Here is a 101,979-nt window from a genome sequence, read left to right on the forward strand (position 1 = left end):
GGCATGTCCATCGAGATGCGTGACACCGACGAGGACGTCTTCCGCGCCGCGGAAGAGCTCGGCATCGATCTGTCCCGGCGTGAGCCGAGCAGCGTCGAAGAGATCTGACCGCTTTATGACTTCTGGGCGCCTGGTAACTCCTGGGCGCCCAGAAGCGCCTAGCGACTTCTGGGCACCGGCGAGTTCGAGATAGATCTCCTCGCGCGTGCCGAAATAGCGCACCACATTGGACTTCGCCAGCCCGACGGCCGCCGCCACGGCGCACAGGCTTACCGTGCGTACGCCCGACCGCAGGGCGAGCTCGCGTGCGGCGGCGAGGATCGCGCGTTCATCATGCGCAGGATCTTCACCCCGCACGACCGCAGGGAGCAGATCATGCGCACCGTGATGCTCCGCCTGATGAACCGGCCGGGCCTCGGGCAGGCCATGGGCAGAATAATGAAGGGCCCAGACTTCACGAACAAAGAGTTCGACGTCGCCGCCGTGTGACGAGCCATGGAAGAGGACGACTCCGGTGAGCCAGCTGATCGAGCACCAATCGCGCAAAGCCGCCCGCATCCTGGACAGCGCGCGCGAGTTGGTGCTCGACCACGGCGTACGCAAGGTCACGGTCAGCGAGATCGCCCGTACGGCCGGCGTCGGCAAGGGCACCGTCTACCTTTACTGGCCGGCCAAGGAGGACCTCATCCTCGGGCTGTTCGCCCGCGAACTGCTGACCCTCGTGGACGAGATCATCGCCCGCATCACCGCCGACCCCGCCGTGGTGCAGCCGCGCCGCCTGGCCCCGCTGCTGATCCGCACGGCGGAGAGACTCCCGCTGGCGGGTCGCCTCTACGGCGGCGACCCCGACCTGCTGCGGCTGCTCACCCAGCAGGCCGGCGACCGCGAGTTGTTCGCCCGCACCAGGCCCAGCGCGCTGTGCAACGCGGTCATGCCGATCCTCCACCGCTACGGCCTCCTCCGCCATGACCGCCCCTGGCCTGACCAGGCGTACACCGTGCACGCCGTGCTCACCGGATTCGGCATGGCCATGTCCGACCCGGCGACGGCCACGCTCGGCGTCGACGACCCTTACGAGATCCTCGCCGACACCGTGGCCCAGCTGCTCGAACCGCCGGTCGCTCCGGGCGAACCGGCCATCACCGCGGCCGCCGCCGACACCGTCGCCGTCTTCCGCGAAACCAGGGACGCGGTGCTGGAGCTCATCGAGCGCAGCCAGGTCACCGGAGAATGACGATCATCCGAGCAACGGGAACTCGGCGTGTTGGTGCCAGCGGTGGCCGTCGCTGACGAACAGGCTGACCGACGACACGTGGGCAGTGACCGGCAATCGTGGGGTGATCGCGGCTTCCACCTCGTGGAACACCTGGTCCTGCTGGCCGTGGGCGACCGTCAGGTGCGGGATGACCTCCGCGAACTGTCCGCCGTACGGTGGCGCTTCGGGCCATCGCGCCGCGACGGCCTCGGTCAGGGCACGGAACGGCTGCTCGGGCGTCGGCGCGAGGTAGAGCACGCCAGGGAAACGCCGGCACTCGTCGAAGCGGACGGCGAACGGGCTGTGCGCGCCGATCAGCGCGGTCAAATCGTCGATGACCGCGGGCCCGATGCGATCGATGTCGAGGAAGGGAACAAGCACCGTCACGTGCGCGGGAATCCCCGCGTTCGCGGAGGAATCAAGACGCCGCCGCCAGCTCCCGACCAATGGCTCGGCTTCCCGCACCACGGCCAGCAGAGCCGTCTCGCCTACTCGGTACTGTCCTGAAGCATCATCCGACATGGCCGGATGATCTCGAACTACTCGGCAGATTCGCCACCCATATTCCGGCCACGGCCTACCTCGAGGTAGCTGCGACGCCGAGACGGTGAGCGCGGAGCCAAGCCCATGCTGGTCCGCCGTGTCCTGCGATCCCGGACCATGCCCGGGATCGCTATTGACAGAATCAACCAGCCCTTAACTTCACGCCCTTGGCCTAAAGCGGTGCGTGAAACCCAGCTTTAGGGGGTGACTGGTAGTGGATCAGCTGCTTCACAGTGGGGGTCGGGAAACCGATCCAACGCAGCAGGATCATCCGGGCTTCCGAGATTCCGCATCCCATGCGACGACCGCTGAGAACGCTTGCGGACCAGGTGAACCTTGATCATGTGCACGGCGTCGTATTCGTTGTGGATCTTGCCAGGGCTCGTGGGCTGCGCGTCGCCGCCGCAGCCGTCACCCTATTGTTCACTCTCGGTGGTCTCGATCAGCTGGCTATGCCCGCGCTGCCGATGCCCAAGGACGCGGCGGCCTCCGTCGAGGAGATCGCTGAGCGACTGCGGGGCCGCGCGAACGATGACGTCGACCGCGGCCTGGAGGACATCGGCGTCACCTACGCGCCCTACGCACTGAGCTTGAACACCCCTTTGTTGCACTGGTGCTGGCCGGGACAGGGACAGGGCGTCGAGGCACGGCTGCCACCCGAGGGCGTGCCCGGCTACACCGCGCAATTGCGCGCTGGGGAGGTGGCAAGGCCGTTGGAGGTACGGTTCTGGATCACCTCGCCCACGCAGGCGACCCGCTTGGTCGCGGCAGCCCGGCGCGGCACCGAGCAGTGCGATGATCGCCCTGACTATGCGCTCAGCGAGGTGGCCGATTTCGACCGCTGGGGATGGCGCGGCATGCAGGCCCTGGTCACCACGGAGAACTGGACGGAGTATGGCGACTCGGGCGCCAGGGCGACGATCGTGGCCGCCCGTGGCGCGCTGCTGGCCGAAGTGTCGTGGGACTGGGAATTCGAGGCGGGCGGCCTACCGGGTCGGCCGCCGCTGCTCCAAGGCGCCGCCGTGGCAACGTCCGTGCTGGCCGCCGTAGGCGGTGCTCCCACCAGCCCCGCACCGGCCGGCGCCGCCCCCGCGGCCTCAACAGCGATGGCCGCGGCTCTGCCCCCGCCGTCCGTGTACGGCGAGGACATGGCGCCGTGGTCGAGCCCTACTGATGCCGACCATGACTGGATCTGCTCACTGGCTTTCAACGAGAACGTGTACGGCAGCGCGCCCGCCATCACGCGTCGCCTGATCGGTGAGGTCTCCGTCCGCGAGGACGTGCTGTTCCTGCCCGATGAGCAGAGCGCCGAGCAGGAGCGCGTCCGGCCACTTCTTTGGGCCGGACCAGGCAAGAGCGGGGGAAGGAGCTGCGACTTCCGCGACGCGGTCTTCAAGAATGTCCGCCCCCGCGTCGAGCCCTTCACCAGGGGCCCATGGATTGGCGAGATCGAGACCTTGGCCGCCGGTCAGGACTCTGTCACGCACGTCGCGGTGTCCGTACGGCGGAGTTCTACCGTGGTCTATCTGCGCTGGCAGGGCCCCTCCGGGACCGATCCGGCCGCCGCTCTGCGCAGAGGCCGCGCCGCCCTCACTCACACACTCGATCTCCTGTCCACCGCCGGCGGCTGAGGCCGTTGACCCGGGCATCCTCACACGGCAGTTGCGGGCCCCCGATCACTGGCCTTCGACCGCCTGACGCTCCTCTGGGGTGGTCACGAAGCTGCCCATGCCGGGTTCGGTGCGGATCAGGCCGTCCGCCCGCAGAGCCCGCATGACCTTCTGACCAGTGGCGTTGGCGATGCCGAACTCCTCAATGAGTGCAATAAGGGACGGGATGCGCTCGCCGGCCTTGTACTCACCCGTGCGGATGCGCACCACGATGATCGCGTGGACTTGCCGCCACCTGGGCTGATTCGCCTTCAACTCCACCACCCATGAACGGTAGGAAGCTGTTGCGTGCCATGGCGATGGACGGCGCGCTATAGCGCGCTATAGCTTTCACAGCTTAAGATGCGGCCATGACTCCTCCGGAGATCGCCCCTGACCGGTGTATCAGTCCGCATGTGGCGATGGCGGAGCGCGACCATGTCCGCCTGGAGTGGCACGTCTCCGGCCTCCGCATCCACAGGACACGATCGCTCGCCTGGACATGCGACTGCCGCGCCACGGTGTACGAACTGTGCGCCGGGGGCGGTCAAGCCTTCATCCGCCGCACTATCCAACTCGACGACGGCCCCCAGATCCACGAAACTGCCCGATCGTCGACGAAGGAAGCATGGGGAGTCTGGACGGCTCTGCTGACAGGAACTGCCCGGTAGGCGCGCGTGGCGGCGTGAGATCCGGAGTGACTGGTACGTCCGCCCCGGGTCATCAGCGGTCGTGAGCCGCTCGGCAAGGGCCCGGCTGGTCAGCGGCCGGTCGATCCGTCGATCTGCTCGCGGAGGATGTCGGCGTGGCCGGCGTGCCGGCCGGTCTCCTCGATCATGTGCGCCAGGACCCATCGCATCGATGGCGCCGGCCCTGGGCGCGAGGGTCGCGGGGCGGGAAGGGCCAGGTCCAGGCAGGCGTCGATGACCTGGTTCGCCCGCTCGATGGTCTTCCGGTAGTCGGCGAGTACGCCGTCGACGGTGTCCTGCGCGGACGGCCGCATGGTCGCGGGCCAGTCGCCGGCATCCTCCCCGAGGAAGTAGAACCGTTCGACGAACGCCAGGTGCTTGACCAGCCCCAGAAGGTTGGTGCCCGAGGGCACTGCGGCCGTACGGACCTGCGGTTCCGGCACGCCCGCGACCTTGTCCGCGATCGCGTTCCGCAGATAGTCGAGGAAGCCCCGCAGGGTGGCCTTCTCGTCGGCGCCGGTCCGCGGCGGCGTGGTGTCCTTCGTCCGTGTTCTGGATCGCTGCATCGAGTCACTCCACTGTGGTTCAGGCGGTTGTGGTTCAGGCGGTTCGTTGGATGAGCAGGATGTTGTCGATGACAGTTGCGGTCTCACCTGCGGGTCCGGTGGCCTGGCGGCGGGGCATGTCGGCGCGCAGGACGGACCAGTGCGCGGGGTCGAGATCGAGTTCGGCGGCGATCTCGGTGGGTGTGGGGTAGTGGATGTCGGGGTCCTGGTTCCATGACCAGGGCGCGGTGGAGCCGTGGTCGACGATCAGCAGCAGACCGCCGGGGCGCAGGGCCTGTGCGGCGGTGCGCAGGACTTGGCCGCGGAGCAACGGGAACGGGGTCTGGAAGTACTGGGCGGAGACGAGATCGAACTGGCCGGCCGGGAAGCTTCTGGCCAGATCGTGCTGTTCGGTGGCGACCCGGTCCGCGATGCCGAGATCGCGGGCGCGTTCCCGTACCCGTTCGACGGCGGTGGTGGAGATGTCCACGGCGGTGACGTGCCAGCCCTGCTGGGCGAGCCAGATGGCGTCGCCGCCGGCGCCGCAGCCCAGATCGAGGGCGGCGCCGGGGCGCAGCGGCGCGGCGATCTCGGCGAGCAGCGGGTTGACGCGTGCGTCCCAGGTACGCCGGGTGCGGTAGTGCCGCTCCCAGAACAGCTCGGCGTCCTGATCGCCCGTAGCGTCGGCGGTGGGTTGTCGGTTTCGGGTGGAATCCATAAGGGTTGCCCCTTCGTCAGTCGTGATAGGCACTTTCGGCGCCCGTGATGTACGACAGCATCGCCACCGCCGCTTCCCGCTTGCAAGAAAAGTTGCGGATCCGCATTATCGGGAGGCATGAACAACCCCGCAGAAGACGTGTTGGCCGGAGTCGGGCCGCGTCTACGCGCCCTGCGCAAGGCGCGGAGCACCACGCTGGCGGCGCTGGCCGACGAAACCGGTCTCACCGCGAGCACTCTGTCCCGTCTCGAGAACGGCAAGCTCCGGCCTACGCTGGAACAGCTACTGCCTCTGGCCCGGGCGCACGGCGTCCCGCTCGATGATCTCGTCGCGGCGCCGCCCACCGGCGACCCGCGTATCCATCTGCGACCAGTGCGACGATCCGGACTGGTGATGGTGCCACTGACCAGGCGGGCCGGTGGCATACAGGCGTACAAGGTGATCTATCCACCCGCCGGCCGGGCACCCACGATGAACCTGCGGACCCACGAGGGATACGAGTGGTTCTACGTCCTCAACGGACACGTCAGGTTCGTGCTCGGCGAGCAGGAGTTCCGGCTCGGCGTCGGCGAGGCCGCGGAGTTCGACACCCACGTACCGCACTGGATCGGCAGCGCCGACAGCCAGTCCGCGGAGGTGCTCACCCTGTTCAGCGCGCAGGGCGAACGCGCCCATCTGGCACCGGCCAGACCATCGCAGGGATAAACCAGTTGTGCTTTGCGAGTCGACCGGCCAAGGATCGGCACGACGGTACGGCGAGCAGAAACGCCGACCGCCTTTCTGGATCGTGTCGCGGTACGGGAGGAGAGCCAGCATGTTTACCGACTCTGATCAATGCGGCAGGGAAAACCCCAGTCAGCGTGAGCATGCCCGGCGGCCCTGACACTTCGGGCCCCCGCTGCGGCGGCCTACCTGCGCGCGCTGACCGACCTCCAGAAAACAGGAGATCATGGCGCTGGAAGACGCGCGCAAGAAAGCGATCATCGCGGAGTACGCGACCTTCGAGGGTGACACCGGTTCACGTCAGCTTCTCGGCCGTAAACGACCGAGCTTGCAGCTCCTCGCCCTGAAGTGCAGATCGCGCTGTTGACCCATCGGATCGGCGACATCACCGCGCATCTGCGCATCCATCAGCTGGACCATCACAGCCGTCACGGGTTGCAGAAGCTCAACGGTCGTCGTCGGCGACTGCTGAAGTACCTACGTAACACCGACATCGAACGCTACCGACGCCTCATCCAACGGCTCGGCCTGCGCCGATGACACCTGAGCGGGGGGAAACGACCGCACTGCCGCCTCCCCCGGCTCACAGATCACGGTTGGCCGCCGGTTCCCGGTTTCACGCCGAAAGGGTTGTCGATGGCGTATCGCCAGCGCCCATCTTGCCCGCGTCGGGCGACATCGGTGGCGGTGCCCTCAATGTGTACGGGACGGCCGTCACGATCCGTCCCGTCGATGACCCAGTCGACGATCAGCAAGGCGATGTCGCCGGCGGTGTAGACGTGTCGCGGCCGAACCGTGATCGGCAGCCCGAGACTCAAGAATCGCTCATTGGCGGCATGGGCCTCCCGCCCGGTCAGCGGCGAGCCCGCCTCCGGGACGAACACCGCCCCGCTCTCATAGACTTCCGCCACCGCCTCCACATCCCCGGTGTTGAACCGCTCGGCGAACACCGCGGGCACGTCCTCGGGGCGTTCAGCAAGCTGCCGCATCATCGATGCATGTCCTTCCAGCAGGTACAAATCAGTCAGACGCGGCAACGCTAGGAGGCGCCCTCGTGACTCACCAAACGGTTGGCCACCCAGGTCGGCCAGGCTTGCCCGACGACCCTCGCGCCAACGTCACCGAACCCACCCCCTCCTGCCCGGTGGAGATCACCCTCGCGGCTCTGCACGGCCGCTGGACAACCCTGGTGATTCGCGAATTCCTGCAAGGAGATCGCACTTTCACCGAACTCCGCCATGCCCTGCCCGCGCTGTCGGACAAGGTCCTGTCCGATCGGCTGGCGCACCTGACGGAAGCCGGTGTGCTCGCTCGCCACCGTCAGCCTGGCTGGCCGCCCCGGGTCTCCTACACACTCACCGCAGACGGGCGCCGCCTCGGCCCCGTTCTGCAAGCCCTATGGGATTGGGGCGCGGAGCACCAGCCGTCGAAGAGCTGGCCACCGCGCTGGCGGCCTACGGTCTGACGCTGGTCACCCATCTCGCGGCGGCACACGGCCGGTCACTGCCCGACGTGTGCGCTGCAGTCGACGCCTCCGTGGTCGTCGGCTTCTCCTCCTTCGACCAGGACACCGTCCAGGCCCTGCACCGGGCCGGCGCCGATCTCGTGCTCCCCTCCGAGCCCGAGGACGCCTCTCCCATGCGACACTTGGGCCGCCTGCAGGCCGAGCTCGAACCTCCCGTGGCGCTGACCGTACACCTGGAGATCGCCAGCGCGGCGCAGGCCATCACCGGATGGCGCGAACAGGCGGTGACGGGTGTCTGCGCCTTCAACGACGAGACCGCGCTCGCCGTACTCGCCGGCCTGCACGACCACGGCCTCGCCATCCCCACCGACATGGCCGCCGTCGGAGCCGACGACATTCCCACGGCACGTCTGGCGGTCCCGCCGCTCACCACCGTCTGCTGGGACCTGCACGACGTGGCCCGACACCGCGCCGCGACGATCGTCACCAGCCTCGCCGGAGCAAGTCAGGTCTCAGCAGGTGCGCCGTATCGTTGTTCACGCGCGTAAACACGCTAAAAGCAAGCATCGTGGAGACGGCCAGACGTGGCCCCCGTAACGAGTCCGCAAGGATCGGCCCGTCACCACGTTTCCGCTGGTGACGGGCCTCTAGGACCCGTCCGGTTGGTGCCCGCTCCCCCGGCCTGGACAGATCTGTCAGGCGCCAGGAGCCCGGTATGCCACCTCCATCCGCGCGGCATCGTCGATCTCCTCTGGCGTCAGCAGGACCGCCGTCTTCGTTCGCACCGCCCCGGTCGCCGATATCGTGAGCCCCACAGCGGCCGAAGCCGCGTTGCTCGGCAGCTCGACGATCACATACGTGTCCGTCTCGCCGAACGCGAAATACATCTGCTCGACCCGCCCGCCGACGCTTTCCGCCATGCGCTCCACCGCTTGCCGGCGTCCGGTGCCGCCATCTCGCAGCACTCCTTTGAGGCCATCCGCGGTGTAGGTCGCCTGGATCATGTACTTGGGCATGGTTGAGTCCCTCTTCTCGTACCGCCACCCTGCGCTGGGGCGGCCATTGCGGTCACGAGGTCGAAATTCTCGACTTAGGGCGACGGTAATCCCGCCCGCTGTACTGGTTTTCCCCTGCTGAAGGCTTTGTGGGGGCTCAGCCGTAATAGTCGCGGATTTCCCAGAAGCGGGAGGGGTGGCTGTCGCAGGTGTACTGGACGGCCTCGACGTTGTTCTCGGTGCTGACGCCGCCGGCGATGGTCAGGCACTTGCCGGTCTGCCAGTTCACGAGCTGGACGTTCGACGCGGCCCAGACGGCCGTGGCCGACGGCGCGGCGGATGCCGGGGTGGCGGTGGTCGCGCCGAGGGCGAGGAGGGGAGCGATGACGGCTGCTGTACGAAGGATGTGTGACTTCATGTGACCCAGCGTGCTGGCGTGGGGCCGGCATGGCCTGAGTACCTCGTACTCAATGTGCGTGCCCTGGGCGGGTTGCTCTGGAACCGTCCCCCCGTCCCCCTGCCCTGCCGGTTAGGGGGGAAATGTACTGCCGCGCCTCACACCGCGCGGTTGCAGCCCGATTCGCCGTCGGACAGCACCATGGCCGCTTGCGGCGATGGCTGTTGCGGCTTGCGGATCACGGTGTCCGCATGCGCGGGAGTGATGCCCAGCGCCAGCACGGCGACCAGGCCGGCGGTCAAAGCGGCGGCACGGCGAGTCCAGGTACGGGTCTTCATACGGCTCTCCCAATCGGCCGATGATCATGACAGTACTGTGCACCAGCATCAGTGCCATATCCCTGATCGTCCACCCCAGAATGGGCGAGTGGCCGCAAGCGGACAGGCCCTCGCTGTTCCTCCTGGGCCTCGGTTATCTTGCGGATGACGCCGATCGCCAGCACGGCCGCGATGAGCATCAGCACGATGCTCACCACATCGAACCGCGCAGCAGCGGCCAGCGACTCCAACTCGTCGGCCCTGAACAGCAGGCGGCTCCCCAAGCTGGTCACCCAGGTGCCGATCAGCCAAGCCGCCCACCAGGCGTTGAACAGCCCCCGAGGAGGCGAGGGGACGCGGGAGGAGGCGTACCAGATGTCGTCCACGATCTGCTTGGGGAACCAGAAGTTGACGATCGGCACCACCCAGCCGAAGATCAGCCACGGCTGGCCGCGCCGGTGGCCGCCGGGTGAAAGGATCTCGGCGTTCGCCCTGACCTTGAACAACCACACCAGGAACGCCACGATGGCCACGACGTAGACGACCGCCTCGAGGATGCCGGACAAGCCGTAGACGAGGTCGGCCGTGTCGATCTCCGCCTCGGGCACGGAGTCGAGGTCAACGACCATGCGGTCCACGAATGAGGCGTACCAGAGGTCGATCCCGGCCGCGACGATGCCGACGAGGGAGTCGCACACCAGAGCCACCACGGCGAAGATGGCGACGCCGCGGACCGGACGTAGGGGCATCGGTGGCGGGTAGCCCGGGTGGGAGGGGGGTGGCGGATACATGGGGTGGCCCCTTCAGAATGGGGAGCGAATCAACATGTCGGGCCAAGACCCAGGAAAGGACCATTTGTCCTCGTCATGAAGCTGGACTTTCGGTATTCGTCACGGTGAAAGCGGGCCCGTCACTGTCGGGCGCTGGAACCTCACGTATATCGGAGCTTCGCCCGCGATCACCCTGCCTGTGGCGTTCTACCAGCTCTAGTAGTTGAAACCAACCCATTTAGCCACGCGGCCTAGCAAGCTACGTCCGTTCAGGTGTCTCCCAGAAGACCAGCCGGGCGTGCACAGTCAGTTCCGCGCCAGGAGAAACCTCGCCGCCAGTTCGTTGGCCAACTCAGCAATGCCTCGAGAGCCATCGACCTCCAGCAGCGGCAAATCCTGCTTGAGAGCCTGGCGTCGTACCTCGTCGTCCCAGAGCTCGTCGCGGCCCAGCCGATTCGCCATCGCCTCGACGTGGTCGCAGTTTCCCCAGTTTGCTCGCGCTCGGGCTGGGTCAGCGAATCGAGTGCCCAATGCATGGCGCCGGAATTCAGGCGTTGGCCGCAGGAATACAGCTTGCTCACGCCACTTCAGCAATGGTGCGACGTGTTCGGGCAGGGTACGGAAATCATCGACCAGCACTGGGCGGTCGGTTGGCAGGGTGAGCAGGTCTTCGATGACGAGTCCGATGGTCTCGCCGTGCAGACTGGGCATGCTCTGGAAGATCTCTTCCGGCGTGCGGCCCGTCCATCTCTGTTCCAGAGGCGTTTGCAGCAGCGCGCACATGTACGGATGTCGCTGCGGGGAACACCGCTGGATGTAGTGACGTTCGGCCAGATCGCCGTCATAAACGACCACGTCATAGCGTTCGGCCAAGACCTGGCTGAGGGTGCTCTTGCCCGCGCCGGCACCTCCGGCGATCCAGCGGACATGCGCGAGCCGACGGACGAGATCAGCAAAGTCATGTTCGTTCAGGCTGGTCATGCCCGTCAGTCTCACAAGATTGAGCAACTAGAAACAGTCTTGTTCTCGTGTCCCTTGCCGGTGAAGACTGAAGGAGAGGGACGGTTCGTACATGCCGCCGTCCGATCCGCCGCTGACGCCCGCAACCCCGTAGCCGCGGTCACCCGGCCGCCCGAGGAGACGGACAGTCGCGCCACTCGCATCACCCCGCGACGTACGGCACCAGATGCTGGTTGTGCACCAGCCAGATGGCCCGCTCCAGGTCAGGAGTGAGATAGCGGTCATCACCCAGGGGCGTGATGTACTCCCTGAGCTCCGCCAGCAGGGTCCGCGTGCCGGTGCCGAGCGGCAGGCCGGACATCTGCTGCGCGATGAGGTCGATTCCCTGAGCGGACATCAGGTACTGGACCGCCAGGACGATTTCCAGCCGGTCGAGGTTCTCGTGCAGGTGCCGGACCGAGGCCATCGCCATCGTGTTGTGGTCCTCCTGCCCATCCTTGACCGGCCGGGACAGGGTGCCCGCGGGTGTGGCCCTGGCCTGCATCTCCGGGATCAGCGCGGCGGCCACCGTCTGCACCTGCACCATTCCGGAGTTCAGGCCGACCGTCCCGCCGACGAGATTGGCCGGCAGGCCGTAGCTCCACCTGGGGGACAGCAGCCGCCCCGACAGTTCCTGCGACAGCACCCCAATGTCGGTGATCTCCGCGTTCACGGTGTCGGCGAGGTGCCCCATGACGGAGCCGTCCCAGTTGCCGCCCATCACGAACTCGTACCCCGGCCCTTGGTCGCGCTTGAAGATCAGCGGGTTGGAGGTCGAAGCATTGGCCTCCCGTACCAGAGCCCGGCGCGTGTCGGCGAGCACCTGCCGCAGCCCGGCCATGATGTGCGGCGCCGCCCGCACCGACACCGCGTCCTGGACCCGCGGGTGGTAGTCCGCCGGATCGAGGCGCCGGCGGCCCTCTTCCGTCATCCAGCCCGAGCCCGCCACCATCGCGCGCAGACGCGCCGCGATCGCGTTCTGCTCGGGGATGCGGCGTTCTTTGTGGGTACGCGCGTCCAGCGATCCTTGCTCGGCCCTGGTCGCCTCCATGAACAGGGCGAAGGCGCCCTCTGCCTGGTCGGCGAGCACGGTGGCCCGGTGTACGGCGTCCATCAGCGTGGCGGCCAGGACCGTGCTGCCGCTGATGATCGGCAGCGCTTCCCCGGCCTGCAAGGTGAAGTCGCCGGCCAGCCCGGCCTTCGGCAGCAGCTCGGAGGCGGGTCCCTCCTCACCCCGGTAGCGCACCGGCGCGTCCTCGCCTATCGCCGCCAGTCCCGCCGCCGCCTGCGGCTGTAGGTCTCCGGTGCCAAGCGAGCCGATTTGCGGCATCCGCGGCACTACCCCGGCGTTGACCATGGCCAGCAGCCGCTGGGGCACCTCGGGGCGCACGCCGACCGTTCCTCGGGCCAGCTGGTTCGCCTTGAGGATCATGGCCAGCCTCACCACGTTGTCGGGCAGCGGCTCCCCGACGCCTGCGGCGTGGGAGCGCAGCACGTTGCGCTGGAACTGCTCCGCCTGCTCGGCCGTCAGCGGACGGTCCTTCAGCGGTCCGAGCGCCTGGTTCCACCCGTACACCCGCTGGTCGTCCAGGGCGGCCAGCGCTCCGGTTCGCGTCTGGTTCATGTGGGCCCACGCGTCCGCCGCGAGCCGCACGACGACGGGACGGCCTTCGAGGATCGCGAAGGAGTCGTGCAGAGAGAGCGAATCGCCGTCCAGCACCAGGTCCATCACCGGCGGCGCCGCCCCTGCTGGGGGCGGTTCGGGATCGGCGACCGCCTGCCCCGGCACGCACAGGGCGGCGAGCAGGCCCACACCGGCGGCCATTCGTCCTATATGGGTCATCACGTTGTCCCCCGGGGCGTCACGACGAAGATCAATGCCGCTCCGTTATAGCCACCGGACGCAGGAGAGCCAGAGAGGGCTCAACAGGGCTGGCTCAGCCTCGACCAGTCCTATGACCGGCACTTACTTCTTCGACAAGCCAAGCCCTGGGTCAATCGACCAGCCCGACCTCGATGAGCACCTCGCGCTCGCGCACGGTGAGGGGCGTCCAGCCGACGGGTTACGTGGCTCAGCCGTGGGCTTGTTGGGCGTGTTTGGGGAGCAGGCTGACCAGGAGGAGTGTGAGGAAGTAGAGGGCGGCCGCGATGACGAAGACGAGTTCGGCGGCGGCGGTATAGGAGCCAGTGGTGGGGTGGCCGGCGCGGGCGAAGAAGACCGTGCCGAGTGCGGCGACGCCGAGGGCTCCGGCGAACTGCTGGACCGCGTTGAGCATGCCCGCGCCAGTACCGGCCTCTTCGGGGGTGGCGTCGCCGAGGATGTAGTCGACCAGCGGGACGAAGATCAGGCCGGAGCCGAAGCCGGTGATCAGCAGTGCCGGGGCCAGGTTCCATGAGGTGATCGCGGTGCCGAAGTGCGCGACGGTCCACCACAGTGCGAGCAGGCCGGTGACGGCGAGGGCGAGGCCGATCTGCAGGGTGGCGCGGCCGAGTTTCTCGGCGAGGAAGGCGCCGGCCAGGCCGACGGCGATGGCCGTGCCGAGGGCCCAGGGGATCAGGGTGAGCCCGGCGTGGATGGGAGTCCAGCGCATGCCGAGCTGGAGCAGCAGGTTGATGACCAGGGTGAAGCCGCCCAGTGAGGCGAAGAACCCGCCGGTGATCACCAGGCCGACGACGAAGCTGCGCTTGCCGAACAGCGAGGGCGTGATGAGCGGGTGCCGGCTGCGGCGTTCGGAGACGACGAACAGCGCCAGGGCGACGGCGGCGGCGATCATCATGGCGTACGTCCACACGGGCCAGCCGAGCTCGCGGCCTTGGACGAGCGGGATGATGAGCAGGGCCGAGGCGGCGGTGAGCAGGGCCACACCGGTGAGGTCGAGGCGGACGGTGGCGTCCTCACCGCCACGGCGGGGCAGGACACGCCAGCCGAGCACGGCGGCGATGACGCCGATCGGGACGTTGATCAGGAAGATGGACCGCCACTGACTGCCGAACAGGTCCATATGCAGCAGCCAGCCCGCCAGAATCGGCCCGGCCACGGTGGCCAGGCCCATCACCGGGCCGAACGGGATCAGGGCCTTGCGTAGGTGCTCGGGCGGAAAGACGACCTTCACCAGGGCCAGGCCCTGCGGGATCATGACGGATCCGAACAGGCCCTGCAGGATGCGGGCGACGATCAGGAACGCGACGCTCGGGGCCAGACCGCAGGCCAGCGAGGCCAGGGTGAAACCGGTCATGCCGATCAGGAACAGCCGGCGGCGGCCGAGCAAGTCGCCCAGCCGCCCGGAGGTGACCAGGCCGAGGGCGAAGGCCGCGGTGTAGCCGGTGAGCACCCATTGCAGGGTGACCGGGCCGCCGCCCAGGTCGGCGCGGATGGAGGGCCCGGCCAGGTTGGCGACGCTGGAGTCGATCAGGTCCATGACGTCGGCGATGAAGACGACGGCCAGGACGGCCCACGCGTGCCGCAGGCTCAGCGTCGTCGCAGGTGGAGTGCGCTCATCTATATCCATGGAACACTGTTCTACTATAAAACGGTGCTCCATTCAAATGGAAAGGTGTTCTATTCGCTGGTAAGGTGACCCCATGAGGTCCACTCCCGAGCAGCGGCGCGCGGCCCGGCATCAGCAGCCCACCGACCAGGACACCGCCGCCCGCACTGCCGCGCCCGCCCGCCGCAAGCAGCCGATCACCGTCGACCTGATCGTCGACACGGCGCTGGGCATCGTGGCGGCCGAGGGATACGAAGCGCTGACCATGCGGCGTGTGGCCACCGCTCTCAAGACCGGGCCCGCGTCGCTGTACTTCCACGTGGTCAACAAGACCGACCTGGACGACCTGCTCATCGGCCGCCTCAGCGCCGCGCTGGTCCTCCCCGAGCCCGACCCGGCCACCTGGCGAGAACAGATCATCGGCGTGTGCGCGCAGATGCGCGACCAATACCTGAAATACCCCGGCATCTCCCGCGCCGCCCTGGCCGTCGTACCGACGAACCTGGAAACCCTGCGCGTCGGCGAGGGGCTGTTTTCGATCCTCCTCGCCGGCGGCGTACCGGCGCAGACCGCGGCCTGGGCCGGCGACGCCCTGACCCTGTACGTCAACGCCTACAGCCTGGAAGCCTCCCTGCGCACCACACGGCAGAGCGACAACACCGAAGCCGGCGGGGAAGGCGCCGACGATGAGTGGGTTCTATCTCGCGACGAGCTGCTGAACCGCTTCGCCGCCCTCCCCGAGGACCGATTCCCCAACACCAGGCGGCACGCGGCCGAACTGACCGCCGGCACCGGGCACGAGCGGTTCGAGTTCACCCTCAACCTGATGCTCGACGGCCTCACCGGACGCTGACCTCGGCGTCGTTCATATCGCTACGTGTTCACTCCAGTCCCGGCCTGCTCCGGCGAGTGCCGAGCAGGGGGCGGGCTGGTCGCCGGCAAGGGTGAGCAGCGTAGCCCCACCGGACCGTCAGCTGGAGTACCGTTTCCAGCCAGAGCCGTTCGAGTGTGTCCCACGTCGCGCGGAAGTCATCGGCTGTCCGCGTCGCGCGCGGCGGTACCACGTCGTCATCGCGCCATTGTCCCCATACCGCCGCGATCCCGAGCACGCCGGCGCTCGGCGAGGTGGTTCCACGCTGATACGACAACGATGGAGACGGCCAGCAACACGACGCTTCCGGCGATGTCGAGCACATAGTGGTTCCCCGTGACGAGCACGACTGCCATCATGCCCAGCGGAAAGATCCATGACAGCAACGCCCATCGCGGGTGGGAGGGCCGCAGCGCGCACCACACGGCGTACGCGCACCACAACGACCACCCCACGTGCATGCTGGGCATCGCTGTCAGGTTCTGGCCGTTCGCGATCTCTCGTGAGGCATGGCCGCCCAGGATGTCGTGCTCGGCGATGATGTCGACGACGCCCGGTAAAGCGAACCGTGGGGGCGACATGGGCAGCGCCCAGTAAACGGGCAGCACGAGAACGAGCATCGTGACGAGGGTCCGCCGAACCTTGACGTAGACCTCGGCATGCCGGACGAAGACCCACACCAGCACACCGATGATCGCGAGGTAGTACAGGCGGTAGTAGTACACCGCCGGCTGGATGAGGGCCGGATGCTCGGTCAGCCACTGGTTCGCCCTGAGTGCGATGTCCAGATGGACGGCCCGCTCTATGGACTGCACGGCCAGAGCGTTGGCGGTAGCGGCTGCGACGTCCTTCCCGACGACGGTATGAAGCCATGCGAAGAGCAGGATCACGAGCAGCAGAGCGGCCACTTCGACGAGTGGTGCGGGGCGCTCACCCATCTTCCCGACAAGTGCCGCCGATCGGGCACGAGCGAGCAGGCTCGATAATCGGCCTGCTGCCACCTCACGTGGGCTCACGCGGGTCACCCTAACTCACCGTTCCTGAGGTAGCCGCGCCGCTCCATGGGGGTGGCCGGGTCTCGCCTGGCCTCGGTCGCCCTCGCCGGCCGGGAAGCGCTATCAGGACAGTTTCTCGAAGAAGAACTCGTGCTTGAGAAACGACGTGTCGTATTCGTGCCCTGGGTACGGCGGGATCAGCTGCGACGCCTGGAACAGCCGCCAGCCGTCGCGCAGCGCGTCCACCCCCGTCTCGTACGGCGGTTCGTCCCCGTCACCCGCCGTCGGATCGGTACGCCCGGTGCCGTCGTAGCGGGACCATCCCACCACCGGCGCGTCGAGGGCGGAGGTGGCCAAGTAGAGAACGAGCACTTCTTGCTTCATGCGACCCTCCCGGGACGGTTGTTCACACGCGTGATCCAGTAGTCGATGTCGAACGAGGGATCCGCGGTCATGGCGCGCCACAGGAGTGCCCGATTGTGGAACTCCAGCCGGCCGGTTGCCTGCTCGTACCAGGGGAAACGCCTGCCCAGCTCGCCGAGGACGGCGGGGTCGGCGAGGTCGGAGGTGTCCCACAGGAGCACCTGCGGGACGGTGGGGTTGAACCGGATCTTGAACATGTACCGCCGGACCGCGCTGTCGTTGCGCCGGCCGCCGTGCCAGATGCCGTGGTGCAGCAGCATCACCGTCCCGGCGGGGCAGGTCAGCCGGGTCTGGCCGAGCAGGTTCTGGTAGCGGCCGGTGTCGCTCTCGTTGACGCGGCGCAGGTGGCTACCGGGCACCACGAGGGTGCCGCCCATGTCCGCGGTGACCTCGCGGGGGTAGTACATGAGCTGTACGTCGAAGGCGTCCACACGGGTGTCGATGATGGCGTCGGCGTGCAGCGGCTGGGCCTGTCCGTTGTACGGCTCGCGGATGTGCACGGCGTGGTGGTCGACGGTCGGGCCGGGCCCGACGAGGGAGTGCAGGGCCCCGGCGACCTGGGGCAGCTCGATGAGGCGGCGGGCGAACGTCCCCTCGGGGAATGCCTTGTCGATCGAGGTCCCGTACGGCAGGCGCGGGATTCCCGCCTCCAGTACGTCGATCGCCTGGTCGTTGAGCTCGTCCGGGACGACTCCGTCGAGCCGCAGGTAACCGGCGGCCACGAAGCCGGCCACCTGCGCGGAGGTGAGCAAAGTGGTTCTCATGCCTCAAAGCTAGAATCGGACACTCGCCGTGTCGTGGGTTGTAATCCTCATCTACTGGTTGATTTTCCCCCACTGGGGTAGACATGCGCTGTGCGTCATCTGACGATCGCGCTCTCCGAGCCGCCCGTGGTGGCCGGGGCGGGAGTGGGCGTGCACGGCGTCGTCGGCCTCCACGACGTATTTCGGCTGCCCGACCTGTGGCAACTCCACTTGTACGGCTACGCGGCCGAACTCGTCCTGGACAACACCACGCACGCCATCAAGCCGGGACACGTGAGCCTGATCCCGCCTGGCGCCGAGGTGCACTACCACTATCGGGGCAGATCAGAGCACCTGTACGCGCACTTCCGCCTGCCCGGCGAGGACGAGCGCCGCACCGTGACGGTCATGCGGGACGCCGGCGACCAGGCCCCGATCATCGGCGCAGCGCTGCGCCAGGCCATCGCGGCCGTCCCCGGCACTCCGGCCAGGGCGTCGGCCGAGGTGTGGTCGGTGCTCTGGCGGGTGGCGAGCCTGCCCGTGGTCGGCAGCCGGCCCGCCGTGGTGGCCGCGGCGATCGAGTACATCGAGGCGAACCTGGCCGCGCCGCTGACCGTACCGGACGTCGCCAGGGCCGCCGGGGTCTCGCACAACCACCTCACCCGGCTGTTCCGCGCCCAGAGCGGTGACACGGTGGTCGCCTACATCCGCCGCCGCCGGCTGTCGCGGGCGCTGCACTTGCTGCGCGAGTCGACGCTGGCGATCCCCGCGATCGCCGCGGCAGTGGGGATCGCGGACCTGCAGGCGTTCAACAAGGCGTGCCGCCGTGAGCTGGGCGCCTCTCCCCGCGTCCTGCGCACGCGGCGATGATCCATGGAGCCACAGAGATATCGATATAGATCACCGTCCGGACGGCGAGTACCGATAATGGCGTGTGCCGTTCACCCTGAGCCATGTCGCCGCGATCCTGCCGATGCGGCGGTGGTTACCGCCGTCGGCGCTGGCGGTCGGGGCGGTCATACCTGATCTGCCGTACTACCTGCCGCTGCCGTTCTCGTCGGCGAGCACGCACGCATGGTGGGGGGTACTGCTGCTGGGGGCGCCGTCGGGCGCGGTGCTGCTGGTGCTGTTTCACCAGGCGCTCCGGGCACCGCTGGTCGCGTTGGCCCCGGCCGGGCTGCGCGCCCGGCTGCCCGTCGCGCCGCGGCCGGCGCCCGTGACGGTGGTGGCGGCGCTGGTCGCCGGGATGGCCACGCACCTGGTCTGGGACGGGTTCACGCAGGTCGGCGGGTTCGCGGTGGCGCACTGGCAGGTGCTGCGGCTACCGGTCATCGGCCCGCATCGTGTGTTCAACGTGCTCATGTACGCCAGTTCGGTAGGTGGTCTGGCGGCCCTGGCCGGATGGTTCGCGCTCTGGTATCGGCGGACCCCGCTCCGGTCGGAACGGCTGCCCGGGGTGGCGGGCCGGGTGCGCGGCGCGGTGCTGGCCATGGTCACGGTGGCCGTGATCGCCGGGGCCGCCGCCGGGGCGGTGACCGACCGCGCCGCGGTGAGCGGCTACGACCTGGTTCGGAGCATGATCCTGGGAGGCGCCGACGGGGCCGCTGTGATACTCGCGTGCTACGTACTCGCCTGGCATGGGCGGAACGTGGTGAGCACCCGACGGGCGGCGCGTGATGCGGGCCCGCCGGCCTGAGCGCTTCGCCTGGTGGCCAGCACGGTAGCGGGTCACCCTCCGTGGGGGTGACCCCCCACGGCCGGCGCCGTGCCTTGCAGCGCATGCTCGATGTTCATGCGGTCTCCTGCATCAGCGTCTGCTCACGCGTAACGCGATTGGGCCGGGTCGGCATCCCAAGTGTCGGGTTGGCGACGCTCCATGCGGCGCTCTTGCAGATCAGTTCCTTGTAGGCGGCGGCCAGTCGGCCGGTCAGGACCGCCTGCTTGGCCTGGTCGTCAGCTGTGACGTACTGGATCAGGCCCTCCTTGCGGCCCAATGAGACGCACAGGTTGAAATAGCCGATCGTCTTGTTCGGGACCTTCCGGCCGGTCAGGCGCGCCGCGATGGCGTCGGCGGCCAGCCAGGCGACTGGGATTCCCGAGGCGCACGACATCCGCAGCGGCTTGTCTCCGGCGCCCATCGCCATGGCCGCGTCGCCGACGGCGTACACGTCGGGGTGTGAAACCGAGCGCATGGTCCGGTCGACCACGATCTGGCCGGTGCCGGAGACCTCCAGGGAGGTCGCCTTCGCGATCGGGTGGACCGCGAAACCGGCGGTCCATACGGTGACCGCGGCGGGGATGACCTTGCCGTCGGCGGTGGTGACGCGGTCGGCTTCGACGCCGCTGATGGCGGCGTGCTCGTACGCGGTGATGCCGAGCCCGCCGAAGACCTTCCTTACGTGCTCGCGCCCCTTGGGTGAGAGCCAGTCGCCGAGGCCGCCGCTGGCGGCCAGGGCGACGTTGAGGTCCGGGCGGGCCTCGGCGATCTCAGTGGCGGCCTCCACGCCGGTGAGGCCGCCGCCGACCACCACCACGGCCTGCCCGGCGTCGAGGCCCGCCAGGCGCCCCCGTAACCGGAGTGCTCCGGTACGGCTGGCGAGCTGGTAGGCGTGCTCGGCGGTCCCGAGTACGCCTTGGCTGTTCCAGTCGCTGCCGAGGGCGTACACGAGGGTGTCGTACGCCAGTTCTTCGGCGCCGCTCGCACCGGTGATGGCGACGGTCTTGCGGTCGACGTCGACGCCGGTGACCTTCGCGAGCCTCAGTTCGACGCCGGTGCCGGCGAAGATCTCGCTGAGCGGCCGGGGCCTGAGGTCCTGGCCGGTCGCGAGCTGGTGATTGCGAACGCGTTCCACGAAGTCGGGCTCGGCGTTGACGAGGGTGATGGCGACGTCCTCGCGGCGCAGCCGCTTGGCGAGGCGGCCGGCGGCGCTGGCTCCGGCGTATCCGGCTCCGAGAACGATGACGCGATGCTGCATTTCAGGCTCCTGTCCGGTTCGGATGTGCCACTTGAACCGGATGGCCCGCCGTTTCCTGACAGGAACGCGGTGTGAGACACGTCACATCATGAGAAGGGGCTCCCCATGGCCGGCCGCCGCCCATTGCTCGGTCGCGCGTTCGAGCTTGTCGGGGTTCGCCTGGGTACGGCAGGCGGTGATGCCCTCGGCGGTGACCTCCAGGCACATGATGGCGACGACCCGGCCTTCCACGACGGCCACAACGGCGGGTTCGCCATTGGCGGTCCAGGCGTATATCTCGGGCGAGCCGCCGACGACGGCGCGCTTGGCCTCGGCGGGCTTGAACATGCCCCACACGAACTTCGCGACCGCGACGGCTCCCTCGAACGCCTTGGTGCGTGCCGGAACCTTCCCTCCGCCGTCACCGATGGAGATGGCGTCCTTGGTGAGCAGGCGTACGAGCTCATCGGTCTGACCACTGGTGGCGGCCGCGAGGAACTCCTCGACGATCCGCCGGGCGGCGGCCTCGTCGATCTCGGTGCGGGCTTTGCCGTACGCGACATGCTTCTTGGCACGGTGAAAGATCTGCTGGCTGGCCGCCTCGGTGATGTCGAGGATCTCGGCGATCTCCCGGTGCGGGTAGTCGAAGGCCTCCCGCAGCACGTACACGGCCCGTTCGTTAGGGGACAGGCGCTCCATGAGGGTGAGGACCGCGTACGAGACCGATTCGCGCTGCTCAGCGGTGTCGGCCGGGCCGAGCATCAGGTCCCCGGCCAGCAGTGGCTCGGGAAGCCATTGGCCCACGTAGGTCTCGCGGCGCGCCCGCGCGGAGGTGAGCTGGTTGAGGCACAGGTTGGTGAGTACTTTCGTCAGCCAAGCCTCGGGGACCTCGACGCGGTCGACGTCGGCGGCCTGCCAGCGCAGGAACGTCTCCTGCACGACGTCCTGTGCCTCGTCTGCGGAGCCGAGGAGACGGTAGGCGATGGCCTCCAGACGGGGCCTCGACAGCTCGAACCGGTCCACGTCAATCACCGTTAAAGGCATGACCCGATCCTAACCCTGTGGTTGTAGATCGCTTTTGGGCCCGAGGGTGACGCCACGAAACGCTCACAGTCTTAGCGGCAGGCGTCGCAATCGTCGCACAGGGTTTTGATCCAGGGGCGTTTCCTGGCCTGGCCGGGATTACCGCAGTATTCACAGATCCTGGCCGATTCCTGTTCAGCGGCGCGTACGAGGAGTGTCGCCGCGTCGTCCTCCCGCTTGTAGCGTTCCGCCTCATGTGGTTCGGGCCACTTGTCGCCCCCCTGGTGCAGGTGGCGCAACAGGCCGGTGAGGAGGTAGACGCGTAAGGTGCCGTACTTCTCCTTGACCTGTTGGACGCTGTAGCCGGGGCTTACGGCCAGCAGTTCCTCGTGCAGGCGTAGCAGCAGCGGACGCCAGCCCGGGCCGATGCCGTCAAGGTGGGCGGGGATCTGTTCCGACATGGCTTCATGATCCGATGCGGTGAGGTCGGCTGTCGACAGCGTCAACTCGCTGATCCCTTCGCTCGGTAGGGTGCCCGTACGGAGGAGAGTGTGCGCCCCGCCACCGCTCACGACTTCAGCTCAAGCCTCTTCCTCGACGCACCCGGGAACACGACGACCAGGTGCTGCTCCTCCCCCGCAGCGTCGACCCGCACGTAGACACGGAGCCGGTAGCGGCCCTTCCCCGCGATCGCCAGGTTGGGCATCGGGGCGCCCGCGCCCACATCTCCGCCCTCGCCCATGTACGGCACAGTGAGCTGGCCGCTGCGGCTGACGATCGGCACCTCGCTGACCTGGTCCCACCCGGCCGTCCGCTGTGGCGGTGCGGCGCGGAATGCCTTCACGGTAAGGCACAGATCAGAGACGTCTTCGACGTGCCCGATGAGCGCCGCGCTGCCGGCCACCCCGATGAGGTTGCTGTCGTCGTAGACCTTGCCCATCGCCTCCTCCGCCGCCTCGTCGGCCGCTTCGTCTTCGGGGTCCTGGACCAGATAGCCGGGATCGCCGTCGACGAACAGGAAGTAGTTGGCCGTGCCCTGGACGACACCCTTCGTCCGGGGCCACGGGTCGCGGCACTTCGCGTTCTTCTTGGCGATGTAGGCGGCGTTGTCCGCCTCCGTCTGCGTGGTCGACCGCAGCAGCTCGGGATTTGTCGCACCGACGATCTCCGGGCACACGTAGACGAGGTCCCACGGGTCCACGCTCCAAGCGGGCCGCGCGCTCCCGGCCCGCGTCAGAATCGCCTTCTGCTCGTCGCGGTCCTCTGTACGGCACAGCGCCCGCCCGTACGCGAGGATCGCCTGATCCGACACGCTGTCAGGGAACATGGGCGGGACTCCACCAGCTCTGCTCCGCGCTCGGCACAGGAACGCGGCGTCGCGTTCCGCGGGTTTCAGGTCGCCGAAGCTCGGCCGGTCGTAGCAGCCCATCGACCGGCCGGTGTAGGTGAGGTGCGCGGCCTGCTCCGGCTGGATCAGTACGATGATCGGCAGCACGGTCACGGCCGCGACCACGACGCGGATCACACGCCGCCGCGCGGGCGGAGGGTCCGCCAGGCAGTCCTCCGCGGGCAGTTCACGGGCGGTCGCGGCCATCCACACGGTGCTGACGAGGTTCACCGCGTCCATCATGATCAGCAACGCCGGAGTGCCGCCGGAGAATACGTTGGGCGCCATCGCCAGCGCGTAGACACCCAGCGACAACAACCCGGCGATCTGCGTGCCGCGGCTCCACCGGCCGTCGCGCCGCTGCCCGACGACCGTGAGGATGGTCGCCACCACTCCGCTCAGCATCAAGACCGGTTCGACGATGCCGCCCGATCCAAGCTCTGGGAGGTCGAGATCGTCGAGCAGTCCGTTGGCCATCCCCGCCAGCTCGACCGCGAACATCGCTCCGGCGGCCGCGCGCAGCATGCGGGACCGCCAGCGGATAACGAGCAGGTAGAGGACGTCGATCGCGGTCCACAGCGCGAGCTGGAATGCCATGTTGACCGCGTCGGGAAGCAGCACGATCGGGAACCACAGCACGAGGTTGTACGCCACCGCGAGATACAGCAGTCGGCGCAGCGCCTTCGCCCGGCGGTTCAGCGGTCCGGGTGCGGGGGCACGCAGGATCAGCCACAGGAGCGCGGCCTTCACCAGGGCGGCCACGAGCAGCACCACAGTCGTCGGGGTGTCGAACCCGCCGCGCAGGTAAAACTCCGCGTAGGCCGGCGGCGACCATTCGACGGCCGCCCAGAGCCAGGCGTCGCCGAGCACTAGGCCCGCGCCAACCGCCGCAAGGACCAGACCGACTAATCCAATCCTGATAATCCGCCATAAATTATCCGAAAGCACGGGACGCGATCTTAGCGCGGCACCGCCGTACTACCGCTGGCGTGAGATCGGCAAAACCCCCGAGGGCATCCGGCTACCCAACGGCGAACTTCGCGTCTACCGCAGCAGATATTCGGATCGGTAGTAACGCAAGGATTGTCAAGCCCCGATGGCGACGCGAACTCGATGACTCGCCATCGCGGGATTTGCCTGTTGCGCCGGAAACAGCGACGTATTCCCAACTGACGATCATCCGACTACGCTGGCCGTGTCTGCTATCACTCACCGGACCGGATGTTCGGGGCGAGATGGCCAACAGAGGGGTGCCTGCGTCCGCACAGGAAACCGACAGGCGTGATCGCGGTGCCAGATGCCACGGGAACCAGGGGGGAACCGCAGGCACACACGGGTGATCAGCGAGCGGCCCCTCACCGCATTCCTGCTGGTGAAGGGCCTCTTTCCGCTGGTGGCAGGTGCAAGGTTCGAACTTGCGCAGGCTGAGCCGACGGTTTTACCGCGGACCGATATTCTCGCCCGCGTCAGCCTCTGACCTGGCCATACGGCTTTCATCTCAGGATCCACCTGAAGATCCATCTGGCGCATATCCCGTGGACATGCATCTGGGGGCGCATGGCTGCTGTATGCAGGGGCCTGCAGGGCTCGAGGAGCGATCGTCAGTCGCCCTGAGCATGGCTCTGTCATGCCCGCTGGACACGGGCGGCCGGCTCAGCTGCAGCGCGCGACGCGGGTCACGGAATACGGCTTGTAGACAGCGGCGTAGAACTTCTTCTTGCCCTTGGTGTGGGCGTTGACCGTCATGCAACGGTACTTGGCCGCCTTGTCGCCGACCGAGCCCTTCCTCACGAACATGATCTTGGCGCTGACCTTGTGGCTGCAGTGGTTGTTGAAGTAGATGGTCGCGGTCGTGTTGCCCTCACCCCACGAGTAGTTGGCCCACTTGCCTCTGGGCCGGGAGCAACTGATGCTGTCGCGCTCGACCCCGGCTTGAGCCGACGCGGTGGTGGCCTTCGTAACGGCGGTCTCCGTGCTCGTCCGTGCGGTGCCCGCCTGTGCGGTGGCTGCGGTCGCCGGTGTCAGCAGCATGGCCGTCGCGGCGGCGGAACCTAGCAGAACGGATGTGAGCTTCTTCATGCTTCAACCTCATAAGAGCAAAGATCTTGACCGAATCAACCGTATCGGCCATCCCAATACTCTGTAAAATCGAGGTTGTCAGCCCGTCAAGCAGATTGTCGCCAGTGTCGTCCAGGCTGTGGGGGCCCTGGAGAGCGAAGAGTTGGAGAGACTGCGGCGTACGTGCCCACCAGCGACGTCCCCACGAGATGACGGTCAGCGCCATCACCACTGCGGAGCCGCTGGTCGACGTCTTGGCGGCGGCGGCAGGAAATTAGCGCCCGTCTCCTCACGCCGAAACAGCGTTAGGAACATGACCAGCACAGCGGCCGCGGTCCCTGCGGTGCTGCGGCGGCTCGATCCTTATCTACCAAGCGTTTGCCCCCAGCAGCGGTGAGTCTCGCGGTGGTCGCAGGTCTACACGTCACACCGCTCCATCGCACTCGAACCGGGAGGCATCTTGAAGCTTCTTCTCACGTCCGGAGGCGTCACGAACGCGAGCATCCGCGATGCGCTGGTGGACCTGCTGGGTAAGCCGATCGCCGACTCCAGTGCCCTCTGCATCCCTACGGCGGAGTATGGCCACCCCATGTGCACGCCGGCCTCAGCCTGGCGCTTCATCGCCGGACAGACCCCGGCACCCATGTGCGACCTGGGCTGGAAGTCGGTGGGTGTCCTCGAGCTCACCGCACTGCCCAGCATCGGCAAGGACCGCTGGGTCCCCTGGGTGAGGGAGGCCGACGTCCTGCTGGTGGACGGCGGCGATGCGACGTACCTCTGCCACTGGATGCGGCAGTCCGGGCTGGCGGATCTCCTGCCGTCGCTGCCCGAGACGGTCTGGGTGGGGGTGAGCGCCGGAAGCATGGTGATGACCCCCCGGATCGGTGACTACTTCGTCGAATGGACGCCGCCCACCGGAAGCGACCGCACCTTAGGGGTCGTCGACTTCTCGATCTTCCCGCACCTGGGACACGAGCTCATGCCGGGAAACACCATGGCCGACGCCGAGAGATGGGCCGCCGACATCGCGGGTCCGGCGTACGCCATTGACGACCAGACGGCCATCAAGGTGACCGACGGCACCGTCGAAGTCGTCTCCGAGGGCCACTGGAGGTCCCTTTCCTCTTAGGGGGGCGTCCACCTGGGGAAACGCCTCGTGATCCATCCCGCGCATATCCCGCGACCAGCGACAAACGGCGCTCAGGGTGGCTCATGGCTGCATGCCCCTGAAACGCAGAAGAGGCCCCGTAGGGCCTCTGAGCTGCGCTTACTGCGTGTGGCAGGTGCAAGGTTCGAACTTGCGTAGGCTGAGCCGACGGTTTTACAGACCTCTTGCCGACGAAGATCCGCTATCGCCGTTCTTGCTGGTAGAAGGCTTGCTGGTCGCCCAGGAGAACCGCCGCTTTTCCTGCCGTGCCACGAACGTGCCAGATGGCCGACGGTCTTCCACACCACTCCCCTTCAAGTACTCCCCGTCAAAGGCTTCCGCGATCTCCTTGTCTCGACCTTCCACGGCGCGAGCGTAGTGGCGCGTGGTCACGCTGGCATTGGAGTGGCCGAGCCGACGAGCGGCGGCCATCACACCGTGCCGGTCAGCCACCCAGGTCGCATGCGTGGCGACCGACTGTCCTTTGAGCATGCGTACGGTGACCAGGTCGGCCCATGCCGTACAGGTGAGCTTGCCGAGGCGGGGCAGGTAGTCGCGGCCCCACAGGTGCCGTCCCAGGCCAGAGACGATCATGACGGGTTGCCAGTGCCGCCGGTAGATCCAGGTCAGCCGCCACCAGGCGAGCAGCCGCAGGCCGATCACGCGGTTGAAGCTCAGTCGGTCCGTGGCGGCCCAGACGAGGAGTCCAGTGGGGATGGGCGCGAGGAGCAGGAGAGCGGTCTGCCAGCCGTAGGCCAGGGTGAGCGCGCCGGGCGTCGACGTGACGAGGGTCGCGACGGGGTGGCGCCATACGAGCCGGACGCAGCCGGTGAGGATGCGCCAGGTGAAGATGATCAGGGTGATGATGGCGGGAGTTCGGATGACGGCCGGGCGGAAGACGACGGCCGTGTCGGGCGTGGTGGTGACGAGGTTGCGCGCCTCATCCCCAGGCAGCCGCTTGAACATATGCTGGGAACCTCTCGTGAGTGAGATCAGGGAGAACCGAGGGGCCGCCGGAAGTTGCACCTTCTGGCGGCCCCGCCTTGCCTGTCAGGCCGCCGTCTGGTCGATGGCCTTGCCGGTGGCCGACTGCTCGGCGTGCAGGCGCTCGCAGTCGGCCAGGTAGCGAGCAGCGGCGCTGTAGATCTCGCGAGCCAGGGCCAGGTCGGCGTCGGTGACCGGGCCGCCGCCCGTGGTGGAGACCGAGACGTCCGCCTCCGACGTGCTGAACGCCAGGTACGGGCGGCGCTCGTCGATCACACGGGCGGCTACCCGTACCTCGCTGGTGTGGAAGGAGACGATGAGCCGCGGAATCTGCACCTGAGTCATCAAGCGGCGGCGCGGCGCGCCGCCGTGCCCCCGGCCCTCCGCCCGCCCGCCGTCCGGGCGTGCGGCCTGGGGGCCGGTCCCGGACGGCGGCGGGACACCGGGCCGGCCGCCGCACGCCAGCACCGCCGTACCGACCGAACGCTCCGACCAAGGTTGCCACGCCGCCGCACAGATACAGCCCTTACGATCGCCACGGCGTGGCCGGCCACCGTACGTGCTTGGGGGCGATCGACGATCCAGGGTTCGTTCCTCACCCTGGCTCACCGAGCAAGGTGGTTGATCGCCGACCTTGACCTCTGAACCGGCGGACTGCAGCGGATGAGCCAGGTGTCGCTGCCCATCTCTGGATGAAGTCATTGCCGCCGATCCGGCCGACAGTCACGGTGGCCGCCGATCTCGTGACTGGTTCACGCAGGGCACTTCCGCAGAACGAAACGCTGGCGTACACTTCTCGAATGTGAACGGCACCGTTTCGATGAGGATCAGCCATGCCGGCGCGCCGACGGGGTGAGATCAGAGAAGAAGCCATCCTGCTCGCAGCCATGAGTCTGCTGAGCGAAGTCGGCTATGACCAGTTGACCATCGAGGCCATCGCAGAACGGGCTCGCGCCAGCAAGGCCACGATCTATCGGCGATGGCCGGGCAAGGCCGACCTGGTGGCGACGGCCATACGGAGGTACGCGGGAACGCCGGTGACCGCTCCACCCGACACGGCGAGCCTGCGTGACGACCTGGTGGCGGTTCTGCTGAGCCTGCGTGCCAGCCTCACCGGTCAAGACAGCGCGCTCATTCTTGGACTGCTCGTCGCGATGCGCCGCGACCCTGATCTCGCGCACACCGTACGCCGACACGTCCTCGACCACAAACGCGATGTGTTCGCGGCCGTCATGGCCCGGGCCATCGATCGAGGCGAGATCCCCGCAACGATGGACCATGCACTCCTCGCCGAGATCAGCTCGGCCACGCTGCTGTCTCGTCTCCTCGTCACCGGCGAACCCCTCGACGACCTGTTCCTGCACACGCTCGTAGACGCGGTGCTGCTTCCCATGCTCAGCCATCAACTCGGCCGACGATAAGGACCTCATGCAATGTGGCAGACGATTGTTCTCAGCTTCCTTGGCAGTCTCGTCGCCGGCAATGGACTGCCTCATTTCATCCGCGGCATCACCAGAAGGCGCTACCCGTCCGCCCTGGGCAATGGGCCCATCACCAACCTCGTCGCAGGATGGACCGGCCTCGTCATCGGCGGCCTGCTGTTGTGGTGGGCGCATATCGACCGATACCCCGCGCTGTCCTTTGCCTCCATCGGTGTGGGCGTCTTGCTCATCGGTCTGTTCCATGCGGGCCCGGGCGCCTTCGGACGCAAGGAGCTCTCGCAATGAGCGCCCAGATGCTGTGCCCCGCGAAGCGCTCCATACGACGGGTTCCCGTCGCAGACTGGGACAGGTGGGCTTGCAGGGATCGGCACGGCGGCCTCGCCCTGGGGGCGGGAACTACAAGGGAAGGCGGGGAGGAGAAGGGGATGGTGGGCTACTGCAACAGCCCCGTGCGATGGGATTCCGCCACAACTGCCAGCCGCGCAATATACGTGCAATGATCATGGTCTGCATCACGGTGAGACAAGGTCATGTCGCAGGTGGAAGGCCATATCCAAGCCGCAACGGTCACGCGCTGTAAAACCGTCGGCAAATCGACGCCGTGCCCGTCGCGTGCCCGATGGGGCGGGCAACAAGGGGAAACAGCGGGGAGTCACGGGGAACGCGACCAGTCTGCTGAGCTGCGTTTTCGCGACTCGAGAAAGATCGACATGCGTCTTTGCAAGCAGGATGTCAGCGGTTCGAATCCGCTAGGCTCCACACATGCGAAAGCCCAGGTCAACGGCCTGGGCTTTCGATTTGTTGAGGCGATGGACGGGCCTTTCTCTTCAGGTCTGGCTCGCCAAGCAAGCGCGACGCGGCGCCCTACACCAGCTACGTCTCGTCTGAATCTACAAGGTGTGATCTGTCGTCGAGATCAACCACCATCTCTCCCAGGAAGTAAGCCCCACAGGTGCGGCAGAAGGCTTCTTCTGCCGCACCGTCGACGACCAGTTGTCCGGCCGAGCCGGGGTAACCGAGGTACCACTGTCCGTCCAGCATGACCATCAGTTGCGGCCATCGCGGCTCGCAGGAGCACAGGGTGACCTTCGGCTCGCGAGCCCACTCGAACGGGGGTGGCGTATCCGGTTCGATGATGAAGCTTCCCGGGTAGATCGCGCCGCACTCGCCGCACCGTGCCGCTAGACCGCCGAGGGAGGTGAACGGACTGCCGTGCTCGTCTGGTAGGCACGGCATGGCATACCCGTTCATCTCCGTCACCAGAGCTGGCCACTGTGGTCTGCACCGGCACGACGACTTACGGGTCCTGAATAGTCTCATCGCTACGCTCCCCACTCCGACCTTGAGGCGATGAGCCTACGCAGGATGCGCAACCTTCAGATTTCCGCCCTCGAACACCGGCTTTCGGGCTTGCGAGACCAGGCCGCTCAGCGTGGTTCAGCGTGGACCAAGAGGGACGTAGACCTGCCTTTGAAGGTGATCAGGACAAGCATTGCGTCGTCGGTAGCAGAGGCGGGCCAACTCGACCCGTCGCCTTGGACGATGAGCAGACCAAGGACCACTCCCCTGACGGGTGGGACGACGGTGACGGGAAGATCAGGCCGGGAAGAAAGTGTGCGAGTCCACACCGGGAACATCCCGATGATCGCGTGCCAGATCCGTGCCAGATGCCACGGAGAAACAGGGGGAATCGCGGGTACTCACGGGCGATCAACGAGAGAGGCCCCTCACCGCGTTTCCGCTGGTGAAGGGCCTCTTTCTGCTGGTGTGGCAGGTGCAAGGTTCGAACTTGCGTAGGCTGAGCCGACGGTTTTACAGACCGCTCCCTTTGGCCACTCGGGCAACCTGCCGCGCCATCCGCTCTCGCGGCGACATCAGAAGAATAGCGGACTTCCGAGGTACACGTGACACCGGTTTGTCCCACGCCGGATCCCGCCTGCCTGCTCCGCCGAAACGGTATTCGCCCCACCGTCGACCGAACCACCCCTTTGACCGGACCCGTGTCCTTGACCTGCGGTAACGGCTTGTCAGGCACCAGGGCGACGAGGAGGTCGCAGAACGGGATCTAGCTGATGAGCTTCGCGCGCCAGTAGGTGGCGGCCTCAGGCACCCGCGCAATCGCCACCAACACCATCGAAAAACGCCCTAATCGAAAAGCGACGCCGGTGATCCTTCGGTGTGGCGGGTGGATCAAGGCCCGGCGCCCTGCACGACGCGCCGATGCTGGCTAGGCTCGTACGCTGGGGTCCGCGTTCGCAGAGGGCGCGTTTCGAGGTCCGCAAGATCTGGAACCGGATACCGCCTAATGCTTACGCAGCGAGAGGATGTGCGTTTTGGCCGATTCATCTTTCGACATCGTCAGCAAGATCGACCGCCAGGAGGTCGACAACGCGCTGAACCAGACGGTCAAGGAGATCGGACACCGCTTCGACTTCAAGGGCACCGGGGCCAGCATCGGCTGGACCGGGCAGAGTATCGAGATCAAGGCCAACAGCGAGGAGCGGGCCGGGGCCGCGCTCGACGTGTTCAAGGAGAAGGTGGTCAAGCGAGGCCTCTCCCTGAAGATCATCGACGCGGACGAGCCCAAGCTGTCCGGCAAGGAATATCGCATGCTGGTCTCGCTCAAGGAGGGCATCGACCAGGAGAACGCCAAGAAGATTTCCAAGCTGATCCGCGACGAGGGACCCAAGGGTGTCAAGGCGCAGATCCAGGGTGAGGAACTTCGGGTCAGTTCGAAGAAGAAGGACGATCTCCAGGAGGTCATGTCCCTGCTCAAGGGCAAGGATCTGGACATCGCCCTGCAGTTCGTGAACTACAGGTAGCGGGCGCCCCGCCGTACGTCAGAGATCGCGCAGGGCATATCCGGGGCACACGGCCGAGCGCTGTCCACAAGGGCACGCGTTTTCTCCTGTGCCTCGGGCCTCCGCTCTCCATAAACACGTGTCGAACGGCGCCCCTACTTGTGGGCTGAGCGATCGTGCGCTGAAGCGCCCTGGTGACGTGGTGAAGGTCTACCAGTGCTGGGCGGGCTCGGACGATGCTCGGTGCCCGACTCACCGCCTCGCCAGGCCGCTGGTCGCCGTATCCGAGGCCTCGTAGTGATCCGGATATGCCAGGGTTGGCGTAATTGGGTGAGCGAAAGGTGAGGGTCTTGGCGTTATCGCGCGTTGTGGCCGGTCTGGCCGTCGGTGTGCTGGCGACCGTACTACCTGCAAGCAGTCCCGCCCAGGCGAGCGCCGCGTTACCGCCGTGTCCGCAGATATTCGGGCATGGCGGCTACCCCAGCGGCGCCAACGGGGCCGACACCTGGAACCGGGATCAGGTACGCCAGCCCAACAACCCCACCGCCATCCGGAAGTACAAGGGCTGGGGTGCGGCAGGTGTCGAAGCGGATCTACAGCTCACCAAAGACGGTACGAAGGCCGTCATGTGGCACAACACCTCCACCTGGGGCCTGAGCGGCGTCAAGAAGAACATCACCGACATCTGGTGGGCCGCCGGTGACACCGCACTCAAGGGGCGGACGATCAACCGGGGGAGCTTTAGCGGCGAGACCGTTTACACCTTCCGCGAGTGGCTGGCCGCCATGAAGGCCAACAGCATGATCGGGCTGGTCGAGATCAAGCCCGAGACCCGGCAGTTCCTGCTCGGCGCCGACGCCGCGGTCAAGTCGCGGGCGTGGGCCGAGGTCCTGGATCCGGTCAAGGAGCGGTACGAGTCGCAGGAGATCATCCTGTACTCCCATGATGCCGATATCGCGGCCGAGCTCAAGAGGCGCGTCACCGCCGCGGGCCTGGCGCGGGTGTTGACCGGCGGGCCCAGCTGGCCGGAGGTGACCAAATGGGAGGAACCGCCGCCCTCATGGACGCTGAACGAGAGCGCGTGGCAGGCCGCGCTCGATCGGTCGACCAAGCGGGTGGCGACCGACTACACATCCCAGCTCAGCGCGTGGCTCAAGGGTAAGTGCCAGTAGCTGTCATCGACCGGCTGACTCGTCAGGGGCGTCATCATGACCATGCTCGTTCACGTCACCGCGGCCAAGAACACGCGGTCGATGCGGCGCAGCGGCATTCGTGCGGTGAGCGGTGGGCATGACGGGATCTCTGGTGTCTATTGCCTGCCGGTGCTCCCGTCGTACCAGATCACCCATCAGTGGGTACGCGAGCTGCGGCGAGGCGGGCAGCGTACCCTCATCGCGGTCTATTTCCGGGTGCCAGATGACGAACCGGTGCAGGTCGGCCACTACAGCCGCTTTCCGGCCGAGATGGCCAGCGCGGAGGCGGCCGCGCTGGTCGCGGCCCAGCAGGACGCACGCGGGTACGAGTTCTTCGTCGCGCGGCCCATCAGGGCCGACGAGATTCACCGCATCCGCGGCGTCAACCAGGTGACCGGGTGGCGTTACATGCCGGACGCCCATGGAAGACCGCCATGCGCGTGCCCGATCTGCAATCCGTCGGGCCAGTACGGCGCGGCCAAGATCCGGAAAGCCTTCGGCGACCCAGACGACTAGTCGGATGGACGAGGAAATCAGTGAGGAGCTGCGCGGCTGATCCGCGCCGCGACCGCTCCGCGCGGCTGACTCGGCTCCCGGCTCACTGGCCTACCTGCGCTACGTGCGGCCCGTGCTACTCAGTGATTCACCGTGCCAAGGACAGGAGGTGGAACGCGCCTCGGATGATGGACTGGCCTTTGGTCGCCATCTCCATCGTGTCGGGCGCGGTGGTGGGGTCGGACACCATGAGGCTGGTGGCCAGAGCGCGGCCGTCGGCCGTGCGGGCGAGGTAGTGCATGGTCACGACGCCGGGTTCGCTGCCGCCCTTGTACCAAACTGCCGGGAACCGGGCCGCGTCCAGGTTGAGCCCGTCGTCGTTGAGTGACAGCGCGTGGTGGATCTCGGGCTGGTCGAGCCGCAGCAGCCCCGCGTACGCGTGGCAGATGTCGGCCGGCGAGGCGAACCATTCGATCTGGTCGATGTTGTTCGGTTGGGGCCAGGTCTTTCGTACGTCAGGCAGAGGCTGCCCTTCCAGTTCCCGTAACGCGGCGGCGCGCTCGTGTCGCGGCAGGGCCAGGTACTGCTGTGCCCGAGCCGCATCCGGGGCGGCCTTGAGCTGGAAGAGCGCCTTGGTGGTGAGGAACGGGATGTTCTCCTGGGGCTGCCGGTGGCCGAACAGCGACAGCTGGCGCACCACCGCGTCCCTGCCCAGGTGGTGGATCAGGTGGTCGGTGGCGGTGTTGTCGCTGATCGAGATCATGTGGTCGGCGAACGCCGCCAGCGGGAGGGTGGTGCCGGCCGGGCGGTCCTGCAGTGTGCCCGAGGGCAGGCTCTTCCAGTCCTCGCGGATCGCCAGCTCTTCGTCCCACGCGGCTCGCTTCTCTGCGACGGCTTGGGCGAGCGCGCCCAGTACGTACAGCTTGAACGCCGAGCCGATCGGCCGTCGCGTGTCGGCGGCGAGGCCGTGGGCGATCCGGCACTGTCCGTCCGGCCCGATCTCCGCGGCGGCGAAGGACACGCGTGTTCCCAGCTCAGCCAGCCGCGTGTCGATCTGCGTCCACGAGGTCGGCTCGCCTTCGTCCGGGGTCAGGCGGAGGTTGTCCACGAGCCCTGCCCCGTCCACATGCACCGTGAGGAGGTAGCCGGCAGCATGACCACGCACCTCCGCCTGGGCCAGATCCGGTCGCGTCGTGAGGATCTTGCCTGCCGCCAGCCTGCCCACCCCGGCCAGTGCGGCGTTGAGTCCCTCCGGCCCGCCGCTCGCGTCCAGCAGGGCCGGTGCCAGGCGCTGACGGATCTCACTGTCCGGCAGCGGGGCTCGGGCTGACGCGCCCAGCAGCCAGTTCAGCTGTTCTTCAGCGGTCTTGGAGGAAGCGTCCGCTGCGGTTTCTCCGATCATTGCCGTGCCCCTCGGTCAAATGTGAGTCGGTGTGGTCAGCGCGTGAGGCCGGAGACCAGTCGGGCGATCTTCCCCTGTCGGGGTGCCAACCAGTCGGCGATGTCGGCGATCACGGCCGCGTCGACGTGCTGGGGCGACTCGTAGTCCGCGGGAGAGGACGGGCCTGAGCCGGAGAAGAACAGGTGGTTGTCGGCGTCGTGGACGCGGATCGTGACGTCCGCCCGGTGGGCAAGACCTGCCTGCCAGCGGGCGAGGTCGTCGGCGACGGTCACCTGGTAGTCGCGGCCGCCCTGCAGGATGAGCATCGGCTTGTCCAGCGCCGCCGCGGTCGCCACCGGGTCATAGCCGCGCAGATCCAGCCAGTACGCCCCCGAAAAGCCGAACGGCAGCTCGGCGGCGGGCGTGTCGGGCGACAGGTCGGGGCTGTCGACCATCGCGGCCTGCCGCGTGATCATCTCGACGGCGGCCTGCGCGCCGGGATCCAGGGAGGCGAGGTAATTGACGACGCGCACGGCGGCCTGGTGCATCGGCTGGGCGTCACCGGCCAGCAGCACCAGACCGGCCACGGAGGGCTCGGCGGCGGCGACTCGCGGGGCCACCTTGCCGCCCATGCTGTGGCCGGCGACGTACACTCTGGCGGCATCCACGTTCGAGTGGCGCTGCAGCAGGTGGATGGCGGCGACGGCGTGCGGGACGTACTCGTCGGTCATCGTGAAGTCGGACCGGCCGGCGTGGGTGTAGGTCACCTTGTCGAAGCGCAGCACCGCCACTCCACGGCTGGCCAGCCCCCAGGCCAGGTCCTTGAGCGGCTTGTTGGGGCCGCTGGTCTCGTCCCGGTCGAACGGTCCGCCGCCGCTGAGCAACACCACGCCGGGCCACGGGCCGCGCCCGCGCGGCAGGCTCAATGTCCCGGGTACAGCCAGCGCGCCGGAGCCCAGGGTGACCTCGTGCTCGTCGAAACACTTACGACGCGCGTACGGCGGCGGCGTCCATTGCTCGGTGAGCGGGGGCGCGAGCCGCAGACCGTGCAGCAGGCCGGCCTCGTCGACCGACATGACCACCGTCAACCCGCCCCGCTCGCACGTCACCGGCACGCTGACCCGGGTCAGCCCCGCCTTGACCGGCTCGCTCACCGGTGTCCCCAGCGCCGAGATCGACCCGATCCTGGAGATCAGGCCCTCCCACTCGACGCGCAGCGCCTCAGCGGACACCATCGTTCGCAGCGGCGGGGCGAATAACTGCTCGATGTCCGCGAAGTGCCCATTTCCCGCCATTTCGACGACCGCCGTGGCGGCGGCCGCCGGGCCCATTTCCACCATCATCCCGACACCAACCTTTCTACTTTTTTGCGAACGGTAGCACAACATGAGATCGTTGTTCGGATGGAATCCTTGGAGCTACTGGCACATCCGGTACGACTGCGGATCGTGCACGCGATGCGCGGCGGGCGCTCACTCACCACCACTCAGCTGTGCGCCCGGATCCCCGACGTCTCGAAGGCCATGGTCTATCGGCACGTCGACCTGCTCGCGTCCGGCGGAATCCTGGAGGTGGCCGACGAGAGGAGAGTGCGTGGCGCGGTGGAACGCCACTACCGCCTACGCCTCGACCGGGTCACCGTCGACGCCGACGCGCTCGCGGCGCTGTCGCCCGACGACCACCGGCGCGTCTTCGCCACCTCGATGGCGGTCCTGGTCGCCGAGTTCAACGCCTACCTCGACCGCGAGAACGCCGACCCGGTCGCGGATCTCGTCGGTTACCGGCAGCACGCCATCTGGCTCAACCGCGGCGAGCTGGAAGAGATGATCAATGGGCTGCGTCGCGTACTCCTGCCCCTGCTGGCTAATCAGCCGACGCCGGACCGCGCGCAATACCTGCTCAGCCCGCTCTTCTTCCCTCTCGAACAGCCATCCGGCGACTCCGAGTGAAGCACCGGCCCATCGCAAGCCGGAGAACGCCCGCATAAGCTCCAATGACGTGACGAAGATCCCCCTGCGCCGGTTCACGGCCCGTGCTCTGCCCATCAACGAACAGGGCAGGGTGCTCCTGCTCCACGGGTTCGATCCCGCCCGGCCCGATGAGCCGTTCTGGTTCACCATCGGTGGCGCCGCCGAGGACGGGGAGACGCTCCAGGAGGCCGCGCTGCGCGAGCTGCACGAGGAGGTCGGGATCCGGGTCGGGGCCGACCGGCTCACCGGTCCGTACGGCACGAGCACGATCGAGTTCTTCTTCGCCGAGTACGCCATCACCCAGGACCAGACGTTCTTCGCAATTCGGGTGGCCGAGGGCACTGACATCTCGTACGAGCACATGGAGGAGATCGAGAAGGCCACCACGCTGGGTCACCGGTGGTGGAGCCCCGAGGAACTGGAGGCCACTGACGAGGTCTTCTTCCCCGAGGACCTCGCCACCATCCTGCGCAAGATCAACTCGGCTGCTTGACGAGCATGAGGCAAATTGTCATGAGAGTGGCGGGAGCCCTCGGCGTGGCGGATTAGCGGCGGTAGCCCGCCATGCGCTCCAACCGGGCGACCCGCTCGGAAGTGGGCGGGTGCGTGGAGAACAGCCGCCCGAACCCGGACCCGCTGAACGGGTTGGCGATCATCATGTGGGAAGCCGAGGTGAGGCGGCTGTTCTCCGGCAGCGGCAGCCGGCGCGCGCCCATCTCGATCTTGCGCAGCGCCGAGGCCAGCGCCAGTGGATCGCCCGTCAGCCGAGCGCCGGACTCGTCCGCCTGGAACTCCCGCGTCCTGGAGATCGCCATCTGCACCATCCCCGCCGCCACCGGTCCGAGAACCATCATGAGCAGCGCCCCCACGAACCCGGGCCCCTCATCGTCATCCGACCCGCCGAAGAACACGGCCACGTAGCTGAGCCAAGTGATCATCGTGGCCAGCGCACCGGCTACCGACGAGACCAGGATGTCTCGGTTGTACACGTGGGACAGCTCGTGGCCAAGGACTCCGCGCATCTCGTCCGGGTTGAGCAGTTGCGTGAGCCCGTACGTCACGCAGACCGCCGCCTGGCGCGGGCTCCGTCCTGTCGCGAAGGCGTTCGGTTGCACAGTGGGCGAGATGTACAAGCGCGGCATCGGCTGCCGGGCTTCGTTGGACAGCTCCCGTACGATCCGGTAGAGCATGGGCTGCTCGACCTCGCTGACCTGCCGCGCCCGCATCGCCGACAGGGCGATCCGGTCGGAGAAGAAGTAGGCGATACCGCTGCTCGCCATGGCGAGCACGAACGCGAACTGCAGCCCGGTGCCGCCGCCCAGCCACCCTCCCACCGCGAGTATCAACGCAGATAGGCCGCCCAGCAGAATGGCGGTGCGCAGACCGTTGTGGTGCAAGGTTCCCCCCTTCGCGGTGTGGGTTCACCTGGTCCAACGACGATGCCCCGGCTCATCGTTCCCTGTGGTGCCCAACGCAGGGCACAGCGCGACCGAACCGCCTGCTCAGAGCGCCAGAACCACGCCCCATCCACCTACTCGTCCGGAGGGAGACGCACCCCATCCGCTAGCTCAGAGCGTCAGAACCACGCCCCATCCACCAGCCCTTCCGGAGGGAGACGCACCCCATCCGCTGGCTCACCCGGAGTCGGATGTGCCTCATCCGCCTGCTCACCCGGAGGCGGACAGCGACGTCATCCCCAGCACCAGCTGCGGTGCGACCGAGAACAGCAGTGCCACCACCACAGCGATCCCGACCGCCACCCAGGCGGCGGGAAGCGCCCGGCGGACCCCGGCGGGCACGGGTTCGGCCGGGGTGAACAGCCGGGCCGTCCAGACCACGTAGTAGTACAGACCGATCACGGTGTTGACGGCCATGACCACCGCGAGCCACCCGGCCCCACCCTCGATGATCTCCCGGAACACCACCACCTTGGCGAACAGCCCCGCCAACCCCGGCGGCAGACCCGCCAGGCAGATCAAGCAGAACGCCAGCGCGATCGCCGCCACCGGACTGCGGAAGGCGAGGCCACGGTAGTCGTCCAGCTCGTTGCGCGCGGTCGTCCGCGATATCAGCATGACGACCGCGAAGGCGCCCAGATTCATGGCCGCGTAGATGACGAGGTACGCCATCGACGCCCCGACCGCCCCGGCGACATCACTGGCAGTGTCAGCCGCACCCGCCGCACCGACGGTAAGGCCGGGAGCGCTGGCCATTGCCCCAGTCTGGGCCGTCACCGCGAGCGGGGCCAGGATGTAGCCGGACTGGGCGACCGAGGACCAGGCCAGCAGGCGTACGGCGGAGCGTTGGCGCATGGCCAGGAGGTTGCCGACCGTCATGGTGAGCGCCGCGATGACCGCGATGATGGGCGACCAGGTCGACGCCTGGCCGGGCAACGCCGTGACCAGAACGAGGATCAGGCCCGCGAACCCGGCCGCCTTCGAGATCACCGAGAGCAGCGCGGCGACCGGGATCGGCGCGCCCTGGTAGACATCCGCCGCCCAGGCGTGGAACGGCACCACAGCGATCTTGAACGCGAAGCCCGCCACGACGAGCACCAGCCCGACCGTGACCACGCCCGGTAGCCCGTGACCGGCCGCCAGCAGCGACGAGTATGTCTCCGGCGCCCCCATACCCGGCGCGGGGGTCTTCCCGCTGAACACCGAGGCGAGACGGGAGAGATAGACCGTCCCCGCGATCCCGTACAGCAGCGAGACCCCCAACAGCATCACGGCCGTCGACACGACCGAGACCAGGAAAAGCTTGACCGCCGCCTCGGAGGAGCGCCCGTCGTAGCGTTTGAGCGCGGTGAGGGCGAAGACCGGTAGCGAGACCAGCTCCAGTGCCACCACCAGCATGATCAGGTCACGCGAGGCAGGCAGGGTCACCGCGCCGACCAGCGTACAGAGCAGCAGGAAATACCACTCACCCGCCGGAATGCCGCCCCCGGCCAGCTGGGTCATCGACATCAGCACGACCACGACGCCCGCGACCAGCACCAGCCCGGCGAAGATCAGCGTGAACCGGTCGACCACGAACGAGCACGCCGGCTCACTCCCGGGGCCCGCCGCGGTGGCGAGGCTGTCGGGAACGCAGAAGGTCGCCCGTGCGCCGCCACCGCGTACGGCCTGCGCCACGACGAACCCCAGGGCGACGACGACGCCCGCGAGACTGACCAGACCGAGCCCGGTCCTGGTACGTCCCCCGCTGGGGAGGAACGCGTCGAGCATCAGCACGAGCCCGGCCACCAGCGCGAGGACCAGCGGCACCGCGATGACCGAGTAGTCGATCTGCTGGATCATGACAGGGCCCCCAGCAGGGTCTGTACGGCAGGTGTGGTGAGCGAGAGGAGCAGTTTCGGCCAGAGCCCGAACAGCAGGATCAGCACGATCAACGGCACCCAGGCGGCGAACTCGTAGCCCTGGATGTCCCGCAACACCCGCCCACCGACGCCACCCTCGCCCTTGATCGCCCCCGCGACCCGCTCACTATCGGGCGACTCGCCTGCCCACGCGGCCTGCTCGCTGTCCGGCGACCCGCCCGGCCACGCAGCCTGCTCACTGACGGGCAACTCGCCCGGCCACGCAGCCCGCTCACTGTCGGGCGACTCACCCGCCCACCCAGACCACTCACTGTCCGGCAACGCAGACGCGTCGGATGGCCAGCCGCCCACGCCAGAAGCGCCCGAGCGGGCGGCGGCCGGGACCGCCTGGGCGCGTTCGGGGCGCCCGTGTGTCACGCGGGACAGCATGACGAGGAAGTACGCCGCCGTCAGAACCGCGCCCAGCCCGCCGATCACCATGAACGTCAGGAACAGCCCCCGAGGCAGTCCGGCCGCCGGCTGGAAAGCGCCGAAGAGGGACAGCATCTCCCCCCAGAACCCGGCCAGCCCCGGCACCCCGAGCGAGGCGATGGCCGCGAAGGTCAGCACCGACCCCAGGTGGGGAAGTGTGGCCAGCATGCCGCCGCCGAGTGCGCGCATGTCGGCCGTGCCGTAGCGCTCCTTGATCGCGCCGGCGAGGAAGAACAGCAGGCCGGTGATGAGGCCGTGGGCGACGTTCGCGAACAGGGCGCCGTTGATGCCCACGGTGGTCAGCGTGGCGAAGCCCAGCAGGACGAAGCCCATATGGCCCACGGAGGAGTAGGCGATCATACGCTTGAGATCGCGCTGCGCGAGACAGGCCAGGGCCCCATAGACGATGCCGACCACGGCGAACGCCCCCAGCCACGGCGCCACCGCGGTCGCCCCTTCGGGCAGGACGGGGATGGCGATCCTGGCGAAGCCGTACGTGCCCATCTTCAGTAGCACGCCGGCCAGCAGCACCGAGCCGACAGTGGGCGCCTCGGTGTGCGCGTCGGGGAGCCAGGTGTGCAGTGGCCACATGGGCGTCTTGACCGCCAGCCCGACGCCGATCGCCACGAACGCGAGGATCTGTACGGCCCTGGGCATGCCCGCGCCGTGTGCCTGGCCCAGGGCGACGATGTCGAGTGTGCCGGTGCGCGCCCAGACGAGCAGCAGGCCGAGCAGCATCACGACCGAGCCCAGCAACGTGTAGAGGATGAACTTGATCGACGCGCTCCGCCGGCCCTTGCCGCCCCAGATGGCGATCAGGAAGTACATCGGGATCAGCACGATCTCGAAGAACACGAAGAACAGCAGCAGGTCGAGCGCGAGGAACGTACCGATCATGCCGACTTCGAGCACGAGCAGCGTGAACACCAGCGCCCGCGGCCGCCCACCCCCCACTCTCGGTCGCAGCAGCTGGCCGGGACCGCGCGCGTCTCCCCAGCTCAGGTAGACGAAGCAGAGGAACGTCAGGAGGGCCGTCAGCGCGATCAGCGGCAGCGAGATGCCGTCGACGGCCAGGTGGAAGTGGAGCCCCAGCCCCGAGATCCACTCCCGGTCGACGGCGAACTGCGGCCGCGCCGCCTGCCCGTAGTCGAACGTCGCCACCATCACCACGGCCAGCGCCAGCGCGACACCCGACACGACCAGCCCGTATACCCGCAGCCAGGGGCGCAACACGGCGGGCGACACCAGCAGGAGCGACGCGCCGAGCAGAGGCACCGCCAGCAGCGCCACAGGAAGCCAGCTCATCATGTGAACACCACCGCCCCCACCACGATCAGGAGGACACCGGCGAGCACGCCGCTCACATAGAGCTGGACGTTGCCGTTCTGGGCGAGCCGCAGCAGACCGGACAGCCCTCGCGCGGACCGTCCCGAGCCGCGCACCGCCCCGTCCACGACCACGTCGTCCGTCCTGACCACGAGCCTGGCCAGCGCCAGGGCAGGCCGGACGAACAGGGCGGCGTAGACGCCGTCCACGTAGAACGCCCGCTCGCACGGCACGCGCAGGGGGCCGAGCAGCCGGGCCGGGTCGGCGAGGGGGTCGCTGCGCCAGAACGCGTACACCACCCCGGCGCCGAGCAGCGCGAGCACGACGCTGACGGCCGCCACCCCGAGCTCCACATGGAGCCCACCGGCGAACCCGAGGAGCACGGCGGGAACCGAGAGAAGCACGATGGGCACGAGCATCGTGCGTGGCGCCTCGCGGATGTCGACCACGTGGGCCGTGCCGGGCTCGGGCTCGGGCAGCGCCACGACTCTCGCCTCGCCGAAGAAGGTGCGTAGCCAGGCTCTGGTCGCGTATGCCCCGGTGACGGCGACGGTCGCGAGCGCGCAGCCGTACAGCAGCAGGGCGGCGGCATCCGTCAGACCGCCGCTCGACAGCGCGCGGTCCATGGTCAGCAGGAGCTCGTCCTTGCTGAAGAAGCCGCTGGCCGGAGGCAGCCCCGCGAGGGCGGCGAACCCGATCGTCATCGTGACGAACGTGACCGGCAGCGCCCGTCTCAGCCCGCCCATCTGGCTCATCAGGTTGGAGCCGACGTGGTGGATGACCGCGCCGGCGCACAGGAACAGCAGCGCCTTGAACGCGCCGTGCGTGAGGAGGTGGAAGATCGCCGCACTGTCGGAGCCCGCCGCCAGCCCGCCGGCCATGTAGGAGAGCTGGCTGATCGTCGAGTAGGCGAGCACGCGTTTCAGGTCGTCCTGGGCGAGCGCGGCCAGGGCGGCGCCCAGCATGCCGAGGGCGGCCATGACGGCCAGCACGTCGAGCGTGGGACGGGCGCCCTGGAAGGCGGGGAAGAGCCGCGCCACGATGAAGATCCCGGCGGCCACCATGGTGGCGGCGTGGATCAGCGCGCTGATGGGGGTCGGGCCCGCCATCGCGTCGGGCAGCCAGGTGTGCAGCGGAACCTGCGCGCTCTTGCCCGCCACCCCGGCCAGCAGCAGCATGGTGGCGGTCACCATCGTGCCGGTGGACATCTCGGGCACCTTCGCCAGCACCTCCGATATCCGGAAGCTGCCCGCGGCGCCACCGAGCACGAAGATGCCGAACAGGAAGCCGACGTCGCCGAGCCGGGTGACCAGGAACGCCTTGATGGCCGCCCGCGAGTTGCTCTTGTCCTCCCACCAGTGGCCGATGAGCAGGTAGGAGCACAGGCCCATGACCTCCCAGCCCACGTAGAGGACGAGGAGGTCGCCGGCGTAGACGACCAGCAGCATCGCGCTGGTGAACAGGCTGATGAAGGCGCTGTAGGAGGGATAGCGCGGGTCGTCGTGGAGGTAGCCGACCGAATAGAGCTGTACGGCCAGCGCCACGAGGGTCACCAGGACGCCGAGGATGGCGGACAGGTCGTCGGCCTGGAGGGTCAGCGAGATCGGGACGGCGCCGGTGCCGATGGTGCCGTAGGTGCGGCCGACGGCCGGACCCGGCGTCGCGTCTTCGAGGAAGGCGAAGCCGGGTGCCCAGGCCAGCCAGAGCGCCAGGACCGCGGCGGCCGCCGTGGGCAGCACCGCGATCCACGCCGCCCGCGTGTTGGCCGCAGAGCCCCCTGAACCCGGTCTGCTTTCCGGGCGCCGATGCGGCCAGCGCGACAGCAGCAGGCCGGCGAAGGCCGCGACGAACGGCAGGACGACGGCCACGAGCGGGAAGACCGTCACGACGCGCCCCCTCGCTTGGCGGGCTCGGCTTTCGTGGCCGAGTCCCCCGCCGCCGAAGGCTCTGGTGTCGTGGTCGGATCCCCCGCCACCGCGTTCTCTCGTGTCGTGGTCGGATCCCCCGCCACCGCGGGCTCACCCAGCCGACGTGTCGGCGGGTCATCCGACGTGCTGGGATCTGCGGGATCGCCCGGCATGCCGGAGTCTGCCTGGTCGCCCGACCTACCCGCCGGGTCCGCCAGGGTGTCCGACGTGCCTGGTTCGGACAGGTCGCGAAGCTGGTCGATGTCGACCGTACGGCGGTTGCGGTAGAGGGACAGCACGATCGCGAGCCCCAGCCCGACCTCGGCGGCGGCGATCACGATGATGAACAGCGTGAGCACCTGGCCGCTGTGCAGCCGATCGCCCAGCCACACGTCGAACGCGACCAGGTTGAGGTTGACGGCGTTGAGCATCAGCTCGACCGACATCAGCACGAGGATCGTGTTGCGCCGCGCGAGCACCCCGTAGACGCCGACGGAGAAGAGGAGCGCGGAGACGACCGCCGGGTAGACGATGTGCACTAAGAACCCCCGGTCTGCTCAGGTGGCGGACCCCCGGGTATATCCGTGCGGGACAGCACGATGGCACCGATCAGCGCGGCCAGCAACAGCACCGAGAGCGCCTCGAAAGGCAGCACCCACGTGCTGAACACGCTGGCGCCCAGCTCCTTCGCCGCGCCGGCGCCGGGTCTCAGCGGTGTGTACGCCGTGCGGAAGCCGTCGATCACCACGGTGACCAGGACGGCCGCCGTCGCCACCGCCACCACGGCCGCCACCCACCGGTTGCCGCTGTCGAGATCGGCGGAGCGGCCGATCGGAGCCCGGGTCAGCATGATCCCGAACAGCAGCAGGACCACCACCGCGCCCACATAGATGAGCACCTGGACCCAGGCCACGAACTCGGCGGTCAGCACCAGGTAGCCGCCGGCGAGGGCGCCGAAGGAGACGACCAGCCAGAGGGCGGCGTGGACCAGCTGCCTGGTCGTGACGACGAGCAGCGCGGATCCGACCGCCACCGCACCCAGCAGCAAGAAGACGATCTCTTGCCCGGTGGGTGACAGATAGGAGGGCACCGCCTCGGTCACGAATCCTCCTCGGACTCCCTTGTCTTTTCCGGGTCGAGCCGCCCGGGCGGGCGGATGGATCGAGGATCGGCCATCCTGCGCCCGCGTCGGCTCGTGCCAGAAGTCTGCTCCCCGCGGCCGGGCGGCGACGACGGTTGGCCCGCGCCTGTGGAAAACTCTTCGGCAGATGGCCGACCTGTGGATGACGGGCCGGATTCAGCGCCGGATTCAGCGCCGGGAGCCGGTCCGGAGGCGGTATCTGCGGCAGGTCCGGCCGCGGTATCGGAAGCAGCGGCACTGGAAGCGGCGGCACTGGAAGCAGGGCCAGAAGCCGCTCCGGATGCGGGGCCGGAGACATGGCCAGAAGCTGTACCAGCGCGGTCCGCGGCCGGACCGCCGGCGCCAGGGCGAGCGGTGGACGGGCCCGCGGTGTCAGGGCGGTCCCCGGCCTGGCCTGCGGCTCCAGGGCGGGCGGTGGACGGGCCACGGGCCGGGCGGCGGGCAGCGGTGAGTTCCTTCGGCGGCTCGGCGCCAGGATCGTGGGCAGGAGGAGGCGCGACCGTGGGCGCCCAGGCCGCGAGCCGATCCTTCTCGTGCAGAAGGTTCCGAATGTCACCCTCGGCGTACTCGAACTCCGGCGACCAGAACAGCGCGTCGAACGGGCACACCTCGATGCAGATCCCGCAGTACATGCACAGGGCGAAGTCGATGGCGAACCGGTCGAGCACGTTCCGCTGGCGGGGACGTCCGCCCTCAGGGGCTGGGAGGGTCTCCTTGTGCGAGTCGATGTAGATGCACCAGTCGGGGCACTCGCGCGCGCAGAGCATGCAGGAGGTGCAGTTCTCCTCGACCAGGGCGATGACGCCACGGCTGCGCGGTGGGAGGGTGGGCTTGACCTCGGGATACTGCTGTGTCACGGATTTGCGCAGCATGTGACGAAGAGTGACCGATAGGCCCTTCGCGAGGCCGACTCCCGGTATCCGCGCCATATCAACATCATGTCGCACTTGACCGCGCAGGTGAACGCTCCAGGCCCGTTGTCCCCAAGTTTTCCACAGCTATCCACAGGCAGACCGGAGGTTATCCACAAGATGTGTCCACACCCGATATGTGAAAGTCCTGCGCGATAGTCTTCCCGCCATGTCGTACAGCCAGCCGCCTCGTCCCAGCGGCGGAGCGTGGGCGGCGGCCATCGTGTGGGCGGTGCTGCCGCTACTGACGTGTGGGCTGGCGACGCCGTTCACGATCGGGTTCGCGGCCTACTGGCTGCGGAGCACGTGGCACGTCGTCGCGGCGGGCTTCTATGCCATCTGCATCGGCTCGTTCTTGCTGGCGGCCGTGAGCTTCGCGGAGTTCGACGAGATCCCGGACCCGCTGTCGGGGTTGGTCTCGTTCGCGCTGGTGATCAGCTGGCTGGGCGGGGTCATCCACTCGGGCATCCTCGTGCCCAAGATGGTCAGGGCCCGCCTCAACAAACCTGTCTACCAGCCTCCCCACCAGCACCGGAGCGCTCCCCCGCCCTTCGATCTGCACCAGCGCACCACCGCCCCGAGCCAGCAGCGCCGACCGCACGAGCCCGAGTGGATCGGGCACTACCGGGTGCTCCAGCCGCTCGGGCGGGGCGGGCAGGGCGCGGTCTATCTGGCGATGGCGCCCAACGGCGTACGCGTCGCGGTCAAGGTCCTGCACGACCTCGTGGACGAGGTGGCGCGGGCCAGGTTCGCCAGGGAAGTGGACGCGGCGCGGCGGGTGGCGACGTTCTCCACGGCCCGGGTGCTCGACGTCAGCATCACGGGTCAGCACGCCTACATCGTCAGCGAATACGTCGAGGGTCCGTCGCTCGAACATCTCGTACGCAAGTACGGCCCGCGCGACGAGGACAGCCTGACCCGGCTGGCGTTATCCACAGCCGGGGCACTCGCCGCCATCCACAAGGCGGGGGTTGTCCACCGCGACTTCAAGCCGAGCAATGTGCTGATCGGATCGGACGGGCCGCGAGTGATCGACTTCGGGATCGCGCGGGCGCTCGACCAGATGACGGTGACCTCGGGCAAGATGGTCGGCACCCCGCCGTACATGTCGCCCGAGCAACTGTCCGGGGCACCGGTGGGGCCGCCGTCCGACGTGTTCAGCTGGGCTGTGACGATGATGTTCGCGGCGACGGGGCGGCCGGCGTTCGGGGAGGATACGGTGCCCGCGGTGTTCAACCGGGTGCTCACCTTCCATCCGGACCTGTCGCCGTTACCGCCCGCCCTCCGCGGCATCGCGGGCTCCTGCCTCCACAAGAGCCCCGACGACCGGCCGTCCGCGTCCGACGTCATGCTGGCCATCGTCCACTGACCCGATCCATCGGCTGGCCTGTGGAGGGGCGCTTGCTGGGCCGACTCTTACATGCGGCTTCGCCTGGCAGGCCGGAGCGGGGCTACCGGCTGGGGTCGATGACCAGTTTGCCGGTCGTACGGCGGCTGCGGAGTTCCTCGTGTACCTGCCGGATCTCCGACATCGGGTGGTCACCACCGTTGATGACGCGGAGTTCGCCGGCGGCGACCTGCGCCGTCAACTCCGCGTACGCCTTGGCAAGAGTCGCCGGTTGGGCGAAGGCGTTCATGAGCCAGAAGCCGCTGACAGTGAGGGAGCGGCGCTGGAGCGCGCGTGGCGACACTTTCTCGGGTTCCACCCGGCTGGCCATTCCGTAGAAGGCGAGTCGGCCGAAGGGGGCCAGCGCGGCGATGCTCTGGTCGGTGACAGGGCCGCCGGTCATCTCCAGGACCACGTCGACCTGCTCGCCGTGATTCGCCGCGCACAGGGCCGCGGTGAGATCTTCGGCCGCGGGGTCGACGGCGGCATCCGCGCCGAGAGACAGCGCCAGTTCACGCTTCTCCGGTGTACCGGCCGTGGCGATGACCCGGCCCGCGCCGCTCAGCTTGGCCAGTTGTACGGCCAGCGAACCGACGCCGCCCGACGCCGCGTGCACGACCACGCTCTCGCCGGATCGCACCCGGCCGGTGTGGTTGATCAGCCACCAGGCGGTCAGCCCCTGGATGAGCAGAGCGACCGCGGCGACGTCGTCGACCCCGTCGGGCACGGGGAAGGCGGCGTCCTCCCGTAGTACGGCTTTCTCGGCGTACCCACCGCTCTCGATCATGGCAGCCAGCCGTCGGCCGTCCTCTGTCCGGCCGACGACTTCGCTACCTGGCACCAGCGGCAGCGTGACCGGGGCGATGTAGGAGTTCTCGTGCAGGAGGGTGTCGGCGAAGTTCACCCCACATCGCGCCACGTGGAGGAGGGTCTGTCCGGGGCCGGGCTGGGGGTCGGGCACCTCGCGTACGGCCACTACTTCCGGGCCGCCGAACTCGGTGATCTGCACTGCCCGCATGTCATCTCATCTCTCTAGGAACTTCGTACCAGTTGGTACTGAGTACCATAATGGATCGCGTTCGGAAAGCGATAGACTGTGTTGGTGTCTCGACCGTCCCTCCGCGTACGCAAGCAGCAGCGAGCTCGTGACGAGATCGTCGCGGCCGCCTACGAGCTGTTCGCCGAACGCGGCTATGCCGACGTGACCGTCGCGGACATCGCGGAACGAGCCGAGGCTGGGCGTACGACGTTCTTTCGGTACTTCGGCGACAAGCAGGAGGTCGTTTTCGCCAACGAGCAGGAGTGGGTCGACAAGGTCGCCCGCCGACACCGTGAGCTACGCGTCGACGGGGCGCCCTCATTGCCCGAGGCGCTCGCTCTGCTGCGTGAGACCACCCTGGCCATTTGCGCCGAGGTCACGCGGGACGCGGAGCACTATGTCCAGCGCGAGCGGCTGATCGCCGACAACCCCGAGCTCAGCGACCGCGCGGCCCGCAAGCAGCGGCGCCTCGCCGAGACGCTGGGTGAGATCCTGCGCGACCAGGGCGCGACGGCCGAAACGGCCGCGCTGGCGCCGCAGATCGCGCTGGCCTGTTACAACGCCGGACGCGAGATCGCCGCCGACGACCCAGCCGCGCTCCGACCGAACGTGGCCACCGCGTTCGACCGGCTCGGCATCGCCTCGACCACAGCCCGATAGCCCGATAGCCCGATAGCCCACCGGACATCAACCAGCGCGGCACCGGGCCCACCAAGGCCCGATGCCCACAGGCAGCCCGAGCCTCCGGGATCCGACGGCAGCGACGCGGCCGATGAGGCGGCCGGTGAGACGGCCGAGGACGCCCCGATGGACCGCCTTCGGGGCCATCCGACACGATCAGGGTGTCGCGTCCCGGGAGTTGAGGGTCAGGGCGATGTACTCCTCCCGCGACACCGCATGCACAGCCAGCCTCAGCCCCTGTCGGCGCGCGAAACGGTTGGCCGCGTCGGGCAGCCAGGGCCCTGGGAGATGGTGCACAGCATCTTCCCGCTTATTCAGGATGACAAGTCCGGATAAACCGTCGTAGTGGTAGAGCAGCAAGCTCACCGCGTCCGCCAGCCCTTCACCGAGCCGTATCTTCGGGAGCTGCGCCTTACCCTGGTTGATCTGCAGTTTCTCGTTTGGCGTGACACTGAGGTACACCCCCGTAGCGGAGCCGAGGATCACGCCGCGATCAGCACGCCACCGCTGAATGCGAGCCGACACCGGACGTACGACGAGCAGCAGGGGGCTGAAGCCCACCGCCAGCCACTTGGCCTCCACGACGTCCAAGAGCATCCGGCCGACCGCCGAGATGCCGCGCCAGGCCATCCACATGCCGGTCGACGCGAGGTACACCATCGCGACCAGGCCGGCGACGCCGACGCCGATGCTCACCGGTTTGCGGTACCTGAGCAGCACCGGTGGAGGCTGGCCGTGGAGGCGACGCCAGCCGGGAGCCCGGGCGGCGAGCACGGCGCGTACCCGGTTCGAGGCGTGACTGCGGGCGTCGACCAGCGGGATGCCGGTTCTCGCCACGAGGTCGGTCAGGTGCGGGAAGTGCCATTCGCCCGGCAGGTCGAGGAGCACCAGGCCGTCTTCGTCGAGTGCGGCCAAGCCCTGGACCGCGTGGATCTTGGGCTTTCTGGACGACACGAGGAACGCCTGATCGTAGCTGTAGCAGTAGAGCCTCGCGGGTCTCAGCCGTAAGAACTGGCCGGATGCGGTGTCGGTGACCGCCAGCGCGTCGCCGTCCCACGAGATGGCGGTCTTGGGGCAGCGCGCCCCAGGATGCGCCCCCGCTACCGGTCGAAGCTGAACGTCCATGACGATCGTCCTCCCCTAGCCCCCTATTCACATAAGACGGATAAGTCGGAGGTAAAGTTTCGAGGCCCGGAAATGCCCACGTGACGGCCCAAACGACTAATACGGTGACCACAATCGCACTAAGTGAGGACCTTCACCACACCCGTGAGCGCCAGTTGCGCCAGCGCCAATGGCACCAGCACCACCCAGGCCAGCTTCTGCAGTTGGTCCTCGCGCAGCCGGGGAAAACTCACCCGCAGCCAAATCACCAAAAAGGCCAGCACGAAGACCTTGACCAGCGTCCACACCCACCCGGCCAGCAACGGTCCGTGCCAACCGCCCAAGAACAGCACCGCGGTCAGGAACGACAGCACGACGATCCCCACATACTCCGAGAGCATGAACAGGGCGAACCGCATCCCGGTGTATTCGGTCATCGGGCCCATGATGATCTCGGACTCGGCGATCGGCATGTCGAAGGGCGGGCGGCGCAGCTCGGCCAGGCCGGCCAGGAAGAACACCACGCCGCCGATGGCCTGCCATGGCAGCCACCACCACTGCCACGCCGACACGATCCCCGGAATGGACAGCGTGCCCGCCGCCATCGCGACCGAGGAGGCCGCCAGCACCAGCGGCAGCTCGTACGACATGAGCTGGGCGGCCGCCCGCATGCCGCCGAGCACCGAGTATTTGTTGGCCGACGCCCATCCCGCCATGATCGAGCCGAGCACCCCGATGCCCATCACCGCGAGTACGAAGAACAGCCCGAGGTCGAGGTCCACGCCGACCAGGCCCTGGTCGACGGGGATGGCGATCAGTACGAGCAGGTAGGGCACCAGCGCGACGCCCGGGGCGATCATGAAGATGCGCCGGTCGGCCGCGGCCGGGATGACGTCCTCCTTCTGCGCGAACTTCACCCCGTCGGCGATGAGCTGCGCCCAGCCGTGGAAGCCGCCCGCGTACATCGGCCCGAGGCGCGACTGCATGTGCGCCATGACCTTGTGCTCGGTCTGCCCGACGATCAGCGGCAGCACGAGGAACACGACGAGAATGGCGACGAAGCGCAGCACCACGTCAAGCATCGGGCGTCCCCCAGTCGGCGGGCACACCGGGCGGCAGCGTCTTGCGCCGGCTCGGCGAGCCGTGCCCCGATTCGCCCGGTTCCTTGGCTCCCGGCCAGGGCTTGGCCACCCGGGCGGCGAGGATGAAGTCCTTGCGCAGCGGATGCCCCTCGAAACCGTCGGGCAGCAGCAGCGGCACCAGGTAAGGGTGGCCGTCGAAGAGCACCCCGAACATCTCGTACGTCTCGCGCTCGTGCCAGTTGGCGCCCCGGTAGACGCCCACGGCCGAGGGCAGGCGCGGGTCGGCGCGCGGCACCCGGGTGCGGACGAGCACGCGTTCGCACGAGTCGGGGTCGTAGACGTGGGCGACCACGAAGAACCCGTCGGGCGGGTCGTCGACCCCGGTCAGCCAGTCGAAGAAGGTGTGGCCGGAGTCCCTGAGGAAGGTCAGGACCTCGATCCAGTCCGCTGTGGCGACGTCGACGGTGGTCTCACCGAAGGAGGTGGAGACCGAGACCCGCTCGCCGAACCGCTCCTCGAGCGTCACGACTCGTCCCCGCCCGACGTGCCGTGGGAGTCCTCCTGCGATCCGTGCGAGCGGGACCACACGTAGCGGTCGCTGAGCCGCTCCGCCGCGATCTTCTCCTGCAGCTTCATGATCCCGTGCAGCAGCGCCTCAGGCCTGGGCGGGCATCCGGGCACATAGACGTCCACGGGAATGATCTGATCGACGCCATTGGTGACGCAGTAGGAGTCCCAGTAGGGCCCGCCGGTGTTGGAGCAGGCACCGAAGGAGATCACGTACTTCGGGTCGGGCATCTGCTCATAGAGGCGCTTGACCGCAGGGGCCATCTTGTCGGTGACGGTGCCCGAGACGATCATCAGGTCGGCCTGGCGCGGCCCGTTGGCGAACGGGATCACCCCGAACCGGATGAAGTCGTGCCGGCTCATCGAGGTCGCGATGAACTCGATCGCGCAGCAGGCGAGCCCGAAGTTGAACACCCACAGCGAATATCGCCGCCCCCAGTTGAGCACGAAGCGCATCGGCTTGGGCGCCAAGCGCGAGATCGGCCCCACTGTGGGCATCGGGAGATCCGTGGCTGCCATACGACCATTGTCCCTCGCGATCTCCCCCAGGAGTAGAGAGTCCCCGGTTGATCGACCGAAAAACAACCTAAGTCCAGGCGAGTACGCGCTTCCGCCAGGCATAGAGGATGCCGAGCGCGATGAAGCCCAGGAAGACGAACATCTCCACAAGCGTCGTCAGCCCGTATCCCGGCGCGTCGAAGACCGTGGCCCACGGGAAGAGGAAGACGGCGTCCACGGCGAAGACCACGTACAGGTAGGTGAAGACGTAGTAGCGCACCTGCGACTGGGCCCAGCCGTCGCCGACGGGGTCGACCCCGCACTCGTACGTGGTCAGCTTCTCGGCCGTCGGCCTGGTCGGGCGCAGGAGGCGGTTGGCCAGGAGGGCCCCGGCCACGATGGCCACGCCGATCAGCAGCAGCGCGGCGACCAGTATGTAGGACCCGAAGTAGCCGTCCATGTCCTGATCGTAACCCAGTCAAAGCTCCGTCCCTATCACCCCAAAACGGGGTAAACCACGCGATCTCCCCCATAATCTGGCGGCCATGCGCAAAAAGCGATTCTTCGGCGGAATCGCGCTGCTAGTCCTCTCCGCGGCAGGTGGTGGGCTGGCAACCGCCTCCCCCGAGCCTGAGCACGAGCACGACGTCATGGTCCCCGCGGAGCCGACCATGATCGACTTCGTCGACCCGGCGACCGTGGACGGTCTGGGCACCAGAACCCTGGGCGGGGACGAGGGCGAGAACGCGGGTCGCTATGTGCACCTCACCTACCCCCGGCTGCCGGACGCCCCCCGCCTCAACGCGGCCCTGCACGGCGAGGCCGAGCGGGTGCTGCGCGGCTTCCGCGAGGCCACCAGGTTCGACGCGCCGCGCCCCCGCCCCGAGCTGAACATGGACTGGCAGCTCACCGCCGCCTCCGGCGAGATCATCGGGGTACGGCTGCGCACCGGCGAGTCCCTCGGCGACGGTTGGAGCAACTCCACCCGGACCCTCTGGTACGACCGCAAGACCGGCCAGGCGACCGGCTCGACGGGCCTGCTCGCCGGGCAGAGCGCGCTGTACGACCTCACGCGACTGGTCAGGAGCCAGCTCGCCAAGCGCGGCACCCCCACGACCGCCCACGAGCTGACGGGCGAGCAGTTCGACTCGATGGCCTTCAACCATGACGGGGACCTGGTGGTGGAGTTCGACGACTGCCAGGTCGGGCCGTGCTCCCTCGGCCGCCTGGCCGTGGCCGTGCCCGCCCGGCAGGTGGAGCCCCTGCTGTCGCCGACCGGACGGGCGGCTCAGCATGCCGTACGGACGGCCGCCGAGCAGGCGTCCGCGACCGTGCCGAAGACGGTCCCGACGCCCAGCCCCGAGGCCGCCAGCAACCAGGCGGGCTCGGTCGACTGCGCCGCGACCAAGTGCGTCGCGCTGACCTTCGACGACGGACCCGGCCCCGAGACGCCCCGGCTGCTCGACACACTGCGCGAGGAAAAGGCGCGGGCCACCTTCTTCACCATCGGCATCAACGCCGCCGCACGGCCGGACCTGGTGCGCAGGATGAGTGCCGAGGGGCATCTGGTGGCCAACCACACCTGGGCGCACCGGGACCTGACGAAGCTGCCGACCAGTAAGATCGCCGATGCGCTCGGCCGCACCCAGGACGCCATTACGGCCACCATCGGCGAGCGCCCCACGCTGTTGCGCGCGCCCTACGGAGCGGTGAACAAGGACGTCACGGACGTGGCGGGAGAGATGGGCCTGGCCATCGTCGGCTGGGACGTCGACGCAGGTGACGGGCGTGTGGACGACACCAAGACGATCACCAGCCGGGTGACCGGGCAGGTGCGGGCCGGGAGCATCGTGCTCATGCACAACGTCAACAAGACGATCGTGGACGCGGTTCCGGACATCGTCAAAAGATTGCGCGGGAAGGGTTACACCTTCGTGACTGTTCCAGAGTTGTACGGAACAGCAGGGATGCAGGCAGGACGCCTTTACCGGTCGGAGTCGGAGAGCACGTCTCATCGCCCCCAGACGTAGGCCACGCCTTGGGGGGACGTATAGTTGGCGCTCGTGACCCGAACAGTCCTCTTCGCACGGCTGCACGTAGACCTGTGCACAATCGCCGGCGGCCTGTGTCACCCCTAGTGGTTCTCCGGTAGCCCCTGATTGCCTCCGCGTTTACCCGCATTATGTGGCGAGGAAACGTGTTGAACCTCGCGAGGATCTAGCATGGAAACTGAGAACGCGCCCACAGCCACCGGCGCGTCGAGGAGGACTGAGCTGTGACGAAGCAGGTCCAGCAACTCGACCGCGTGATCATCCGATTCGCCGGGGACTCCGGTGACGGCATGCAGCTCACGGGCGACCGCTTTACCGCGGGCACCGCGGAGTTCGGCAACGACCTGTCGACGCTGCCCAACTTCCCCGCCGAGATCCGCGCCCCCGCAGGCACCCTCCCCGGTGTGTCGAGCTTCCAGCTGCATTTCGCCGACCACGACATCCTGACGCCGGGTGACGCCCCCAACGTGCTCGTCGCGATGAACCCGGCGGCGCTGAAGGCCAACCTGGGCGACCTGCCCCGTGGCGCCGACATCATCGCCAACATCGACGAGTTCACCAAGCGCAACCTGCAGAAGGTCGGCTACGCGGCCAACCCGCTGGAGGACGATTCGCTCAACGAGTGGCGCGTCCACGCGGTGGCGCTGACCTCGCTGACGGTCAAGGCGCTCGAAGGCTTCGAGCTGTCCAAGAAGGACGCCGAGCGCTCGAAGAACATGTTCGCGCTGGGCCTGCTCTCGTGGCTCTACCACCGGCCGACCGAGCACACGATCAAGTTCCTTGAGCAGAAGTTCGCCAAGAAGCCGGAGATCGCCAAGGCCAACATCGCGGCCTTCCAGGCGGGCTGGAACTACGGCGAGACCACCGAGGCGTTCTCGGTCTCCTACGAGGTGAAGCCGGCCCAGCTGGCGCCCGGTGTCTACCGCAACATCTCGGGCAACCAGGCCCTGGCCTACGGCCTCATCGCCGCGAGCGTGCAGTCGAAGCTGCCGCTGTTCCTCGGCTCCTACCCGATCACGCCGGCCAGCGACATCCTGCACGAGCTGTCCAAGCACAAGCGGTTCGGTGTCCGCACCTTCCAGGCGGAGGACGAGATCGCCGGTGTCGGCGCGGCGCTGGGCGCGGCGTTCGGCGGCGCGCTGGGTGTGACCACGACGTCGGGGCCCGGTGTGGCGCTGAAGGCCGAGACCGTCGGCCTCGCGGTCACCACGGAGCTGCCGCTGCTCATCGTCGACGTGCAGCGGGCCGGTCCGAGCACCGGCATGCCGACCAAGACCGAGCAGACCGACCTGCTGATGGCCATGTTCGGCCGCAACGGCGAGTCTCCGCTGCCGATCGTGGCGCCGATGTCGCCGAGCGACTGCTTCGACGCCGCCATCGAGGCGGCGCGGATCGCGGTCAAGTACCGCACCCCGGTCATGCTGCTGTCGGACGGCTACCTGGCCAACGGCTCCGAGCCGTGGCGCCTGCCGGAGGTGTCCGAACTACCCGACATCTCCCAGGAGTTCACCACGGCGCCGAACGGTGCCGACGGCGAGTTCCTGCCGTTCAAGCGCGACACCGACACGCTCGCCCGCCCGTGGGCCATCCCCGGCACGCCGGGCCTGGAGCACCGGATCGGCGGCATCGAGAAGGCCGACGGCACGGGCAACATCAGCTACGACCCGAACAACCACGACCTGATGGTCAGGACCCGGGCCGCCAAGATCGCCGGGGTCGACGTACCCGACCTGGAGGTCGACGACGCCGACGGCGACGCCAAGGTGCTGGTGCTGGGCTGGGGTTCGACCTACGGCCCGATCGCGGCGGCCGTACGCCGCATCAGGAAGAGCGGCGGCAAGGTCGCGCAGGCGCACCTGCGCCACCTCAACCCCCTGCCCGCCAACACCGGCGAGGTGCTCAAGAGCTACGACAAGGTGCTGCTGCCCGAGATCAACCTGGGCCAGCTCGCGCTGCTGCTGCGGGCGCGCTACCTCGTCGACATCATCAGCTACAACCGTGTGCGCGGGCTTCCGTTCAAGGCCGAGGAGCTGGCCGGAGTCATCCAGGACGTGATCGACAGTGACTGAGCTGATCAATGGGAAGGGCCTCTCGCTCGTCCCCAAGACGGACACCAAGCAGGGCCTGAAGGACTTCAAGTCCGACCAGGAGGTGCGCTGGTGCCCCGGTTGCGGTGACTACGCGATCCTGGCCGCCGTGCAGAGCTTCCTGCCGGAGCTCGGGCTCAAGCGCGAGAACATCGTGTTCGTCTCCGGGATCGGCTGCTCCTCCCGCTTCCCGTACTACCTCAACACCTACGGCTTCCACTCGATCCACGGCCGCGCGCCGGCGATCGCGACCGGGCTCGCCGCGAGCCGGCCCGACCTGTCGGTGTGGGTGATCACGGGTGACGGTGACGCGCTGTCGATCGGCGGCAACCACCTGATCCACGCGCTGCGCCGCAACGTCAACCTCAACATCCTGCTGTTCAACAACAGGATCTACGGTCTGACCAAGGGCCAGTACTCCCCCACCTCGGAAGTCGGCAAGATCACCAAGTCGACGCCGATGGGCTCGCTGGACAAGCCGTTCAACCCGATCTCGCTGGCCATCGGCGCCGAGGCGTCGTTCGTGGCCAGGACGATCGACTCCGACCGCAAGCACCTGCAGTCGGTGCTGCGCGAGGCCACCGCCCACCGCGGCACCTCGCTGGTGGAGATCTACCAGAACTGCAACATCTTCAACGACAACGCCTTCGAGCAGCTCAAGGATCCGGAGATCCGCGACGACATCACGCTGCGGCTGGAGCACGGGCAGCCGATCGTGTCGGCGTCGAAGGCGGTCGTCAGGGCGGCCAACGGCGGCATCGAGGTGGCCGACCGCGCCTCGGTGAGCGCCGAGCAGATCCTGGTGCACGACGCGCACCACCCCGACCCGTCGCTGGCCTTCGCGCTGTCGCGGCTCGACGAGCCCGCGTTCGAGCACGTGCCGATCGGCATCTTCCGCTCGATCGACCGGCCCGCGTACGACGTGGCGATGGCCGAGCAGATGGAGGAGGCCGTGGCGCAGAAGGGCCCCGGCGACCTCAGCGACTTGCTCATGGGTGGAGACACCTGGCGCATCGGCTGAAACCGTGGGGTAACGCAGCTCCTTCGCGAACCGATACACCTCCGATGCATCGGACTCGCGGGGGAGCTGCGGAGTGGCCGAAGCGCAAAACGGGCCTGGTCAATCCCGGCTGAACGCCTTCAACCTGCTGCGCCTCCTGGGCGCGCTCGCGGTCATCGTCGAGCACAGCTGGGTGCTGACCGGACACGGGACACCCCTGACCCCGGACAGCGGGATAGGGGTCGGCGGCATAGGCGTCGGGGTCTTCTTCCTCATCAGCGGCTACCTGATCAGCACGAGCTGGCTGTCCGACCCGTCGGTACGCCGCTACACGCTCCGCCGGGCGCTGCGCATCTATCCCGCGTACGCGCTCGTCGTCGTCGCCACCGCCCTGCTACTCGGGCCCCTGGTGAGCGCGCTGCCCGCCGCCTCCTACTTCTCCGGCACCGGCGCCTGGAGCTACATCGCCAGAGGGCTGCTCATCCAGCCGGTGAGCTACGCGCTGCCGGGCGTCTTCCAGGGGCTCCCCTATCCGGGCGCGGTGAACGGGTCGCTCTGGACGATCTGGGTGGAGGTGCTCTGCTACGTCGGCGTGGCGGTCATGGGCCTGCTGGGGCTGCTGCGCCGCCGGACGGTCCTGGTCGGGCTGGTGCTGCTCGCGCTCGCCGCCGCCTCGGTCATCCACCTCACCGGCTACTCCGGTCCGCTCATCCCCCTGGTCGTGTCGGCGTACGCCGCGCAGCCCGTGGCGTTCTTCGCGCTCGGCATGCTGATCCGGGAGCTGCGGTGGGTCCCGCCGCTGTGGCTGACGGTCCCCGTGGTGCTCGCGTGGTGGCTGCTGTGGGGCACACCGGTGGCCAATCTGGGGGCGATCGCGGCGGTCACCTGCCTCACGTTCCTCATCGCCTTCCGCGCGCCGGCGTGGCTGCATCGGCCCACCGGCTCCTACGACCTGTCGTACGGGACTTACCTGCTGGCCTTCCCCGCCCAGCAGGTGCTGGTCCAGTACGGGCTCCGGGCGCCCGCGCTCGTGTTGCTGGCCACGGTCGGCATCGTGCTGCCGCTGGCCGCGCTCAGCTGGCGGCTGGTCGAACGGCCCGCACTGCGCCTGCGGCAGCGCAAGCCCGTCCCGGTCCCGGTCCCGGAGCCCTCTTAGTGAGGCTCCGCCTGCGCCAGGAGCCGTTGCAGGTGCAGGCCCCGGTGCACGTCGATCTCGTGTGAGCGGCCGATCCGTACGGCGGTGGCGAACTCGGAGCGCAGGGTCGCCCTGGTCTCCGTCGAGTCCTCCGGCAGCTGTTGGGAGTCGAGCACCAGCGTGCCCTCCGGGCCGTACAGCTCATAGCGGGTCCGGCGGCGCTGCGGGACCCGGCCGCAGATCGTCAGCTGGCTGATCACGTCGTTCTCGTGCAGGCAGGTCAGCGCCAGGAAGCCGGACCGGTTACCGGCCGGCCTGACCTCCGTGATGCGGCCCAGCGCCGCGTCGAGCAGGTCCAGGCCGTGCGGTCCGGTGTTGTACAGCACGCCCGCGCGGGAGCGCCACGGGCTGTCGGCGAAGGTGTCGTCCAGGAATTCGCCGGTGAGCTGCATGGCGCGGGCGCCGATGGCCGGGAAGTCGCGGGCCCGCTTGAGGAACTCGCGTACGGCGGGACGGTAGCGGTTGGTCAGCACGAGTTGCGTGGCCACGCCGGTGGCGTCGACCTCATCGGCGAGCGCCCGCGCGTCGCGTACGGTCAGCGCGATCGGCTTCTCCAGCAGCAGCGCCCGGCCCTGACGCGCCGCCTGGACGGCCATAGTCGCCTGGACGTCGGGCGGGACGGCGAAGACCACGGCCTCGCACCGCTCCAGCAGCCGCTCGTAGGAGGTGAAGGCGGGCACGCCGAACCGCTCGGCCAGCGCCTGGGCGGCCGGGGCGCGCCTGCTCCAGACGCCCGCCAGCCGGGTCTCGGGCCCGGCGGCGAAGACGGGGGCGTGGAAGTCGCGCGCCCAGGGCCCGGCGCCGACCAGGCCCACGTTCACCGGCGCGCTCATGCCGTGACCTTGTAGACGTGGTAGGTGTTCTCCCGCTCGAAGGTGTCGGTGAAGCCGCCGTCCTTCACGGGGAGCGTCCTGTTCTCGAACAGGACCTCCACACTGGAGGCCGAGTCCAGCGCCTTGGGCAGCTTCAGCGTCTGCCGCCCCGGCTTGACGCCCGCCTTGGGCATGGCGAAGACGTAGGAGGAGCCGTCGAGGTCCTTGAGCATGGTGTCGAGTCCCGGCGCGAAGGTGTGGACGTAGGACTGGGTGTTCAGGACAGGCGCGAGCGTGCGGATCCGCCGGTTCAGCTCCGTCACGGCGGTCCGCGTCGCCTGGGCGCACGGCTCGCGCAGCACGTGCTGGCTCGGGCAGGGCCCGGCGAAGCTGTGGTTGAAGTAGATGACGCCGCGCGCCTCGTGGATGAGGGAGTTCATCACCGCGCCGGCCAGCTCGTCGCCGGTGATCGCGCGCAGGCCGTTCGAACCCGGCCAGCCGAGCTCCACGAACGCGTAGATCGGCTGCCTCTTGCCGTCCAGGGCGTCGAGCTTCCTGCCCCGGTCGACGACCATGCCGTAGTTGGCGGCCCGCGGGCACCGGTCGGTCGGCAGCTTGATGAAGTTCTCGGCCTCCGGGCAGATGCCGGTGTCGGTGTACCAGTACACGTCGGTGGACATGACGTCGGTGTAGCTGTTGACGAACTTCTTCGCCTCGTCGTCGGACTCCCACATGGCGATGCCCTTGCCGTAGTTGGCGTAGTGCAGGCGGCCGTCGTTCTTGGGCAGTTTGTCCTTCAGGGTGCGCATCGCCGTGTAGCCGCAGGGCGGCTTGTCGGGCAGGCACACCTGGCCTTCCCCGCCGTACTTGCCGCTCCAGACGCCGTCACCCGGCCCGGCGAACATGTCGGGCTCGTCGGCGATCATCCAGCCGACCGTCTCGCTGCCCGAGCCCGCCAGGGGCTTGCTGGTGATCGCCGACATCCCGTTGGCGCGGATCAGTCCCATATTGCTGTTGGCCGTCAGCTCGACGTAGGTGTTGAGCCCGGCCTCCTTGTCCATCCGCACGTCGCGTTCCTCGACGACGGACTCGAACCAGACCCCGATGGGGAAGAACGATGGAGCGGTCCAGCCCGCGGCGGCCGGGGCGCTGAACTTGGCGTAATAGGCCGGGCCGCCGTCCCAGGGGACGCGCGGCAGGCCGAGGTCGTCACGGGTCGACTTGGCCCGCGCGAAGACCCAGCCCACGGCGATCACCAGCAGGGCGGTGGCCGCGATGAGCAAAATCCGCCTGGCCGTTCTGTTCGTCGTTCGAGAAGTCATTGCCCTCCCAGCTACGGGGCGATCCGGTAGACGTGATAGCTGTGCTCCGCGTCAAAGGTCTCGGTGAAGTGTCCCTCCCTGTCGACCGGGATGGACCGGTCTTCGAAGATCTCCTCGATGTGGCCCGCCGCCGAAAGATCGCTGGGTACGGTCAGCACGCGCGGCCCCGGAGCCTGGCCCCGGCCGAGCATCGCGAACAGGTAGTAGGCGCCGTCGTGGCGCTTCAGCATGGTGTCCAGCTCGGGCGCGAAGTCGTAGGCGTACGACTGGGTGTTGAGCACCGGTGCGAGCCGGGCGTTCCGGCGGTCGAGCTCGGCGACCCCGCGCCTGACCGCCTTCCCGCAGGCACGGCGGAGCACGTTGTCCACCTTGCAGGCGGGGTCCGTGCCGTGCGCGTCGTAGACGATCCCCCTGGCTCCGTGGATCAGGGCGCTCATCGCCGCGCCGCCCACCTGCTCGGGGGTGAGGCCGGAGAGCGAGATGATCGCGTACACCGGCTGCCGGCGGCCGTCGGCGGCGTCCAAGGTGCGCAGCCGTTCGACGGTCGCGCCGTAGTTGGCCGCCAGGCGGCACTGGGCCGCCGGGAGCTGCAGCCACCGGGTGGCCTCGGCGCAGACGTTGGGGTCGCCGTACCAGGAGACGTCGGCCGCGACCACGTCCGAGTAGCCGTTGACGAACTTGGCGGCCAGCGCCTCCTCCTCCCAGTAGGCCACGCCCTTGCCGAAGGAGGCGTAACGCAGCCGCTCGCCCTTGGGCAGGCGCTCGGCGAGGGTGCGCATGACGGTGTAGCCGCAGGTGACGAGTACGGGGACGCAGACGGGTTTGGTAGTGAAGCCGCGGGCGCCCGTCCAGCGCCCGTTGCCCGGCCCCGCCCACACGTCGGCCTTGTCGGCGATCAGCCAGCCCACGGTCTCGGCACCCGCGCCGGGCAGCGGGCGGCTGGTCAGCGCGGCCATGCCGGACTTCCTGAGCAGCTCAGGGCGGCTGCCGTCGGCCAGTTCGACGTAAGTATTGATGCCCGCCGCCCGGTCCAGCGCGACCTCCCGGCCGGTCCGCGCCGAGGCGAACCAGAGCCCCACGGGGAAGAAGCCGGGACGGGTCCAGCCCGCCCCGACGGCCGCCGCCGAGCCCTGGTAGGCGGCGGGACCGCCTTCCCAGGGCAGCGCCCGCAAGGTCATCGACAGCGCGGGCAGCGTGCTCGCGACCGGCTTCGGCGGGACGGACCGCAGCCACAGCCCGCCCCCGACGGCCACCGTCGCGGCGGTGAGCAATGCCGCCCACCGCGTGACTGTCAGTATCCTCACGCGATCCTTCTTCACGCCAACGCTCTTCACGCCAACGCTCTCAACGCCGTGCGTCGGGTGTCTGCTCAGCCAGCGCCATGAGGTCGGCCGCCCGCGCCGACCAAGAGGCGCCCGCCAGCGAGCCGCGCAGCCGCTCCGGCGACTGCGGGCCGCCCTCGGCCAGGCAGACGCGGATGGCCTCGATGAACTGCTCGGGGGTGGTCGCGGTCCTGACGCGGTCGGCGTAGTGGGCCAGCTCGTCGAACTCGGTGCTGACCACGGGCAGGCCGAGCGCCAGGAACTCCTTCAGCTTGATCGGGTTCGCGTGCTTGATCCACTCGTTGTCCAGCCACGGCATGATCGCCACGTCGAAGCCCGAGCCGTAGGCGGGGATCACCGAATAGGGGCGCAGACCCAGCCAGTGCACGTTGGGGTGCTTGGTGAGCCGTTCGATCTGCCCGTTCGCGTCGCCGACGAGCACGAGCGACGCCTCGGGCAGGCCGAGCGCGACCCGTTCCAGCAGGTCGAAGTCCACCACGAAGTCGTCCAGGGCGCCGAAGAAGCCGATCCTGGGCCCCGGTACGGCCCGCAGGTCGGCGGGCTGCCGATCGGCCGGTACGCGGCTGAAGTGCTCCAGGTCGACCCCGTGGTCGAGGAAGCGGGCCCGCGCGCCCGCGAGCGGGCGTTCCTCGGCCATGAGTCCTCGGCTGGCGTACACCACGTGGTCGGCACGTTCCAGAAGGTCACGTTCGAGGGTCTCGATCGTCCTCGTGTCGGACTCGGGGAAGGCGGAGTGGCGGTCCGAGCGGTTGAAGATCAGCGCGCGGCGGCGCATCGGGCGTACCACGTCCCAGGCGGTGGGGATGGTCACCACGATCACCGGCACCTTCAGGCCCAGCCACCCGCAGACCGCCCGTACCTGTGTCCTGACCAGCCAGGCGTTCAGCCCGCGGCCCAGGCGCGAGCCGTACAGGGGGAGCGGGAGCGGCGACATCACCCACAGGTTCGGCTCCACCCGCCGGACGAACTTGGCCACGCTGCGCAGCTTCCTGGCGATGCGCCGCAGCACGAAGGTGGAGCGGCCGGGCAGCGGCATCCGCATGCCGATGCTGTTGACGATCAGCACCTTGCGCGACCCCGCGAGGTGGCGCATGAGCTGGAAGTCGGAGTGGGCCCGGTTGTGGTACCACCAGTCCTGGGCGGAGAAGCAGACGTAGGCGGGCGGCGATAACGGGCGGCCGCCCGGCGGCGTGGGCCACTCGGCCATCGTCGCGAGTTCGCGCAACGCCGCCCGGTGCCGCTCCCCCGCTCGCCGGCCACGGGTGACGGCGCGCAGGGCCTCGTTCAGGGCGACCGCCAGGCGCATGAGCAGCGCGCGGGGCCTGCCGTACCGCTGCCGGTGCAGCCGCACCCGGTTGGCGGCGGCGAGGGTCCACAGCGGGGCGGAGTTGGCCTGCTCGCCGCCGAGGTGGACGGTCACCGCATTTGGCTCGTAGCGGATCGAGAAGCCGTGGTCGCGGATCTTGAGCATGTACTCGGTCTCCTCCGAGTACAGGAAGTAGCGCTCGTCGAGCGGTCCCACCGCGTCCAGGCACTCGCGCGAGACCAGCCAGGCGGCGCCCGTCGCCCAGTCGGGCGTGCCCGGCCGCTCGTAGACGCGCGGGTCGACGACGAGCTCGCCCAGCGGCGCGTGGCGGCCCGCTCTGAGCCCGCCGAGCAGCGCCTCTCCCACGGCCCGAAGGACCGTGGGGCGTCGGCGCAGGGACAGCTGCAGCACGCCGTCGGCGCCCAGCAGCCGGGGCACCGCGATGCCCGTGCCGGGCACGGCCAGCGCCTCGCGCAGCAGGCGCACCGAGTCGGGTTTGAGCCGGATGTCGGCGTTGAGGATGAGGACGTCACAGCCGGGGGCGGCGGCGATGCCCGCGTTGACGCCCGCCGAGAACCCGCCGTTGCGGCCGGTCTCGACCAACTCGACGGGCACTCCGGTCGCGAGCACCCGCTCCACCGTGTCGTCGGGGGAGTCGTTGTCCACGACGATGATCCGGGCCGGCTCCCCTTCGCTCAGCACGGCGTCCAGGGAGCGCAGGCACTCCTCGATGACCTGACCGCTCTGGTAGGTGACGATCACGATGGCAAGCGGCGACCGCTCGGGAACAGTCATCAGGCAGACCAATCTGTGGGGATCAGGAGCGCCGGCCCGCGGCCAGCCGGTGCCACGCGGCCCCGGCCAGCAGCCTGAGCGCGAAGGGCAGGTCGTCACGTAGGTACCGGCGGACGAGTCGACGGGGTTCGAGGGCGAGCCTGAACAGCCACTCGCCGCCCACCCGCTGGATCCCGCCCGGAGCGCGCCGGAACTGCCCGGCGGCCATCGGGATGGCGGCGCCGCAGCCGATGTACCAGGCGTGCGGGAGCTCGGGGCGGAGCGCGGCTATGACGCGTTCCTGCTTGGGAAAGCCCAGGCCCACGAAGACGAGGTCGGGCGCGGCCGCGCGGACCTTCTCCACGGTCTCCCCCATCCCGCCGGCCAGCCGCTCGAAGCCGAAGGGCGGCGCGTATACTCCGGCCACCCGCAACCCGGGATAACGCCGGACCAATGCCTCACCGGCGGCCTCCGCGACCCCCGGCTCGCCGCCGAGCAGGAACACCGACCGCCCCTCGCGGGCGGCGACCTCGCTGAGGGTGAAGATCAGGGAGGCCCCGGTGACGCGGTCGGATACGCGCAGTCCGCTGAGCCGGGCCGCCCACACCACCGGCATGCCGTCCGCGACCACGAGCTCGGCGCCCGCCACGAGCTCGGCGAGCTCAGGGTCACGGGTGGCGGCGCGGACGATGTCCACGTTGGCGGTCACGATCATGCCGCCCAGACCGTCCTGCCAGGCTCGCGCGAGGTGCTCGGCGACCTGCGGCTCGGTGATGGCGTCGATCCCGACGGCGCCCACCCGCGCGCGCTGCGCGAAGGGTAAGGCGCGGTTCTTTGGACCGTTCTCATCCGACGAGTGGTCCATCGGAATGCCGCACCCCCCGTCTGCCGACTCACCCTTTGGACATCGGTATCGGGCTATATCCGTTACACGGTGGCCGACCGGAGGAGACACCCGCCAGGATGGGGTCCATGAGAGTCGAGCAAGGCGCGCTCGCGGGGACGCTGCTGTTCGTCCCGAGCCCGCACAGTGACGAGCGCGGCCTGTTCACCAGGACGTTCGACGCCGAGATCGCGGCCGAGCACGGCCTGGACCCCGCGGCGTTCGTCCAGGACAGCCAGTCCCGCACGGTCAAGGGCGCCATCAGGGCCATGCACGGCCGCTCCGGCCGGGGCGAGGCCAAGCTCGTCAGGTGCGCGCGCGGCGCGGTGTACGACGTCCTCGTGGACGCCCGGCCCGGCTCGCCCACCTTCGGCGAGCGGATGTCGGTGGTCCTCGACGACGAGACGTTCATCCACCTGTACGTGCCGCCCGGCCTGCTCCACGGCTACCAGGCACTGAGCGACGCCGACGTCTGCTACCGGATCGACCGGCCGCACGACCCGACCGAGGACATCTCCGTCCGCTACGACGACCCCGACCTGGCGATCGACTGGCCGCTCCCGGTCTCGGCGATCAGCGCGCGGGATCTGGCGGCCGGCTCGTGGAAAGAGGCGCGGCGGCGGCTGGAGGGCTGACCTGGCGGCGCGGGGGCTCTTTCAGCGTCCCCGCGCCCGGAAGCCCGGCCTCGCGGCGCGCGACCCGCATCAACGCCCCGGCCAGGCCGATGAGCAGGAACGACAGCGCGGTGGCCGTGCTGAAGGAGTTCAGGTCGAACGTGGCCGAGCCCACCACCGGCACGATCAGGCAGGCGGCCAGCGTCAGCCCGAGGTCGCGGGTGCGGTCGTCCTGGCTGATGCTCCTGACGCGAACGGCCGACCACATCCCGACGACGAACAGGCCGACGAACGCCAGCACGCCGATCGCGCCGCCCTGCACGGCCGTCAGCAGATACTGGTTGTCGAAGACCGGATGGTGCGGCGGGAACCAGGTGCCGTTGCCCCGGCCCAGCAGGGGATGCTGAGAGAACTCCGAGATCGCCGTGGTGTAGTCGTTGGTCCGCCACCGCAGGCTCTCGTCGTTGTCCAGGTTGGTGAACAGCCCGGCGATCGCGCCGATCAGGCCGGGCACGAGCAGCTTCATGACGACCAGGAAACCGGCGAGCGCGACGGCCGCCCTGACGCGCCGGGCGTTGGGCCAGCCGAGGAACAGCACCGCCCCGGAGGCGGCCAGGCCCAGGACCGTCGAGCGTGAGGCGGAGAAGGCCATCCCGCAGGCGATCAGCGCCACCACGGTCCACCAGCGCCGCTGCGGCTCACCGTGTTCGCGCGCGCCGAAGGCATAGTGAAGGGCGACCGGCAGCACCATCGCGGACACGACGCCGAACTCGATGGGGTGCCCCGCGGTCGAGGCCACCCGGTTGAGCCCGTTGCGCTCCAGGATCGTCACTTCCACCGCCCGCAGGCGGCTGCCGGGGATCTGCATGTACTGGGTGACGTCGAACGACAGCAGGAACTGGATCGCGCCGACCACTCCCATGATGGCGCCGACCACCACCAGCGTCTTCAGCACCAGGTCGAGCCGCTCGCGGCTGGGCACGCCGTCCACGCCGATCAGCGCGATGCCCACCATCGCCACCGCGATGACCAGCACGTGGTCGGACAGGTCCTGCTCGTAGGAGGGCAGCCACCCGGCGGAGGCGTAGGCGTAGGTCGCGAGGAAGGCGAGCGCGTAGAAGTAGATCGCGTAGCGCACCGCCGACGGCCCCTTGGCCGCGCCGAGCGTGCTGGTGAGGTGCGCGCAGAACCACCAGACGGCGGCGAACAGCCCGATGGCCTCCGCGTAGGTGAGGTCGAACGGCAGGCCGCCGATCACCTGACGGGCGGGCACCAGCATGAGGACCACGGTGAAGATCGCGCACAGGGTCGCGGCGTCGGCCCGGTGGGGCACCGGCCGGACGATGGACCGCTCGATGGCCACGTTCAACGCTGCAACACCGCTTCCTCGGTCCGGACGTCCGCCTCGGGCGCCGGTCGCGGCCCGTCCCGCTCGTCCCTCCTGCGCCGCAGCCCGGTCATGACGCTCTCGGCGCAGAAGGAGGCGCCGAGCGCGGCGGCCACGCCCAGCGCGAACACGGCCGCGGCGCTGCGGATCTTGCCGCCGCGCTCCGGCTGCGGGTCGGTCGGGGAGACCATCTCGTTCAGGTTGATGTACGTCTCCGGCGGGGCCTTCAGCACCTCCTGGCGGCGTTTCAGCTCGACCTTGGCCCGCTCGGCCACCCTGACCACGATCGCCCGCGCGTCCTGGGGCGCCAGGCTCTTGCCCTCGATGACCACGAAGGGCGCGCTGATGAGCAGTTCGGGATTGGGGTGGCCGTTGTTGACCTTGTAGGTGGTCTTGCCGTCCGGCCGGATGCCCATCTGGCCGGCCACCTCCGTGGTGTTGAGGATCTGCACCAGGATCGAGGCCGACATGTTCAGCCCGCCGTCGAAGTTGAGCAGCGGGTTGATGATCGGGTTGGGGTTCTTGGGGTTCGGCGGCCGATACGACCCGCTCGGCGGCACCGTGAGCACCATGACCGTCGTCGAGGAGTACTGGACGGGGATCTGGGTGTAGACGCCGTATGCGGCGGCGAGCGTCAGCAGGAACGCGGGAGCCGCGATATACCAGCGACGCAGGAGGACGATGATCGCGCTCCAGAAGTCCAACACAGCCCCCCAGGCATGTTCCAGCCGTACGTCAAAGCATCGGCGAGGCTGCGACCAGCGTTACTTATCACGTGTAACGTGCCAAAGCTTCACGCCGATGAGGGTGAGTGACCAAGCCCATGGCCTCGCTGGCCGTCGTCACCCCCAGCTATGGACCCGACGCGGATCAGTTCGCCGATCTGCACCGCTCCGTACTGGAGTACACCCCCGAAGACACCGTCCACCACGTCTTCGTGCCGCGCGCCGACCGGCGTCTGTTCGCCGCCCACGAAGGGCCCCGCTGCCGGGTCAGGACCGTGGGAGAGCTGCTGCCGAAGCGCTACGTCAAGGTGCCCCGAGTGGGCATGTGGGTCAACGCCCTGCGTCCCTGGCCGCCCGTACGCGGCTGGGTGATGCAGCAGATCGTCAAGCTGGCGGCCACGGCGGCGATGGACGCGGACGTGGTCCTGGTGGCCGACTCCGATGTGGTGCTCGTCCGGCCGACGACGGCCCAGCGCTCCCTGGTCGGCGGCCGGCCGCTGCTGCACCGGCTGGAGGACGGGGTGCACCCGCTCATGACGCGGCACGTGCTGTGGCACCAGGTCGCCCGCGAGCTGCTCAAACTGCCGCCGGCGCCCGAGCCGCCGCTGCCCGACTACATGAGCCCGCTCACCTTCTGGGACCCCGCCATCGTGCGCGGGCTCCAGCGGCGGCTCACCGAGAACACCGGCCGGCACTGGGCCGACGCCTTCGGCTCCCGGCTGCACGTGTCGGAGTTCATGCTCTACGGCCTGTTCGTGGACGAGGTGCTCAGCGCGCCGGACGGGCGTCCGCCGTCGGACACCGGCCTGTGCCACAAGACTCCCGACGAGTCGCCGATGGATCTGCCGACCGCCCTGGCCTTCGCCGATCGCCTCGGGGACGGGGCGATCGGCATGATGATCTCCGCCAAGTCGGGCACCCCGCGAGAGGTGCGGCAGGCGGCCATCGAGCGCTGCGCCGAGGTCGCCAACCGCGTTGCCTAGCCCTGAGCGCCGCGCCGAGGCGGGTTCCCCAGCCCCGAGCGCCGCGCCAGGGGCCGGGTTCCCTAACCCGCGCGGCCGTCCTGGTCGGGCTTTCGCTGGTCGGGGGCGATTCCCAGGAACTCACCGTTGATCCGGGCGAACTCCTCCGTCGGGGGGCCGTCGCTGTCGCGGTCCGCAGACGGGTCGTCGTCGGATCCTCCGGAAGGCATGACCGTTGAGCGGCCATTAAGGGGCTTCGCCGCTTCCGGTTCGGCGGCGGGTTCGGGTACGTCCGCTTCGCCCTCGGCCGGCTCCGCCGGGGCGGTACGGCCACGGACGCGGCGGATCCACATCAGGTAGGCGGCGCCGAAGCCGAAGAGCAGGGCGACGACCAGCACCTCCACGGCCAGCTGGATCTTGCCCCCGCCGTCGTACGCGACCGGGATCAGCGCCACGTTGTTGACCGCGATGAACGTGCTCTTAGGCGCGCCCAGCGAGGTCTGGTAGCTGGTCAGCTCCTCATGCAGGCGCCGCTCGGCCCGCTCGAGGATGCCCTTCGCCGTCTCCGCCGTCCGGCTCACGACCTTGATGTGGATGAACGGGCCCTGCGTCACGACGCCCAGCAGGTCGGCGTTCGACCGGCCGTCGTCGATGACGATCTCGGTGCTGCCGTTCTCCTCGATCCCGAGCTTGCGCAGCTCGTCCTTGCTGTTGAGCGCGAGGATGAGGATGCCCGCGACCGTCCGCAGCCCGTCGTTGTACTGCAGCAGCGGATTGGTCAGGCCGACCGGCTTGGTGGGATCCATCGACAGGGTGCCACCGGACGGCGGCGCGGTCAGGATCAGCGACGACTCGGTCTCGTAACGCGGTGACCCCACGAAGAACGCCACCAACGCCAGGACGAGGGCGAGGGCGATGATGGGAGGTCCAACACGCTTGTTTCGGATAAGGCCTAACAGATCGTTCCAAAAAGCCATATTTACCCGCCCAAGCCCCCGCCAATATGGGCCAATGCCTGGCCATAAAAAATGGTACAGATTGCTTATCGTGACCGGCCGAGTCGATGTTACGAATCACCGGACCTGGTTGCCGTTCGCCCTACTTCGCGAGAACATCGGCGCGACCGTACCTCAGCCTCACCTCAGCTTCCGCTAGAAGGGCTGCCCGGATGACGTCCAGATCACCCAATGTACGCTCCTCCGCCTCACTCGTCGGCCGCGCCGAACCGCCCATCGGGGTCGGCATGCCCGTCTACAACGGCGAGCCGTACCTGGAGGGCGCCCTGCGCTCGGTCCTGTCCCAGAAGGGGGTCGACTTCGAGCTGGTGATCGCCGACAACTGCTCGACGGACGGCACCGAGGAGCTCTGCCGCGAGCTGGCCAGGACCGATCCTCGCGTCCGCTACTTGCGGCGCGAGCGCAACGTCGGCATCACGGCCAACCACAACAAGGTCGTCCACGAGACCCGCGGCGAGTTCTTCTCCTACGCCACCTCCGACGACGAGTACCACGAGGACCGCCTGGCCCTGCTCTCGGCGGCGCTGCGCCGCCACCCGGCGGCGGCGGCGGCCGTCTCGGGCGTCGAGGAGATCGACGAGACCGGACAGACCATCGGCACCTGGCGCGACACCGCCCCCACCGACCAGCCCGACCCGGTGACGCGCCTGCGCCACCGGCTGGACAACTACGACGAGACCATGCACTTCTACGGGCTCATGCGCAGGGACACGCTGCTGCGGGCCCGGCCGCTGGAGGCCATCCTGCCCGCCGACCGGGTGATGATCTCGGGCCTGGCGCTGCTCGGGCCGCTGGTCGTGGTGGACGAGCTGCTGCTGCGGCACCGCAACCACCCGGGCAGCAACAGCCAGGTCAACCACGCGCGGGCCTTCCGCGCCCGCGAGATGCCCGGAGACCAGCGCTTCTTCCTGCCCAACGTGGAGGAGGGCCGCGCGCTGCTGCGGGTCATCAGGAACGCTCCATTGACCCGCGGCCAGCGGCTGCGCGCCTACGCGGCGCTGCGGCCCTGGCTGCGGCGCAACGCCGTGCCCATGGCCCGCAACGTCGCCCACTCGGCCATCGACGTGGCCCGCGGCCTGCGGGGGCCGCTCAGCTCGTCACCACCTCGCGAATCTTCCTGATCCGCTCCCGCGAGAGCCCGGTCACCACGTACACGATCAGCCCGGCTCCTCCGGCGGCGCAGAGCCGGACGAAGTCGAAGGCGCCCTCGGTCAGCCTGGACACCAGCCAGGCGGTCAGGCCGGCCAGCAGGCCGCCGAGGAGCAGCCGGAGGATGCCGGGCAGGACCGGTCCGAGCACGACGCCCGAGCGGCGCAGTTGCAGCGCCGTCACGGGCAGGGCGATCAGCAGCGCGACGGCCGCGTGCGCGATCGCCACGCCCCGGATGCCGTCCAGCCGGGCGCCGGCGTACAGGGCGGGCAGGAGCGCCAGGGCCCAGCTCAGGTTCATCCACACGACGAGCCTGGTCGCGCCGAGCGAGGTCAGGATGTCGAAGGCCAGCGCGGTGAGCATCCGCACCACCATCAGCGCCATGAGGAAGGACAGCGCCTGGGCGGCGGACAGCCACCGCTCGCCGTACAGGAAGGGCACGACCAGGGGCGCCAGCACGCCGAACAGGACCGCGACCGGCAGCACCAGCGTGATCAGCATCGGCACGAGCTGCTGGACGCGCGCGGAGAACGCCTCCGGGCGCTCCTCGGCGACCCGCGAGAAGCCGGGCAGCGTGACGTGGCGCAGGGCCTCGCCGACCAGTCCCGGCACCCAGCTCGACACGTTCAGCGCGATCATGTAGAAGCCGAGCGTGGTCGCGCCCAGCAGCCGGCCGATGATGATGGCGTCGGCGTTGAGCACCAGCGCCTCGATGGCCAGGCTGACCGCCAGGGGCACGCCGAAGCCCAGCAGCTTGCGGGCGATGGCCCGATCGAAGCCCAGCCGCAGCGGCATCTTGGCCCAGATGAAGACCAGGATGCCGCTCACCAGGGAGTTGGCGACCGCGCCGATGACGAAGCTGTAGACGCCCGCGCCCATGACCGCCAGCGTGATCGCCACCGGCACCTGGACGGCGATGCCCGCCATGTTCGCCTTGGCTATCTTGTCCTGCTGGAAGCCACGGAGCATGACCGCGCTGCGTACGTTGACGAACCCGTCGATCACGATGATCACGGTGAGCAGCCGCACCACCGGCGTGGCGGAGACGTTGCCCGCCAGGCCGGTGAAGTAGGGCGCCGCCACCCAGAACACGGCGTAGATGGCCACGCTGAGGGTGAGGACGACGGTGGTCGCGGTGACCACCATGTCCTCCAGCTTGCCCCGCCACTGCACGACGGCCGCGACGATGCCGGCGTCGTTGATGTAGAAGAGGAACTGGTTGGCGGCCAGCGCGACCGCGTACAACCCGAAGTCCTCCGGGGCGAGCAGGCGGGCCAGCACGAGGCTCAGGGTGAAGGTGGCCACCTTCGACCCGCCCCGCGCCAGCAGCCCCCAACGCAGTCCCCTGCCCGCCGATCCGGCCCGATGATCGCTGACGGGCTCGCTCACTACCGGTTCACTCACTGTCCGGCACCCGTTCGAGCCAGATCTCGCGCCAGAAGGGGAAGAACTCGCGGGGGCAGTTCAGCGAGTGGACGCCCTCGCACACCACGTCCTGCAGCACGATGCAGGGCGTCTTCATCTCCAGCATCCGTCCCGTGGGCTCGTCGATGCAGCGGTCCACCCGGGCGCGGACCCGCGCGGTGCGGCCGCAGTGGCGGGCCAGCTCGGCGTCGAAGTTCATGCCGCGGTTGGACAGGTCCTCGTTGACGGTGGCCAGGATCTCCTGCTTGGACCGTACGCGGACCAGCTCGCCCGGCTGGAGGTCGAGCGTCTGAACCGGCGTGCGGCCCCTGACCTCGCCCTTCATCGTGCCCCACGGCCGGCCGCCCTTGATGCGCAGCGCGCGGGGCAGCTTTCTCCTGGTCAGGTGCTGGAACCGGTTGTACAGCCCGATCCCGGTGGCCTTCAGGGTCCTGAGCACGCCGACGTTCCGCGTCCGTACGTCGGCCACGAACTGCCCCAGATCGGCCATCGGCAGCGGTACGGGCGCCGCTCGCAGCAGCTCGGTCGCCTGGCAGGAGTAGCGTTCGGTGCCGTCCTCGCCCGGCGGCTTGCGGCTGTTGATCTCCAGCAGCGGCAGCAGCCGGGAGTCCGGCACGGCGTTCGGGGGCAGCTCGTCCGCCGCGACGCGCTTGATCCACGCCTGTTTCCAGTACATGGAGCAGGCCGTCTGGCAGCCGCCGTGCGCCGAGCCGTCGCACCGCGCGCCGAGCAGGTGCACGGCGCTGTCCATGCGCCGCAGACCCGTCTTGGTCAGCGTGTCGCACAGCTTGTGCGCCACCTTGTGCACGGTGAGGCGCTGGCCGCAGAACTTCAGCATCTCCGGCATGAACGGCAGTCCGTCCAGCTCACCGCGCTCGTCCAGCGTGGCCAGGATCTCGGCCTCGCTGCGGATCTCCACCAGGTCGCCGACCCGCAAGCTCATGGTTTCCATTCCCTCACCAGTTCCGCGTCTTCGAGGCTCCCCGCCGCTTCGGCCACCGCATGGAACGGCAGGCCGGCCCGTTCGGCGATGTCCAGCAGCGAGTGCGTGCCGTCCGAGAGGTTCAGCACCCAGAGCATGGCCATCTGGGCCTGCTTGGTGTCGCTCCTGCCGCCCAGCGCCCCGTACAGGCCGCGCCGGCCCAGCTGCGGCTCGCCGTAGGGGCTGAGGTTCTCCAGGCGCCGGTCTCCCTCCAGCACCCGGGTCACCTCCCAGCAGGTCTCCAGGGTGTCCTCCATCGACTCGGGCAGGACGAACGCCGGGTCGTCGCCCGAGGTGTGGTACTCCGGATAGCCCGCGTACGTCGATCTGGTCAGGCAGCCGACGGGCAGGTCGAACCCGGGCGAGCAGTACTGCCGCTCGTCGTAGCCGTACGGGGAGAAGTCGAGCGTGCGGTGCGGGCGCCCGGAGGAGCCCAGCACGTGCCCCACCGCCCGGTCGATCTCCGTGTCGCCGCGCCTGCTCCGCTTGTACGTGAGCGCGCCGCCGTCCCCCGCGCACGCGAGGACCAGCCCGTGCCTGACCCGCTCGACCGCGTCCCGGTTGCGGGCCAGCCAGGTGATCGACCCGATCGTGCCGGGCGCGAACAGGAAGCGGTAGGTGTAGCGCGGCGACGCCGCCGCCAGCCGCCGGGCCAGCTGGACGGCCACCGCGATGCCCGCCAGGTTGTCGTTGGCCAGCGACGGGTGGCAGGTGTGGCAGGAGATCAGCACTTCTTCGTCCGTCCGGCCGGGCACGACGTGCTCGGCGTACGTGAGGTGGCCGTCCGCCAGCGTGGCGTCCACCACGACCTCGTACTCGCCCTCCCGGAGGCCCTCCAGCGTCTCGTGGCGCAGGCAGAACCCCCAGTCCTCGGCGTAGTAACTGGTCCGGTACGGGATGAGCCCCGGCTGGTCCGGGAGCGTGTGCAGGTGGCCGCGGAGCTCGGCCAGCGGCATCCGGGCCGACACCGGCACGCTGTAGCCGACCACGTGCAGGTTGGACTCGGCGAAGTCGACGACCTTGGCGCCCGTGGGGTCCTTGATGTAGGCGTCGCGGATGTTCCACTCTTTGGGCACGTTCCAGTCGAGCACCTGCGTGCCGGTGGGCACCTCGTGCACGTTCAGCGCGAGGTGCTCGCCGACGATCTCCAGGGTGCGGCGGACGCCGTCTCCCGTGATGCTCCGGCACAGCGGGTAGAGACGCTCCACCAGCTGGTGCATCTCCTTTCCGAGGCCGGTCACGAGGGCATCAGCCGCTCGTCGACCGTCCCCGCGGCCTGCCGGTCCGAGAGGCGGGCCAGGCGGGTGAAGCGGCGCTCGAAGCCCTCCCTGGTCAGCCCGTGCCGCCGGTAGGCGTCGATGAGTTCGAGCGCGCCCTCCTTCACCGAGCGGCGCGCCTCGTATCCGGGCAGCGCGGCGCGGATCCGCGAGAAGTCCACCCGGTAGGAGCGCGGATCGGCGCCCGTCTCCCCCGTGATGGCCAGCGTGGCGCCGGGCACCGCCTCCACCACGGTCGCCGCGATCCCGGCCACGGTGACGTTGTTCTGCTCGGTGCCCACGTTGAACGCCTCGGCGTGTACGGCCTCGCGCGGCGCGACCAGGGCGGCGGCGAACGCGTCCGCGATGTCCAGCGCGTGCACCAGGGGCCGCCACGGCGTGCCGTCGGACAGCACGCGTACCTCGCCGGACAGATGCGCGTGCCCCACCAGGTTGTTGAGCACGATGTCCGCGCGCAGCCGGGGCGAGAAGCCGAAGGCCGTGGCGTTGCGCAGGAAGACCGGCGTGAAGTCGGCGTCGGCCAGCTTCAGCACCTCGTCCTCCACCCGCACCTTGGATTCGGCGTAGGGGGTCACGGGACGCAGGGGCGCCTCCTCCGTGACCAGGTCGTCCCCGCCGGCGGCTCCGTAGACCGAGCAGGTGGAGGCGTACAGGAAGCGCCGCACCCCCGCCTCGCGGGCCAGCCGGGCCAGCCGTACGGAGGCGTGGTAGTTGATGTCGTAGGTCAGCTCGGGTGCCAGCGAGCCGAGCGGGTCGTTGGACAGGGCGGCCAGGTGCACGACCGCGTCGAATCCGGCCAGCGCCTCGGCCGGGACCTCGCGCAGGTCCACGGCGAGCCCGTGGGGGTCCTGGGGCCGCGGCCCGAGGACGCAGTCGGCGAACAGCCCCGAGTCGAGGCCGGTCACCTCGTGCCCCGCTGCGGCGAGTACGGGGGACATGACGGTGCCCAGGTAGCCCTGGTGTCCGGTCAGCAGTACACGCATATCCGGCTAGTCTCCTGCGAGGTCGAGGGTCAGTTTGCGGGTGTGGAAGGCTTCGGCGTACCTGTCGCCGCACTCGATGCCGCGGATGCGGGCGAGCCCGAGGAAGGCTTCGTCGTCGAACCAGGAACGCCGCAGTTGCGAGGGGTAGTGCCGCCGCAGCAGGGCGACCTTCTCCGCCGCCACCTCCGGCCGCAGCGGCTGGTAGGCGGCGGGGCGCCCGAGGTCGCCGTCCCACTTGACGATCTCGTAGCCGAGCGTCAGGTGGTCGCGGAAGGCCGTGGGTACGAGCTCGGCCAGGCCCCGGTGGTCCTGGTGGGCGTCTCCCGGATGCGGGCCGAGGATCAGGTCGGGATCGGTCCTGGCCCGCAGCAGCTCAAGCGCCTCCTTGGCCTGCTCCCAGTGCGCGGGCAGCCGGCCGTCGGGCAGCTTGAGCACGGTCAGCCGCAGGTCGGCCCCGGGGCAGAAAGCGGTGAGCGCCGCGTGCTCCTCGTCCTCCCGCTCGGTGCCACCGCCGGACAGGACCAGCGCGTCGACCTGGAGCCCTGGCCGGCCCGCGCAGAGGGTGAGCAGCGTGCCGCCCGCCCCGATCGCGATGTCGTCGCAGTGCGCGCCCAGCGCGACGATCCGGCCCAACCGGGCGGCCGTCAGGCGGATCATGCCTCCCACAGCGCCCAGGGCCTGTCGCCGCGCGAGTACGCCTCGTCCAGCTCGATCCGCTGGTTGACGGTGTCGGTCGGCCGCCAGTAGCCGCGGTGCCGGTAGGTCATGAGCCGCCCCCGTTTGGTCAGCTCCACACAGCCATCCCCCACCAGATCCCCATTTTCCGGAATGTGATCGAAAATTTCCTGACGGAGCACGAAATATCCGCCGTTGACCCAGATCGGCATCTGGGTGACCGGCGCGATGTCCCTCGCCAGCCCGTCGTCGTCGATGTCGATGCAGTGGAAGGTGCCGGGCGGCGGCACGACCATCATGGACGCCCCCACGTCGGCGGCCGTGAAGCGGTCGATGATCTCCGGCAGCGGCGCGTCGGTGAGCACGTCGGCGTAGTTGGCCAGGAACACCTCCTCGCCGTCCAGATGGTCGCGGACTCGGCGCAACCGCTCGCCGATCGGCGACTGGACGCCGGTCTGCACGAAGGAGATCGACCAGTCCGAGATGTCCTGCGACAGCAGCTCCACGTCGCCGCCGCGCAGCCGGAAGTCGTTGGAGGCGGTCTCCTTGTAATCCAGGAAGAACTCCGTGATGTGCTGGGCGCCGTAACCGAGACAGAGGATGAACTCGGTGTGCCCGAAGTGCGCGTAATAGCGCATCACATGCCAGATGAGCGGCCGGGGACCGACGAGTTGCATGGGCTTGGGTACCTCGCCAGGCGCCCCGGTGCGCATCCGCGTGCCGTACCCACCGCAGAAGAGCACGACCTTCATGGCACGATCTCCAGACTCGGGATGGGAAAGACCAGCTGCCCGCCCCACTCGCGGACATAGGAGAGCTGTTCGGTGAGTTCCTCTCGCAGGTTCCACGGCAGCACCAGGACGTAGTCCGGCCGGTCCTCGGCCAGGCGCTCGGGCGGCAGGATGGGGATCCGGGTGCCCGGCGTGAACCTGCCGTGCTTGTACGGATTGCGGTCCACCGTGTACGCCAGCAGGTCCTCGCGGATCCCACAGTGGTTGAGCAGCGTGTTGCCCTTCCCTGGAGCGCCGTAGCCGGCCACGGTCTTGCCCGCCTCGGCCGCGTCGATGAGGAAGCGGAGCAGGTCGCGCCTGACCTTGGCCACCCGGGCGGCGAACTCCGCGTACCCGGCCAGCTCGTCGAGCCCGGCCCCCTTCTCCCTGGCCAGCACGTCGGCCACCCGCTCGCTGGGCTCGCCGCCCGCCTCCTCGGGCCGGGCCCAGAGCCGGATCGAGCCGCCGTGCGTCGGCAGCAGCTCCACGTCGACCAGCGCCAGGCCACCGGTGGCCAGGGCCCGCCGCGCGGAGGCGACCGTGTAGTACTGGAAGTGCTCGTGGTAGATCGTGTCGTACTGGTTCAGCTCCACGAGCGTGAGCAGGTGCTGCACCTCGATGGAGACCCATCCGTCGTCGGCGACGAGCGCGCGCAGCCCTCGGGTGAAGCCGACGACGTCGGGGATGTGCGCGTACACGTTGTTGGCCACGACCAGGTCGGCGGGCCCGTGCTCGGCGCGCACCGCCGCCCCGGTCCCCGGGTCGAGGAAGGCCGTGAGCGTGGCGATGCCCTTGTCCCTGGCCGCCTGGCCCACGTTGGCCGAGGGCTCGATGCCCAGGCAGCGCACCCCTCGTTCCGCCACGTGCCGCAGCAGGTAGCCGTCATTGCTGGCCACCTCGACCACGAAGCCCGGCGCGAACCGGTCCACGGCCGCCGCCACGAACTCCCGGGCGTGCTCCACCCAGGAGGTGGAGAAGGAGGAGAAGTACGCGTACTCCGTGAACGTCTCCTCCGGCTGGATCAGCGGCGGTATCTGGGCGAGCCAGCAGCTCGTGCAGACCCGCAGGTGCAGGGGGTAGGTGGGCTCGGGCTCGTCGAGCCGCTCCCTGGTGAGGAACAGCTCGCAGGGCGGCGTGGCACCGAGGTCGACCACGCTCGCCAGTTCGCCCGAGCCGCAGAGCCGGCAGACGGTCACCGGCCTCGGCCTCTTCCGCGCTGTAACCAACGAGCCATGGTCCCCTCCCGATGTGTGAAATTCAGTCCGAACTACCGTTGGCTCGCTCCAGGTGAGCCACGGCCTCCTTCTCGTACTCCGCCGATAGCTCCTCCGGGATGCGTGCCAGGTCCCCGGCGCGCATGAAGTCGCGCAGAGTGGTGCCCAGGCACGCCGCGTCCACGTTGGGCGCGCCCTTGCGTGATCTGACGTCGTCGATGTGGACGGTGCGGAAGTCGATGCTGAAGCGCGTCACGCCCGAGGTGTTGCGTACGGTCGAGTGCAACTGGGCGCCCGAGAACAGGAGCACCCCGCCCGGCTCCATGACGAACCTGAGCTCGCCGGACAGGTCGAGATCCTCCTCCGGCTTCGGCTGCTCGCGCGTGTCGCTGTAGATGTGCTGGGCGGCCGACGGGCGCTCCGTCCTGACCCACGAGGCGTAGTCGTAGCGGCCGCTGCCGTTGCGCACGGCCTGGGTGAAGTACTCCGGGTGCAGGGCGAAGACGTTCTCCGGCACCACGTCGTAGACGGGGATCCACCAGTTGACCTGGTTGAACGGCGCCGAGTACCAGCAGTCGCGGTGGGCGTGGTAGGCGTAGGAGATGCCCGAGTCGAGGTAGCCATCGGAGGTCGAGGTCCGTAACCGCGGCACGTCGAAGTAGGTCTCGTCCGGCGCGAAGCCCAGCTCGTCCAGCAGGACCGCGATGAGCTCCTTGCACCTCGGATGATGGATGAAGCGCGGCTTGACGTCGGCCAGCAGCGCGGCGAACCGCTCGACCGGCATGCTGTGCTGGGCGGTGGTGGGATCGGCGCCGCCGAAGGTCTCGGCGACCAGTTCGCGGGCGAAGGACACGAGCTCGCGGGACGCGGGCGAGGCCGTGTAGACGAAGACATCGCCCTGGAAGATCCTCTCGCGTCGCGCCTCGTCGTTCATCGTGCTGCCGGTGAATACCGTGGTCATCTGGGCTTGCCCCTTACACGTGCATGGTGCGAGTCGAACCGATCTCCCCTCGTAGGTCTTGCGAGGCCGTGCGTGGGGCGGGATGGGTTGCTGGCTCCCGGAAACGTACTGATCGGGATGGTGATCCTGACCCCGCTCAGGACCACATGCCTCAATCAACTGGCATTTCGCGACTGCCATCTCACGCGTTACACGCTCTGGTGGGAACGTTCCTGCTATGTCAGGATCCGGCTCATGGATCCCCTCGGTTTCGACGGCGCCTGGTTGTTCAGCCCGCGTATCCACAAGGACGGTCGCGGGCAGTTCCTGGAGTGGTTCAGGAGCGACGAGCTCGACCGCCCGCTGGACCTCGCCCAGGCCAACTGCTCGGTCTCGGCCAGGGGCGTGCTGCGCGGCCTCCACTACGCGGACGTGCCGCCCGGCCAGGCCAAGTACGTCACCTGCGTCTCCGGCAGCGTCCTCGACGTCGCGGTGGACCTCAGAACCGGCTCGCCCACCTTCGGCCAGTGGGCGTCGGTGCAACTGGACGACGTCTCGCGGCAGGCGGTCTACCTGGCCGAAGGGCTCGGCCACGCGTTCTTCACGCTCAGCGAGTCGGCCACCGTGATCTACCTGTGCTCCACCTCGTACGCCCCGCGGCGCGAGCACGGCATCCATCCGCTGGACCCGGCCCTCGGCATCGACTGGCCGGAGGGCATCGAGCCGATCCTCTCGGACAAGGACGCCGCGGCACCCACGCTGGCGGAAGCGACCGAACAAGGTCTACTCCCCTCCTACGCCGACTGCCTGGCCCACTACGCGAGCGCCCCAGGCCCTCAGCAGGGCCGGCCAGGACGCGTGTAGGGCGATGGACCACTCCCGCATCGGCGGCAGCCCGGCGGCCTGCCAGTTCCCGTGCGCCAGCACGCTGTTGGCGGGGCGCGGGGCGGGCCGGCGCAGGGCCGTGCTCGGGATGGGTTCGACCCGGCCGGGATCGGCCCCGAGCAGGGAGAAGAGCTCTCTCGCGTAGTCGTACCAGCTCGTCCGCCCGGCGCTCGTCCCGTGGTAGACGCCGGGCGGGGCGTCCGCCCGGCCGAGCTGGACGATCCGCTCGGCCAGGTCACCGGTCCAGGTGGGCTGGCCGAACTGGTCGTCGACCACGGAGACGGTCGGCCGGGAGGCTTCCAGGCCGACCATCGTGCGGGCGAAGCTGCGGCCGTGGGCGCCGTAGAGCCAGGCCGTACGCACCACGTGGTGACCGTGCTCCAGAGCCGCGTGCTCGCCCGCGAGCTTGGTCCTGCCGTAGGCGTTGATGGGCCCCGTCGGGGCGTTCTCCCGATACGGCCCGTCCCCGGCGCCGTCGAAGACGTAGTCGGTGGAGAGCTGGATCAGCCGGGCGCCCAGATCGGCGGCGACCCGGGCGAGGACGGACACGGCCGTCCCGTTGATCGCCAGGGCCTCCTCCTCGCGCGTCTCGGCGTCGTCGACGGCCGTCCACGCGGCGCAGTTGACCACCACGTCGGGCCTGGCCGCGCGCAGCACCCAGGCGACGGCACCGGCGTCGCACAGGTCCAGCTCGGACCGGGTGAACGGGCGGACCCGCATCCCCGGCATGGTCCGCAGCAGCTCCGTCAGGTCGGTGCCGAGCATGCCGCCCGCACCCGTGATCACCCACCTCATGCGCGCCGCCTCAGCACCAGGTCGGTGACCGTGGCGCGATGGTCGGTCCGCGGGAGGGCGAGCGTCTCGAACGAGCGCACGACCACCCCCTCGGAGGCCAGCACGTGGTCGATGGCGACCTTGGGGACGAGGGCTGAGCGCCCGTAGTACGGCCAGGTCATGACAAGTCCCTTCCCGGTGACGGACGCGGCGTCCTGATAGCCGGTGGCGATCAGCTCCCTCAGCACCGCGTGGTCGAGCGTGGAGTTGAAGTCGCCGGCCAGGACGCGGGGCCGCTTGGCCACCGCCGGCGGCAGGACCCGGATGCTCTGCGCCCAGCATCCCGCCAGCCAGCCGCCGGCCGGCGCGCACGCGTGCACGCCGACGACGTCCACCTCCGAACCGTCGGGCAGCGTCAGCAGGCCGCCGACGTGCTGCCACTGGCCCGCCGCGAAGCCGAGTCCAGGACGCAGCGGGAAGCGCGAGTAGACGGCCGTGCCCAGCTGTTCCAGGTGGTACGGCAGCAGGGCGCGCAGGCCGCCCCGGTCGAGTCGCGCCGCGAGGTCCGGCGTGAGCTCCTGGAGGGTGAGCACGTCGGGACGGCTCCGCTCGACCGCGCCGATCAGGGCCTCGGCGGGCACCGAGCCCACGCGCAGGTTCGCGGTCATCACGCGCAGCGGCTGCCCCGCCGCCTCGGGGACGCCCTGCGGCACCGCGCGCGGCAGCACCACCGAGGCCAGCAGCCCGCCCACCACCAGCGCGGCGTACGTGGCGGGCCGGTTGCGCAGCGCCAGAGCCAGTGCCAGCGGCACCAGCGAACCCGCGGCGGCGTAGGGGGTGAACGACACGAGCTGGGACCACCTGAGCTTGGGCTCCCAACCCGCCACGCGGAGCACCGCCCAGCCGGCGAACGGCGACAGCAGTGCCCAGAGCGCGGAGGTGAGCAAGGTGTTCGGCTTCAAGCTCCCCACCACGCCGCGTTGCTCGCGTACCAGCTGACGGTGTCCTTGAGCCCTTGCTCGAACGGGATCTCCGGCCGGTAGCCGAGCGCGCGCAGCTTGGTGTCGTCGAGCGAGTAGCGGCGGTCGTGGCCCTTGCGGTCCTCGACGGGCTCGACCATGCTCCAGTCCCGGCCGCACGCCGCCAGCAGCCGCTCGGTCAGCTCCCTGTTGGTCAGCTCGGCGGTGCCCGCTATGTGGTAGACCTCGCCGGGCGCGCCCTTCTCGGCCACCAGGCGGATGCCCGCGCAGTGGTCGGCGACGTGGATCCAGTCGCGGACGTTCCCGCCGTCGCCATAGAGCGGGACCCGCTCGCCCCGCAGCAGGTTCGTGACGAACAGCGGGATGACCTTCTCCGGGTACTGCCTCGGGCCGTAGTTGTTGCCGCACCGGGTGATCGACACGTCGAGCCCGTACGTGATCGCGTACGCGCGGGCGACCAGGTCGCCGCCCGCCTTCGACGCGGCGTACGGGGAGCGCGGCAGGATCGGCGCGGACTCCTCCCATGAGCCGTGGTCGATGGAGCCGTAGACCTCGTCGGTCGACACGTGCACCACCTTCGGCACCCCGGCCTCCAGACACGCCTGCAGGAGCGTCTGGGTGCCGAGCACGTTGGTGCGTATGAACTCGGCCGGGCCGTCGATCGACCGGTCGACGTGCGACTCGGCGGCGAAGTTGACCACCAGGTCGTGGCCCGGCACCACCTCGCCGAGCAGCTCGGCGTCGCAGATGTCACCGTGGACGAAGGTGTGCGGCCTCCCTTCGAGGTTGGCCCGGTTGCCGGCATAGGTGAGCTTGTCGAGCACGGTCACGTCCGCGTCGGCCAGCCCGTGGACGAAGTGCGAGCCGATGAAGCCGGCCCCACCCGTCACCAGAATCCTTGTCATGAACTGATCTGCACCTTGCTGTGATCGCCCAGCACGAGGCGGTGGGCTTTGGGGGTGTCCGGAGCGGGGGTCACCTCGACGTCGTGGCCGATGAGCGACGACTCGATCCGGCCGACACCCTGGATGGAGGCTCGGGGCAGCACGATCGAGTATTCGATCTCGCTGCGGCCGATCGCGCAGTCGGCGCCGATCGAGGTGAACGGGCCGACATAGCTGTCCCGTACCCGCGCGCCGGGGCCGATGATCACCGGGCCCACGACGCGCGAGCGTTCGACCACGGCGCCCGGCTCCACCACGACCCGCCCGATCAGCTCGCTGGCCTGGTCGACCTGGCCGCTCACCCGCCGGTCGAGCGACTCCAGCACGAGCCGGTTCACCTCCAGCATGTCGGTGACGTTGCCGGTGTCCTTCCAGTAGCCGGAGATCACCGAGGACTCGACGCGCAGCCCCGACTCGATCAGCCACTGGATGGCGTCGGTGATCTCCAGCTCGCCGCGCCCCGACGGTTTGAGCTCGGCCACGGCGGCGTGGATGGCCGGGCTGAACAGGTAGACGCCGACCAGCGCGAGATCGCTCTTGGGCCGGTCGGGTTTCTCCTCCAGGCCGACCACCCGGCCGGCGGCGTCGAGCTCGGCGACCCCGAACTGGCGCGGATCGCCGACCCTGGTGAGCATGATCTGTGCGGCGGGCCGCTCCCTGGCGAACCGGTCCACCAGGCCGTTGATGCCGCCCACGATGAAGTTGTCGCCCAGGTACATGACGAAGTCGTCGTCACCGAGGAAGTCGCGGGCGATCAGCACGCCGTGGGCCAGGCCCAGCGGCGCCTCCTGGCGCAGATAGGTCACCTGCAGGCCGAACGCGGAGCCGTCGCCTACGGCCGCCTCGATCTCGGCATGCGTGTCGCCGACGACCAGTCCGAGCTCCCTGATCCCCGCCTCGGCGATCGCCTCCAAGCCGTAGAACAGCACCGGCTTGTTGGCGACGGGCACGAGTTGCTTGGCCGAGGTGTGGGTGATGGGCCGTAGCCGTGTGCCCGACCCTCCGGCCAGCACGAGTGCTTTCACCGCTAATAAGCCCCTTCTCCACGGGTGACGACGGACCAGGTCTTCCAGAGGATCTGGAGGTCGAGGATGAGGGACCAGTTCTCCACGTACCTCAGGTCGAGGCGTACGGACTCCTCCCAGCTCAGGTTCGAGCGGCCGCTGACCTGCCAGAGTCCCGTCATGCCCGGCTTGACGACCAGGCGGCGGCGGACGTCGCTGCCGTACTTGGCGACCTCCTCCGGGAGCGGCGGCCGGGGGCCGACGAGCGACATGTCGCCGCGCACCACATTCACCAGTTGGGGGAGCTCGTCGAGCGAGTATTTACGCAGGAAAGCGCCTACCGGCGTGATCCTTGGATCGTTCCTAATCTTGAAGAGCACCCCGTCCAATTCGTTGGCATCGAGGAGCGCGCCTCTGAGCTTCTCGGCGCCCTCCACCATGGTCCGAAATTTCAGGACACGGAACTCTTTGCCGCGTTTGCCGACCCGGGTCTGGGTGAACAGCGCGGGGCCCGGGCTGGTGAGGCGGATCAGCAGCACGATCGCCAGCAGCGGCACGGCCATGAGCAGCAACGCGGCTCCCGCTACGAGCCGGTCGAAGATGGTCTTGACGATCTGCCTGGCGCCGTCGAACTCGGGATGCTCCACGTGCAGGAGCGGCATCCCCGCCACCGGCCTGATGCTGATCCGCGGGCCGGCGACATCCATGAGCGCGGGCGCGACGAACAGGTCAGTACGCGCGGTCTCCAGGCTCCACGCCAGCCTTCGCAGCGCCGACCCGTCGAACTCCGGGCAGGCCGTGACGGCGACCGCGTCGGCCCCCATCCGGTACACCACCTCGGCGACGTCACCGAACGAGCCCAGCACCGGGATACCGTCGAGGTCGACGTCCATCCGGCCCGGTGGCAGGCAGGCGCCTATGACCCGCATGCCGTGGTACGGCTGACGGCGGAACTGCATGACCAGGTCGAGGATGGATTCGCGATGGCCGACGGCGATGACCTCGCGCATGTAGTCGCCGACCACTCTCCGGCTGTGCAGCCGTTTTCGCATCCTGTAGCGGAAGTACAACGTGGACAGAAGCGCCAGCGGCAGCATCGCCATGACGAAGCTGCGCGCGACGACGGTCTGCGTGGCGTAGGCGCCGATCGCGACCGCGGCCATCAACCCGACGCCGCCGTTGAAGACGGCCCTGAACTCCTCAGTGCCCTCGCCGTGCGCGCGCTGCCGGTACGCGCCACCCATCGCCAACGCGAAGGGCCAGGCGATGATCAGGCCGATTCCTAGTACGAACTCGGCCAACGGAACGTACGCGCCGGACAAGAGGCGGATGCCCAGCACGCAGACGCACGCGACCAGCGCGCACGCCGTGTCGCCACCCCACAGAAGCCGTAAGTACGCACGCGTCCAGATACTTGACGCGTGACGTGGTACGGCCTCGAGGAGTACGACATCGGACTCCTCAGTCCCCACCCTCATAGCACCACCCTGAAAACTTTTGTGCACCGCAAGAACATGACGTTCCTTGAACCTCATGGGTTGACAAGTCCCCCATGCACAATCAAGGGCGGCGGCCCCCACTAAAGAGTAAAGATCCACTCCGACAAGCGATATACCGTTAAATGTCCACAACCGGACGGAACTCGGGGCGGAGAAGGGGTTGACGGAACGATCCAAAAGTGCAGATCGACACGTCGGCAAATGTGCGGTTTATGGCAACATTTCAGCAGGTTGCCGGAATATGACGCGGCTAGTCATATTCCAGATCCGGCAGTGCGGATGGCGGATCGGGGCTCCGCCAGACGACCACGACTCCGTCATGTGCCGACTCGGCGGCGATGTGCAGCCGGTCGAGGTCGAAGTCGGGCAGATAGCGCAGACGCGCCAGAAACGTGGCGTCGGTGGCCGACCTGGGTACCACGCAGCCTTCGCCGTCGCGGTCGAGCAGGATATAGAGGACGTCCTCTCCTGACTCGGTCACCACACGGACCTCGACCACGTCCTCCCAGGCAAGGGCTTCGACGCTCCCGTCCGCATAGTGACGGGTCACGCCCTCTTCCGTGACGTACACGTAGGAGTCCGGCATCGGGTTGCCGTGCATGGCCGCGATTCTTGCGACTTCTGGGGTCCCGCCGCAAGAGTTCGCGATATTGGGTGCGGATCTCCATCGCTAGATCGACCCGGCAGAGGGCCAGCAGCGACTCAGTAGAGGCTCGGAAGCGGCCGGTCTCGTTACGGAAGGTCGGTCTCGTTATGGGGGTCGGTCTCGACTCGGGGGGATGCGTCGCCGCCCCACGTGTGGCTGAGGTGGGCGACCACCGCGGCCCGCGCCGCATCGGCCGGGCCGTCGGCGATGGCGTCAAGCAGCTCTCGATGCTCGTGTACAAGCACGTCCCTGTCCTCGTAGACCTCACGCAGCCGGACCAGGCCGAGCCGGGTCTCCGCGGCCAGCGCGCCGTAGAGCCGTTCGAGCCGCGGGCTGCCCACGGCCTCGATCAGCGCCTGGTGCAGCGCCATGTGCTCGGCCACCGACTCCGACCACGGCGCGTCGGCGGGCAGCGCGTCCATCCGAACCAGCGCCGCCTCCGCCTCCGGCACCCGCCGCCCCGCCACCGCCGTGGCCATCAGGCCCTCCAGCGGCCGGCGTACGTACATGAGATCGTCGAGGTCCGCGATCGTCACCTCGGGGACATAGGCACTGCGATTGCGCTCACGTCTGAGCAGCCCTTCGTGCACCAGCACAGCCAGGGCCTCCCGGACCGTGGGCCTGGCCACCCCGTAGGTGGCGGCGAGCTCCTGCTCGGGCAGCGCCGTACCCGGCTCGATCTCGCCGGAGAGCACCCTGCGGCGCAGCGCGTCGGCGAGCGCGCCGACCGCGGAGACGGGTCTGAGCGGCAACGTCACGGCTGCGACTCTAACGCCTCATCGGGACACACCGTTCCCCCCGCGACCGCCCGCGCCTCCTCAGCCGCCGGCCTCTCCGCGAGCGGCCTTTCGGATGGCCGCTTTTCTGGTACGGCCACGACCACCAGACTGATCGCCAGAAGAACGAGCCCGGCGATGGACACCGGGGTCAGCCGTTCGCCGAGCACCACCAGCCCGAGCAGCGCGGCGACCGCCGGCTCGGCCAGGGCGAGTGTGGCGGCCGTGGCCACCGGTGTGGTGCGCAGTCCTCGGCCGTACAGGAAGTAAGACAGAGCGGTGGCGCCGACGCCGAGGTACAGGGCGGCGAGCAGCCCGCGCGGCTCGGCCAGCCACTCGGTGCCCCGCCAGAGCAGGACCGGCACCATGATGACGGCGGCGCCGCCGAACATCACCCCCATGACCGCGTTCGACGAGGCGCCGGTGCTGATCGCCCGAGCGGCGGTGACGGCGTAGAACGCGTACAGCAGCCCGCCGAGCAGCGCGAACAGCACCCCGGACACCATCTGCCCGCCCGCCTGCGCGCCACCGCCCACGATCAGGGCGGCGCACCCGCAGACCGCGGCGGCGGTGGCCATGGCCCACCGCCGGCTCGGCCGCTCACCGTGCAGCAACCAGGAGAGCACCCCGGTGAAGACGGGCCCGCTGCCGATCGCGACGACTGTGCCGATGGCCACGCCGGTGCGGGCGACCGCGGCGAAGAAGCACAACTGGTACACGGCGACGGCAACGGCGGCGGCCAGCAACCCGGGAGTCACCGGCAACCTGAGGGCCAGAGGCAGCCTGGGAGTGACCGGCTGCCTGGGCGTGACCAACGGGCCCCGCCCAACTCCCGCTCCAGCTCCAGCTCCGGCGAACAGGCCGACCAGGGCGAGCGCTGTGCCGCCGATGACCAGCCGGGCGGCGGCCAAGGCGATCGAGTCGGCCGAGACGAGCAGCCCCGCCGTACCGGCCGTCCCCCAGAGCACGGAAGCACCGATGACGGCGAAAGGTCCGTTCTTCATGTCTATAATTGTCAGACAGTCAGACAATATTGTCCAACTGCTGGTCGATGAGCTGCCCGGCCGGGGCGGCCAGCTCGCCCGCATAGTCGTCGAGCACGGCGAGCCCGTCGTGGATGCTGGACGTGGTCTTGCGCGGCAGCCCCAGCAGTACGTCACCCTCGACGGAGATCACCCCGTCGACGTGGAACTCGCCGTCGACGGCGGAGATGGAGACGGCGAAGCTGAGCTCACGGCCGTCGGGGAGGGTGAACGCGGTCCCGGTCCGTACGCCGGCGGGCGGAAAGAAATAGGAGAAGGGCTGGCTCCGGACGAACGGGTGGTGTAATTCGGCGAGAATCTCCGCCGCCCGGCTCAGTGCCGCCAGCAGGCCGGCCGCGGCCGAGCTCTCGCTGTCCACCCCCCGAGCCTAGATCAGCTCGCCCACCCATGACCAGGCGCGAGCTATTCGGCACTCTCCGTCCCACAGTCCCAGCCCTCCGCGGTGGTGGGCGATGGCGGGTCAGTCGGCGATGGAAGGCAGTCGGTGGCAGGTCAGTCGGTGGCGAGGCGGGCGTGGCGTTCGACATCGTAGCGGCGGCCGTCATAGCGGAGCTTCTGGCGTTCGATGCCCTCAGGACGGAAGCCCGCCTTGGTGGCCACTCGGCACGAGGCCGGGTTGTTGATGCGGTGGCCCAGCTCCAGCCGATAGAGGCCGCGCTCGCGGAAGGCCCAGCGGGTCAGCTCGACCACGGCCGCCGCCGCGACACCCCTGCCCCTGGCCTCGGGCACCGTCCAGTAGGAGACCCAGCCGTTGTCGTGGCCGTCGATGCCCGTCACCGCGACGTTGCCCACGACCTGGCCGGAGAGCGTGACAGCGAACGCGTGGCCCGCGCCGGGCCAGGACGCGATCCAGCCCACCGCGTCCTGGAGTGAGACGATCGGCCACGACGCCTGACCGGCCATGTCCGGCGCCTGGAACGCGCGCAGCACGGTAGGAGCGTCGTCCGCGCACCACTCGCGCAGCTCGATGTCCATATCTGTCACGGTGCCTGATCCTAACCGCGACTTCCAACTGGTTTTACGCCCTATTGCCCGATTTTATGAGCAGCCTCGAAGGGGGCGACCAGTTCCTTGGGCGCCGTCAAGCACCACGCCTCGGCGACCAGCTCGAACAGCTCGTCAGCGTCGATCCGCTTCAGGTGCACCACCACCCACCCGAACCGGCCGGCGGTGAACTGGATCTCGAACACCTCGGGCCGTTCGGCGACGAGCGCCATCTGCTCCTCGATCGTCGCCTTGAGCCCAACGGTCTCGGTCTCCTCCCACAGATAACCGAAGCCCTTGTCACGCACCTTGAGGCTGACCCAGGTGCCACCGTGATCGCCCAGGCGCGCCTCGGGCAACCGGTCCAGCAGCTTGAGGAACTCGTCGACGCTCACACCCATGCCGTCTTGTGTAGCAAATCGTGCCGACAGTTTGCGCCCGGCCGCGTCCTTGAGCCTCAGTCGTAGTAGCGGGCTTCGATCACGTTCCCGTCGAGGTCGGAGAAGTAGATCACGCCCGGCGCGATGCCCTTGGCACCGAACGAGTTGGAGCCGGTGCCGGTGACCTCCACGCCGTTGCGGGTCAGCCTGGCTTCGAGCGCGTCGAAGTCGTCGCGGGCGAGCGCCAGGCAGAAGTGGTTGATTGGATGACCGGCGCTGCCGCTGACGCCGGTGCCCTCGTCGACGCGCTTCGCCGCGTTCTGGGGCATCAGGTCGATGATCGTGTCACCGGAGACCCGTACGCTGGGGAACGGCGCCTTGCCGTCCCTGAACTCCTCGGCACGTACCCCGGGCAGGCCGATGACCTGCTCGTAGAAGTCGAGCGCGCGAAGCTGGTCCGAGACCCAGCAGACGAGATGGTCCAGACGCACGTCCATACAGACCTCCGGTGTGGGGGATGTTGACCCCGTCCAATATGAGTTGCCCGCTATATCGCTGTCCACTTGTCGGTTTGTGAGGGAGCCGTTCGTCGTTGGGGTGAAACGACGAGCAGAAGGAGTCATCTGGTGAAATATCTGCTGCTGATCTGCGCGGATCCGTCCATCGAGGTGAGCGCGGAAGAGGGCGGGGCCGCAGAGTGGGTCGAGGAGATGGACCGGCGCCGTGTCCGGCTGGAAGGGCACGCGCTGCGGCCCGCTTCGGAAGGGCGGTCCGTACGCGTCCGCGATGGGCGCGTACTGGTCGGCGACGGGCCGTTCGTGGAGACGAAGGAGCAGGTCGGCGGCTTCGACATCCTCGAGTGCGCGAGCCTGGAGGAGGCGGTGGAAGTCGCGGCCAAGCATCCGGCGGCCAGGTTCGGAACCGTGGAGGTGCGGGCGTTCCAGGCCGATTACGCCGTGACGGGAGCCACCACGGAAGTCGTGGTCCGGGTCGACAACTCGCCCGAGGAGATGTGGGAACTGATCACGGACGTCTCGCGCATCGGCGAGTGGAGCCCGGAGTGTACGGGCGCGACCTGGCTCGACGATGGAGACGGCCCTGCGATCGGGAGAAGGTTCGAGGGACGCAACCGGTTCCCCAACGGCCAGACCACTTCCGTGACCTGCGAGGTCACGGAAGTGGAACCCGGCAGGCGGTTCGCCTGGGCGGCGCTCGACGGCGAGGGATGGCGGGCCTCGTTGTGGAGCTACGACCTGACCCCCGACTCCGGACAAACCATCATCAAGCACACGTTCGTCCACGCGTACGGGAACACCGGGCTGCGTCAGGCCATACTCAACAATCCCGGTGACGCGAGCGCCATCCTCGAGGAGCGGCTGGCCCGGCTACGGGCGAACATGACCAAGACCATCAGGGCGATGACCAAGACAGAAGGCGATTAACTCCCCAGAAACCCTTCAGTCTGTCCCTATACGCTCGACGGCATGGGACGACCGCCTCGCCATGACGTTGACCGATTGCTCGACGCGGCCGCCGAGTTGGTGGCCGCGAGCGGCCCGAGCACCGTGACCGTGGCGGCGGTCGCCCGTGCCGCCCGCGCGCCGAGCGGCTCGATCTACCACCGCTTCCCCAGCCGCTCCTCCATGCTCGCCACTCTGTGGCTGCGCACGGTCGACCGCTTCCAGATCGGCTTCCTGTCCGCGCTCAACACCGAGCCCGCCGCGCGGGCCGCCCCCGCCGCCGCGCGCCACGTGGTCGCCTGGAGCCGGGCGCATCCGCACGAAGCTCACATCCTGCTGTACGGCCCGGCGGACTTCGACGAACCCAACTGGCCGTCGGAGGCCCGCGAACGCCTGGAACGCAGCGACCGCCGGGTCCGCAACGCCGTCCGCGCCCTGGCCGAACGGCTGGACAGGCGCGAGCCGCAGGAGGTCGAGCAGCTGTTCCTGGCCACGGTCGACCTGCCGTACGCCACGGTCCGCCGCCACCAGAGCTCGGGCCGCCCGATTCCCGCCTACGCGGAGGACCTCGTCACCAGCTGCGCCGCCACACTTGTGGGGTAGCCGGATCAGCCCTTGATCGCGGTGCCCTGGGCGGAGGTGAGGCGCCAGGAACCATGGGAGTCGGCGGTGTACACGTGGGTGTAACGGCTCCCGGCACTGAACGTGGCACCTTCGGGGCTGGTGAAGTTCATGCCGGTACGTCCCACGACGATGCCCACCTCCCCATGAAAACGGACGATCGCCTCGTCGGGAAACGAGTCGATCCGCGGAAACCGGAGGGACCCGGACGCCACCAGGTCGAGGATGACCTGCTTGGTGGCGACCGCCCCATCTTCGACCCCCACCAGGAGGAAGTCGTCCGCCAGCAACTCCGTCAGCCGGTCGAGGTCGTTGGCCACCAAGGCGTCGAAGAAGCTCTGGTCGTACTTGAGAAGAGTGTCGCGGTCCTTGCTCATGCCGGGGCGTCCGTTCGTCGGTGGTCGGGGATCGACGATAAACGTTGACGCTGGTGACAAGGTCAAATGATGGCGGCAAGCCCGCGGGTCTGGCGTTACGCGGGTCCGGGCATACGGAGACTGCCATGGCTGACATCGATGCCGCGATGAAGGGTTGGCGATCATGTCCGCTGCGATTCGTTCCAGAAGTGCGCCCCGTCTGGTGATCGGGCTCGTGGCCGCCGCGCTGACGCTGACAACGGTCGGCGCGGGTACGACTGCGGCTCGCGATACGTCTGTCACCGTGACCGAGCGGGAGTTCTCTCTCACGCTCTCGACGACCGACTTCAAGGCAGGGGCCTACACCTTCACGATCCACAATGCGGGGACAGCTTCGCATGGCCTGTCGATCAAGGGGCCCGGGGTCGACTCGACCTCCAGCATCGTCCCAGCTGGAAAGACGACGAAGCTCTCCGTCACGCTGAAGAAGGGGATGTACGACCTGTGGTGCCCGGTGGACAATCACCGCGCGATGGGGATGATGACGAAGATCAACGTGAAATAGCGAGCCGCTAGCGGCGGTAGCGCAGGCCGTCCATCAGCAGGTCGAGCAGGCGGCCCGTCCGGTCGCGCTGCTCGTCCTCGCCGACGACCAGCGCCACGCCGCCCAGGCTGGCGAGCACGTCGTCCGGTTCGACGTCCGAACGCACGGTCCCCGCGGCGGCCCCGGCGGCCAGCAGCGACCCGATCGCGCCGACCATCCGGTCGCGGCTCTCCGCGAACGGGTTGCCGCCGGAGGCGATGACCGCGCGCAGCGCGTCGGCCATGCCGCGCTTGGTCGTCATGTAGTCGACGAAGCGATCCATCCAGGCGCGGGTCGCCTGGTCGGGCGGCATCGTGCGCAGCAGGCTCGCCGCGGCCTCGCACAGCCGGGTGAGCTCGTTGCGGTACGCGGCCTCGACGAGCGCCTCGCGGGTGGGGAAATGCCGGTAAAGCGTACCGATGCCCACGCCCGCGTCCTTGGCGATCGCGTCGAGCGTCACCTCGGGGCCCTCGTGGGAGAAGGCGCGCACGGCGGCGTCGAGCAGCCGATCGCGGTTGCGGCGCGCGTCGGCGCGCAGCGGTCGGGATCCGGCCTGCACGGTGACTCCTGTGGATTTCGGGGGCGAGATTTGCCAAACGGAGGAGACTCCGAATACAGTCGGAGTTAATTGGAGGCTCCTCCGTTTCACATCTTACCGTTTGGGGCTCTCCTACCGCATCCCTGACAGGACTGGGAATCATGACTGCGAACACCCGCATCACCACCCCGTTCACCGCCCAATCCACCGCGGCCGAGGTGCTGGAAGGCGTCGATCTCAGCGGCCGGCGGGCCATCGTCACCGGCGGGGCGTCCGGCATCGGCGTCGAGACCGCCCGCGCGCTCGCCGCGGCGGGCGCGGAGGTGACCCTCGCCGTGCGCGACCTCGACGCGGGCGCCGCGACCGCCGCGGACATCGTCGCGACCACCGGCAACAAGCAGATCTTCGTCGCCCCGCTGGACCTCGCCGACCGCGGCACGGTCACGTCGTTCGTGACCGCCTGGGAAGGCCCGCTGCACATGCTGGTCAACAACGCCGGCGTGATGGCCTGCCCCGAGGCGCACACGCCGGACGGCTGGGAGCTCCAGTTCGCCACGAACCATCTCGGCCACTTCGCCCTGGCCACCGGCCTGCACGCCGCGCTCGCGGCGGCCGGCGGCGCCCGGGTGGTCTCGGTCAGCTCCACCGCGCACCTGCGCTCCCCGGTCGTCTTCGAGGACATCAACTTCCGTGAGCGCGCCTATGAGCCGTGGTCGGCGTACGGGCAGTCCAAGACGGCGAACGTGCTGTTCGCGGTGGAGGCGGCGCGGCGCTGGGCGGACGACGGGATCACCGTCAACGCGCTGATGCCGGGCGGCATCCGTACGAACCTCCAGCGGTACGTCTCCGACGAGGAGCTCGACCGGCTGCGCGCCGCCGCCGCTTCCTCCGGCGAGGACTTCAGGTGGAAGACGACCGAGCAGGGGGCGGCCACGTCGGTGCTCGCCGCCGCGTCGCCGCTGCTCGACGGCGTCACCGGCCGCTACTTCGAGGACTGCAACGAGGCGTTGCCGAACGACACGCACTCGGCCCGCCACGGAGTCGCCTCCTACGCCCTCGACCCGGCGGCCGCGGCGCGTCTGTGGGAGCTCTCCGTCAACGCCTGACCTGGAGCCCGCCTGCTAAAGTACCCACTGGATCGATCGATCCCCGGCGCCGGCGAGTCTCCCCCGCGCAATTCACTCCCCCACTGTTCCTGGTAGTCCGGTGCAGAGTCTCTTTTATGGATACCAAGGGATTTCCACGTCAATTCGCCCGCACCCAGCGGTTCTCGCTCGGGGTGCCCCGGGCCTTCACTCTGTCGCCCGATGGCCGCCGGGTCGTGTTCCTCCGGACTCGCGGGGGTGAGGATCGGGGCAGCTGTCTGTGGGTCGTCGACGAGATGGGTGAGCGACTGGTCGTGGCGCCGGAGACGCTCGGGGCGGACGGGGCCGTTCCAGAGGCGGAGCGGATTCGGCGGGAGCGGGCTCGGGAGCGGGCGACCGGGGTCGTCGCCTATGCGGCCGATGCCGCCGTACGTACCATCGCCTTCGCCGTTGACGGACAGTTGTGGGCGGTGCACATCGAAGGCGGCGAGGCACGGCCCGTGCCCACCGCCGGGCCGGTGGTCGATCCCCGGCCCGACCCCACCGGGAGCCGGGTCGCCTACGTGACCGGTGGCGCGCTGCACGTCGTAGAGCTGGCCGACGGGCGTGACCGGCGGCTGGCCGTACCCGAGGACCCGGAGGTGGTCTGGGGGCTGGCCGAGCATGTGGCGGCCGAATCCATGGACCGGACGCGCGGCTACTGGTGGTCGCCCGACGGCACCCGGCTGCTGGCCGCCAGGGTCGACAACCGTCCCGTACAACGCTGGTGGATCGCCGATCCCGCCAACCCGTCCCGGCCGCCCCACGAGATCGCCTACCCGGCGGCCGGGACGGCCAACGCCGAGGTCACGCTACACGTGCTCGACCTCGACGGCGGCTGCGTGGAGGTGCGTTGGGATCGGGCCGCGTACGAGTACGTGGCCACCGCCGGCTGGGACACGCACGGCCCGCTGATCGGCGTGCAGAGCCGGGACCAGCGCACGCTGCGGGTGCTGGCCGCCGATCCGGACACGGGCCGGACGAAGCCGCTCCACGAGCAGCGCGACGCCGCCTGGGTCCAGCTCATCGCGGGCACGCCCGCACGTACGGCGTCCGGTGCGCTGGTGCACACCGCCGACCTGGACGGGACCCGGCGGCTGCTCGTGGACGGCCGTCCGGTCACCCCCGACGGGCTGCAGATCCGCTCGGTCGTGGACGTCTCCGGCGAATCTGTGCTCTTCACCGCGAATGACGAGCCGACCGAGCAGCACCTGTGGACGTATGACGCGGAGCGCGGACCCGTACGGCTGAGCGACGGGCCAGGACTGCACACCGGCCAGCGGGCGAGCGGCGCGCCGGCCGGTGTGCGGGCGGGCGGCGCCCTGGCCGGTGTTCAGACGGGTGGCGCGCTGCTGCTCGCCTCGCACACCGAGGCCGGTCACTCCTTCCGTGTGGTGCGTGACGGGCGGCCCGACGTGGAGATCGCCTCGCTCCAGGCCGAGCCGCTGATCGTCCCGCGCGTCACGTGGTCGCGGGCGGGTGAGCGGGAGATCCGTACCGCGTTGCTGCTGCCCTCCTGGCACCGGCCGGGCTCCGGTCCGCTGCCGGTGCTGATGGCGCCGTACGCGGGACCGGCGATGCAGTTGGTGACCCGGGCCCGGCACTGGTGGCTGGCCGAGTCGCAGTGGTTCGCCGAGCACGGGTTCGCGGTGGTGACGGCGGACGGCCGTGGCACTCCGGGACGCGGCCCCGCCTGGGACAAGACCGTCCATGGCGACACGCTCACCGCGCCGCTCGAAGACCAGGTCGTGGCGCTGCGGGCGGCCGCCGAGCACTGCCCCGACCTCGACCTGGGCCGGGTGGGCATCCGCGGCTGGAGCTACGGCGGCACGCTCGCGGCGGCGGCGGTGCTGCGCATGCCGGAGGTGTTCCACGCCGCCGTCTCGGGGGCGGCGCCGAGCGACCAGCGGCTGTACGACACCCACTGGCGGGAGCGGTTCCTGGGCCACCCGGACGAGGAACCGGAGAACTACGAGCACTCCTCGCCCATCGGCGACGCGGCCCGGCTGCGCCGCCCGTTGCTGCTGGTGCACGGCCTGGCGGACGACAACGTGGTGGCCGCGCACACCCTGCGGATGTCGGCGGCGCTGCTGGCGGCGGGCCGCCCGCACCAGGTGCTCCCGCTGTCAGGGGCCACGCACATGCCGACCGCCGAGGCGGCTGTGGAGGGGTTGCTGCGGCACCAGCTGGAGTTCCTGCGTACGGCGTTGAACGTCTCTTCCGCCTGACCGCGCGACCTGCGGCCGGGTCCGAAGCCCGGCCGCGGGCCGCCACCAGCGGCCTGACAGCGGGACAACAGCGACCTACCAGCGGGCGCCGCCATGGTCAGAGGACAACCTCCTCCGAAGGGACAACTCATGACATCGACCGACAGCATCCGGATGGGCGTGGCCCGCGGCATCCAGTACGGCCTGGTCGCCAAGCCCGACACGTTCGCCCCGCAGGCCCGCGACCTCGGCGCCGGGCTGCTGCGTATGTTCTTCTACTGGTCGCAGCTCGAACCCGAGCCGGGCCAGTACGACTGGAGCGCGGTGGACGCGGTCCTGGACCAGTTCGACGACGACACCGAGCTGTGGTTCATGATCTGCGCGGCCTCACCCTGGGGCTCGACCAGGTCGACCGACCTGCTCCCCGGCTCACCGCCCACCGACCCCGCCGCGTACGAGGCGATGCTGCGCGCCCTGGTAACGCACTGCGCCGGCCGCGTGCGCTACTGGCAGTGCGAGAACGAGCCGTGCATCCCGCTGTTCTGGGGCGGCACCGCCACCGAGTACCTCGACCTGCTGGCCCTGTTCCACCGGGCGGTCAAGAGCGCCGACCCACGGGCCGACGTCGTGCTCGGCGGCTGCCCGCCCGGCGTCTTCCCCGCCCCCGAGACCCCCGACGAGGAGCGGGACTTCTTCCTGCGGCTCGTCGCCGAGGGCGCTTACGACGTCTTCGACATCCACCTGTACGGCGACCCGTACCTGATTCCCGACACCATCGACGACATCCGCACCGTGATGCGCTCGTCCGGCCCCGAGAAGCCCATCCTGGCCGGGGAGTACAACGGCCCGCTCCTCTTCCAGTATCCGGAGGTGATGGAGCACCTGGCCGACGTCATGAACTCCGGCGCCATGACCCCTTGGCACACCTTCACCACTGCGGACTTCAGGGCGGGCCGGGCATCCGCCGCACCCGCCCGGGAGGCGATGGAGCGGCTGTACGCGCGGATGAGCGAGCTGCCGCCAACTCTGCAGATGTTCATGACGGGCTGCCCACCGGAGCTGGAGGCCGAGCGGCATCGGATCAACGCGCGCGACCTGGTGGTCCGCAACCTCCTGGCGATGTCCTGCGGCGTGCGGCGCACGGTCTGCTGGCAACTCGGCCCCGACGCGGACGCGCCCATGGCCCATCTCGAGATGCTGCAGTTGGTGTTCTCGAAGTTGATGCTGCTGGAGTCCGACGGCGAGACACTCGGTGCCCGTCATCCGAGCGCCGACGCCTTCGCCGAGCTGGCCGCGCGCCTCGACGGCGCCGAGAGCGTCCGGCGGGTCGACGTGCCGGACGCCTATCTGTTCGAGGTGACCCGGCCCGGCCGCCCATCGCTTTACGCGACCTGGGTACGCGGCGCGGAACAGGACATCGAATGGCGAACCGCCCCTCACGGAAGCAGCAGCCCCCAGTAGAGGGCCCACGGGAGGAACACCGCCCCACCGGCGAGCAGGAGCCCGAGCCGTACCCTCTCTCCTCGCTGCACAGTGGCGCGGACCCGGCGCCAGGCCAGCGCCGTACGGACGGTGGCGACCACGCAGGCCACCGCGAGGAGCTGCAACACCAGCCAGATCACCGGATGACCCGCGACCATGGGCCCGGGAGCGGCCAGCTTGCCACCGGTCATGACCACGTAGAACAGGTAGGCGAACGCCCCGAGCACCACCCCGAACCCGCCCGCGCTCACCAGCCGGGCGGCCCTGGACACCGGCGCCTGGGAAGCGCGGCGAAGCCGCCGCGCCAGCGCGACCACCGGGTAGGCCCCGAACCCGACCAGGAACACCAGCAAGGCCACGACCTGCATAAAGGCCGACTCCCACCAGGCCGGAGGATCCATCGGAATGGTCAGCGACGCCTGCGTGGGGGCCGGTCCATTCGTCTGAGCCGTGGGCGGCTTGCCGCCGGTCACGTCCTTCACCCAGGAGCCGACCAGATCGGCGTAGCCGGGGGCGAGCTCCTTCAGCCGGGTGACGCCGCCGTCAGGGGTCTGGTGTGCGGCATGATCGGCGTCGGGGAAGAACTGGAAGGTGTAGTGCCGATTCCCGCCCGCTTCGAGCGCCCCGGCGAACACCGGCGGGGTCTCCTTGGGCGGGGTCAGCAGGTCGTTCGTGCCCCAGATGCCGAGGACGGGCTGGCGCACCTTGGCGATGGTCGGCGCGGGATCGTAGTAGGGCTCGGGGAACATGCCGCCGTCGGCGATCGCCGTGTACAGCTTGGGCTCGGCCCGCTCGACGAGCGACCCCGACACCCCCGCCTTCCGCAGCCCGGCCGCCACCGCCCAGGTCTGCTGCCGCAACGGTGCCAGCCCGTTGGCGCCCACGAGCACGATGAAGGCGACCTCCTTCGAGCGAGAGGCCGCGATCGGCACCACCCAGCCGCCCTCGCTGAGCCCCCACAACCCGACCTTCGCCGGATCCACGCCCGGCCGCGCACGCAGCGCGGCCACGGCGCCGAGCGCGTCGTCGGCCAGCTGCGAGTAGGACCGGGTGAAGAGCGAGTAGCCCACTGATCGCTTGTCGTAGATCAGCACGGACAGCCCCCGGCGGGCGAACTCGACCGCCTCACCCAGAAGCTGCTTACGGGGCGTTCCGGTGCCGGCGCCGTGCACCAGCACGATCCCCGGCCGGTCGGCCTTCGCCCCAGCCGGGGTCAGCACCGTGCCGTGCAGGTCGAGCCCGCCGCTACCCCGGAAGCTCACCTCGGCCGCGCTCAGATCAGGGGGTACGACGAGCGGTGATGGTTCGGCCACCGCGACAGCCGGCGGGACGAGCAGACACAGGGCCATGGCCGCTGCCGCCGCTCCAGCAAGAATCCGTCTCATATGCCGAAGCTACTCTGCAGAGACATCTCGGCAAAGGCTTCTCTGCAGATATCGTTCGGCAGGAGGATAGGCTGCTCCTCATGAAGGATGACGAGGCGTTCACGCTCGACGACCCGGCGAGGCTCAAGGCCCTCGCCCATCCGATGCGCCGGCTCATGCTGCGCCACCTCAACGTGCACGGCCCCGCGACCTCGACCACCCTCGGCGAACTCCTCGACGCCAAGACCGGCACGACCAGCTACCACCTGCGCCAGCTGGAGAAGTACGGCTTCATCGAGGAGATCCCCGAACGCTCGACCGGCAGGGAGCGCTGGTGGCGCCGCGCCCCCGAAGCCCCGAGAGACATGCGCGCGCCCACCCCGGACCAACTCGCCCCCGAGGACCGCCCGGTGCTGGCCGAATTCCACCGGATCGGCATGGACGAGGACCGCGTGCTCTTCGAGCGCTTCCCCGCCGCCTACCACCGCGACCCGGACTGGGCGAAGGCATCACGCGGCCTGGGCCGAATGACGAAGCAGGAGTTCGCCGAGTTCTACGAGGAGTACATCGCCCTGCTCCTGAGGTACAGCCACCGCGCCGAGGACGCACCCCCGGACGCCCGCCCCCTGTACATCCGCCTCTTCGCCCTCCCCGCAGACGAGGATTGACCAAGCCCTCGCCAAGACAACTCACCTGCGCGCACGACGCTCACCGGGCGGGAAACGCCCTGCCCCACCCGCTGTAGCCGAGGGCCGCGCCGGTCTTGGGGCGTCTCGCGACATGTGCTTGTCGTACCTGGGGCTGATCCGGAGTGGCACCGGCTCTCGTACCATGACCCTGTGCGCGGTCTCATTCGTTCGGTGTGGGACGAGCCCCGTCCTCCCAACCCCGCGCCGCGGGGGTGGCGGGACTGGGCGCTGGTGGGGGTGTTGGTGGCGGTCGCGGTGCTCGAAGGAGCGTTGCGGCCGGATCTTCCGTGGCGGGCCCTCTCGGTGATCGTCACTGTCGGGCTGGCGACGACGTTGTTGTGGCGTCGCAGCAGACCGCTGCTGATGATCGTGATCGCCTTCGGTGCCATGACCCCGGTCCCCTTGCTGACGGGCGGCTACTCGCCAGAGACGTACACCATGGCGTTTCTGCTGTTGCTGGCCTACTCCTTGTTCCGGTGGGGATCCGGACGCGATGCGGTGATCGGGTCGACGATCATCCTGGTCAAGATCTGCTTCTCGATGGTCTCCGACTACCCCGGTCCCAGCGATGCCGTCGGCGGGGTCACCGTGGTGTTCCTGGTGGGCGCCCTGGGCGTGGCCTTCCGCTACCGGGCCAAGGCCAGGATGCGCGAGCTCGACCAGGTCAAGTTGCTCGAACGCGAACAGCTGGCCCGCGACCTGCACGACACCATCGCTCATCACGTCTCGGCGATGGCCATCCGCGCGCAGGCCGGTCTGGCCACCTCGGCGTCGCGACCGAGCGCCGCGACCGAGGCGCTGCAGGTGATCGAGGCGGAGGCGGCGCGCGCCTTGGCCGAGATGAGCGCCATGGTCCGCGTCTTACGCCGCGACCAGCCGGCCGGCCTGGCGCCCGGGCGGCGGGTCACCGATCTCCAACAGCTCGCCGGCCCAGGCGGCTCCGGTCCCTCCGTTGACGTGGAGATCTCGGGCGACGTCGACGACCTGCCCCCCTCGGTCGGTGCCGCGATCTACCGCCTGGCCCAGGAGTCGGTCACCAACGCCCGGCGCCACGCGCGTCACGCCACCCGCGTCCAGGTCCGCCTGACCGCCGACGACACCTCGGTGCACCTGCGCGTCAGCGACGACGGCGACGGCAGCCTCATCCGCCCGGCCGCGTCGCCGGGTTACGGACTCATCGGCATGATCGAACGCGCCGACCTGCTCGGCGGCACCTGCGTGGCCGGCCCGAACCCCGATCGAGGCTGGAGCGTGACCGCCGTACTCCCTCGAAACGGATCGGCCCCATGAGCATCCGCGTGATCGTCGCCGACGACCAGGAGATCGTCCGCACCGGCCTCATGATGATCCTCGACGCCCAGCCGGGCATCGAGGTCATCGGCCAGGCCGCCGACGGGCGGCGAGCCGTCGAGCTCGCCCGGCGCCTACGCCCCGACGTGTGCCTGTTCGACATCCGCATGCCCGTCCTTGACGGCATCGAAGCCACCCGGTCCCTGGCCGGGCCGACCGTCGAGGACCCTCTGGCCGTCGTCGTCATCACCACGTTCGACCTGGACGAGTACGTCTACGCCGCCCTGAGAGCCGGCGCCCGGGGTTTTCTGCTCAAGAACGCCGGCGCCGAGCTGCTCTCCCAGGCCGTCCACGCCGCCGCCAACGGCGACGCGCTCATCGCCCCGAGCATCACCGCACGACTGCTCGGCGCCTTCACCCGCGCCGGACCGACCGCACCACCGGTCCACCCCATCGAGGCGCTCACCGAGCGAGAAGAACAGATCCTGACCACCGTGGCACGTGGCCGAACCAACAGCGAGATCGCCGATCAGCTGCACATTTCCCTCAGCACCGTCAAATCCCACATCGCTAGCCTGATGGCCAAACTCGGCGCCCGCAATCGCGTCGAGATCGCCATGTGGGCGTATGAGACCAACCGCATCAAGAACTAACTCGGCGTGCATTGGCCGGTCGCCTACGGATGATCCATTCAGCCACGGCGACGTTGATCACCCACCCAGCGCCCATGAGCAGCCCTCTGGGCAGCTCGCCAGGTGTGCCGAAGAACAGGAACCACGGCAGGTGGGTCAGCGCCTGCGTCCCCGCACCCAGTGCGATCGCATACCCGCGCATCATCCAGGCGCGGTGCCGGGCGAAGTCCCGCCGCCGGATCGCGGCGAGGCCAAGGCCGAGGGACAGCAACATGGCCGTGCCGAACACCAGCCGGAAGCCGGTGACGAGACCACCATCCCCCGCAGGGCGGGGATAGAACAGGGTCATCCACAGACCCGTCAGCGCTACGACGAATCCACATGGCACCAGCACCCGCCCGGCGACGCGATGCCACCCCGGCCTCCGGCGGCGGAACCCGGAGGCGAACTGAAACGCCCCCAGAAGGCTGTACACAGTGACGCTGATGATGTGCAGCACCACGGGCAGGGGCATCGCGAAGAACCGAGCGTTCTCCGGCGTGATCGCCGCACCGCCGGTCAACTGGGTCAGGCGGAAGGCTCCGGCCGCCACGGGAATGGCGCTGAGCAAGATCAGCGCGGTGGGCACGAGCCATCCTGCCCGCGTGGACGGGGTTGTAGCGCGAGTCCCTGCTCTGCGCCGATCATCCGTCGGCCGGCCGCCTTGAGGGGATTGCCGGAAAGGGGGGCGTACCGTCGTGATCTCGTCGCTCATAACCCCGATTGTGCGGACTGAGGCGGTGGCGGCTCATCGATAGAACGGCCCGTTCTGAGCTGGCCGATCGTCCGGAAATCAGGCGTACTTTCGGCTGATTGGCGGGCCCGGGGTGGGGGGGGGGGGGGGGGCCCCCGCCCCCCCCCCCCCCCCCCCCCCCCCGCCCGCGGCCCCCGGCCCCCAATGGAAAAGCGAGGGAGGGGGGGGGGCGGAGTGTGG

The 101,979-nt window shown here is 69.0% G+C and carries 107 protein-coding genes, 1 tRNA gene and 2 pseudogenes; 38 read left to right on the plus strand and 72 right to left on the minus strand.

The window, feature by feature from the left end:
- Nucleotides 1–357, minus strand: a 357-nt coding sequence (locus tag AB0J16_RS51230; protein WP_358554184.1) for a helix-turn-helix domain-containing protein, incomplete at its 3' end; no start/stop codon positions are given.
- On the opposite strand from AB0J16_RS51230, the gene AB0J16_RS51235 reads away from it, so the two are divergent.
- Together AB0J16_RS51235 and AB0J16_RS51240 are read left to right on the plus strand one after the other, a co-directional pair.
- Nucleotides 334–489, plus strand: a complete 156-nt coding sequence (locus tag AB0J16_RS51235) for a hypothetical protein (RefSeq protein ID WP_358554198.1) — start codon at nt 334–336, stop codon at nt 487–489. The two genes, AB0J16_RS51230 and AB0J16_RS51235, sit on opposite strands and share 24 nt — an antisense overlap.
- Before the next feature lie 25 nt (nt 490–514).
- The gene (locus AB0J16_RS51240; protein ID WP_358553911.1) at nt 515–1,234 is read left to right on the plus strand and encodes a helix-turn-helix domain-containing protein; all 720 of its coding nucleotides are present in this window, start codon (nt 515–517) and stop codon (nt 1,232–1,234) included.
- A gap of 3 nt (nt 1,235–1,237) precedes the next feature.
- Here AB0J16_RS51240 and AB0J16_RS51245 read toward each other — a convergent pair whose 3' ends face one another.
- On the minus strand, nt 1,238–1,777 hold the full coding sequence (locus AB0J16_RS51245) for a 2'-5' RNA ligase family protein (protein WP_358553913.1): 540 nt from the start codon (nt 1,775–1,777) through the stop codon (nt 1,238–1,240).
- A gap of 365 nt (nt 1,778–2,142) precedes the next feature.
- Here AB0J16_RS51245 and AB0J16_RS51250 point away from each other — a divergent pair, with 365 nt between their 5' ends.
- Entirely contained in the window at nt 2,143–3,429 is a 1,287-nt protein-coding gene (locus tag AB0J16_RS51250) for a hypothetical protein (protein WP_358553915.1), read from the plus strand.
- Nucleotides 3,430–3,474: 45 nt separating this feature from the next.
- Here AB0J16_RS51250 and AB0J16_RS51255 read toward each other — a convergent pair whose 3' ends face one another.
- The 3 genes from AB0J16_RS51255 to AB0J16_RS51265 form a co-directional block, all read right to left on the minus strand.
- Complete coding sequence (locus AB0J16_RS51255) at nt 3,475–3,732, minus strand: winged helix-turn-helix domain-containing protein (protein ID WP_358553917.1); 258 nt, start codon at nt 3,730–3,732, stop codon at nt 3,475–3,477.
- A gap of 475 nt (nt 3,733–4,207) precedes the next feature.
- Nucleotides 4,208–4,702 carry a DinB family protein gene (locus AB0J16_RS51260; RefSeq protein ID WP_358553919.1) on the minus strand — a complete coding sequence of 165 codons (495 nt, stop codon included), beginning with the start codon at nt 4,700–4,702 and terminating at the stop codon, nt 4,208–4,210.
- 34 nt (nt 4,703–4,736) lie between these two features.
- Nucleotides 4,737–5,399: a methyltransferase domain-containing protein gene (locus AB0J16_RS51265; protein WP_358553921.1), complete on the minus strand. Its 663-nt coding sequence runs from the start codon at nt 5,397–5,399 to the stop codon at nt 4,737–4,739.
- Nucleotides 5,400–5,516: 117 nt separating this feature from the next.
- Here AB0J16_RS51265 and AB0J16_RS51270 point away from each other — a divergent pair, with 117 nt between their 5' ends.
- Both AB0J16_RS51270 and rpsO read left to right on the plus strand, forming a co-directional pair.
- The gene (locus AB0J16_RS51270; RefSeq protein ID WP_358553923.1) at nt 5,517–6,104 is read left to right on the plus strand and encodes an XRE family transcriptional regulator; all 588 of its coding nucleotides are present in this window, start codon (nt 5,517–5,519) and stop codon (nt 6,102–6,104) included.
- A gap of 244 nt (nt 6,105–6,348) precedes the next feature.
- Nucleotides 6,349–6,662: pseudogene (gene rpsO, locus AB0J16_RS51275) on the plus strand (30S ribosomal protein S15).
- Between the two features lie 50 nt (nt 6,663–6,712).
- Here the strand turns inward: rpsO and AB0J16_RS51280 are convergent.
- Nucleotides 6,713–7,141: a DUF4440 domain-containing protein gene (locus AB0J16_RS51280; protein ID WP_358553925.1), complete on the minus strand. Its 429-nt coding sequence runs from the start codon at nt 7,139–7,141 to the stop codon at nt 6,713–6,715.
- 74 nt (nt 7,142–7,215) lie between these two features.
- Between AB0J16_RS51280 and AB0J16_RS51285 the strand changes: the two genes are divergently transcribed.
- On the plus strand, nt 7,216–7,587 hold the full coding sequence (locus AB0J16_RS51285; protein WP_358553927.1) for a helix-turn-helix domain-containing protein: 372 nt from the start codon (nt 7,216–7,218) through the stop codon (nt 7,585–7,587).
- Nucleotides 7,521–8,135 carry a substrate-binding domain-containing protein gene (locus AB0J16_RS51290; protein WP_358553929.1) on the plus strand — a complete coding sequence of 205 codons (615 nt, stop codon included), beginning with the start codon at nt 7,521–7,523 and terminating at the stop codon, nt 8,133–8,135. Before AB0J16_RS51285 ends, AB0J16_RS51290 begins: the two co-directional genes overlap by 67 nt.
- 147 nt (nt 8,136–8,282) lie before the next feature.
- Here AB0J16_RS51290 and AB0J16_RS51295 read toward each other — a convergent pair whose 3' ends face one another.
- From AB0J16_RS51295 to AB0J16_RS51325, 7 genes are all read right to left on the minus strand, one after another.
- Nucleotides 8,283–8,603: a GYD domain-containing protein gene (locus AB0J16_RS51295; protein ID WP_357655454.1), complete on the minus strand. Its 321-nt coding sequence runs from the start codon at nt 8,601–8,603 to the stop codon at nt 8,283–8,285.
- 136 nt (nt 8,604–8,739) lie between these two features.
- Nucleotides 8,740–9,000: an RICIN domain-containing protein gene (locus AB0J16_RS51300; RefSeq protein ID WP_358553931.1), complete on the minus strand. Its 261-nt coding sequence runs from the start codon at nt 8,998–9,000 to the stop codon at nt 8,740–8,742.
- Between the two features lie 137 nt (nt 9,001–9,137).
- The gene (locus AB0J16_RS51305; protein ID WP_358553933.1) at nt 9,138–9,317 is read right to left on the minus strand and encodes a hypothetical protein; all 180 of its coding nucleotides are present in this window, start codon (nt 9,315–9,317) and stop codon (nt 9,138–9,140) included.
- The gene (locus AB0J16_RS51310; RefSeq protein WP_358553936.1) at nt 9,314–10,045 is read right to left on the minus strand and encodes a DUF4328 domain-containing protein; all 732 of its coding nucleotides are present in this window, start codon (nt 10,043–10,045) and stop codon (nt 9,314–9,316) included. The genes AB0J16_RS51305 and AB0J16_RS51310 overlap by 4 nt, the downstream gene beginning before the upstream one ends.
- Before the next feature lie 327 nt (nt 10,046–10,372).
- Nucleotides 10,373–11,047 carry a hypothetical protein gene (locus AB0J16_RS51315; RefSeq protein WP_358553939.1) on the minus strand — a complete coding sequence of 225 codons (675 nt, stop codon included), beginning with the start codon at nt 11,045–11,047 and terminating at the stop codon, nt 10,373–10,375.
- A 181-nt stretch (nt 11,048–11,228) separates the two neighbouring features.
- Complete coding sequence (locus AB0J16_RS51320; RefSeq protein WP_358553942.1) at nt 11,229–12,908, minus strand: aromatic amino acid ammonia-lyase; 1,680 nt, start codon at nt 12,906–12,908, stop codon at nt 11,229–11,231.
- Between the two features lie 229 nt (nt 12,909–13,137).
- Nucleotides 13,138–14,574 (minus strand): MFS transporter, encoded by a 1,437-nt coding sequence (locus AB0J16_RS51325; protein ID WP_358553945.1) that lies wholly within the window; start codon nt 14,572–14,574, stop codon nt 13,138–13,140.
- Between the two features lie 73 nt (nt 14,575–14,647).
- Between AB0J16_RS51325 and AB0J16_RS51330 the strand changes: the two genes are divergently transcribed.
- On the plus strand, nt 14,648–15,406 hold the full coding sequence (locus tag AB0J16_RS51330; RefSeq protein ID WP_358553948.1) for a TetR/AcrR family transcriptional regulator: 759 nt from the start codon (nt 14,648–14,650) through the stop codon (nt 15,404–15,406).
- Between the two features lie 215 nt (nt 15,407–15,621).
- On the opposite strand, the gene AB0J16_RS51335 is transcribed toward AB0J16_RS51330, so the two are convergent.
- From AB0J16_RS51335 to AB0J16_RS51345, 3 genes are all read right to left on the minus strand, one after another.
- Complete coding sequence (locus tag AB0J16_RS51335) at nt 15,622–16,440, minus strand: phosphatase PAP2 family protein (protein ID WP_358553951.1); 819 nt, start codon at nt 16,438–16,440, stop codon at nt 15,622–15,624.
- 102 nt (nt 16,441–16,542) lie between these two features.
- Nucleotides 16,543–16,803 (minus strand): hypothetical protein, encoded by a 261-nt coding sequence (locus tag AB0J16_RS51340; protein WP_358553954.1) that lies wholly within the window; start codon nt 16,801–16,803, stop codon nt 16,543–16,545.
- Nucleotides 16,800–17,606 carry a phytanoyl-CoA dioxygenase family protein gene (locus tag AB0J16_RS51345; RefSeq protein WP_358553957.1) on the minus strand — a complete coding sequence of 269 codons (807 nt, stop codon included), beginning with the start codon at nt 17,604–17,606 and terminating at the stop codon, nt 16,800–16,802. Before AB0J16_RS51345 ends, AB0J16_RS51340 begins: the two co-directional genes overlap by 4 nt.
- A gap of 90 nt (nt 17,607–17,696) precedes the next feature.
- Between AB0J16_RS51345 and AB0J16_RS51350 the strand changes: the two genes are divergently transcribed.
- Both AB0J16_RS51350 and AB0J16_RS51355 read left to right on the plus strand, forming a co-directional pair.
- Nucleotides 17,697–18,455, plus strand: coding sequence for a helix-turn-helix transcriptional regulator (locus AB0J16_RS51350; RefSeq protein ID WP_358553960.1), 759 nt, complete (start codon nt 17,697–17,699; stop codon nt 18,453–18,455).
- A 64-nt stretch (nt 18,456–18,519) separates the two neighbouring features.
- The gene (locus AB0J16_RS51355; protein WP_358553963.1) at nt 18,520–19,281 is read left to right on the plus strand and encodes a DUF4184 family protein; all 762 of its coding nucleotides are present in this window, start codon (nt 18,520–18,522) and stop codon (nt 19,279–19,281) included.
- Nucleotides 19,282–19,375: 94 nt separating this feature from the next.
- Here AB0J16_RS51355 and AB0J16_RS51360 read toward each other — a convergent pair whose 3' ends face one another.
- The 4 genes from AB0J16_RS51360 to AB0J16_RS51375 form a co-directional block, all read right to left on the minus strand.
- On the minus strand, nt 19,376–20,560 hold the full coding sequence (locus AB0J16_RS51360; protein WP_358553966.1) for an FAD-dependent oxidoreductase: 1,185 nt from the start codon (nt 20,558–20,560) through the stop codon (nt 19,376–19,378).
- A gap of 81 nt (nt 20,561–20,641) precedes the next feature.
- Entirely contained in the window at nt 20,642–21,583 is a 942-nt protein-coding gene (gene sigJ / locus AB0J16_RS51365) for an RNA polymerase sigma factor SigJ (protein ID WP_358553968.1), read from the minus strand.
- 71 nt (nt 21,584–21,654) lie between these two features.
- Nucleotides 21,655–22,023 carry a hypothetical protein gene (locus AB0J16_RS51370; protein ID WP_358553971.1) on the minus strand — a complete coding sequence of 123 codons (369 nt, stop codon included), beginning with the start codon at nt 22,021–22,023 and terminating at the stop codon, nt 21,655–21,657.
- Between the two features lie 107 nt (nt 22,024–22,130).
- Complete coding sequence (locus tag AB0J16_RS51375; RefSeq protein ID WP_358553974.1) at nt 22,131–23,819, minus strand: hypothetical protein; 1,689 nt, start codon at nt 23,817–23,819, stop codon at nt 22,131–22,133.
- A 466-nt stretch (nt 23,820–24,285) separates the two neighbouring features.
- Between AB0J16_RS51375 and AB0J16_RS51380 the strand changes: the two genes are divergently transcribed.
- Complete coding sequence (locus tag AB0J16_RS51380; protein WP_358553976.1) at nt 24,286–24,426, plus strand: hypothetical protein; 141 nt, start codon at nt 24,286–24,288, stop codon at nt 24,424–24,426.
- A gap of 176 nt (nt 24,427–24,602) precedes the next feature.
- On the opposite strand, the gene AB0J16_RS51385 is transcribed toward AB0J16_RS51380, so the two are convergent.
- Complete coding sequence (locus AB0J16_RS51385; RefSeq protein ID WP_358553979.1) at nt 24,603–25,028, minus strand: hypothetical protein; 426 nt, start codon at nt 25,026–25,028, stop codon at nt 24,603–24,605.
- A 439-nt stretch (nt 25,029–25,467) separates the two neighbouring features.
- Here AB0J16_RS51385 and AB0J16_RS51390 point away from each other — a divergent pair, with 439 nt between their 5' ends.
- Nucleotides 25,468–26,136: a Type 1 glutamine amidotransferase-like domain-containing protein gene (locus AB0J16_RS51390; protein WP_358553982.1), complete on the plus strand. Its 669-nt coding sequence runs from the start codon at nt 25,468–25,470 to the stop codon at nt 26,134–26,136.
- 192 nt (nt 26,137–26,328) lie between these two features.
- Here the strand turns inward: AB0J16_RS51390 and AB0J16_RS51395 are convergent, their stop codons facing one another.
- Together AB0J16_RS51395 and AB0J16_RS51400 are read right to left on the minus strand one after the other, a co-directional pair.
- The gene (locus tag AB0J16_RS51395; protein WP_358553985.1) at nt 26,329–27,120 is read right to left on the minus strand and encodes a hypothetical protein; all 792 of its coding nucleotides are present in this window, start codon (nt 27,118–27,120) and stop codon (nt 26,329–26,331) included.
- Nucleotides 27,121–27,204: 84 nt separating this feature from the next.
- Complete coding sequence (locus AB0J16_RS51400; protein ID WP_358553988.1) at nt 27,205–27,474, minus strand: hypothetical protein; 270 nt, start codon at nt 27,472–27,474, stop codon at nt 27,205–27,207.
- Between the two features lie 497 nt (nt 27,475–27,971).
- Between AB0J16_RS51400 and AB0J16_RS51405 the strand changes: the two genes are divergently transcribed.
- Together AB0J16_RS51405 and AB0J16_RS51410 are read left to right on the plus strand one after the other, a co-directional pair.
- Nucleotides 27,972–28,559, plus strand: a complete 588-nt coding sequence (locus tag AB0J16_RS51405; protein WP_358553990.1) for a TetR/AcrR family transcriptional regulator — start codon at nt 27,972–27,974, stop codon at nt 28,557–28,559.
- A gap of 12 nt (nt 28,560–28,571) precedes the next feature.
- Nucleotides 28,572–28,865, plus strand: a complete 294-nt coding sequence (locus AB0J16_RS51410; RefSeq protein WP_358553993.1) for a hypothetical protein — start codon at nt 28,572–28,574, stop codon at nt 28,863–28,865.
- 588 nt (nt 28,866–29,453) lie between these two features.
- Here the strand turns inward: AB0J16_RS51410 and AB0J16_RS51415 are convergent.
- Together AB0J16_RS51415 and AB0J16_RS51420 are read right to left on the minus strand one after the other, a co-directional pair.
- Nucleotides 29,454–29,831, minus strand: a complete 378-nt coding sequence (locus AB0J16_RS51415; RefSeq protein WP_358553996.1) for a hypothetical protein — start codon at nt 29,829–29,831, stop codon at nt 29,454–29,456.
- Nucleotides 29,832–30,348: 517 nt separating this feature from the next.
- A tRNA-Tyr gene (locus AB0J16_RS51420) sits at nt 30,349–30,430 on the minus strand.
- A gap of 474 nt (nt 30,431–30,904) precedes the next feature.
- Here AB0J16_RS51420 and AB0J16_RS51425 point away from each other — a divergent pair.
- The 3 genes from AB0J16_RS51425 to AB0J16_RS51435 all read left to right on the plus strand — a co-directional run bounded on the left by AB0J16_RS51425 (nt 30,905) and on the right by AB0J16_RS51435 (nt 33,090).
- Nucleotides 30,905–31,402: a YajQ family cyclic di-GMP-binding protein gene (locus tag AB0J16_RS51425; protein WP_358553999.1), complete on the plus strand. Its 498-nt coding sequence runs from the start codon at nt 30,905–30,907 to the stop codon at nt 31,400–31,402.
- Nucleotides 31,403–31,731: 329 nt separating this feature from the next.
- Nucleotides 31,732–32,553, plus strand: a complete 822-nt coding sequence (locus tag AB0J16_RS51430; RefSeq protein ID WP_358554002.1) for a glycerophosphodiester phosphodiesterase family protein — start codon at nt 31,732–31,734, stop codon at nt 32,551–32,553.
- A 36-nt stretch (nt 32,554–32,589) separates the two neighbouring features.
- A complete protein-coding gene (locus tag AB0J16_RS51435; RefSeq protein ID WP_358554005.1) occupies nt 32,590–33,090 on the plus strand; it encodes a hypothetical protein in 501 nt (166 codons plus the stop codon).
- A 127-nt stretch (nt 33,091–33,217) separates the two neighbouring features.
- Here the strand turns inward: AB0J16_RS51435 and AB0J16_RS51440 are convergent, their stop codons facing one another.
- Complete coding sequence (locus AB0J16_RS51440; RefSeq protein ID WP_358554008.1) at nt 33,218–34,471, minus strand: serine hydrolase; 1,254 nt, start codon at nt 34,469–34,471, stop codon at nt 33,218–33,220.
- Between the two features lie 35 nt (nt 34,472–34,506).
- On the minus strand, nt 34,507–35,793 hold the full coding sequence (locus AB0J16_RS51445) for an alpha/beta fold hydrolase (RefSeq protein WP_358554011.1): 1,287 nt from the start codon (nt 35,791–35,793) through the stop codon (nt 34,507–34,509).
- 60 nt (nt 35,794–35,853) lie between these two features.
- On the opposite strand from AB0J16_RS51445, the gene AB0J16_RS51450 reads away from it, so the two are divergent.
- Nucleotides 35,854–36,399 (plus strand): helix-turn-helix domain-containing protein, encoded by a 546-nt coding sequence (locus tag AB0J16_RS51450; RefSeq protein ID WP_358554014.1) that lies wholly within the window; start codon nt 35,854–35,856, stop codon nt 36,397–36,399.
- Nucleotides 36,400–36,448: 49 nt separating this feature from the next.
- A complete protein-coding gene (locus AB0J16_RS51455; protein WP_358554016.1) occupies nt 36,449–36,913 on the plus strand; it encodes an NUDIX domain-containing protein in 465 nt (154 codons plus the stop codon).
- A 52-nt stretch (nt 36,914–36,965) separates the two neighbouring features.
- Here the strand turns inward: AB0J16_RS51455 and htpX are convergent, their stop codons facing one another.
- The 7 genes and pseudogenes from htpX to AB0J16_RS51490 form a co-directional block, all read right to left on the minus strand.
- Nucleotides 36,966–37,817 carry a zinc metalloprotease HtpX gene (htpX, locus tag AB0J16_RS51460; RefSeq protein WP_358554019.1) on the minus strand — a complete coding sequence of 284 codons (852 nt, stop codon included), beginning with the start codon at nt 37,815–37,817 and terminating at the stop codon, nt 36,966–36,968.
- A 270-nt stretch (nt 37,818–38,087) separates the two neighbouring features.
- On the minus strand, nt 38,088–39,719 hold the full coding sequence (locus tag AB0J16_RS51465; protein ID WP_358554021.1) for an NADH-quinone oxidoreductase subunit N: 1,632 nt from the start codon (nt 39,717–39,719) through the stop codon (nt 38,088–38,090).
- Entirely contained in the window at nt 39,716–41,515 is a 1,800-nt protein-coding gene (locus AB0J16_RS51470; protein ID WP_358554187.1) for an NADH-quinone oxidoreductase subunit M, read from the minus strand. Before AB0J16_RS51470 ends, AB0J16_RS51465 begins: the two co-directional genes overlap by 4 nt.
- Nucleotides 41,515–43,422, minus strand: coding sequence for an NADH-quinone oxidoreductase subunit L (locus tag AB0J16_RS51475; protein WP_358554024.1), 1,908 nt, complete (start codon nt 43,420–43,422; stop codon nt 41,515–41,517). Before AB0J16_RS51475 ends, AB0J16_RS51470 begins: the two co-directional genes overlap by 1 nt.
- Before the next feature lie 275 nt (nt 43,423–43,697).
- Nucleotides 43,698–43,982: pseudogene (gene nuoK / locus AB0J16_RS51480) on the minus strand (NADH-quinone oxidoreductase subunit NuoK); the annotation flags it as partial.
- A complete protein-coding gene (locus AB0J16_RS51485) occupies nt 43,982–44,545 on the minus strand; it encodes an NADH-quinone oxidoreductase subunit J (RefSeq protein ID WP_358554027.1) in 564 nt (187 codons plus the stop codon). The gene AB0J16_RS51485 and the pseudogene nuoK, both read right to left, overlap by 1 nt.
- Entirely contained in the window at nt 44,542–45,456 is a 915-nt protein-coding gene (locus tag AB0J16_RS51490) for a 4Fe-4S binding protein (protein ID WP_358554030.1), read from the minus strand. The genes AB0J16_RS51485 and AB0J16_RS51490 overlap by 4 nt, the downstream gene beginning before the upstream one ends.
- 208 nt (nt 45,457–45,664) lie before the next feature.
- Between AB0J16_RS51490 and AB0J16_RS51495 the strand changes: the two genes are divergently transcribed.
- Entirely contained in the window at nt 45,665–46,864 is a 1,200-nt protein-coding gene (locus tag AB0J16_RS51495) for a serine/threonine-protein kinase (protein ID WP_358554033.1), read from the plus strand.
- Nucleotides 46,865–46,946: 82 nt separating this feature from the next.
- On the opposite strand, the gene AB0J16_RS51500 is transcribed toward AB0J16_RS51495, so the two are convergent.
- Entirely contained in the window at nt 46,947–47,900 is a 954-nt protein-coding gene (locus tag AB0J16_RS51500) for a zinc-binding dehydrogenase (protein ID WP_358554036.1), read from the minus strand.
- Between the two features lie 84 nt (nt 47,901–47,984).
- Here AB0J16_RS51500 and AB0J16_RS51505 point away from each other — a divergent pair, with 84 nt between their 5' ends.
- The gene (locus AB0J16_RS51505) at nt 47,985–48,581 is read left to right on the plus strand and encodes a helix-turn-helix domain-containing protein (RefSeq protein ID WP_358554038.1); all 597 of its coding nucleotides are present in this window, start codon (nt 47,985–47,987) and stop codon (nt 48,579–48,581) included.
- A 177-nt stretch (nt 48,582–48,758) separates the two neighbouring features.
- On the opposite strand, the gene AB0J16_RS51510 is transcribed toward AB0J16_RS51505, so the two are convergent.
- The 5 genes from AB0J16_RS51510 to ndhC all read right to left on the minus strand — a co-directional run bounded on the left by AB0J16_RS51510 (nt 48,759) and on the right by ndhC (nt 52,313).
- The gene (locus tag AB0J16_RS51510) at nt 48,759–49,727 is read right to left on the minus strand and encodes a hypothetical protein (RefSeq protein WP_358554041.1); all 969 of its coding nucleotides are present in this window, start codon (nt 49,725–49,727) and stop codon (nt 48,759–48,761) included.
- 119 nt (nt 49,728–49,846) lie between these two features.
- The gene (locus tag AB0J16_RS51515) at nt 49,847–50,788 is read right to left on the minus strand and encodes a complex I subunit 1 family protein (RefSeq protein ID WP_358554044.1); all 942 of its coding nucleotides are present in this window, start codon (nt 50,786–50,788) and stop codon (nt 49,847–49,849) included.
- On the minus strand, nt 50,781–51,314 hold the full coding sequence (locus AB0J16_RS51520; RefSeq protein WP_357954879.1) for an NADH-quinone oxidoreductase subunit C: 534 nt from the start codon (nt 51,312–51,314) through the stop codon (nt 50,781–50,783). The genes AB0J16_RS51515 and AB0J16_RS51520 overlap by 8 nt, the downstream gene beginning before the upstream one ends.
- Nucleotides 51,311–51,811: an NADH-quinone oxidoreductase subunit B family protein gene (locus AB0J16_RS51525; RefSeq protein ID WP_358554190.1), complete on the minus strand. Its 501-nt coding sequence runs from the start codon at nt 51,809–51,811 to the stop codon at nt 51,311–51,313. Before AB0J16_RS51525 ends, AB0J16_RS51520 begins: the two co-directional genes overlap by 4 nt.
- Nucleotides 51,812–51,941: 130 nt before the next feature.
- Nucleotides 51,942–52,313: an NADH-quinone oxidoreductase subunit A gene (gene ndhC / locus AB0J16_RS51530; protein ID WP_358554047.1), complete on the minus strand. Its 372-nt coding sequence runs from the start codon at nt 52,311–52,313 to the stop codon at nt 51,942–51,944.
- An 85-nt stretch (nt 52,314–52,398) separates the two neighbouring features.
- On the opposite strand from ndhC, the gene AB0J16_RS51535 reads away from it, so the two are divergent.
- From AB0J16_RS51535 to AB0J16_RS51550, 4 genes are all read left to right on the plus strand, one after another.
- Nucleotides 52,399–53,883, plus strand: a complete 1,485-nt coding sequence (locus tag AB0J16_RS51535; RefSeq protein WP_358554050.1) for a polysaccharide deacetylase family protein — start codon at nt 52,399–52,401, stop codon at nt 53,881–53,883.
- A gap of 245 nt (nt 53,884–54,128) precedes the next feature.
- Entirely contained in the window at nt 54,129–55,973 is a 1,845-nt protein-coding gene (locus AB0J16_RS51540) for a 2-oxoacid:acceptor oxidoreductase subunit alpha (RefSeq protein ID WP_358554053.1), read from the plus strand.
- Nucleotides 55,966–57,012 carry a 2-oxoacid:ferredoxin oxidoreductase subunit beta gene (locus AB0J16_RS51545; RefSeq protein ID WP_358554056.1) on the plus strand — a complete coding sequence of 349 codons (1,047 nt, stop codon included), beginning with the start codon at nt 55,966–55,968 and terminating at the stop codon, nt 57,010–57,012. The genes AB0J16_RS51540 and AB0J16_RS51545 overlap by 8 nt, the downstream gene beginning before the upstream one ends.
- Before the next feature lie 73 nt (nt 57,013–57,085).
- Nucleotides 57,086–58,147, plus strand: coding sequence for an acyltransferase (locus AB0J16_RS51550; RefSeq protein WP_358554059.1), 1,062 nt, complete (start codon nt 57,086–57,088; stop codon nt 58,145–58,147).
- Here AB0J16_RS51550 and AB0J16_RS51555 read toward each other — a convergent pair.
- The 5 genes from AB0J16_RS51555 to AB0J16_RS51575 are packed head-to-tail and all read right to left on the minus strand — an operon-like array spanning nt 58,144 to nt 64,608.
- A complete protein-coding gene (locus AB0J16_RS51555; protein ID WP_358554062.1) occupies nt 58,144–59,019 on the minus strand; it encodes a Gfo/Idh/MocA family oxidoreductase in 876 nt (291 codons plus the stop codon). The two genes, AB0J16_RS51550 and AB0J16_RS51555, sit on opposite strands and share 4 nt — an antisense overlap.
- Nucleotides 59,016–60,320, minus strand: a complete 1,305-nt coding sequence (locus tag AB0J16_RS51560) for a hypothetical protein (protein WP_358554065.1) — start codon at nt 60,318–60,320, stop codon at nt 59,016–59,018. Before AB0J16_RS51560 ends, AB0J16_RS51555 begins: the two co-directional genes overlap by 4 nt.
- An 11-nt stretch (nt 60,321–60,331) precedes the next feature.
- A complete protein-coding gene (locus AB0J16_RS51565; protein ID WP_358554068.1) occupies nt 60,332–61,624 on the minus strand; it encodes a hypothetical protein in 1,293 nt (430 codons plus the stop codon).
- 40 nt (nt 61,625–61,664) lie between these two features.
- Nucleotides 61,665–63,764, minus strand: a complete 2,100-nt coding sequence (locus AB0J16_RS51570; protein ID WP_358554071.1) for a glycosyltransferase — start codon at nt 63,762–63,764, stop codon at nt 61,665–61,667.
- 22 nt (nt 63,765–63,786) lie between these two features.
- Nucleotides 63,787–64,608, minus strand: coding sequence for a WecB/TagA/CpsF family glycosyltransferase (locus AB0J16_RS51575; RefSeq protein WP_358554074.1), 822 nt, complete (start codon nt 64,606–64,608; stop codon nt 63,787–63,789).
- Nucleotides 64,609–64,715: 107 nt separating this feature from the next.
- Between AB0J16_RS51575 and rfbC (AB0J16_RS51580) the strand changes: the two genes are divergently transcribed.
- Nucleotides 64,716–65,261 carry a dTDP-4-dehydrorhamnose 3,5-epimerase gene (gene rfbC / locus AB0J16_RS51580; protein ID WP_358554077.1) on the plus strand — a complete coding sequence of 182 codons (546 nt, stop codon included), beginning with the start codon at nt 64,716–64,718 and terminating at the stop codon, nt 65,259–65,261.
- On the opposite strand, the gene AB0J16_RS51585 is transcribed toward rfbC (AB0J16_RS51580), so the two are convergent.
- Both AB0J16_RS51585 and AB0J16_RS51590 read right to left on the minus strand, forming a co-directional pair.
- Nucleotides 65,200–66,603, minus strand: coding sequence for an O-antigen ligase family protein (locus AB0J16_RS51585; protein WP_358554193.1), 1,404 nt, complete (start codon nt 66,601–66,603; stop codon nt 65,200–65,202). The two genes, rfbC (AB0J16_RS51580) and AB0J16_RS51585, sit on opposite strands and share 62 nt — an antisense overlap.
- 2 nt (nt 66,604–66,605) lie before the next feature.
- Nucleotides 66,606–67,331: a hypothetical protein gene (locus AB0J16_RS51590; protein ID WP_358554080.1), complete on the minus strand. Its 726-nt coding sequence runs from the start codon at nt 67,329–67,331 to the stop codon at nt 66,606–66,608.
- 107 nt (nt 67,332–67,438) lie between these two features.
- On the opposite strand from AB0J16_RS51590, the gene AB0J16_RS51595 reads away from it, so the two are divergent.
- The gene (locus AB0J16_RS51595) at nt 67,439–68,335 is read left to right on the plus strand and encodes a DUF6492 family protein (protein ID WP_358554083.1); all 897 of its coding nucleotides are present in this window, start codon (nt 67,439–67,441) and stop codon (nt 68,333–68,335) included.
- Between the two features lie 62 nt (nt 68,336–68,397).
- On the opposite strand, the gene AB0J16_RS51600 is transcribed toward AB0J16_RS51595, so the two are convergent.
- Nucleotides 68,398–69,204 (minus strand): hypothetical protein, encoded by an 807-nt coding sequence (locus AB0J16_RS51600; protein ID WP_358554086.1) that lies wholly within the window; start codon nt 69,202–69,204, stop codon nt 68,398–68,400.
- Between the two features lie 278 nt (nt 69,205–69,482).
- Here AB0J16_RS51600 and AB0J16_RS51605 point away from each other — a divergent pair, with 278 nt between their 5' ends.
- Complete coding sequence (locus tag AB0J16_RS51605; RefSeq protein ID WP_358554089.1) at nt 69,483–70,451, plus strand: glycosyltransferase family 2 protein; 969 nt, start codon at nt 69,483–69,485, stop codon at nt 70,449–70,451.
- Here the strand turns inward: AB0J16_RS51605 and AB0J16_RS51610 are convergent.
- The 8 genes from AB0J16_RS51610 to AB0J16_RS51645 all read right to left on the minus strand — a co-directional run bounded on the left by AB0J16_RS51610 (nt 70,420) and on the right by AB0J16_RS51645 (nt 78,766).
- Complete coding sequence (locus AB0J16_RS51610; protein ID WP_358554092.1) at nt 70,420–71,883, minus strand: oligosaccharide flippase family protein; 1,464 nt, start codon at nt 71,881–71,883, stop codon at nt 70,420–70,422. The genes AB0J16_RS51605 and AB0J16_RS51610 overlap by 32 nt on opposite strands.
- Entirely contained in the window at nt 71,876–72,847 is a 972-nt protein-coding gene (locus AB0J16_RS51615; RefSeq protein ID WP_358554095.1) for a hypothetical protein, read from the minus strand. Before AB0J16_RS51615 ends, AB0J16_RS51610 begins: the two co-directional genes overlap by 8 nt.
- Nucleotides 72,844–74,127 carry a DUF4910 domain-containing protein gene (locus AB0J16_RS51620; RefSeq protein WP_358554098.1) on the minus strand — a complete coding sequence of 428 codons (1,284 nt, stop codon included), beginning with the start codon at nt 74,125–74,127 and terminating at the stop codon, nt 72,844–72,846. The genes AB0J16_RS51615 and AB0J16_RS51620 overlap by 4 nt, the downstream gene beginning before the upstream one ends.
- Entirely contained in the window at nt 74,124–75,146 is a 1,023-nt protein-coding gene (locus tag AB0J16_RS51625) for an SDR family oxidoreductase (protein WP_358554101.1), read from the minus strand. The genes AB0J16_RS51620 and AB0J16_RS51625 overlap by 4 nt, the downstream gene beginning before the upstream one ends.
- 6 nt (nt 75,147–75,152) lie before the next feature.
- The gene (locus AB0J16_RS51630; RefSeq protein ID WP_358554104.1) at nt 75,153–75,803 is read right to left on the minus strand and encodes a PIG-L family deacetylase; all 651 of its coding nucleotides are present in this window, start codon (nt 75,801–75,803) and stop codon (nt 75,153–75,155) included.
- Nucleotides 75,800–76,573, minus strand: a complete 774-nt coding sequence (locus AB0J16_RS51635; RefSeq protein WP_358554107.1) for a sugar phosphate nucleotidyltransferase — start codon at nt 76,571–76,573, stop codon at nt 75,800–75,802. The genes AB0J16_RS51630 and AB0J16_RS51635 overlap by 4 nt, the downstream gene beginning before the upstream one ends.
- Entirely contained in the window at nt 76,570–77,787 is a 1,218-nt protein-coding gene (locus tag AB0J16_RS51640) for a class I SAM-dependent methyltransferase (RefSeq protein ID WP_358554110.1), read from the minus strand. The genes AB0J16_RS51635 and AB0J16_RS51640 overlap by 4 nt, the downstream gene beginning before the upstream one ends.
- 61 nt (nt 77,788–77,848) lie before the next feature.
- On the minus strand, nt 77,849–78,766 hold the full coding sequence (locus AB0J16_RS51645; RefSeq protein ID WP_358554113.1) for a hypothetical protein: 918 nt from the start codon (nt 78,764–78,766) through the stop codon (nt 77,849–77,851).
- A 234-nt stretch (nt 78,767–79,000) separates the two neighbouring features.
- Here AB0J16_RS51645 and rfbC (AB0J16_RS51650) point away from each other — a divergent pair, with 234 nt between their 5' ends.
- Entirely contained in the window at nt 79,001–79,609 is a 609-nt protein-coding gene (gene rfbC, locus AB0J16_RS51650; RefSeq protein WP_358554115.1) for a dTDP-4-dehydrorhamnose 3,5-epimerase, read from the plus strand.
- Here rfbC (AB0J16_RS51650) and rfbD read toward each other — a convergent pair.
- The 12 genes from rfbD to AB0J16_RS51710 all read right to left on the minus strand — a co-directional run bounded on the left by rfbD (nt 79,529) and on the right by AB0J16_RS51710 (nt 89,157).
- The gene (rfbD, locus tag AB0J16_RS51655) at nt 79,529–80,425 is read right to left on the minus strand and encodes a dTDP-4-dehydrorhamnose reductase (protein ID WP_358554118.1); all 897 of its coding nucleotides are present in this window, start codon (nt 80,423–80,425) and stop codon (nt 79,529–79,531) included. The genes rfbC (AB0J16_RS51650) and rfbD overlap by 81 nt on opposite strands.
- Nucleotides 80,422–81,366, minus strand: coding sequence for an endonuclease/exonuclease/phosphatase family protein (locus AB0J16_RS51660; RefSeq protein ID WP_358554121.1), 945 nt, complete (start codon nt 81,364–81,366; stop codon nt 80,422–80,424). Before AB0J16_RS51660 ends, rfbD begins: the two co-directional genes overlap by 4 nt.
- Nucleotides 81,363–82,289 (minus strand): dTDP-glucose 4,6-dehydratase, encoded by a 927-nt coding sequence (rfbB, locus tag AB0J16_RS51665; protein WP_358554123.1) that lies wholly within the window; start codon nt 82,287–82,289, stop codon nt 81,363–81,365. The genes AB0J16_RS51660 and rfbB overlap by 4 nt, the downstream gene beginning before the upstream one ends.
- Nucleotides 82,286–83,353: a glucose-1-phosphate thymidylyltransferase gene (locus AB0J16_RS51670; protein ID WP_358554125.1), complete on the minus strand. Its 1,068-nt coding sequence runs from the start codon at nt 83,351–83,353 to the stop codon at nt 82,286–82,288. Before AB0J16_RS51670 ends, rfbB begins: the two co-directional genes overlap by 4 nt.
- Nucleotides 83,354–83,355: 2 nt before the next feature.
- Complete coding sequence (locus AB0J16_RS51675) at nt 83,356–84,810, minus strand: sugar transferase (protein ID WP_358554128.1); 1,455 nt, start codon at nt 84,808–84,810, stop codon at nt 83,356–83,358.
- 271 nt (nt 84,811–85,081) lie between these two features.
- Nucleotides 85,082–85,432, minus strand: a complete 351-nt coding sequence (locus tag AB0J16_RS51680) for a hypothetical protein (RefSeq protein ID WP_225298795.1) — start codon at nt 85,430–85,432, stop codon at nt 85,082–85,084.
- A gap of 131 nt (nt 85,433–85,563) precedes the next feature.
- Nucleotides 85,564–86,235, minus strand: coding sequence for a GntR family transcriptional regulator (locus AB0J16_RS51685; protein WP_358554131.1), 672 nt, complete (start codon nt 86,233–86,235; stop codon nt 85,564–85,566).
- Entirely contained in the window at nt 86,232–87,257 is a 1,026-nt protein-coding gene (locus AB0J16_RS51690) for an EamA family transporter (RefSeq protein ID WP_358554134.1), read from the minus strand. The genes AB0J16_RS51685 and AB0J16_RS51690 overlap by 4 nt, the downstream gene beginning before the upstream one ends.
- A 19-nt stretch (nt 87,258–87,276) precedes the next feature.
- Complete coding sequence (locus AB0J16_RS51695) at nt 87,277–87,654, minus strand: hypothetical protein (RefSeq protein WP_358554137.1); 378 nt, start codon at nt 87,652–87,654, stop codon at nt 87,277–87,279.
- 134 nt (nt 87,655–87,788) lie between these two features.
- The gene (locus tag AB0J16_RS51700; protein ID WP_358554195.1) at nt 87,789–88,271 is read right to left on the minus strand and encodes a GNAT family protein; all 483 of its coding nucleotides are present in this window, start codon (nt 88,269–88,271) and stop codon (nt 87,789–87,791) included.
- A gap of 50 nt (nt 88,272–88,321) precedes the next feature.
- Nucleotides 88,322–88,681 (minus strand): MmcQ/YjbR family DNA-binding protein, encoded by a 360-nt coding sequence (locus AB0J16_RS51705; protein ID WP_358554140.1) that lies wholly within the window; start codon nt 88,679–88,681, stop codon nt 88,322–88,324.
- Nucleotides 88,682–88,737: 56 nt separating this feature from the next.
- The gene (locus AB0J16_RS51710; RefSeq protein ID WP_358554143.1) at nt 88,738–89,157 is read right to left on the minus strand and encodes a VOC family protein; all 420 of its coding nucleotides are present in this window, start codon (nt 89,155–89,157) and stop codon (nt 88,738–88,740) included.
- Between the two features lie 129 nt (nt 89,158–89,286).
- On the opposite strand from AB0J16_RS51710, the gene AB0J16_RS51715 reads away from it, so the two are divergent.
- Both AB0J16_RS51715 and AB0J16_RS51720 read left to right on the plus strand, forming a co-directional pair.
- A complete protein-coding gene (locus tag AB0J16_RS51715; protein ID WP_358554146.1) occupies nt 89,287–90,102 on the plus strand; it encodes an SRPBCC family protein in 816 nt (271 codons plus the stop codon).
- A gap of 42 nt (nt 90,103–90,144) precedes the next feature.
- Nucleotides 90,145–90,723 carry a TetR/AcrR family transcriptional regulator gene (locus AB0J16_RS51720; RefSeq protein ID WP_358554149.1) on the plus strand — a complete coding sequence of 193 codons (579 nt, stop codon included), beginning with the start codon at nt 90,145–90,147 and terminating at the stop codon, nt 90,721–90,723.
- 5 nt (nt 90,724–90,728) lie between these two features.
- Here AB0J16_RS51720 and AB0J16_RS51725 read toward each other — a convergent pair whose 3' ends face one another.
- The gene (locus AB0J16_RS51725; protein WP_358554152.1) at nt 90,729–91,118 is read right to left on the minus strand and encodes a nuclear transport factor 2 family protein; all 390 of its coding nucleotides are present in this window, start codon (nt 91,116–91,118) and stop codon (nt 90,729–90,731) included.
- 163 nt (nt 91,119–91,281) lie between these two features.
- Here AB0J16_RS51725 and AB0J16_RS51730 point away from each other — a divergent pair, with 163 nt between their 5' ends.
- Complete coding sequence (locus AB0J16_RS51730) at nt 91,282–91,662, plus strand: cupredoxin domain-containing protein (RefSeq protein WP_358554155.1); 381 nt, start codon at nt 91,282–91,284, stop codon at nt 91,660–91,662.
- Nucleotides 91,663–91,669: 7 nt separating this feature from the next.
- Here the strand turns inward: AB0J16_RS51730 and AB0J16_RS51735 are convergent, their stop codons facing one another.
- Nucleotides 91,670–92,239 (minus strand): helix-turn-helix domain-containing protein, encoded by a 570-nt coding sequence (locus tag AB0J16_RS51735; protein WP_358554158.1) that lies wholly within the window; start codon nt 92,237–92,239, stop codon nt 91,670–91,672.
- A gap of 140 nt (nt 92,240–92,379) precedes the next feature.
- Here AB0J16_RS51735 and AB0J16_RS51740 point away from each other — a divergent pair, with 140 nt between their 5' ends.
- The 3 genes from AB0J16_RS51740 to AB0J16_RS51750 all read left to right on the plus strand — a co-directional run bounded on the left by AB0J16_RS51740 (nt 92,380) and on the right by AB0J16_RS51750 (nt 97,010).
- On the plus strand, nt 92,380–93,324 hold the full coding sequence (locus tag AB0J16_RS51740) for an SDR family NAD(P)-dependent oxidoreductase (RefSeq protein WP_358554161.1): 945 nt from the start codon (nt 92,380–92,382) through the stop codon (nt 93,322–93,324).
- A gap of 116 nt (nt 93,325–93,440) precedes the next feature.
- The gene (locus tag AB0J16_RS51745; RefSeq protein ID WP_358554163.1) at nt 93,441–95,570 is read left to right on the plus strand and encodes a prolyl oligopeptidase family serine peptidase; all 2,130 of its coding nucleotides are present in this window, start codon (nt 93,441–93,443) and stop codon (nt 95,568–95,570) included.
- Between the two features lie 129 nt (nt 95,571–95,699).
- Nucleotides 95,700–97,010 carry a hypothetical protein gene (locus AB0J16_RS51750; protein WP_358554166.1) on the plus strand — a complete coding sequence of 437 codons (1,311 nt, stop codon included), beginning with the start codon at nt 95,700–95,702 and terminating at the stop codon, nt 97,008–97,010.
- On the opposite strand, the gene AB0J16_RS51755 is transcribed toward AB0J16_RS51750, so the two are convergent.
- Complete coding sequence (locus AB0J16_RS51755) at nt 96,986–98,416, minus strand: prolyl oligopeptidase family serine peptidase (protein ID WP_358554169.1); 1,431 nt, start codon at nt 98,414–98,416, stop codon at nt 96,986–96,988. The two genes, AB0J16_RS51750 and AB0J16_RS51755, sit on opposite strands and share 25 nt — an antisense overlap.
- Nucleotides 98,417–98,496: 80 nt before the next feature.
- Here AB0J16_RS51755 and AB0J16_RS51760 point away from each other — a divergent pair, with 80 nt between their 5' ends.
- From AB0J16_RS51760 to AB0J16_RS51770, 3 genes are all read left to right on the plus strand, one after another.
- Nucleotides 98,497–99,063 carry a helix-turn-helix domain-containing protein gene (locus AB0J16_RS51760; protein ID WP_358554172.1) on the plus strand — a complete coding sequence of 189 codons (567 nt, stop codon included), beginning with the start codon at nt 98,497–98,499 and terminating at the stop codon, nt 99,061–99,063.
- A gap of 171 nt (nt 99,064–99,234) precedes the next feature.
- A complete protein-coding gene (locus AB0J16_RS51765; RefSeq protein WP_358554175.1) occupies nt 99,235–100,374 on the plus strand; it encodes a histidine kinase in 1,140 nt (379 codons plus the stop codon).
- The gene (locus tag AB0J16_RS51770) at nt 100,371–101,027 is read left to right on the plus strand and encodes a response regulator transcription factor (protein WP_358554178.1); all 657 of its coding nucleotides are present in this window, start codon (nt 100,371–100,373) and stop codon (nt 101,025–101,027) included. Before AB0J16_RS51765 ends, AB0J16_RS51770 begins: the two co-directional genes overlap by 4 nt.
- On the opposite strand, the gene AB0J16_RS51775 is transcribed toward AB0J16_RS51770, so the two are convergent.
- Nucleotides 101,017–101,634, minus strand: a complete 618-nt coding sequence (locus tag AB0J16_RS51775) for a DUF2306 domain-containing protein (protein WP_358554181.1) — start codon at nt 101,632–101,634, stop codon at nt 101,017–101,019. The genes AB0J16_RS51770 and AB0J16_RS51775 overlap by 11 nt on opposite strands.
- Nucleotides 101,635–101,979 lie beyond the last annotated feature (345 nt).

Source organism: Nonomuraea sp. NPDC049750 (assembly GCF_040659625.1).
In the GTDB taxonomy this organism is placed as follows: Bacteria; Actinomycetota; Actinomycetes; order Streptosporangiales; family Streptosporangiaceae; genus Nonomuraea.

Coding starts and splice junctions, on each gene's coding strand:
- AB0J16_RS51535 (WP_358554050.1), top strand. CDS start 52,399: ATGCGCAAAAAGCGATTCTTCGGCGGAATCGCGCTGCTAGTCCTCTCC.
- AB0J16_RS51710 (WP_358554143.1), bottom strand. CDS start 89,157: ATGGACGTGCGTCTGGACCATCTCGTCTGCTGGGTCTCGGACCAGCTT.
- AB0J16_RS51450 (WP_358554014.1), top strand. CDS start 35,854: ATGGAATCCTTGGAGCTACTGGCACATCCGGTACGACTGCGGATCGTG.
- rfbC (WP_358554077.1), top strand. CDS start 64,716: ATGAGAGTCGAGCAAGGCGCGCTCGCGGGGACGCTGCTGTTCGTCCCG.
- AB0J16_RS51290 (WP_358553929.1), top strand. CDS start 7,521: ATGGGATTGGGGCGCGGAGCACCAGCCGTCGAAGAGCTGGCCACCGCG.
- rfbB (WP_358554123.1), bottom strand. CDS start 82,289: ATGACAAGGATTCTGGTGACGGGTGGGGCCGGCTTCATCGGCTCGCAC.
- AB0J16_RS51605 (WP_358554089.1), top strand. CDS start 69,483: ATGACGTCCAGATCACCCAATGTACGCTCCTCCGCCTCACTCGTCGGC.
- AB0J16_RS51630 (WP_358554104.1), bottom strand. CDS start 75,803: ATGATCCGCCTGACGGCCGCCCGGTTGGGCCGGATCGTCGCGCTGGGC.
- AB0J16_RS51340 (WP_358553954.1), bottom strand. CDS start 16,803: ATGAAGCAAGAAGTGCTCGTTCTCTACTTGGCCACCTCCGCCCTCGAC.
- AB0J16_RS51330 (WP_358553948.1), top strand. CDS start 14,648: ATGAGGTCCACTCCCGAGCAGCGGCGCGCGGCCCGGCATCAGCAGCCC.
- AB0J16_RS51425 (WP_358553999.1), top strand. CDS start 30,905: ATGTGCGTTTTGGCCGATTCATCTTTCGACATCGTCAGCAAGATCGAC.
- AB0J16_RS51465 (WP_358554021.1), bottom strand. CDS start 39,719: ATGATCCAGCAGATCGACTACTCGGTCATCGCGGTGCCGCTGGTCCTC.
- AB0J16_RS51495 (WP_358554033.1), top strand. CDS start 45,665: ATGTCGTACAGCCAGCCGCCTCGTCCCAGCGGCGGAGCGTGGGCGGCG.
- AB0J16_RS51300 (WP_358553931.1), bottom strand. CDS start 9,000: ATGAAGTCACACATCCTTCGTACAGCAGCCGTCATCGCTCCCCTCCTC.
- AB0J16_RS51295 (WP_357655454.1), bottom strand. CDS start 8,603: ATGCCCAAGTACATGATCCAGGCGACCTACACCGCGGATGGCCTCAAA.
- AB0J16_RS51645 (WP_358554113.1), bottom strand. CDS start 78,766: ATGACCACGGTATTCACCGGCAGCACGATGAACGACGAGGCGCGACGC.
- AB0J16_RS51385 (WP_358553979.1), bottom strand. CDS start 25,028: ATGAAGAAGCTCACATCCGTTCTGCTAGGTTCCGCCGCCGCGACGGCC.
- AB0J16_RS51740 (WP_358554161.1), top strand. CDS start 92,380: ATGACTGCGAACACCCGCATCACCACCCCGTTCACCGCCCAATCCACC.
- AB0J16_RS51470 (WP_358554187.1), bottom strand. CDS start 41,515: ATGAGCTGGCTTCCTGTGGCGCTGCTGGCGGTGCCTCTGCTCGGCGCG.
- AB0J16_RS51270 (WP_358553923.1), top strand. CDS start 5,517: ATGAACAACCCCGCAGAAGACGTGTTGGCCGGAGTCGGGCCGCGTCTA.
- AB0J16_RS51410 (WP_358553993.1), top strand. CDS start 28,572: ATGTGGCAGACGATTGTTCTCAGCTTCCTTGGCAGTCTCGTCGCCGGC.
- AB0J16_RS51305 (WP_358553933.1), bottom strand. CDS start 9,317: ATGAAGACCCGTACCTGGACTCGCCGTGCCGCCGCTTTGACCGCCGGC.
- AB0J16_RS51705 (WP_358554140.1), bottom strand. CDS start 88,681: ATGGGTGTGAGCGTCGACGAGTTCCTCAAGCTGCTGGACCGGTTGCCC.
- rfbD (WP_358554118.1), bottom strand. CDS start 80,425: ATGAGGTGGGTGATCACGGGTGCGGGCGGCATGCTCGGCACCGACCTG.
- AB0J16_RS51310 (WP_358553936.1), bottom strand. CDS start 10,045: ATGCCCCTACGTCCGGTCCGCGGCGTCGCCATCTTCGCCGTGGTGGCT.
- ndhC (WP_358554047.1), bottom strand. CDS start 52,313: ATGGACGGCTACTTCGGGTCCTACATACTGGTCGCCGCGCTGCTGCTG.
- AB0J16_RS51515 (WP_358554044.1), bottom strand. CDS start 50,788: ATGCTTGACGTGGTGCTGCGCTTCGTCGCCATTCTCGTCGTGTTCCTC.
- AB0J16_RS51345 (WP_358553957.1), bottom strand. CDS start 17,606: ATGAGAACCACTTTGCTCACCTCCGCGCAGGTGGCCGGCTTCGTGGCC.
- sigJ (WP_358553968.1), bottom strand. CDS start 21,583: ATGCCTTTAACGGTGATTGACGTGGACCGGTTCGAGCTGTCGAGGCCC.
- AB0J16_RS51755 (WP_358554169.1), bottom strand. CDS start 98,416: ATGAGACGGATTCTTGCTGGAGCGGCGGCAGCGGCCATGGCCCTGTGT.
- AB0J16_RS51500 (WP_358554036.1), bottom strand. CDS start 47,900: ATGCGGGCAGTGCAGATCACCGAGTTCGGCGGCCCGGAAGTAGTGGCC.
- AB0J16_RS51445 (WP_358554011.1), bottom strand. CDS start 35,793: ATGATGGTGGAAATGGGCCCGGCGGCCGCCGCCACGGCGGTCGTCGAA.
- AB0J16_RS51315 (WP_358553939.1), bottom strand. CDS start 11,047: ATGACCAGCCTGAACGAACATGACTTTGCTGATCTCGTCCGTCGGCTC.
- AB0J16_RS51760 (WP_358554172.1), top strand. CDS start 98,497: ATGAAGGATGACGAGGCGTTCACGCTCGACGACCCGGCGAGGCTCAAG.
- AB0J16_RS51725 (WP_358554152.1), bottom strand. CDS start 91,118: ATGAGCAAGGACCGCGACACTCTTCTCAAGTACGACCAGAGCTTCTTC.
- AB0J16_RS51730 (WP_358554155.1), top strand. CDS start 91,282: ATGTCCGCTGCGATTCGTTCCAGAAGTGCGCCCCGTCTGGTGATCGGG.
- AB0J16_RS51325 (WP_358553945.1), bottom strand. CDS start 14,574: ATGGATATAGATGAGCGCACTCCACCTGCGACGACGCTGAGCCTGCGG.
- AB0J16_RS51360 (WP_358553966.1), bottom strand. CDS start 20,560: ATGCAGCATCGCGTCATCGTTCTCGGAGCCGGATACGCCGGAGCCAGC.
- AB0J16_RS51435 (WP_358554005.1), top strand. CDS start 32,590: ATGACCATGCTCGTTCACGTCACCGCGGCCAAGAACACGCGGTCGATG.
- AB0J16_RS51245 (WP_358553913.1), bottom strand. CDS start 1,777: ATGTCGGATGATGCTTCAGGACAGTACCGAGTAGGCGAGACGGCTCTG.
- AB0J16_RS51440 (WP_358554008.1), bottom strand. CDS start 34,471: ATGATCGGAGAAACCGCAGCGGACGCTTCCTCCAAGACCGCTGAAGAA.
- AB0J16_RS51405 (WP_358553990.1), top strand. CDS start 27,972: ATGCCGGCGCGCCGACGGGGTGAGATCAGAGAAGAAGCCATCCTGCTC.
- rfbC (WP_358554115.1), top strand. CDS start 79,001: ATGGATCCCCTCGGTTTCGACGGCGCCTGGTTGTTCAGCCCGCGTATC.
- AB0J16_RS51690 (WP_358554134.1), bottom strand. CDS start 87,257: ATGAAGAACGGACCTTTCGCCGTCATCGGTGCTTCCGTGCTCTGGGGG.
- AB0J16_RS51575 (WP_358554074.1), bottom strand. CDS start 64,608: ATGGACCACTCGTCGGATGAGAACGGTCCAAAGAACCGCGCCTTACCC.
- AB0J16_RS51625 (WP_358554101.1), bottom strand. CDS start 75,146: ATGCGTGTACTGCTGACCGGACACCAGGGCTACCTGGGCACCGTCATG.
- AB0J16_RS51235 (WP_358554198.1), top strand. CDS start 334: ATGCGCAGGATCTTCACCCCGCACGACCGCAGGGAGCAGATCATGCGC.
- AB0J16_RS51260 (WP_358553919.1), bottom strand. CDS start 4,702: ATGCAGCGATCCAGAACACGGACGAAGGACACCACGCCGCCGCGGACC.
- AB0J16_RS51570 (WP_358554071.1), bottom strand. CDS start 63,764: ATGACTGTTCCCGAGCGGTCGCCGCTTGCCATCGTGATCGTCACCTAC.
- AB0J16_RS51680 (WP_225298795.1), bottom strand. CDS start 85,432: ATGCACGGCAACCCGATGCCGGACTCCTACGTGTACGTCACGGAAGAG.
- AB0J16_RS51320 (WP_358553942.1), bottom strand. CDS start 12,908: ATGACCCATATAGGACGAATGGCCGCCGGTGTGGGCCTGCTCGCCGCC.
- AB0J16_RS51415 (WP_358553996.1), bottom strand. CDS start 29,831: ATGAACGGGTATGCCATGCCGTGCCTACCAGACGAGCACGGCAGTCCG.
- AB0J16_RS51720 (WP_358554149.1), top strand. CDS start 90,145: ATGGGACGACCGCCTCGCCATGACGTTGACCGATTGCTCGACGCGGCC.
- AB0J16_RS51675 (WP_358554128.1), bottom strand. CDS start 84,810: ATGAGGGTGGGGACTGAGGAGTCCGATGTCGTACTCCTCGAGGCCGTA.
- AB0J16_RS51395 (WP_358553985.1), bottom strand. CDS start 27,120: ATGTTCAAGCGGCTGCCTGGGGATGAGGCGCGCAACCTCGTCACCACC.
- AB0J16_RS51510 (WP_358554041.1), bottom strand. CDS start 49,727: ATGGACGTTCAGCTTCGACCGGTAGCGGGGGCGCATCCTGGGGCGCGC.
- AB0J16_RS51560 (WP_358554065.1), bottom strand. CDS start 60,320: ATGACTTCTCGAACGACGAACAGAACGGCCAGGCGGATTTTGCTCATC.
- AB0J16_RS51700 (WP_358554195.1), bottom strand. CDS start 88,271: ATGGACATCGAGCTGCGCGAGTGGTGCGCGGACGACGCTCCTACCGTG.
- AB0J16_RS51615 (WP_358554095.1), bottom strand. CDS start 72,847: ATGAGCTTGCGGGTCGGCGACCTGGTGGAGATCCGCAGCGAGGCCGAG.
- AB0J16_RS51635 (WP_358554107.1), bottom strand. CDS start 76,573: ATGAAGGTCGTGCTCTTCTGCGGTGGGTACGGCACGCGGATGCGCACC.
- AB0J16_RS51555 (WP_358554062.1), bottom strand. CDS start 59,019: ATGAGCGCGCCGGTGAACGTGGGCCTGGTCGGCGCCGGGCCCTGGGCG.
- AB0J16_RS51745 (WP_358554163.1), top strand. CDS start 93,441: ATGGATACCAAGGGATTTCCACGTCAATTCGCCCGCACCCAGCGGTTC.
- AB0J16_RS51750 (WP_358554166.1), top strand. CDS start 95,700: ATGACATCGACCGACAGCATCCGGATGGGCGTGGCCCGCGGCATCCAG.
- AB0J16_RS51265 (WP_358553921.1), bottom strand. CDS start 5,399: ATGGATTCCACCCGAAACCGACAACCCACCGCCGACGCTACGGGCGAT.
- AB0J16_RS51770 (WP_358554178.1), top strand. CDS start 100,371: ATGAGCATCCGCGTGATCGTCGCCGACGACCAGGAGATCGTCCGCACC.
- AB0J16_RS51525 (WP_358554190.1), bottom strand. CDS start 51,811: ATGCGCTTCGTGCTCAACTGGGGGCGGCGATATTCGCTGTGGGTGTTC.
- AB0J16_RS51370 (WP_358553971.1), bottom strand. CDS start 22,023: ATGTCGGAACAGATCCCCGCCCACCTTGACGGCATCGGCCCGGGCTGG.
- AB0J16_RS51490 (WP_358554030.1), bottom strand. CDS start 45,456: ATGCTGCGCAAATCCGTGACACAGCAGTATCCCGAGGTCAAGCCCACC.